The sequence below is a fragment of the Streptomyces deccanensis genome (assembly GCF_022385335.1).
Classification (GTDB): Bacteria; Actinomycetota; Actinomycetes; order Streptomycetales; family Streptomycetaceae; genus Streptomyces; species Streptomyces deccanensis.
The window spans coordinates 1,026,861-1,140,830 of the sequence record NZ_CP092431.1 but is presented as its reverse complement, the minus strand read 5'-3'; the positions used below and the strand labels follow the sequence as shown (position 1 = coordinate 1,140,830).

The 113,970-nt window shown below is 72.5% G+C and carries 103 protein-coding genes and 1 pseudogene (2 of these 104 running past the window's edge); 49 read left to right on the top strand and 55 right to left on the bottom strand.

Features of this window, described 5'->3' with window-relative positions:
- On the bottom strand, positions 1–631 hold the start of the coding sequence (locus L3078_RS05250) for an SCP2 sterol-binding domain-containing protein (RefSeq protein ID WP_239751238.1). Its footprint begins 713 nt before the window's first position; the window shows 631 of its 1,344 coding nt (coding positions 1–631); its start codon is at positions 629–631; its stop codon lies off the left edge, out of view.
- Positions 632–873: 242 nt separating this feature from the next.
- Complete coding sequence (locus L3078_RS05245; protein ID WP_239751235.1) at positions 874–1,338, bottom strand: winged helix-turn-helix transcriptional regulator; 465 nt, start codon at positions 1,336–1,338, stop codon at positions 874–876.
- A 117-nt stretch (positions 1,339–1,455) separates the two neighbouring features.
- Between L3078_RS05245 and L3078_RS05240 the strand changes: the two genes are divergently transcribed.
- The 3 genes from L3078_RS05240 to L3078_RS05230 all read left to right on the top strand — a co-directional run bounded on the left by L3078_RS05240 (position 1,456) and on the right by L3078_RS05230 (position 3,985).
- On the top strand, positions 1,456–2,025 hold the full coding sequence (locus L3078_RS05240) for a TetR/AcrR family transcriptional regulator (RefSeq protein WP_239751232.1): 570 nt from the start codon (positions 1,456–1,458) through the stop codon (positions 2,023–2,025).
- Positions 2,026–2,120: 95 nt separating this feature from the next.
- Positions 2,121–2,936: an oxidoreductase gene (locus L3078_RS05235; RefSeq protein ID WP_239751230.1), complete on the top strand. Its 816-nt coding sequence runs from the start codon at positions 2,121–2,123 to the stop codon at positions 2,934–2,936.
- 74 nt (positions 2,937–3,010) lie between these two features.
- Entirely contained in the window at positions 3,011–3,985 is a 975-nt protein-coding gene (locus L3078_RS05230; RefSeq protein ID WP_239751228.1) for an NmrA family NAD(P)-binding protein, read from the top strand.
- Between the two features lie 161 nt (positions 3,986–4,146).
- Here L3078_RS05230 and L3078_RS05225 read toward each other — a convergent pair whose 3' ends face one another.
- Positions 4,147–5,232 (bottom strand): WD40/YVTN/BNR-like repeat-containing protein, encoded by a 1,086-nt coding sequence (locus tag L3078_RS05225; RefSeq protein WP_239751226.1) that lies wholly within the window; start codon positions 5,230–5,232, stop codon positions 4,147–4,149.
- A 235-nt stretch (positions 5,233–5,467) separates the two neighbouring features.
- Here L3078_RS05225 and L3078_RS05220 point away from each other — a divergent pair, with 235 nt between their 5' ends.
- Complete coding sequence (locus tag L3078_RS05220; protein WP_239751224.1) at positions 5,468–6,049, top strand: Rv1733c family protein; 582 nt, start codon at positions 5,468–5,470, stop codon at positions 6,047–6,049.
- A gap of 149 nt (positions 6,050–6,198) precedes the next feature.
- Here the strand turns inward: L3078_RS05220 and L3078_RS05215 are convergent, their stop codons facing one another.
- Positions 6,199–6,981 carry a pectate lyase gene (locus L3078_RS05215; RefSeq protein WP_239751222.1) on the bottom strand — a complete coding sequence of 261 codons (783 nt, stop codon included), beginning with the start codon at positions 6,979–6,981 and terminating at the stop codon, positions 6,199–6,201.
- A gap of 62 nt (positions 6,982–7,043) precedes the next feature.
- On the bottom strand, positions 7,044–8,021 hold the full coding sequence (locus L3078_RS05210; RefSeq protein ID WP_239751220.1) for a pectate lyase family protein: 978 nt from the start codon (positions 8,019–8,021) through the stop codon (positions 7,044–7,046).
- 363 nt (positions 8,022–8,384) lie between these two features.
- Here L3078_RS05210 and L3078_RS05205 point away from each other — a divergent pair, with 363 nt between their 5' ends.
- Positions 8,385–9,710, top strand: coding sequence for an extracellular catalytic domain type 1 short-chain-length polyhydroxyalkanoate depolymerase (locus L3078_RS05205; protein WP_239751218.1), 1,326 nt, complete (start codon positions 8,385–8,387; stop codon positions 9,708–9,710).
- Between the two features lie 241 nt (positions 9,711–9,951).
- Complete coding sequence (locus L3078_RS05200) at positions 9,952–11,256, top strand: SGNH/GDSL hydrolase family protein (protein WP_239760213.1); 1,305 nt, start codon at positions 9,952–9,954, stop codon at positions 11,254–11,256.
- A 229-nt stretch (positions 11,257–11,485) separates the two neighbouring features.
- Here L3078_RS05200 and L3078_RS05195 read toward each other — a convergent pair whose 3' ends face one another.
- Both L3078_RS05195 and L3078_RS05190 read right to left on the bottom strand, forming a co-directional pair.
- Complete coding sequence (locus L3078_RS05195) at positions 11,486–11,656, bottom strand: hypothetical protein (RefSeq protein ID WP_239751215.1); 171 nt, start codon at positions 11,654–11,656, stop codon at positions 11,486–11,488.
- A 224-nt stretch (positions 11,657–11,880) separates the two neighbouring features.
- A complete protein-coding gene (locus L3078_RS05190) occupies positions 11,881–13,269 on the bottom strand; it encodes a nucleobase:cation symporter-2 family protein (RefSeq protein ID WP_239751214.1) in 1,389 nt (462 codons plus the stop codon).
- Between the two features lie 226 nt (positions 13,270–13,495).
- Between L3078_RS05190 and L3078_RS05185 the strand changes: the two genes are divergently transcribed.
- The gene (locus L3078_RS05185; protein WP_239760212.1) at positions 13,496–13,972 is read left to right on the top strand and encodes a DUF6214 family protein; all 477 of its coding nucleotides are present in this window, start codon (positions 13,496–13,498) and stop codon (positions 13,970–13,972) included.
- Positions 13,973–14,040: 68 nt separating this feature from the next.
- Here the strand turns inward: L3078_RS05185 and L3078_RS05180 are convergent, their stop codons facing one another.
- Positions 14,041–14,706: a DUF305 domain-containing protein gene (locus tag L3078_RS05180; RefSeq protein WP_239751212.1), complete on the bottom strand. Its 666-nt coding sequence runs from the start codon at positions 14,704–14,706 to the stop codon at positions 14,041–14,043.
- A 194-nt stretch (positions 14,707–14,900) separates the two neighbouring features.
- Between L3078_RS05180 and L3078_RS05175 the strand changes: the two genes are divergently transcribed.
- Positions 14,901–16,412: an LVIVD repeat-containing protein gene (locus L3078_RS05175; protein WP_239751210.1), complete on the top strand. Its 1,512-nt coding sequence runs from the start codon at positions 14,901–14,903 to the stop codon at positions 16,410–16,412.
- Positions 16,413–16,720: 308 nt separating this feature from the next.
- Here the strand turns inward: L3078_RS05175 and L3078_RS05170 are convergent, their stop codons facing one another.
- From L3078_RS05170 to L3078_RS05155, 4 genes are all read right to left on the bottom strand, one after another.
- Positions 16,721–17,419 carry an HAD family hydrolase gene (locus L3078_RS05170; protein WP_239751208.1) on the bottom strand — a complete coding sequence of 233 codons (699 nt, stop codon included), beginning with the start codon at positions 17,417–17,419 and terminating at the stop codon, positions 16,721–16,723.
- A gap of 32 nt (positions 17,420–17,451) precedes the next feature.
- Entirely contained in the window at positions 17,452–18,135 is a 684-nt protein-coding gene (locus L3078_RS05165; RefSeq protein WP_239751206.1) for a phosphatase PAP2 family protein, read from the bottom strand.
- A 134-nt stretch (positions 18,136–18,269) separates the two neighbouring features.
- The gene (locus L3078_RS05160; protein WP_239751203.1) at positions 18,270–19,211 is read right to left on the bottom strand and encodes a M56 family metallopeptidase; all 942 of its coding nucleotides are present in this window, start codon (positions 19,209–19,211) and stop codon (positions 18,270–18,272) included.
- A 91-nt stretch (positions 19,212–19,302) separates the two neighbouring features.
- Positions 19,303–19,857: a DUF5134 domain-containing protein gene (locus L3078_RS05155; RefSeq protein ID WP_239751202.1), complete on the bottom strand. Its 555-nt coding sequence runs from the start codon at positions 19,855–19,857 to the stop codon at positions 19,303–19,305.
- 216 nt (positions 19,858–20,073) lie between these two features.
- Between L3078_RS05155 and L3078_RS05150 the strand changes: the two genes are divergently transcribed.
- Positions 20,074–21,705 (top strand): FUSC family protein, encoded by a 1,632-nt coding sequence (locus L3078_RS05150; protein WP_239751201.1) that lies wholly within the window; start codon positions 20,074–20,076, stop codon positions 21,703–21,705.
- The gene (locus L3078_RS05145) at positions 21,702–22,250 is read left to right on the top strand and encodes a MarR family winged helix-turn-helix transcriptional regulator (protein ID WP_239751199.1); all 549 of its coding nucleotides are present in this window, start codon (positions 21,702–21,704) and stop codon (positions 22,248–22,250) included. The genes L3078_RS05150 and L3078_RS05145 overlap by 4 nt, the downstream gene beginning before the upstream one ends.
- A gap of 56 nt (positions 22,251–22,306) precedes the next feature.
- On the opposite strand, the gene L3078_RS05140 is transcribed toward L3078_RS05145, so the two are convergent.
- Positions 22,307–22,699 (bottom strand): VOC family protein, encoded by a 393-nt coding sequence (locus L3078_RS05140; protein ID WP_239751197.1) that lies wholly within the window; start codon positions 22,697–22,699, stop codon positions 22,307–22,309.
- A gap of 89 nt (positions 22,700–22,788) precedes the next feature.
- Between L3078_RS05140 and L3078_RS05135 the strand changes: the two genes are divergently transcribed.
- Positions 22,789–23,328, top strand: coding sequence for a GNAT family N-acetyltransferase (locus L3078_RS05135; protein ID WP_239751194.1), 540 nt, complete (start codon positions 22,789–22,791; stop codon positions 23,326–23,328).
- Between the two features lie 16 nt (positions 23,329–23,344).
- Here L3078_RS05135 and L3078_RS05130 read toward each other — a convergent pair whose 3' ends face one another.
- The gene (locus tag L3078_RS05130) at positions 23,345–24,028 is read right to left on the bottom strand and encodes a glycerophosphodiester phosphodiesterase (RefSeq protein ID WP_239751192.1); all 684 of its coding nucleotides are present in this window, start codon (positions 24,026–24,028) and stop codon (positions 23,345–23,347) included.
- Positions 24,029–24,443: 415 nt separating this feature from the next.
- On the opposite strand from L3078_RS05130, the gene L3078_RS05125 reads away from it, so the two are divergent.
- The 4 genes from L3078_RS05125 to L3078_RS05110 all read left to right on the top strand — a co-directional run bounded on the left by L3078_RS05125 (position 24,444) and on the right by L3078_RS05110 (position 28,377).
- Complete coding sequence (locus L3078_RS05125) at positions 24,444–25,841, top strand: DUF6421 family protein (protein ID WP_239751189.1); 1,398 nt, start codon at positions 24,444–24,446, stop codon at positions 25,839–25,841.
- Between the two features lie 47 nt (positions 25,842–25,888).
- Entirely contained in the window at positions 25,889–26,641 is a 753-nt protein-coding gene (locus L3078_RS05120) for an SDR family NAD(P)-dependent oxidoreductase (protein ID WP_239751187.1), read from the top strand.
- Entirely contained in the window at positions 26,638–27,708 is a 1,071-nt protein-coding gene (locus L3078_RS05115) for a threonine aldolase family protein (protein ID WP_239751184.1), read from the top strand. The genes L3078_RS05120 and L3078_RS05115 overlap by 4 nt, the downstream gene beginning before the upstream one ends.
- A gap of 75 nt (positions 27,709–27,783) precedes the next feature.
- The gene (locus tag L3078_RS05110; RefSeq protein ID WP_239751180.1) at positions 27,784–28,377 is read left to right on the top strand and encodes a transglutaminase domain-containing protein; all 594 of its coding nucleotides are present in this window, start codon (positions 27,784–27,786) and stop codon (positions 28,375–28,377) included.
- A gap of 7 nt (positions 28,378–28,384) precedes the next feature.
- Here the strand turns inward: L3078_RS05110 and L3078_RS05105 are convergent, their stop codons facing one another.
- Positions 28,385–29,113 (bottom strand): lysophospholipid acyltransferase family protein, encoded by a 729-nt coding sequence (locus L3078_RS05105; RefSeq protein WP_239751179.1) that lies wholly within the window; start codon positions 29,111–29,113, stop codon positions 28,385–28,387.
- Positions 29,114–29,300: 187 nt separating this feature from the next.
- On the bottom strand, positions 29,301–29,717 hold the full coding sequence (locus L3078_RS05100; RefSeq protein ID WP_239751177.1) for a DUF4395 domain-containing protein: 417 nt from the start codon (positions 29,715–29,717) through the stop codon (positions 29,301–29,303).
- A 75-nt stretch (positions 29,718–29,792) separates the two neighbouring features.
- Here L3078_RS05100 and L3078_RS05095 point away from each other — a divergent pair, with 75 nt between their 5' ends.
- From L3078_RS05095 to L3078_RS05080, 4 genes are all read left to right on the top strand, one after another.
- Positions 29,793–30,206, top strand: coding sequence for a thioredoxin family protein (locus L3078_RS05095; protein WP_239751175.1), 414 nt, complete (start codon positions 29,793–29,795; stop codon positions 30,204–30,206).
- 190 nt (positions 30,207–30,396) lie between these two features.
- Entirely contained in the window at positions 30,397–30,906 is a 510-nt protein-coding gene (locus L3078_RS05090; protein WP_239751173.1) for a flavin reductase family protein, read from the top strand.
- A gap of 204 nt (positions 30,907–31,110) precedes the next feature.
- Positions 31,111–31,896, top strand: coding sequence for an electron transfer flavoprotein subunit beta/FixA family protein (locus L3078_RS05085; protein ID WP_239751170.1), 786 nt, complete (start codon positions 31,111–31,113; stop codon positions 31,894–31,896).
- A gap of 55 nt (positions 31,897–31,951) precedes the next feature.
- Entirely contained in the window at positions 31,952–32,914 is a 963-nt protein-coding gene (locus tag L3078_RS05080) for an electron transfer flavoprotein subunit alpha/FixB family protein (protein WP_239751168.1), read from the top strand.
- Between the two features lie 70 nt (positions 32,915–32,984).
- Here L3078_RS05080 and L3078_RS05075 read toward each other — a convergent pair whose 3' ends face one another.
- Positions 32,985–33,890: an endonuclease/exonuclease/phosphatase family protein gene (locus L3078_RS05075; RefSeq protein WP_239751166.1), complete on the bottom strand. Its 906-nt coding sequence runs from the start codon at positions 33,888–33,890 to the stop codon at positions 32,985–32,987.
- A gap of 190 nt (positions 33,891–34,080) precedes the next feature.
- Between L3078_RS05075 and L3078_RS05070 the strand changes: the two genes are divergently transcribed.
- Both L3078_RS05070 and L3078_RS05065 read left to right on the top strand, forming a co-directional pair.
- Positions 34,081–35,385: a DUF6986 family protein gene (locus L3078_RS05070; protein WP_239751165.1), complete on the top strand. Its 1,305-nt coding sequence runs from the start codon at positions 34,081–34,083 to the stop codon at positions 35,383–35,385.
- Positions 35,386–35,530: 145 nt separating this feature from the next.
- Entirely contained in the window at positions 35,531–37,378 is a 1,848-nt protein-coding gene (locus L3078_RS05065; RefSeq protein ID WP_239751163.1) for a serine/threonine-protein kinase, read from the top strand.
- A gap of 15 nt (positions 37,379–37,393) precedes the next feature.
- Here the strand turns inward: L3078_RS05065 and L3078_RS05060 are convergent, their stop codons facing one another.
- Together L3078_RS05060 and L3078_RS05055 are read right to left on the bottom strand one after the other, a co-directional pair.
- Positions 37,394–38,173 (bottom strand): hypothetical protein, encoded by a 780-nt coding sequence (locus tag L3078_RS05060; RefSeq protein WP_239751160.1) that lies wholly within the window; start codon positions 38,171–38,173, stop codon positions 37,394–37,396.
- Between the two features lie 3 nt (positions 38,174–38,176).
- The gene (locus L3078_RS05055; protein ID WP_239751158.1) at positions 38,177–39,226 is read right to left on the bottom strand and encodes a LacI family DNA-binding transcriptional regulator; all 1,050 of its coding nucleotides are present in this window, start codon (positions 39,224–39,226) and stop codon (positions 38,177–38,179) included.
- Positions 39,227–39,503: 277 nt separating this feature from the next.
- On the opposite strand from L3078_RS05055, the gene L3078_RS05050 reads away from it, so the two are divergent.
- From L3078_RS05050 to L3078_RS05040, 3 genes are all read left to right on the top strand, one after another.
- Entirely contained in the window at positions 39,504–40,436 is a 933-nt protein-coding gene (locus tag L3078_RS05050; RefSeq protein WP_239751156.1) for an ROK family protein, read from the top strand.
- 76 nt (positions 40,437–40,512) lie between these two features.
- Positions 40,513–40,758, top strand: coding sequence for a hypothetical protein (locus tag L3078_RS05045; protein ID WP_239751155.1), 246 nt, complete (start codon positions 40,513–40,515; stop codon positions 40,756–40,758).
- Between the two features lie 171 nt (positions 40,759–40,929).
- Positions 40,930–41,967: an NUDIX hydrolase gene (locus L3078_RS05040; RefSeq protein ID WP_239751152.1), complete on the top strand. Its 1,038-nt coding sequence runs from the start codon at positions 40,930–40,932 to the stop codon at positions 41,965–41,967.
- Positions 41,968–42,017: 50 nt separating this feature from the next.
- Here L3078_RS05040 and L3078_RS05035 read toward each other — a convergent pair whose 3' ends face one another.
- The gene (locus L3078_RS05035; RefSeq protein ID WP_239751150.1) at positions 42,018–43,373 is read right to left on the bottom strand and encodes a dipeptidase; all 1,356 of its coding nucleotides are present in this window, start codon (positions 43,371–43,373) and stop codon (positions 42,018–42,020) included.
- Positions 43,374–43,555: 182 nt separating this feature from the next.
- Between L3078_RS05035 and L3078_RS05030 the strand changes: the two genes are divergently transcribed.
- Positions 43,556–44,761, top strand: a complete 1,206-nt coding sequence (locus L3078_RS05030) for a geranylgeranyl reductase family protein (protein ID WP_239751148.1) — start codon at positions 43,556–43,558, stop codon at positions 44,759–44,761.
- Positions 44,762–44,830: 69 nt separating this feature from the next.
- Here the strand turns inward: L3078_RS05030 and L3078_RS05025 are convergent, their stop codons facing one another.
- Entirely contained in the window at positions 44,831–45,283 is a 453-nt protein-coding gene (locus tag L3078_RS05025; RefSeq protein WP_239751146.1) for a nitroreductase family deazaflavin-dependent oxidoreductase, read from the bottom strand.
- A 126-nt stretch (positions 45,284–45,409) separates the two neighbouring features.
- On the opposite strand from L3078_RS05025, the gene L3078_RS05020 reads away from it, so the two are divergent.
- From L3078_RS05020 to L3078_RS44525, 3 genes and pseudogenes are all read left to right on the top strand, one after another.
- A complete protein-coding gene (locus L3078_RS05020) occupies positions 45,410–46,114 on the top strand; it encodes a TetR/AcrR family transcriptional regulator (RefSeq protein WP_239751144.1) in 705 nt (234 codons plus the stop codon).
- Between the two features lie 59 nt (positions 46,115–46,173).
- Positions 46,174–46,872, top strand: a pseudogene (locus L3078_RS05015) (sensor histidine kinase); the annotation flags it as partial.
- Complete coding sequence (locus tag L3078_RS44525) at positions 46,858–47,040, top strand: response regulator transcription factor (protein ID WP_275593218.1); 183 nt, start codon at positions 46,858–46,860, stop codon at positions 47,038–47,040. The pseudogene L3078_RS05015 and the gene L3078_RS44525, both read left to right, overlap by 15 nt.
- Here the strand turns inward: L3078_RS44525 and L3078_RS05010 are convergent.
- The 5 genes from L3078_RS05010 to L3078_RS04990 form a co-directional block, all read right to left on the bottom strand.
- Complete coding sequence (locus tag L3078_RS05010; RefSeq protein WP_239751142.1) at positions 47,001–47,324, bottom strand: DUF6332 family protein; 324 nt, start codon at positions 47,322–47,324, stop codon at positions 47,001–47,003. The genes L3078_RS44525 and L3078_RS05010 overlap by 40 nt on opposite strands.
- A 63-nt stretch (positions 47,325–47,387) precedes the next feature.
- Complete coding sequence (locus L3078_RS05005) at positions 47,388–48,155, bottom strand: maleylpyruvate isomerase family mycothiol-dependent enzyme (protein WP_239751140.1); 768 nt, start codon at positions 48,153–48,155, stop codon at positions 47,388–47,390.
- 100 nt (positions 48,156–48,255) lie between these two features.
- The gene (gene tgmB / locus L3078_RS05000; protein WP_239751137.1) at positions 48,256–49,239 is read right to left on the bottom strand and encodes an ATP-grasp ribosomal peptide maturase; all 984 of its coding nucleotides are present in this window, start codon (positions 49,237–49,239) and stop codon (positions 48,256–48,258) included.
- Between the two features lie 17 nt (positions 49,240–49,256).
- Entirely contained in the window at positions 49,257–49,448 is a 192-nt protein-coding gene (gene tgmA / locus L3078_RS04995; protein ID WP_033525738.1) for a putative ATP-grasp-modified RiPP, read from the bottom strand.
- A 179-nt stretch (positions 49,449–49,627) separates the two neighbouring features.
- Complete coding sequence (locus L3078_RS04990) at positions 49,628–50,839, bottom strand: MFS transporter (protein WP_239751136.1); 1,212 nt, start codon at positions 50,837–50,839, stop codon at positions 49,628–49,630.
- Between the two features lie 562 nt (positions 50,840–51,401).
- Here L3078_RS04990 and L3078_RS04985 point away from each other — a divergent pair.
- Positions 51,402–52,379, top strand: a complete 978-nt coding sequence (locus tag L3078_RS04985) for an SMP-30/gluconolactonase/LRE family protein (protein ID WP_239751133.1) — start codon at positions 51,402–51,404, stop codon at positions 52,377–52,379.
- A 312-nt stretch (positions 52,380–52,691) separates the two neighbouring features.
- Here the strand turns inward: L3078_RS04985 and L3078_RS04980 are convergent, their stop codons facing one another.
- Positions 52,692–54,986 carry a heavy metal translocating P-type ATPase gene (locus L3078_RS04980; protein ID WP_239751131.1) on the bottom strand — a complete coding sequence of 765 codons (2,295 nt, stop codon included), beginning with the start codon at positions 54,984–54,986 and terminating at the stop codon, positions 52,692–52,694.
- Positions 54,987–55,166: 180 nt separating this feature from the next.
- Between L3078_RS04980 and L3078_RS04975 the strand changes: the two genes are divergently transcribed.
- Positions 55,167–56,135 carry a hypothetical protein gene (locus L3078_RS04975; RefSeq protein WP_239751130.1) on the top strand — a complete coding sequence of 323 codons (969 nt, stop codon included), beginning with the start codon at positions 55,167–55,169 and terminating at the stop codon, positions 56,133–56,135.
- 16 nt (positions 56,136–56,151) lie between these two features.
- On the opposite strand, the gene L3078_RS04970 is transcribed toward L3078_RS04975, so the two are convergent.
- Entirely contained in the window at positions 56,152–57,651 is a 1,500-nt protein-coding gene (locus L3078_RS04970) for an amidase (RefSeq protein ID WP_239751128.1), read from the bottom strand.
- A complete protein-coding gene (locus L3078_RS04965; protein WP_239760211.1) occupies positions 57,648–58,979 on the bottom strand; it encodes an Nramp family divalent metal transporter in 1,332 nt (443 codons plus the stop codon). The genes L3078_RS04970 and L3078_RS04965 overlap by 4 nt, the downstream gene beginning before the upstream one ends.
- Before the next feature lie 193 nt (positions 58,980–59,172).
- Here L3078_RS04965 and L3078_RS04960 point away from each other — a divergent pair, with 193 nt between their 5' ends.
- Complete coding sequence (locus L3078_RS04960) at positions 59,173–60,177, top strand: Lrp/AsnC family transcriptional regulator (protein WP_239751126.1); 1,005 nt, start codon at positions 59,173–59,175, stop codon at positions 60,175–60,177.
- Positions 60,178–60,210: 33 nt separating this feature from the next.
- Here L3078_RS04960 and L3078_RS04955 read toward each other — a convergent pair whose 3' ends face one another.
- Positions 60,211–60,990, bottom strand: a complete 780-nt coding sequence (locus L3078_RS04955) for a DeoR/GlpR family DNA-binding transcription regulator (RefSeq protein WP_239751124.1) — start codon at positions 60,988–60,990, stop codon at positions 60,211–60,213.
- 89 nt (positions 60,991–61,079) lie between these two features.
- On the opposite strand from L3078_RS04955, the gene L3078_RS04950 reads away from it, so the two are divergent.
- The 3 genes from L3078_RS04950 to L3078_RS04940 all read left to right on the top strand — a co-directional run bounded on the left by L3078_RS04950 (position 61,080) and on the right by L3078_RS04940 (position 63,804).
- A complete protein-coding gene (locus L3078_RS04950; protein ID WP_239751123.1) occupies positions 61,080–61,970 on the top strand; it encodes an SIS domain-containing protein in 891 nt (296 codons plus the stop codon).
- Between the two features lie 40 nt (positions 61,971–62,010).
- Complete coding sequence (locus tag L3078_RS04945; protein WP_239751120.1) at positions 62,011–62,883, top strand: class II fructose-bisphosphate aldolase; 873 nt, start codon at positions 62,011–62,013, stop codon at positions 62,881–62,883.
- 123 nt (positions 62,884–63,006) lie between these two features.
- On the top strand, positions 63,007–63,804 hold the full coding sequence (locus tag L3078_RS04940) for an AraC family transcriptional regulator (protein ID WP_239751119.1): 798 nt from the start codon (positions 63,007–63,009) through the stop codon (positions 63,802–63,804).
- On the opposite strand, the gene L3078_RS04935 is transcribed toward L3078_RS04940, so the two are convergent.
- Positions 63,791–64,972 (bottom strand): methyltransferase, encoded by a 1,182-nt coding sequence (locus L3078_RS04935; protein WP_239751118.1) that lies wholly within the window; start codon positions 64,970–64,972, stop codon positions 63,791–63,793. The two genes, L3078_RS04940 and L3078_RS04935, sit on opposite strands and share 14 nt — an antisense overlap.
- A gap of 104 nt (positions 64,973–65,076) precedes the next feature.
- Here L3078_RS04935 and L3078_RS04930 point away from each other — a divergent pair, with 104 nt between their 5' ends.
- Both L3078_RS04930 and L3078_RS04925 read left to right on the top strand, forming a co-directional pair.
- Positions 65,077–65,733 (top strand): alpha-ketoglutarate-dependent dioxygenase AlkB family protein, encoded by a 657-nt coding sequence (locus tag L3078_RS04930; protein WP_239751116.1) that lies wholly within the window; start codon positions 65,077–65,079, stop codon positions 65,731–65,733.
- Positions 65,734–65,784: 51 nt separating this feature from the next.
- The gene (locus L3078_RS04925; RefSeq protein ID WP_239751114.1) at positions 65,785–67,026 is read left to right on the top strand and encodes an ROK family protein; all 1,242 of its coding nucleotides are present in this window, start codon (positions 65,785–65,787) and stop codon (positions 67,024–67,026) included.
- 6 nt (positions 67,027–67,032) lie between these two features.
- On the opposite strand, the gene L3078_RS04920 is transcribed toward L3078_RS04925, so the two are convergent.
- From L3078_RS04920 to ilvY, 4 genes are all read right to left on the bottom strand, one after another.
- A complete protein-coding gene (locus tag L3078_RS04920; protein ID WP_239751112.1) occupies positions 67,033–67,392 on the bottom strand; it encodes a GtrA family protein in 360 nt (119 codons plus the stop codon).
- 74 nt (positions 67,393–67,466) lie between these two features.
- Positions 67,467–68,444, bottom strand: a complete 978-nt coding sequence (locus L3078_RS04915) for a glycosyltransferase family 2 protein (protein ID WP_239751110.1) — start codon at positions 68,442–68,444, stop codon at positions 67,467–67,469.
- 22 nt (positions 68,445–68,466) lie between these two features.
- Complete coding sequence (locus tag L3078_RS04910; RefSeq protein ID WP_239751108.1) at positions 68,467–71,160, bottom strand: YfhO family protein; 2,694 nt, start codon at positions 71,158–71,160, stop codon at positions 68,467–68,469.
- A gap of 198 nt (positions 71,161–71,358) precedes the next feature.
- A complete protein-coding gene (ilvY, locus tag L3078_RS04905) occupies positions 71,359–72,231 on the bottom strand; it encodes an HTH-type transcriptional activator IlvY (RefSeq protein WP_239751105.1) in 873 nt (290 codons plus the stop codon).
- Positions 72,232–72,320: 89 nt separating this feature from the next.
- Here ilvY and L3078_RS04900 point away from each other — a divergent pair, with 89 nt between their 5' ends.
- Positions 72,321–73,778: a ketol-acid reductoisomerase gene (locus tag L3078_RS04900; RefSeq protein WP_239751103.1), complete on the top strand. Its 1,458-nt coding sequence runs from the start codon at positions 72,321–72,323 to the stop codon at positions 73,776–73,778.
- 60 nt (positions 73,779–73,838) lie between these two features.
- On the opposite strand, the gene L3078_RS04895 is transcribed toward L3078_RS04900, so the two are convergent.
- Positions 73,839–74,372 (bottom strand): ATP-binding protein, encoded by a 534-nt coding sequence (locus L3078_RS04895; RefSeq protein WP_239751101.1) that lies wholly within the window; start codon positions 74,370–74,372, stop codon positions 73,839–73,841.
- Between the two features lie 273 nt (positions 74,373–74,645).
- A complete protein-coding gene (locus L3078_RS04890; RefSeq protein ID WP_184898104.1) occupies positions 74,646–74,969 on the bottom strand; it encodes a hypothetical protein in 324 nt (107 codons plus the stop codon).
- Between the two features lie 355 nt (positions 74,970–75,324).
- Here L3078_RS04890 and cds1 point away from each other — a divergent pair, with 355 nt between their 5' ends.
- Positions 75,325–76,449 (top strand): L-cysteine desulfhydrase Cds1, encoded by a 1,125-nt coding sequence (cds1, locus tag L3078_RS04885; RefSeq protein WP_275593122.1) that lies wholly within the window; start codon positions 75,325–75,327, stop codon positions 76,447–76,449.
- A 134-nt stretch (positions 76,450–76,583) separates the two neighbouring features.
- On the opposite strand, the gene L3078_RS04880 is transcribed toward cds1, so the two are convergent.
- Positions 76,584–77,417, bottom strand: a complete 834-nt coding sequence (locus tag L3078_RS04880; protein ID WP_239751100.1) for a DeoR/GlpR family DNA-binding transcription regulator — start codon at positions 77,415–77,417, stop codon at positions 76,584–76,586.
- Positions 77,418–77,709: 292 nt separating this feature from the next.
- On the opposite strand from L3078_RS04880, the gene L3078_RS04875 reads away from it, so the two are divergent.
- Complete coding sequence (locus L3078_RS04875) at positions 77,710–80,262, top strand: hypothetical protein (RefSeq protein ID WP_420864040.1); 2,553 nt, start codon at positions 77,710–77,712, stop codon at positions 80,260–80,262.
- On the opposite strand, the gene L3078_RS04870 is transcribed toward L3078_RS04875, so the two are convergent.
- From L3078_RS04870 to L3078_RS04850, 5 genes are all read right to left on the bottom strand, one after another.
- Positions 80,259–81,773, bottom strand: coding sequence for an alpha/beta hydrolase (locus L3078_RS04870; RefSeq protein WP_239751097.1), 1,515 nt, complete (start codon positions 81,771–81,773; stop codon positions 80,259–80,261). The genes L3078_RS04875 and L3078_RS04870 overlap by 4 nt on opposite strands.
- A gap of 132 nt (positions 81,774–81,905) precedes the next feature.
- Positions 81,906–84,344: a right-handed parallel beta-helix repeat-containing protein gene (locus tag L3078_RS04865; RefSeq protein ID WP_239751094.1), complete on the bottom strand. Its 2,439-nt coding sequence runs from the start codon at positions 84,342–84,344 to the stop codon at positions 81,906–81,908.
- Positions 84,345–84,455: 111 nt separating this feature from the next.
- On the bottom strand, positions 84,456–85,079 hold the full coding sequence (locus L3078_RS04860) for an Rv1733c family protein (protein ID WP_239751092.1): 624 nt from the start codon (positions 85,077–85,079) through the stop codon (positions 84,456–84,458).
- 252 nt (positions 85,080–85,331) lie between these two features.
- The gene (locus tag L3078_RS04855) at positions 85,332–86,156 is read right to left on the bottom strand and encodes an MOSC domain-containing protein (protein ID WP_239751089.1); all 825 of its coding nucleotides are present in this window, start codon (positions 86,154–86,156) and stop codon (positions 85,332–85,334) included.
- Between the two features lie 54 nt (positions 86,157–86,210).
- Complete coding sequence (locus tag L3078_RS04850; RefSeq protein WP_239751087.1) at positions 86,211–86,648, bottom strand: DUF6643 family protein; 438 nt, start codon at positions 86,646–86,648, stop codon at positions 86,211–86,213.
- Positions 86,649–86,962: 314 nt separating this feature from the next.
- Between L3078_RS04850 and L3078_RS04845 the strand changes: the two genes are divergently transcribed.
- Positions 86,963–88,273 (top strand): TerD family protein, encoded by a 1,311-nt coding sequence (locus L3078_RS04845; RefSeq protein ID WP_239751086.1) that lies wholly within the window; start codon positions 86,963–86,965, stop codon positions 88,271–88,273.
- 16 nt (positions 88,274–88,289) lie between these two features.
- Here L3078_RS04845 and L3078_RS04840 read toward each other — a convergent pair whose 3' ends face one another.
- On the bottom strand, positions 88,290–89,465 hold the full coding sequence (locus L3078_RS04840) for a glycosyltransferase (RefSeq protein ID WP_239751081.1): 1,176 nt from the start codon (positions 89,463–89,465) through the stop codon (positions 88,290–88,292).
- Between the two features lie 57 nt (positions 89,466–89,522).
- Between L3078_RS04840 and L3078_RS04835 the strand changes: the two genes are divergently transcribed.
- A complete protein-coding gene (locus L3078_RS04835; protein WP_239751079.1) occupies positions 89,523–90,329 on the top strand; it encodes a glutamate racemase in 807 nt (268 codons plus the stop codon).
- 50 nt (positions 90,330–90,379) lie between these two features.
- Positions 90,380–90,937 carry a hypothetical protein gene (locus L3078_RS04830; protein WP_239751076.1) on the top strand — a complete coding sequence of 186 codons (558 nt, stop codon included), beginning with the start codon at positions 90,380–90,382 and terminating at the stop codon, positions 90,935–90,937.
- Between the two features lie 15 nt (positions 90,938–90,952).
- On the opposite strand, the gene L3078_RS04825 is transcribed toward L3078_RS04830, so the two are convergent.
- Complete coding sequence (locus tag L3078_RS04825) at positions 90,953–91,942, bottom strand: O-antigen ligase family protein (protein WP_239751074.1); 990 nt, start codon at positions 91,940–91,942, stop codon at positions 90,953–90,955.
- A gap of 277 nt (positions 91,943–92,219) precedes the next feature.
- On the opposite strand from L3078_RS04825, the gene lnt reads away from it, so the two are divergent.
- The gene (lnt, locus tag L3078_RS04820) at positions 92,220–93,836 is read left to right on the top strand and encodes an apolipoprotein N-acyltransferase (RefSeq protein ID WP_239751072.1); all 1,617 of its coding nucleotides are present in this window, start codon (positions 92,220–92,222) and stop codon (positions 93,834–93,836) included.
- A gap of 67 nt (positions 93,837–93,903) precedes the next feature.
- Positions 93,904–94,380 (top strand): NUDIX hydrolase, encoded by a 477-nt coding sequence (locus L3078_RS04815; RefSeq protein ID WP_239751070.1) that lies wholly within the window; start codon positions 93,904–93,906, stop codon positions 94,378–94,380.
- 103 nt (positions 94,381–94,483) lie between these two features.
- On the opposite strand, the gene L3078_RS04810 is transcribed toward L3078_RS04815, so the two are convergent.
- Both L3078_RS04810 and L3078_RS04805 read right to left on the bottom strand, forming a co-directional pair.
- Entirely contained in the window at positions 94,484–95,494 is a 1,011-nt protein-coding gene (locus L3078_RS04810) for a zinc-dependent alcohol dehydrogenase (protein ID WP_239751068.1), read from the bottom strand.
- Positions 95,487–95,918: a tautomerase family protein gene (locus L3078_RS04805; RefSeq protein ID WP_239751064.1), complete on the bottom strand. Its 432-nt coding sequence runs from the start codon at positions 95,916–95,918 to the stop codon at positions 95,487–95,489. Before L3078_RS04805 ends, L3078_RS04810 begins: the two co-directional genes overlap by 8 nt.
- Before the next feature lie 162 nt (positions 95,919–96,080).
- Between L3078_RS04805 and L3078_RS04800 the strand changes: the two genes are divergently transcribed.
- On the top strand, positions 96,081–96,671 hold the full coding sequence (locus tag L3078_RS04800) for a TetR/AcrR family transcriptional regulator (RefSeq protein ID WP_239751062.1): 591 nt from the start codon (positions 96,081–96,083) through the stop codon (positions 96,669–96,671).
- Between the two features lie 139 nt (positions 96,672–96,810).
- Here L3078_RS04800 and L3078_RS04795 read toward each other — a convergent pair whose 3' ends face one another.
- Complete coding sequence (locus L3078_RS04795) at positions 96,811–97,569, bottom strand: PaaX family transcriptional regulator C-terminal domain-containing protein (RefSeq protein ID WP_239751060.1); 759 nt, start codon at positions 97,567–97,569, stop codon at positions 96,811–96,813.
- A 75-nt stretch (positions 97,570–97,644) separates the two neighbouring features.
- Between L3078_RS04795 and L3078_RS04790 the strand changes: the two genes are divergently transcribed.
- A complete protein-coding gene (locus L3078_RS04790) occupies positions 97,645–99,309 on the top strand; it encodes an acyl-CoA dehydrogenase family protein (protein WP_239751057.1) in 1,665 nt (554 codons plus the stop codon).
- A gap of 152 nt (positions 99,310–99,461) precedes the next feature.
- Here the strand turns inward: L3078_RS04790 and L3078_RS04785 are convergent, their stop codons facing one another.
- Positions 99,462–99,947 (bottom strand): tautomerase family protein, encoded by a 486-nt coding sequence (locus tag L3078_RS04785; RefSeq protein ID WP_239751055.1) that lies wholly within the window; start codon positions 99,945–99,947, stop codon positions 99,462–99,464.
- A 160-nt stretch (positions 99,948–100,107) separates the two neighbouring features.
- Between L3078_RS04785 and L3078_RS04780 the strand changes: the two genes are divergently transcribed.
- Positions 100,108–100,689, top strand: coding sequence for a TetR/AcrR family transcriptional regulator (locus L3078_RS04780; RefSeq protein WP_239751052.1), 582 nt, complete (start codon positions 100,108–100,110; stop codon positions 100,687–100,689).
- Positions 100,690–100,742: 53 nt separating this feature from the next.
- Here the strand turns inward: L3078_RS04780 and acnA are convergent, their stop codons facing one another.
- From acnA to L3078_RS04760, 4 genes are all read right to left on the bottom strand, one after another.
- Entirely contained in the window at positions 100,743–103,397 is a 2,655-nt protein-coding gene (gene acnA / locus L3078_RS04775; RefSeq protein WP_239751050.1) for an aconitate hydratase AcnA, read from the bottom strand.
- A gap of 78 nt (positions 103,398–103,475) precedes the next feature.
- Positions 103,476–104,363: a GntR family transcriptional regulator gene (locus L3078_RS04770; RefSeq protein ID WP_239751048.1), complete on the bottom strand. Its 888-nt coding sequence runs from the start codon at positions 104,361–104,363 to the stop codon at positions 103,476–103,478.
- A gap of 122 nt (positions 104,364–104,485) precedes the next feature.
- A complete protein-coding gene (locus tag L3078_RS04765) occupies positions 104,486–106,798 on the bottom strand; it encodes an FtsX-like permease family protein (RefSeq protein WP_239751046.1) in 2,313 nt (770 codons plus the stop codon).
- Positions 106,795–107,511, bottom strand: a complete 717-nt coding sequence (locus L3078_RS04760; protein WP_239751044.1) for an ABC transporter ATP-binding protein — start codon at positions 107,509–107,511, stop codon at positions 106,795–106,797. The genes L3078_RS04765 and L3078_RS04760 overlap by 4 nt, the downstream gene beginning before the upstream one ends.
- 140 nt (positions 107,512–107,651) lie before the next feature.
- Here L3078_RS04760 and L3078_RS04755 point away from each other — a divergent pair, with 140 nt between their 5' ends.
- Together L3078_RS04755 and L3078_RS04750 are read left to right on the top strand one after the other, a co-directional pair.
- Entirely contained in the window at positions 107,652–108,647 is a 996-nt protein-coding gene (locus L3078_RS04755) for a sensor histidine kinase (RefSeq protein ID WP_239751041.1), read from the top strand.
- Positions 108,644–109,357: a response regulator gene (locus L3078_RS04750; RefSeq protein WP_239751039.1), complete on the top strand. Its 714-nt coding sequence runs from the start codon at positions 108,644–108,646 to the stop codon at positions 109,355–109,357. The genes L3078_RS04755 and L3078_RS04750 overlap by 4 nt, the downstream gene beginning before the upstream one ends.
- 10 nt (positions 109,358–109,367) lie before the next feature.
- Here the strand turns inward: L3078_RS04750 and L3078_RS04745 are convergent, their stop codons facing one another.
- Both L3078_RS04745 and L3078_RS04740 read right to left on the bottom strand, forming a co-directional pair.
- A complete protein-coding gene (locus tag L3078_RS04745) occupies positions 109,368–111,470 on the bottom strand; it encodes a hypothetical protein (RefSeq protein ID WP_239751037.1) in 2,103 nt (700 codons plus the stop codon).
- Positions 111,467–113,970: the 3' portion of a vWA domain-containing protein gene (locus L3078_RS04740; RefSeq protein WP_239751034.1), read on the bottom strand. 1,402 nt of this gene lie beyond the right edge of the window; 2,504 of the gene's 3,906 nt are visible here — the last part of the coding sequence; its start codon lies beyond the right edge, outside the window; the stop codon is at positions 111,467–111,469. The genes L3078_RS04745 and L3078_RS04740 overlap by 4 nt, the downstream gene beginning before the upstream one ends.

The window sequence follows — 113,970 nt, the reverse complement described above, 5'->3', positions numbered from 1 at the left end:
CGATCGCCCCGGTCGGGCAGGCTGTCACACACAGTTTGCATTCCAGGCAGGGGTTGTACTCGATGGGCCTGGTGTATTCGCTGACCTCGGCGTCGATGAGGATGGTGCCCAGCAGGATGAAGTTGCCGAATTTGGGGTGGATGACGTTGCGGTGAATACCCATCTTGCCGAGCCCCGCCGCCACGGCGACCGGCTTGTGCGAGACGACCCACGCCTTCCTGGGGAACTTGTCCATCTCCATGGGAAAGCCCATCGCGGGATTGATGGCGCGCACGCCCGCCGCCTCCAGCTCGCCCACCACGTGCCGACCGACCTCGTTGGTGTGGTCGCCCGTGTGATGGAACTCCAGGTTGGCCACCGAGCGCGCGGGAGTGCGGATGTTCTCCCGGTTCATCCGGGTCACGATGCTGATCAGCGTGCGGACACCCGGCAGCGCGGCGCTCAGATCCTCTCGCTGGTCGGCGATGTCGGCCCGGTCGATCTCGACGAAGCCGACGTCGTCCGCGCCCGCGTCCAGACACAACTGACGCAGCCACGATGCGTCCAGCGGCTCGGCGGGCCGGGCGGCGGTGCGGTCGCGCCGGCGGGCTTGAACGACGGTGGGATGGTCTTCCAGCTTGTTCTTGGCCATCGAGTCACCTCAGGGGGCTGGGCCGGTAAGTTTCATGAAGCAACTCGCACACTAGCCTTGCGAGTTTCATGGAGCAACTCATGGAGAAGTTATGGTCATTCGGTGGGTTCTCCGAGAGATCCGACCGCAACTGACCTGCATGAAGCGGGAGTTGGCAGCGCGCACACGCCGAGCCGCGGAAAGGGCGGCAGCACCCGAGTGGTGGCGGCTACGGCGGCGGCAACAAGGCGTGCTCTGCTACGTCACGCCGTCCGCTCGGTGAGTGCCGGGCCGGGAAGCAGCTGTACGGCGTCCGGGCCCACCACTTGTTCGCACTGGGTGCACACGAGCTGTTCCCGAACGTTGCCTCCGCATCCCACGTGGTGCGTGATCCGCGGAGGGCCGGCCGGATGCGGGGCGTGCTCATCGCCCCAGTGCATCAGGCTGAGCACCGCGGTGAGCAAGGCCTGGGCCTTGTCCGTCGGCCGGTACTCGTAGCGGGCGGGCCGCTCCTGGTAGCAGACCCGCTCCAGCAGGCCGTCGTCGACCAGCTTGGAGAGACGGCTGGTGAGTACGTTGCGGGCGATGCCGAGACTGTCCTGGAACTCCTCGAAGCGGCGCAGGCCGAGCTGGGCGTCGCGAATGATCAGCAAGGTCCAGCGCTCGCCCACGACTTCCAGGGTCCGGGCGATGGAGCACAGCTGACTGTCGTACATTCGGCCCAACATGCTCCGAATCTAACACGTTGCGTCAAGCAACTGACGGCTCCGGGGGTGGGTCACCGGCTGCCGACCTCAGGAAACCGATCGGTTTTCTTTTGCTTCTCCTTGGGTTAATCTCGTGGTATGACCACCGAAGTGAAGCAAACCCCCAGGGAGCGACTGCTGGAGGCGGCGGCCACACTCACCTACCGTGACGGCGTCGGCATCGGCATCGAGGCGCTCTGCAAGGCCGCGGGAGTGTCGAAGCGCTCCATGTACCAGCTGTTCGAGAGCAAGGACGCACTGCTCGCGGCAAGTCTGGAGCGGCGTACCTCCGCCTATGCGGCGGCGCTCCTGCCTGCGGCGGACGACGGTCGTTCGTCCAGGGAGCGGATCCTGCACGTCTTCGAGCAGCTGGAATCGCAGTCCGGTGCACCCGAGTTCTACGGCTGCCCCTATCTGGCCGCGCAGATCGAGCTGAAGGATCAGGATCACCCCGCGAGCCGCGTCGCGCATGGGGTCAAGGAGAAACTGACCGCCTTCTTCCGTGCCGAGGCCGAGCGGGGCGGGGCGAGCGATCCCGGCCTGGTGGCCCGCCAGCTCAGCCTGGTGTTCGACGGTGCCAGTGCCCGCGCGGGAATCGGGGCGGACAAGCTGTCGGGTCTCGTCGCGCCCACGGTGGTCACCCTGCTCGACGCCGCTGCCGTGAACTGACGCGCCGCCCCTCTCGTCATCCGCCCTTGCGTACGGAAACCGATCGGTTTACGATGCTGGAAACCGATCGGTTTCTATGTTGTGCGGGAGTCATGATGCTGACAAATCGACCGATGGCACTCGTGACGGGTGCGTCGTCCGGTATCGGGAGGGAGACAGCTCGCGCCCTGGTCGCAGAGGATTTCGACGTGGTCGGCACGAGCCGGGACAGCACGCGCGTCACCCCGCTCGCCGGCGTGACGTTCCTCAGTCTCGACGTCGCCGACGACGCCTCGGTCGCCGGAGTGGTCCAGGAGGTGAGCGAGCGGTTCGGGCGGATCGACGTCCTGGTCAACAACGCCGGCGTCGGCTCTACGGGAGCCGCGGAGGAGACCTCCGTCGAGCAGGCCAGGGCCGTCTTCGACACCAATGTCTTCGGGGTCATGCGCATGGCGACGGCGGTCCTGCCCTACATGCGTGCCCAGAAGCGCGGCCGCATCATCAATGTCTCGTCCGTACTCGGATTCATGCCCCAGCCCTACATGGCCGTCTACGCCGCCTCCAAGCACGCGATCGAGGGTTACTCCGAGTCCCTGGATCACGAGATCCGTGAGCACGGCGTCCGGTCGCTCCTCGTCGAACCTGCGTACACGCGGACCGACTTCGAGGCCAACAGCGCGAAGCCCGACACGCCCCTGCACGCCTACGCGAAGCAGCGGCAGACCGTCGACCGTGTGATGGCGGAGGCGATCAGGGGAGGTGACGCACCGGACGTCGTGGCCAGGGCGATCGTCGCTGCGGCGACCGACGCCAAGCCGAAGCTGCGCTACACCGCGGGCCCCATGGCAGGACGCGTGAGCGCCCTGCGCCGCCTCGCTCCCGCCCGCGCCTTCGACCGGCAGATCCGCAAGATCAACCGTCTGGCGGGCTGACCCGCGGGCCACCGCCCCGGCCCCCGACCTTCCGAACAACAACATCCCCACCCAACCAGACAGAGGACATCTCGATGTCAGAGCGCGAGCCCATCCTGATCACCGGAGCCGCCGGCGAAATCGGTGGGGTGAGCCGGACGATGGTCGACATGCTGCTCGAACAAGGGCACCCCGTGCGCGCGTTCGTCCGGCAGGACGACGAACGCGCCGACTCGCTCCGCGGGGCCGGGGCGGAGGTCTTCGTCGGTGACCTGCTCACCGTCGCCGACGTGACCGCCGCGCTGAAGGACGTCCGGCGCATCTACTTCAGCATGAGCCTGTCGCCGTACTACACCGACGCCGTCAGCCTGATGGCCGCGGCGGCGCGGGCGCGGGGCGACATGGAGGTGTTCGTCAACATCTCCGAGTACGAGCAGTCGTTCATGACCTTCGACAGGATGACCGCGCCGGAGGAGGAGCGACGCGCGTGGCTCGGCGGGCTCGTCGCCGACTGGTCGCCGCAGCAGCGGGCCCACTGGGTCGCCGAGCAGGTGCTCGAGTGGTCCGGCCTCCCGACCGTCAACGTGCGGGGGGCCATGTTCGTCGAGAACCCCCTGATGACCTGGCTGGCGCTGGAGCCGCTGAGCAGGGGTGAACTGCGCCTGCCGTTCGCTGAGCACCGGCTCGCGCCCATCGCCGGGTACGACGTGGCGGAACTCTGCGTGAAGATCCTGACCGACCCGGCACCGCACATCTCGAAGTCCTACGACCTCACCGGTCCCGAGCTGAAGGACATGCACGGGTTCGCGGAGGACTACGCGGCCGTGCTGGGACGCCCGGTCGTCTACGTTCCCGAGGACGTCGAGACCTGGAACGAGACCTATGTCGACCCCGCCCTGGGCGCGTTCCCGCACATCGCTGAGCACCTGAAGACCTTGACCCGGCTGATGGGCGGCGGAGGCTACCGCGGCACCACCGACCAGCTGGAGACCCTGCTCGGACGCCCGCCCAAGACGGTGCGGTGGGCTCTGGAGAACCACCCGCGCATCCAGAAGCTGGCGGCCGCATGAGGAACTGATCGACGACGAACGTCCTGGTGCCGAACGGGACCGGACTCAGGGCGACTCGACGGACGGGAGGGCGCACTCGCGGACGGCGCCGGCGACCCTCCCCGTCCGCTCATCCGCTCATCCGCTCATCCTCACCCGCTCATCCACATCGGCTCACCCGCTCACCCGACGACGGCCGCGCGTACGCACAGCACATCCGGCAGATGCGACAGCAACTGCCGCCAGCTGTCGCCGTCGTCGGCCGAGGCGTACACCTCGCCGTTGCGGTTGCCGAAGTAGACGCCCGCCGGGTCCGCGTCGTCCGTGCACATCGCGTCGCGCAGCACCGTGCCGTAGTGGTCCTCGGTCGGCAGGCCCGCCGCCAGCGGCTCCCAGCTCTTGCCCGCGTCCGCCGTGCGGAAGACCCGGCAGCGGTGGTCGGCCGGGACGCGGTCCGCGTCGGCGTTGATAGGGAAGACGTAGGCGGTGTCCCCGCGGTGCGGATGGGCGACCGCCGCGAAACCGAACGTGGAGGGCAGGCCCGCGCCGATGTCCTCCCAGTGCGCCCCCGCGTCGTCGCTGCGGTACACGCCCCAGTGGTTCTGCAGGTACAGCCGGTCGGGCGTCGTCGCGTCCCGGGTCACCTTGTGCACGCACTGGCCGAACTCCGGGTCGGGGTCCGGCAGGAACACCGCCGAGACACCGGAGTTGGACGGCGACCAGCTCGCCCCGCCGTCCTCGGTGCGGAACACCCCGGCGGCGGAGACCGCCACGGTCAGCGCGCGCGGATCGCGCCGGTCGGTGAGGATCGTGTGCAGCCCCTCGCCGCCGCCTCCCGGGGCCCACCGGCCGCGCGTCGGGTGCTCCCACAGCGGCCGTACCAGCTCGAAGGTCTCGCCCCGGTCCTCGGAGCGGTACAACGCGGCCGGTTCCGTGCCCGCGTACACCACGTCCGGTTCGGCCGCCGACGGATGCAGCTGCCACACCCGCTCCAGCGAGGCCCCGGTGTCCTTGGGGAACTTGACCGCGGGCCGGGCCGGTTCGGTCCACGTGCGGCCGAGGTCGTCGGAGTGGAAGACGGAGGGGCCCCAGTGGGCGCTGTCACCGCCCACCAGCAGCCGGGGGGTGTCCGAGCGGGTGTCGATGGCGACCGCGTAGATCGCCTGCGCGTTGAAGTACGGCGTCTCGTCGAACTCCCAGGCGCCTCCCCGCCGCCGCCCGATGAACAACCCCTTGCGTGTGCCCACGGTGAGCAGTACCTCAGCCATCCCGGCCACCTCCCGGACATCGTCGTCCCAGTCACCGGCCAGTCTGCACCCCACCACTGACAGTCACCCCTCGGAACGGCTCCGCCGCAGGTCAGCCGGTGTGTGAGCGGATTCGGACCGGGCCGGCGCCGAGCGGGCCGGGCGGGGTGACCCACATCGCATGAGCAGGGCGGGGGCCGCCGCCGTATGGAAGAGCGGTCCGGCAGTCCTGCGTGTGCGAGGGAGGGTGCCCCCGATGGTGGCATTCCGTGGTCCGAAGGTGTGGCTGTGGCGATGGCGGCGCAACCCGCTCAGAAGGCGTGCCGACCGGCTGGAGTCCTGGGTCGTGCTGATCACCTGGGCGATGACCCTGTTCGGCGGGGTGGCCGTGGGTCTCATGGCCGAACACTCCGTGGAGTCCGGTCTCGCCCGGCAGCGCGCGGAGTGGCGCCAGGTCGGCGCGGTTCTCACGGAGGACGCGCCGGAGCCCTCCGGCAAGAGCGGTACGGCCGCGGAGAAGGTGTGGGCGAAGGTCCGCTGGACCGCGCCGGACGGCTCCGGGCGCGAGGGTCAGGCCCGGGTCGATCCTGCCACCCTGATGGGAGCGCGGGTCACCGTGTGGACGGACGCCGAGGGCCTGCTGGTCACCGAGCCCGCCAGTGAGTCCCAGGCCCGGTTGCGTGCCGGGCTCGTGGGCGGGCTCGCGGGTCTGTTCGCGGCGGCCGTGCCCTTCGTGGGCGGCCGGCTCGTGCGCGGCCGTATGGAGCGGCGGCGGATGGACCAGTGGGACGAGGAGTGGGCGCGGATCGGCCCCCTCTGGGAGCGCAAGATCTGGTGAGGCCGGGCGGGGCGTGCACGTGACGGTGACCGCCCCGCCCGATGGCCGACGCCCGACGCCCGACGCCCGACGGCCGACGGCCGGACGAGGCCCGTGGGGGGAGGCTCCGTCCGGCCGCCGGGGGACTCACCGGTGGGTGACGAGCGGGGTCACCGGTAGGTGATGTCCGAGGTGGCGTACTTGCAGTTGGTGCTGTCGGGGCCCGTACCGGCGGGGTCGTTGTTGTTGTACTTCTGGCACGGGATGACCTTGCGGCCGCTGTCGTTGAGGATCGTGATGCCCCGCAGGGTCGCCACGTCGCCGCGGTTGACGTTGATGCCGACCAGGCGCGCGGTGGAACCCGTCCCCGTCACCTCGATGTTGCTGAGGTTCACCTTGCGGGTGTACTGCGTGGAGCAGTCGCCGCAGGAGCGGTACAGCGTCTTGAACTCGCTGACCGCGAAGTTGGAGATGTTCAGGGTGCCGGGCCCGTTGTGCTGGAAGACCTTGTCGGCCGCCTTCTTGGCGCCGCCGCCGGTGACCGTGTACGTCGAGCCGCCGCGGAAGGTCGCCGCGTCCTCGCCGACGTCCTCCCACCAGACGTTCTGCAGGGTGCAGTTGCCCTCGCAGTGGATGCCGTCGGCGCCGGGCGCGCCGATGATGACGTTCTTCAGCGTGGCGCCGGGCGCGAGCTTGAAGATCGGGTCCTGGCCCTCCTCCTGGCCGCTGCCGGCCAGCTCGCCGCTGCCGTAGTAGCGCACCATGCCGCCGTCCCGGGTGCCGGACACCGAGATGGTCGAGGACACCGGCTGGCTGCCCTTGGCGGACGGCCAGGTGGCGGCGTTCGCCGGCGTGGCCCCACTAGTCATGATCATGCCAAACGAGAGGCTGAACGCGGCGAACGTGCCGGTCAGCGCGCGCGTGCGGGCGCGCGGACGTGCTGCAGAAGTCATGTCCCGATTCCTTCTGTAGTCCGGGCGGATGGGGGGTTGGGGATGGAGCGGTCGAACGGTTCTCAGAGCTTTCCGGCGCCCGCTCCCGACGTCACCGACGCGACGACGGAGGAGGCGGACTCGGGGGTGTAGCCGTAGGGCGGGGTGGTGAAGCTCCCCACCCGGGAGATCTCGGTGGCGGCCCCACCGAGGTCGTTGCCGCGCAGATTCGCGTAACCGTCCACGTCACTGCTGCGGTTCGTGGTGACCGCGACTCCCGTGTTGCGGAAGACGTTGTTCTCCACGAGCATCTGGGCGCCCATGCGCGAGTGGCAGGCGGTCTCGGCGCCGTCCACGTAGTTGTTGTAGAAGTGCCCGGTGCCGAAGCGCAGGCTGGGGATGCGCGAGTAGACGTTGGCGAAGTGGTTGTGGTGGTACGTCACCTTCAGCCGGCCGGTGTCCTCGGAGGCGTTGTTGTCGCTGTGACCGACCAGCGAGCCCTTGAAGTGCTCCTTGAAGGTGTTCCAGGAGACCGTCACGCCGTCCGAGCCGTGGTTGATGTCCAGCAGGCCGTCGTAGTGGTCCTTGTCGTGGGTGCGGTCCGCCGAGAAGGAGTTGTGGTCGATCCACACCTTCGTGGACTCCTGGACGGTGATCCCGTCGGCGGGCGCGACCGGCTTGCTGATGTTCAGGTTGCGGACGACGACGTTGGTCTCCTCCTTGATCCGCAGGCCACCGCCGGTGAATCCGGACGACGAACCCACGCCCAGCACCGTCGTGTTGGACCCGATGTCGACCTGACCGCTCAGCGAGATCAGGCCGTTCACGCGGACGACCTTGGCCGCGTTCCCGGTGACGGCGCTCCGGAAGGCGGCGAGCGTGGAGACCGTGACGGCGGAGGCGCCGCCGCCTCCGGTGGTCCCGGCGCCGAAACCGATCGGCGAGGACTCCGCCGCGCCCGCCGAGTGCGGTACGGCGAGGGTGGCGGCCGTCATCAGGGCGGCCGCGGCCGCCACCAGGGCTGATCTTTGCGCCTGTGTACGTGGGGGGACGGTACGCATGCGGGTGCTTCCCTTCAGGGGAGCGTGCGGGCCATGTACGTGAATGAAGTTCATGGTGTTGATCGCTGTGCGCGAGTGCGGTGGCTGCAGTCCACCGGGGGTTCACATCGCTGAACGGAACGTAGGGGGCAAGCGCTTTCTAGTCAACGCTTTGCGCAAAAGACGTTCGTCGCCCCAGGTAGGGGCGGTCGGCCGTGCGTGGCGCGTGGGCACGGTGACCCGGGAGGCTCGATGGGAGCGAATTCTTTCGACGGGTGGGAGCGCTTCCATGCCTTCCATGTCCATGTCACGATGCCCTTCTCGCCGTCCTGACCCGGATCCCTCCCCGTCGCACCCGCCCCCGCCACAGGAAGGCACAACGACGTGACCCACACCCCCCACGACCGGCCGCGCGGACAGCGCCGGTCGGTGCTCGTCGCACTGCTGGGAGCGCTCGTGGCGTTGTTCGCGGCCATGCTCCCGACCACACCCGCGGCCGCCGCGGCGAACGCCGACGCCGAGGCCGCTCCCCGGGCGGCGCTCACCGAGATCACCGGCTTCGGCACCAACCCCAGCAACCTGCAGATGTACCTGTACGTCCCGGAGAGCGTCACCGCGAACCCGGCGATCGTGGTCGCCGTGCACTACTGCACCGGCTCGGGGCCGGCGATGTACAACGGCACCGAGTACGCCCAACTCGCCGACAAGTACGGGTTCATCGTCGTGTACCCGTCCGTCACCCGGAGCAGCAAGTGCTTCGACGTCGCCTCCCCGCAGGCCCTGACCCGTGGCGGCGGCAGCGATCCCGTGGGCATCAAGTCCATGGTCGACTGGACCGTCCGCACCTACGACGCCGACACCGACCGGATCTTCGCCACCGGCATCTCCTCCGGCGCGATGATGACCAACGTCCTCCTCGGCGACTACCCCGACGTGTTCGCCGCCGGCGCCGCCTTCGCGGGCGTGCCCTTCGCCTGCTTCGCCACCACCAACGGCTCCGAGTGGAACAGCGACTGCGCGAACGGCACGATCATCCGGACCCCGCAGGCCTGGGGCGACCTGGTCCGCGGTGCCTACCCGGGCTACACCGGGCCCCGGCCCCGGATGCAGCTGTGGCACGGCACCACGGACGACGTGCTGCGCTACCCCAACTTCGGCGAGGAGATCAAGCAGTGGACCCAGGTCCACGGTGTCGGCCAGACGCCGGCCGCCACCGACTCGCCCCAGTCCAACTGGACCCGCACCCGCTACGGCGGCACCGGTGACCGTGCCCCCGTCGAGGCCATCAGCCTCCAGGGCACCGGGCACAACCTCTACGCCTGGGGCATGGGCGAGCGCGTCCTCACCTTCTTCGGCCTCAACGGCTCCGGTCCCGCGCCCCAGCCGCCGACCGGGCCCTGCAAGGTGACCGTCACCACCAACGCCTGGAGCACGGGGCTGACCGCGTCGGTGACCGTCACCAACACCGGTACGACGGCGGTGAACGGCTGGAAGCTGGGCTTCACCCTGCCCGCCGGACAGACCGTCACCAACGGCTGGGGCGCTGCGTACAGTCCGGCGAGCGGGGCCGTGACCGCGACCAACGCCACGTACAACGCCGCGATCGCGCCCGGCGCGAGCGTCAGCATCGGCTACCAGGCCAACCACACCGGCAACAGCGCGGCCCCGTCGTCGTACACGCTCAACGGAACGGCGTGCACGACGGGTTGACACGCACCGTTCCGCCGGGGCGGCCGTGTCGGCCCGGCGGCCGGCTGAGCGACCGCCCCACCCGAGTGGGCCGCTGAGCGACCGCCCCACCCGGGTGGGGCGGTCGGCACGGCGCCTTGACCCCGGCCCCAACGGTCTCCGCCCACCCGCACCCCTCCCGAACCGAAGAGAGGCACCGTCCTTGCGCCCGATCGACAGCCCCCAGCCCGTCCGGCCGTCCGGGAGGGCGCCGTTCGCGACCGTGCTCGCCGTCTGTGTGCTCGCCCTGGCCCTCGTGGTGGCTTCGTCCGCCCTGGTCGCCTTGGCCAGGGATGCGCACCGGGCGGACGGGACCGGCGCCGGCGACACGGCGACGGCCGCCCGGCGCTGGGTGAACACCTGGTCCGCGATGCCGCAGCTCACCGAGCCGGGCAACATGCCGCCGGCACCGTTCACCGGGGACCGCGCCGTACTGGTGGACACCACCCTGCGGCAGACCGTGCGCGTCACCACCGGCGGCGACCGCGTCCGGCTGCGCTTCTCCAACGCCTTCGGCGGCGGCGCGCTGCCCCTGACCGCCGTGACGGTGGCGCTTCCGCTGGGCGGCCGGGCGGGAGTCGGCGCGATCGAACCCGGCTCGTCGCGTCCGGTGACCTTCGGCGGCGGCGGATCCACGACCGTCCCGGTGGGAGCCCAGGTCGTGTCCGACCCGCTGGACTTCACGCTGCGGCCGGGCACCAACCTGACCGTGACGGCGTACCTGGCGGAGGGTCAGGCCTCGCTCGCCCTCACCTCGCACCCCGGTTCCCGCACCACCTCGTACCTGCTGCACGGCGACCACACCGAGGACGCGGATCTGCCCGGCGCGACCCCGACCAACCACTGGTATCTGCTCAGCGATGTCGAGGTGCTGTCCCGGCCCGCCGCCACCGCCATCGCCGTCCTCGGCGACTCCCTCACCGACGGCCGGGGCTCCACCACCAACGGCAACGACCGTTGGCCCGACCAGCTCTTCGACCGGCTCCAGCAGCGGCCCGACACCCGGCACATCGCCGTGGTCAACCAGGCGGCCGGCGGCAACCGGGTCCTCAACGACGGCCTCGGGCCCAACGCCCTCGCCCGGCTGGACCGCGACGTCCTGGCCCACAGCGCCGTCGAGCAGCTGATCGTCTTCGAGGGCGTCAACGACCTGGGCACCGCCGCGGCCACCCCCGCAGCCCAGCAGCGCGTCGCCGCCGATCTCGTCGCCGCCTACGAGCAGATCATCGTCCGCGCCCACGCCCGTGGCATCCGCGTGTACGGCGCGACCCTGCTGCCCTTCGGCGGCAACACCCCCTACGACGACGCCGCCGGGCACCGCGAGGCCGCGCGGCAGGCCGTCAACACCTGGATCCGCACCAGCGGCCGCTTCGACGCCGTCATCGACTTCGACCGCGCGGTCCGCGACCCCGCCGACCCGAGCCGTCTCCTGCCCGGCCTCCACGACGGCGACTGGCTGCACCTCAACCCGGAGGGATACCGGATCCTGGCCGAAGCGGTCCCGGCCCGTCTGCTCCGGCACGGCTGACCCGTACGGGCGCGCACACCCGTACCGGTGGCCCGACTCCGTCTGGACCGAGCGGTGGTACTGCTCAGGACACGGTCGCCGCCAACTCGCTGAATACGGGGTGCCGTTCGTCGAAGGCGAGCGCGCTGGACGCGACCGGCTGCCGGCCGGGAGCGTTCGCGCCGCGCGGTGGGAGACCCTGCGGACCGACCGGATACGTGAGGTTCGCAGGGCCGATGCCCTGGATCTGCTAGCGCCTCGGGGGCTTCTTCGGCTTCTTCCTCTCGGCTTCGTCCACCTGGGTCTGTTGGGTATCGGTGATGACCGATACCACTTCGATGGCTGCGGGTGCGGCGAGGGCGCCGCAGAGCGCGAAGCCGCACACGGCTATGGCGGTGCGCTTGCGAAGGGCGACTTGCATGGTGCATCACCTGATTTGTGTCGAATTGCACCTTCTTTTCCACACTTCTCCTCGTCCCAGGTGACGTCAAGAGGCGGTTTCGCTTGGGCAAGGTCGTATGCGTGGACGGGGTTCCAAGTTGAAGGCTGAACCACCAGTTGAAGGCTGAACCACCGGGCGTACGCGTCGCTGAAGTGACACTGAAGGACGACGGGAAGCATCTGGCGGGCGGTCCACGGGGGCGCCTAGCGGGCCTCTCCCCGGGGCTCCTCGACACCCTCGTCGACGCCGCCGCCCGGGAGGCCGCCAGACTCGGCGTCGACTGAACCGGCCCTCGCCCGGCGGTGGTTGAAGAGCAGGTTCAGTGTGATCGCCGTCAGGCACCCCGCGCTGATACCGCTGTTCATCACCGTCCGGAACCACTCGGGGAACTCCGCGTACACCGTCGGCACCCCGACCGGCAGCAGTCCCACGGCCACCGAGACGGCCACGACCGTCAGGTTGTCGTTGCCCCGGAACTCCACCCGGGCGAGCGTGCGCAGACCGCTCGCGGCGACGGTGCCGAACATCACCAGGCCCGCGCCGCCGAGCACCGGAGCCGGGATCGCGGCCACCACGGCGCCGAGCTTCGGCAGCAGACCGAGCAGGACGAGCATCCCGCCCGCCGCCGCGACGACCCAGCGACTGCGTACCCGGGTCATCCCGACCAGGCCGACGTTCTGCGCGTACGCCGTGTAGGGGAAGGTGTTGAAGACACCGCCGAGGACGGTGGAGAAGCCGTCCGCGCGCAGCCCGTCCGTCAGGGACCGGGGCCGCACCTCACGGCCCGTCAGCTCGCCCACCGCGATCAGGTCACCGGTGGTCTCGGTCATCGTCACCAGGGCCACCACCAGCATGGACAGGATCGCGGAGAGGTGGAACGCGGGCGCCCCGAAGTGGAACGGCGTGCTGATGCCCAGCCAGTCGGCGTCCCCGACCGCGCCGAAGTCCGTGAACCCCAGCGGAACGGCGACCGCGAGCCCCACGACGATGCCGACCAGCACCGCGATCCGGCTGAGGAACACCGGGGCGAACCGCTGCACGCCGACCACGACGAGCAGCACGAACGCCGCCAGCGCGAGGTTCTTCGGCGCGCCGAAGTCCGACGCGCCCACCCCGCCGGCCGCCCAGTTGCCGGCCACCGGCAGCAGCGAGAGGCCGATGATCAGGATGACGGTGCCGGTGACGAGCGGCGGGAAGAAGCGGAGGAGTCTGCCGAACACCGGGGCCAACAGCATGATCGCCAGGCCGGCCACGATCACCGAGCCGTAGATCGCGGGGAGGCCGCCGCCCTCGGTGCCGATCAGCACCATGGGGGAGACGGCGGCGAACGTACAGCCCTGCATGATCGGGAGCCGGACACCGAAACGCCAGACGCCGACGCACTGGATCAGGGTCGCGATGCCGCACACGAGGAGATCGGCGGTGATCAGATAAGCCAGGTCGGCGGGCGGCAGCCGCAGGGCGCCGCCGACGATCAGGGGGACGGCGACCGCGCCCGCGTACATCGCGAGGACGTGCTGCAGGCCGAAGGCGAGGAGATGGCGGGTGGGGGGTACGTCGTCCACGGGGTGGGTGGGGGTGGTGGTTGCCATGGGCGAGACCCTAGGCGACTTGAACAGTTTGTTGATTTCAGCTGTGTTGCCACTCCTTGCCAGGGGCGGAGCGCTGCGGCGAGGGTGGGGATGCTGCGCCGTCGGGGTGCCGCGTGCCCCAGGTACGCGTGGCTGTGCGCAGAGAATCTGATCATGCGTTTACGTTGCGTGGGTGCTGGAAGCATCTTTTCTCAATCTCTCCGACCGCCACTGGCAGGACGGCGCGGTGTCCGTGCGGCCCGCGTGGGAAGTGCAGGAGCACGACGGCGCCACCGCCTGGTACAACGCCCGGCTCTCCTTCCCCGACGGTGCCGGGGTCGAGGTCCTCGCCGTGGTCTGCGAGGGCCGGCTGTCGCTGGAGGACGTACGCGCGCAGCCGCCGCTGTCCCTGGACGACCTGGCGGAGCTCGCCGACTGGATCGAGGGGCCGCTGTTCGCGGCGTGCGGCACCGCGCCGGACCTCGTCGAGGAGGAGCCGCCGCAGACCTCGCACGGGCCGGGGCGGCGGGCCCGGCCCGCGTGGCCGCGCGGTGTGGAGGGGCGGCGCATGGTGGCCGAGGAGTACCTCGCGGCGCAGCGGTGCGGCTACGACCCGGTCCTCGCGGTGATGTGCGCGACCGGTCACAGCCGCCGCAAGGCGCTCCGGCTGATCGCAGGCGCGCGCGACGAGGGCCTCCTCGGCCCCCGTCACGCCCGCCGCTGAGCTGGGACCCCGGACCCCGGACCCCGGACCCCGGACCCCGGACCCCGGGGCCCGGCGGGGCCGGTCGGTTACCGCGTCAGGTCGCGCATCCTGCTGATCTCCGTGGTCTGCTGAGCGATCACGTCGTCGGCCATCTCCTCGATCAGGATGTTGTTGCCCTGTGCCTTGACGTCCGTGGCCATGGTGATCGCCCCCTCGTGATGGGTGATCATCAGCTTCAGGAACAGCTGGTCGAACTTCTCCCCGTCGAGCGTGCCGAGTTCCTTCAGTTGTGCCCCGGTCGCCATGCCGGGCATCTCCTCGTGGTCGTGCGACGTGTCGCGCTCGTCACCGTCGTGGGCCTTCAGCCAGCCCTCCATGGCCTCGATCTCGGGCTTCTGGGCGGCCGAGATGCGCTCGGCGATCCGCTTCACCTGGGTCGACTTCGCGTGGTCGGGGGCGAGTTCGGTCATCTCCAGGGCCTGGGTGTGGTGCAGGATCATCATGCGCGCGTAGTCGTAGTCCGCGGAATTCGGAGAGTCGTCCTCCGCTCGCTGCTTCTCGACTTCTTCCGGCGAAAGTGTTTGAGCGGTCTCACCGGGTTTTCCGGGCGCGATCACCGCCGGCCCGCTCGACCTGTCCGAACCGCCGTCGGGAGCCGCCTCGGACCCCGACTCGCAGCCCACGAGCGCCAGTAGAGCGGCCGTCAGCGAGGCCGTGACCAGCGGCGCGCGGGATGTGCGGCGAACGAGCACAGTGACCTCCTGGGACACAGCAACGGGCGTACACCTCGTGAGTGTTGACGAACGTTCCTAACACGCTTTCGCATGCTGGTGATCAAATTTGTTCGTTACAAGTACATTGCCGTCTGTTGATCTGTGCATGATGAAGACGATACTGCGGAGGTGCTCGAACCGTTCAACCGCGAACGGCCACAAGGGAGGACACAGTGACCCTGTTGAACAACCTTCGGACGCGGCGCAGACGTCTGGGGGTCGCCGCGACTGCGGCCGGCCTCCTGGCCGCGTTGCTCACCGCCGGACCGGCGGCCGCGACCCCCGACCCGGGGGACTCGCCCGCCGTGCGGGAGAAGGTCTCCAAGAGTGACGCCGCCGAGGCGCGCGAAGCGATAGCCGCCGGCGAGATCCCCGGCCAGGACGAGATCGTCCATTCCGCCAACATCCAGCATCTGGCCAACATCCCCAAGGACGCGCTGCCGGGCACCAACTCGGACCTCGCCTTCCAGGGCAGGTACGCCTTCGCCGGCAACTACGACGGTTTCCGTGTCTTCGACATCAGCAACCCGAAGGCGCCGAAGACGGTCGCCCAGGTCCTCTGCCCGGGCTCGCAGAACGACATCTCCGTCTCCGGGAACCTGCTCTTCCTGTCCACCGACTCCTCGCGCAGCGACAACTCCTGCAACAGCACGACGCAGCCCGCGACCGAGAAGTCGTCGTGGGAGGGCGTGAAGATCTTCGACATCAGCGACAAGGCGAACCCGAAGTACGTCGCCGCCGTGGAGACGGCCTGCGGTTCGCACACCCACACGCTGGTGCCCGAGCGCAGGAACGTCTACGTCTACGTCTCCTCGTACTCGCCGAACGCCTCGTTCCCCGACTGCCAGCCGCCGCACGACGGCATCACGATCATCAAGGTGCCCCGCAAGTCCCCGGAGAAGGCGGCCGTGGTGGGCTTCCCGGTCCTGTTCCCCGGTGAGGGCCCGGACGGTGGCGGCAACCCGGGTTCACCCACGAACCCCGGCGTCTCCAAGACCACCGGCTGCCACGACATCACGGTGCTGCCGTCGAAGGACCTCGCGGCCGGCGCGTGCATGGGCGACGGCATCCTGTTCTCCATCAAGGACCCGGAGAACCCGAAGGTCATCGACCAGGTCCAGGACAACGTGAACTTCGCGTTCTGGCACTCGGCCACCTTCAACCAGAAAGCGAACAAGGTCGTCTTCACCGACGAGTTGGGCGGCGGTGGCGCGGCCACCTGCAACGAGGCGATCGGCCCGAACCGCGGCGCCGACGGCATCTACGACATCGTCGGCAAGGGGGACAAGCGCCAGCTCGTCTTCAAGAGCTACTACAAGATCCCGCGTCACCAGGCCGACACCGAGAACTGCGTCGCCCACAACGGCTCGCTGATCCCGGTCAAGGGCAAGGACATCATGGTCCAGGCGTGGTACCAGGGCGGTGTCTCCGTCTGGGACTTCACCGACTCCACCAAGCCCAAGGAGATCGCGTACTTCGAGCGCGGCCCGATCTCCACCACCACCCTGGTGGGCGGCGGTACCTGGTCGGCGTACTACTACAACGGCCACATCTACTCGAACGACATGGTGAAGGGCTTCGACGTCCTGAAGATCAACGACCGCCGGACGGACCCGGCCAAGTGGGTCCACCAGAGTGAGCTCAACGTGCAGACGCAGCCGGACTACTTCGACTTCGACTGGTAGAAGTACCGCGACGCGGTCACGTCACGCGTCCCGCCGGGCCCTTCGCGGCCCGGCGGGACACCGCGCTCCCGGCGACCGCGCCGAACGGGGAGCCGCGCGAGGACATCCGGTAACTCCCGCGTCGATCGACGAACGGCGAACTATACTCAGCGCTTCCGGGCGGCGACCCTGTGTGGGCCCGCCCGGCCGCTGTTCGTCCCGGGCCGCACGGGGGACGGTCCGGGACGGACGTCCGGTGGCGACGAACAGCCGCCCTGCGCACGGGACTCGGACGCACGGCCCCTCGCGGGGCGGCGGCCGGCACCGGCTCAGTCCAGCAGTTCCAGCACCCGCCGCAGCCCGTCCGGCCGCTCCGCGACGGGCAGATGGTCCACGAAGTGCACCCCGCACCCCAGCGTCGCCGCACCGGCGTCGGCCCGCCGGTCGTCGCCGACCATCAGGGTGTCCCGCGCGTCGACACCGAGCGCCGCGCAGGCGATCGCGAACAGCCGCGGGTCCGGCTTCTGCACGCCGTGCTCGTACGACAGCACGTACACGTCGACGTACGGGTCGAGGCCGTGCGCGCGGAACACGGGCCGCAGGTCCCAGCCGATGTTGCTCACCACACCGACGGCCACCCCGCGTGCCCGCAGGCCGACGAGGACGTCGACCGCGTCCGGGTACGGACTCCAGGCCGCCGGTGTCATATGGCGGTCGTACAGCGCGTCGTGGAGCGTCGGGTCGGGGAGCGTGACACGACGGGACAGCCCGGTGAAGGCGGCCCGGTGCTCCTCGGCGCTCCGGTCCCGCAGCGCCCACAGAGCGGCCAGGTCCCCGGTCGGCGTCTCCGCCGGGACGGCGCCGCCCGGCAGGGCGCCCGCCCGCTCCAGTGCCTCGGCCGCCCGGACCAACTCCGCCTCGGGCAGGGTGAGCGAGGAGGCGGTGAGGACCGCGCGGAGCCAGGACTCGGTGGACTCCACGCGGAAGAGCGTCCCGGAGAAGTCGAACAGCACTCCCTTGACCGTCATGCCGTCGATCTTTCGTGGCGGCGCGGACCCGGTCAAGTACGCCTCGGCGCGCCCCACTTCTCGTACGCGAGCACCGCCAGCGCGATCGTCAGACCGCCCAGCAGCCAGCCGCCCAGCACGTCCGACGCCCAGTGCACGCCCAGCCAGATCCGGGTCAGCCCGACGCCCACGACCGAGACGGCGGTCACCGCCACGGCCGTGCGCACGACGGTACGACTGGCCCCGTACAGGTGCAGCAGCCACACCATCAGCCCGAGGACGACCGTGGCCGTCATGGCGTGGCCCGACGGATACGCGGCGTAGTGGGCGGAGTCGACGGGGTCGGGCCACGCGGGCCTTTCCCGGCCGACGGCGGCCTTCAACGCCTGCTGCAACGCCGTGCCCGCCGCGCAGGTGACCGCCAGCCAGACGGCGAGCCACCATTCCCGGTGGCGCCACACCAGCCAGATCGCGGCGGCCGCCGCCAGCAGACGCATCGTCACCGGGTCCCAGACCCAGTCCGTCAGGATGCGGAACGCGTGGGTGACGCCCGGTTCGTCGACGGCCCATCCGTGGGTGGTGTTCGCGATGCTCTCGTCCAGCGACATGAGTGGCGCCCACGAGATCGCGACCAGGACGAGCAGCAGGAAGGACGGCGCCGCGAAGGCCGCGGCGGCGCGGGCGGTGCGGTGGGTCGACGGCCGGTGGGGCGGCGAGTCGACGGTGGGGGTGTGCATACAGCGATCCTGGCCGACTCCCGGGGCCTCGGGCCAATGCCGAGGCGTGAGATCACTGTCACGCCCCGCGACCGGAGCAAAGCCGTCACGCCGCACGTTGTCCTTGGGCTCGTCTTGGCCCTTTCTTTGCCATGTCACGACCTACCGAGTGCCCGCAACGCGGGAACGAAAGCCACCAGCACCGGTACGGCCGGCACCAGGGCGGCGTACGCGGTCAGCCGCAGCCGGTGCGCCGGCGTGAGGCGTTCCGGGGGCGCGAGCAGCCGGTCGACGCGCTGCGGCACATGGTCCTCGGGGGTCGGACAGGGGCCGAACACCCCCCGGTCCTCGTTGAGGCCGACCAGGGCGAGGGCGATGGTGAGACGGCCGTGGCGACGGGAGGCCGTGTCGTCGGCGGCGAGTTCGACCAGCCGGTGCATCTCGTCGCGGAACGCCGCGAACACCGGAACCCGGGGGAATCCGTCCGCGAGCGCGGCCGAACAGTGCAGCAGCCAGTGGTGCCGTGCCCGCGCGTGCCCCTGCTCATGGGCGACCACCGCGTCCACCTCCCGGCCCTTCAGCCGACGCAACGCGGCCGTGGTGATGACCAGTCGGGGCGTCGGGCCGGGCAGCCACCAGGCGTCCGGCCGCTCGCCCTCGACCACGACAAGCCGGTCGCCGTCCGGCTCCTCGCCGGGCAACAGCGGGGCGCGCAGCCGGAGTTCGGCATGGCGGCGACGGCGCTCCCGCCGGGCCCCGAGGACCTCGCGGACCAGCATCGTCCCGGTCCACAGCCCGCCGCCCGCGAGGGCGACGGCGGTGCCCACGGCCCAGGAGCCGCCGCTGTCCAGCGCGTACGCGTCCACGACCCCCTGCGGCGCGGGCGCGAACACCCGCCCGCGCACCACCGTCCAGGCCGCCGCCGCGCTCAGCGCCATCGACAGCGCACAACACAGCAGCACCGCCGCCACCACGCACTGCCACACCCACAGGGCGACCACCGGTTCACGGTCCGGCCAGTCGGCGCGGGCCAGCAGTCGCGGGGCGACGACGGCGGTCAGGGCGCCGAGCAGCAACAACGCCGCGGGGACCATCATGAGGCGCAGCCTATGAGCGCGCCGGCGCACGGCGACACGGGCCGAGCCACCGAAGTGACGCAGACCACGACCGGTCGTCGTCCGCGGCGGTTCAGACCGTCAGCAGCATGGCGAACATCCCGATGCCCATGGACAGTCGACAGGCCCGCGCCAGCTCCGGCCGGTCTCCCCAGCCCGTCGCGCCCCCGGCCCGCACCCCCGTCCGCGCGGCGGCCGGTACGGGCACGAGCCGGAGCCCCGCCCACACCACGTACCCGGCGAAGTACACCAGCAGCGCCCCCGTCACCGGAGGCAGCCCCGTACCGCCGTGGCCGCCACCCGGCGCGAGGGCCATGACGGCGGCCATGTAGACCATCGCCAGCGCACCCACCAGATGGTGCAGATGGTGTGCGCCCGCGCGGGCCGCCCACAGCGCGCGCACCGCGGCCGCGCCGAACACGAGGGTGTAGAGGAGCCAGGCCCAGCGCGGCGGAGCCACGGCCGCGGCGGGCACGGCCATCGCCGCCATGCCGAACCCCATCAGCGCCTCACCGCCGGCGGCGCGCCGCTGCTCCTCCACGGCGCTGCGCATCCGCAGCAGGCAGTACGCCCCGGTCACCGCGCACAGCGCGACCAGCAGCCAGCCGGCCGACACCGGTCCGTGCACCGCGCACCTCCCCGTTCGACTTCCCGTTCGACGACATGGGTCGTGCTGAGAGTGAGGTCGGACAGTCGGTCAGGGCATGCCCGGGCCCGATGGCGCGCATACGAGCGCAAGGGTGTACGCGGGGGAGCGCGCGGGAGTGCGCGCCACGAGACGAGTGCCACAGTCCGTCAGTCCGTCAATATGTTTCACGAGTAAAACACCAGCTAAGGTTGTCGCATGCGCAGCGTCCGACCACCCCGCATCCGCCGGCTCCCGCTCTCCGGTGTCCTCCGGGTGAACCGCCCCTCGGAGATCTGGTTCAAGCCCGCGCTCAGCGTGGTCGTCGCGACGGCACCGCCGAACCTCACCCTCCTGGCCCTCGACCGCCTCGACCTGGCGATGTACGCGATGGCCGGCTCCCTGTGCGCGCTCTACGCCCACCACCGCCCCTACGCGGCCCGCGCCCTGACCCTCGCCCGGGTCGTGCTCGGCATGGTCGCCGGACTCGCGGTCGCCCTGGTCACCGCCTCGCTCACCATGAACGCGGTGGTGCTGGTGACCGTGGGCGCGCTGCTCGCCGCCGCGCAGAAGGTCCTGTGCGACGCGAGCCGGATCGGACCGCCCGCCAACGTCATCTTCACGTTCGTCACCTCGGCGGCCCTTTTCGTGCCCCAGAGCCCCGCCCAGGTCCCCGGCCATCTCGCCGTGGCCGCCGTCGCGGGCGCCTGGGCCTGGCTCGTCTGCATGGCCCCGGGACTGCCGCGCCCGTACGGTCCGGAGCGCCGCGCCACCGCCCAGGCGCTGAACGCGGTGGCCTCCCACGTCGAGGCACCCGAGCGGCCCGGGTCCCACACGGCCGCCGCGACCGCCGTGCACACCGCCTGGCAGACCCTGCTGACCGCCGGCCCCCGCACCGAGCCCCGGCGAGCCCTCGCGGCGCTCCTGGTCCGCGCCGACGTCGCACTCGCCGCGCCCACCGAGGCGGACCCCGACCGACTGCGCGCTCTCGCCCGGAGTCCGCTCGCCGCCGCACGCCGCCGGCGAGCCGCCCCCGCGCCGGCGGCCGACGCACGGCTCGACGCGGAGTACGGACGCCCTGCCCGGCGGCCCCCTCTGGGGAGTGCGCTCGGTCCGCTCGCCCCCCTCGCGGTACGCACCGCCCTCGGGTGCGCCCTCGCCGGGTACGCCTCCCTCGCGATCGGGGTCGGCCGCCCCTACTGGGCCCTCGTCACCGCCGCCTCGCTCTACCAGGCGAACCTCACGCTCACCTGGAGCCGGGGCGTCCAGCGCGTCGTCGGCAACCTCGCCGGGGTGCCGGCCTTCGCCGCCCTGGTCCCGCTCGCCCACCTCGGCCCGGCGGCGCTCGTACTGTGCTGCCTGGCGCTCGCCTTCGGCGCCGAGGCCCTCATCAGCCGCAACTACTGGCTCGGCTCCGTCTGCGTCACCCCGATGGCCCTCCTCGTCACCGAGTTCGTCCGCTTCACCGACCCCGCGGAGCTGATCACCGACCGGCTCTCGGACACGCTCGTCGGCGCTCTGGTCGGCTTCCTCACGGCGGTCGTCGTCACCAACAGGCGCGCCGGCGACCGGGTCGCCCACTCCGTCGCCGTCGTGGAGCGCGCCCACGCGCACACGCTCCGCACCGCCGCCGACCCGGCCGCCACCCCCGGCGCCCTGCGCGCCGCCCGGCGCGACCTGGCCGCGGCCCTCGTCGAACTGCGTGCCGCCTCCGACACCGCGAGCGGCGAATGGTGGCAACGCGCCCTGCCGTCGGAGCGGGTGACACACGTCGAGCAGGCCGGACACCGTACGCTCGCGGCGACGGTACGACAGCACGGGTTCCAGGCAGCGGAGGGCGCACGGGCATGACGGCAGGCAACGGGCGGGCGGGGACGGGCAGCGGCGCGGCTCTCGGAGACACGGTCGCCAAGGTGGTGCGCCAGTGGCAGACGGTGCACCCCGGTCTCGACACCGCGCCGATGGAGATCATCGGCCGCGTCAACCGCTGTGCCGCCCTCCTCCAGCAGGCCGAGGACGCGCCCCTGCGTCACGCCGGGCTCACCCGCCCCGAGTTCGACGTCCTCGGCACCCTGCGCCGCACGGGCCACGAGCTGACGCCCAGTGAGATCGCCCGGGAGACGTTCGCCTCCGGCGCCGCCGTCACCAAGCGCCTCAAGCTGCTCACCGAGCGGGGTCTCGTCGAGCGCCGGGGCGACTCACGCGACCGGCGCGTCGCCCATGTCCGTCTCACCGACACCGGCCGCGACCTCGTGGACAGCGTCATGCCGGAGCAACTGGCGTACGAGGAGACCGTGCTCTCCGGCGTGGGCACCGGCGACCGGCGCGAACTCGCCGTCCTGCTGGGCGAGTTGCTCATCCAGCTGGAAGGCCGCCTGGGCCTGCCGCGCGCCTGAGACGAACCGGCGCCCGAGTGACGCGGCGCCGACCCCGGCCGCCGGCGTGCGCCCCGTCAGATCCCCGGCCGATAGCGCAGCGGGTGGTCCGCCGGGATCTCCACGAGCACGATCTCCGTGCCGTCCGGGTCGGCGATCCACATCTCGATCAGACCCCAGGGCTCCCGCACCGGTGGCCGGCGCACCTCCACCCCGGCCGCCAGCAGTTCCGCGTGCGCCGCCGTCACGTCCGCGACCTGGAGCCACAGCTTCAGCGCGGGCGACGGCGGCGTCTCGGAGCGGCCCGCGACCTCCAGGAAACCGCCACCGAGGAAGTACACGACACCCCGGTGCTCGCCCGTACCGAACTCGCGGTACACGGGGAGCCCGAGCTGCTCGCCGTAGAAGACGCGGGAACGCTCCGGGTCGGTGGGGCGCAGGAGGGTGCGGCTGCTCAGTACGTGGATCATGCGATCGAGGGTAGGTGGTGCTCCGCCGGGGACGGGCTGTCGCTACCCTCTTCGGTGTTCGAGCCCCGCGGATCTACCAGGAGCAGCCCGTGGACACCGCCGCCACCGATCTGACGTTCCGGGACGCCACCGACGCCGACGTGGACGTCCTCGTCGCGCTGATCGAGTCGGCGTACCGAGGGGACTCCAGCCGGGCCGGATGGACCACGGAGGCGGACATCCTCGAAGGGCAGCGGACCGACCCCGAGGGTGTCCTCGCGGTCATCAAGGCCCCCGACAGCCGACTGCTCACCGTCGAGCGGGACGGCACGGTCGTCGCCTGCTGCCAGCTCGAACACCGCGGCGCGCACGCCTACTTCGGGATGTTCGCGGTCAGCCCGGCCCTCCAGGGCGCCGGCCTCGGCAAGGTGATCATCGCCGAGGCGGAACGGATCGTGCGCGAGACCTGGGGTGCCACGGAGATGCACATGACCGTGATCTCCGTACGGGACGACCTCATCGCCTGGTACGAGCGGCGCGGTTACCGCCGTACGGGACGGATGACCCCGTTCCCGTACGGCGACGAGCGCTTCGGCATCCCGCGGCGGGACGACCTGCGGTTCGAGCTGCTGGTCAAGGAGCTGGCGTAGCGGCGGGGCGCGGGGGTCAGGCGGTGAAGCGGCCCGTGCGTTTGATGTCCGGGTAGTCGGTCGTCGCGCCGTCCAGCTGGAGGGCGCGGACCAGGCGCAGATGGTCCTGGGTGTTCACCACCCAGCCGATGATCCGCAGGTTCGCCTTGCGGGCCTTCTCGACGACCTCCAGCGTCAGCCGCCGGATGTTCAGCACCAGGGTGGCGGCGCCCACCGCCACCGCCCGGTCCACGACGTCGGTGCCGAAGCGGCTGGCGACCAGCGCGGTACGGACGCCCGGCACGAGACGGGCGATCTCGGCGACCGCCTCGTCGTGGAAGGACAGCACCTCGACCCGTCCGACCAGGTCGCGCCGGTGCATGACCTCGGCGAGGGCGCGGGCCGCCGCCGTGTCCTTGATCTCGGCCTGGAGCGGCGCCCGTACCGCGTCCAGGACCTCCTCGAAGGTGGGCACGCGCTCGCCGCGGCCCGCGTCCAGGGCGCGCAGCTCGGCGAGGGTCTTGTCGGCGATCGGGCCCGTGCCGTCCGTCGTCCGGTCCACATCCGCGTCGTGCATGACGACGAGCGCGCCGTCCTTGCTCAGATGCAGATCGAGTTCGATGACGTCGAGGCCCGCGCGATCGGCGGCCACGAAGGAACGGAGGGTGTTCTCGGGTTCGACACCCATGACTCCGCGGTGACCGATGGTGAGGAAGTTCAAGGTGGACTCGCTTCCGTCGACGGCGGCTCGGACCGCGCGACCGGGGGAGGGGCGGCACGCGGCTGGGGCGCAGCGTAGTCCTCCCGCCGTGCGATGCATCCGCATGTGCACGGGCCCTTTCGGGTCGTGTCACCCCGTGTCACGTCGGGGAACAGGACCGTTTCCGCACCTGGCCCGCACCGATCAGGTCATCCCTGAGTGGGCGAGTCCGGTGCGCGTTGACCCTGGGTGCCCTCCGCGCGGAGACCCCGACGCACGAAGTGTGACCTACGACGCGTGTGACAGGAGATTCAGCGGTTAGGTGCCGGGAGTGGCGGGAAGATTTCCGGCTGGGCCGCTCATGATCGGTCTTGCGGTGAGGAAGCCTCGCTACGTACGGTGTCCTTACGAAAGGTTCTCCCGTGGAGGATGGGTCATGACGGAAATTCTTGTGCAGATGGGCGTGGAGGGCGTTGTTCCTTCGGTCGGTAGGGTGGTGGAGCATCCGGCCTGGCCCGTGCTCAAGGATGCCGTGGAGCGGATCCGGCCATGGCAGTCGAAGGACGGCTCCATCGACTTCGACGCGGAGCGGGCCCCCGCTCAGGCCGCCGCCGAGCAGGCCGTACGGGAGATCGTCGAGGCCGTCGAGGCGCTGTCCCCGTTGCTGCCGCACGACGCCGCCTACCACGAGGCGCTCGTCCAGGACCTGAGGCGCTGGGCCGACGGGGGCTTCGAGGTGCCCGACTTCCTCGACTCGCTGCTCGCCTTCCAGCCGGCCGCCAACCGCGCGGACGGCCTCCAGCACCTGGTCGTGTTCCCGATGTACACGCAGAACGGCAACCCCGACCGCAACCTCGAAGCGGTCGTGCTGCGCATGGTCTGGCCCGAGTGGCTGGCCGAGCTGGAGCGCACCCGGTACGACAACCCGCTGTTCTGCGGCATCAAGTTCGAGGACTTCACGGCGGGCTACGACACCAACTCCGCCGTGCTCTTCCCGGAGACCATCGCCGTGCGCGAGGCGCCGGAACGATTCTCCTGGGGTGGCATCTTCTGCGACCGCGAGGCCGCCCGCTTCCGCCGGGTCACCGACGCCGCCGTCGACATCCTCGGCCTGGAGCTGCCCGAGGACGTCGCCGCGATGGTCCACGACCAGACCCGCTGCGAGGAGGCCTTCGTCCTGTGGGACATGGTTCACGACCGCACCCACAGCCACGGTGACCTGCCCTTCGACCCGTTCATGATCAAGCAGCGCCAGCCGTTCTGGATGTACGGCCTGGAGGAGCTGCGTTGCGACCTGACCGCCTTCAAGGAGGCCGTGAAGCTGGAGGCCGAAGGCGTCGCGCAAGCCCGTGACGTGCAGTTCGCGGTCCTCTTCGACCGGATGTTCCGCTTCCCGGTCACCGGTGAGCGGGTCCGCAACTACGACGGTCTCGGCGGCCAGCTCCTCTTCGCCTACCTGCACAAGCACGACGTCGTCCGCTGGACCGACAACAAGCTGCACATCGACTGGCGGCGCGCCCCGCAGGTCACCAACCAGCTCTGCGCCGACATCGAGCAGCTCTACCGCGACGGCATCGACCGCCCGAAGCTCGTCCACTGGTTCGCCGGGTACGAGCTGGTCTCCACCTACCTCGCCCCGCACCCCGGCTCCCGCTGGGCCAAGGGCCCGGACGCCCTGGATCTGACGCAGCCGCCGCGGAAACTCGTCGACGACGTGCTTCCGGACGAGTTTCCGCTCAGCATGTTCTATGAGGCGCTCGCCAAGAAGCTCAAGACCGTGATCGCCTCCACCAAGGGCATCACCGCGGCGGACACCGAGCGGGTCGCCGCGTGACCGCCCGGCTCGCAGACGTCACAGTCGCTGCCCAGGAGGCGAAGACCATGCAGAACGGCAACGGTGCACTGAGCGGCGCGGTGATCGCGGTGGCCGGCGCGGGCGGACCCGCCGGCCGGGCGGCCCTGCTGCGGCTGGCCGACGCGGGGGCGATCGTCGTCGGCTCCGACAACGACCCCGAGCGGCTCTCCGAGGCCGTGGACGCGGCCCGCTACGCGCACGGTGGCGCCACCGTCGTCGGCGACACGGTCGACCTGCTCGACCTGCAGTCCACCCGTGACTGGGCCACCCGCATCGAGAAGGACTTCGGCCGGGTCGACGGCCTCGTCCACCTCGTCGGCGGCTGGCGCGGCAGCGAGACCTTCACCAGGACCAGCCTCGACGACTGGGACTTCCTGGAGATGCTGCTGATCCGCACCGTGCAGCACACCTCCCTCGCCTTCCACGAGGCCCTGCAGCGCAGCGAGCGCGGCCGGTACGTGCTGATCAGCGCGGCCGGCGCCAGCAAGCCCACCGCCGGCAACGCCGCCTACGCCGCCGCCAAGGCCGCCGCCGAGGCGTGGACGCTCGCCACGGCCGACTACTTCCGCAAGGCGGGCGGCCCGGAGGGACCGACCTCCGCGGCTGCCATCCTGGTGGTGAAGGCATTGGTGCACGACGCGATGCGCGCCGACCGCCCCAACGCGAAGTTCGCGGGCTTCACCGACGTCAAGGAGCTGGCCGAGGCCATCGCCGGGGTCTGGGACAAGCCCGCCGCCGAAGTGAACGGACACCGTCTGTGGCTGACCGACAAGCCGTGAACCCTCCGAAGACCGACGCCCGACGCCATCACGACCCGGAGGTCCGCGGCTTCGCCAGCGACAACTACGCGGGGGTCCACCCCGAGGTGCTCGCCGCCCTGGCCCTGGCCAACGGCGGGCACCAGGTCTCCTACGGCGAGGACGACTACACCGAGAACCTCCAGCGGATCGTCCGCAGCCACTTCGGCGCCACCGCCGAGGCGTTCCCCGTCTTCAACGGCACCGGCGCGAACGTCGTCGCGCTCCAGGCGGTCACCGACCGCTGGGGCGCGGTGATCTGCGCCGAGAGCGCGCACATCCACGTCGACGAGTGCGGGGCGCCCGAGCGGGTCGGCGGACTGAAGCTGCTCACCGTGCCCACGCCCGACGGCAAGCTCACCCCCGAGCTCATCGACCGGCAGGCGTACGGCTGGGACGACGAGCACCGCGCCATGCCGCAGGTCGTCTCGATCACCCAGAGCACCGAACTCGGCACCCTCTACACGCCCGAGGAGATCCGCGCGATCTGCGACCACGCCCACGCGCACGGCATGAAGGTGCACCTGGACGGCTCGCGGATAGCGAACGCCGCCGCCTCCCTGGACGTGCCGATGCGGACGTTCACCAACGCGGTCGGCGTGGACCTGCTCTCCCTGGGCGGCACCAAGAACGGTGCGATGTTCGGCGAGGCGGTCGTCGTGATCAACCAGGACGCCGTCCGCAGGATGAAGCACCTGCGCAAGCTCTCCATGCAGCTCGCGTCCAAGATGCGCTTCGTGTCGGTGCAGTTGGAGGCCCTGCTGGCGAAGGATCTGTGGCTGCGCAACGCCCGCCACTCCAACGAGATGGCCCAGCGGCTCGCCGAGGGCGTCCGCGCGGTCCACGGCGTCGAGATCCTGTACCCGGTGCAGGCCAACGCCGTCTTCGCCCGCCTCCCGCACGACGTGAGCGAGCGGCTGCAGAAGCGCTTCCGCTTCTACTTCTGGGACGAGGCGGCCGGTGACGTCCGCTGGATGTGCTCGTACGACACGACGGAGGAGGACGTGGACGGGTTCGTCGCGGCCCTCAAGGAGGAGATGGCCCGCTGACGGAGCGTGCATAGATATACGGTCACCCGAAAAGTCATTGACTCTCGGGTGATCGTTTTCCTATGCTCTGTGGGCATGGAGCTGATCCAACAAACCCCCGACCTGTCCGCCTATCTGGTGGCCGACGAGGTCATCGACCATCACCATCCGCGGGTACGGCAGACGGCCGCGCACCTCGCCGAGACGGTGGCGGACTCGTATGGCTATGCACAGGCGGCCTTCGAGTACGTGCGCGACGGCATCCCGCACTCCCAGGACGCCGATGATCCGCGCGTCACCTGGCGCGCCTCCGACGTCCTCGAACAGCGCACCGGGATCTGCTACGCCAAGGCCCACGCCCTGGCCGCCCTGCTGCGGGCCGAGGACATCCCGACCGCGCTCTGCTACCAGCGGCTGGCGCACGACGACGGTGACGGACACGCCGTCCACGGACTGGTCGCCGTGCGCTTCAACGGCGCCTGGCACCGCCAGGACCCCCGGGGGAACAAGCCGGGTGTGGACGCCCGCTTCTCACTGACCGGGGAGCGGCTGGCCTGGGTGCCCGACCCGGCCCTGGGCGAGGTGGACTATCCGACCCTCCACGCCGCACCGCACCCGGCCGTGCTCGGCGCCCTCCGCGCGGCCCCGGACCGGCGGCAGCTGTGGAGGACGCTCCCCGAGGCGCTCTAGCGCCGGGTCAGCGGGCCTCGGCCTCGCGGACCTGCTCCGGGGTCGGGGCCGTGCCGCCGAGGTGGGCGGGCATCCACCAGGTGTCGTCCGGGCCCTTGGGGCGGACCGGGTAGGCGCGCTGGGCCGCCTCCAGCAACTCCTGCACCCGCTCGCGGAGTTGGCGGGTGATGGCGCCCGCGTACTTGTCCTTCGAGGCCTCTATCGCCTCACCGACCCGGATGGTGATCGGGGTGTGGCTGCGCTTGAAGTTGCGCGGGTGACCCTTGGTCCACAGCCGCTGTGTGCCCCACACGGCCATCGGGATCAGCGGGACGCCCGCCTCCTGGGCCAGCCGGGCGGCGCCCGACTTGAAGCTCTTCAGCGTGAACGACTGCGAGATGGTGGCCTCGGGGAAGACGCCGATGATCTCACCGGAACGCAGCGAGTCCAGCGCGTGCGCGTAGGCCGTCTCGCCCTGCTTGCGGTCCACCGGAATGTGCCGCATGTTGCGCATCAGCGGACCGGAGATCCTGTGCCGGAACACCGACTCCTTGGCCATGAAGCGCACCAGGCGCTTCTGCGGAAGCGCCGCCAGGCCGTCGAAGATGAAGTCCAGGTAGCTGATGTGATTGCTCACCAGCACGGCGCCGCCCTGGCGCGGGATGTTCTCCGAACCCTTGAGGTCGATCTTCAGGTCCCAGACCTTGAACAGGGTCTGGGCGAGACCGATCGCGGGACGGTAGACAAGCTCGGCCATGGGCGGAGTGGACCCTTCTCTCTGCCTGGGAATGGGTCTCCCGGCGGGAGGTTACGCAGCCGTAGGTTTACGGCATCTCGCAGATCGTGCCCCAAGAACGTACGAGTAGCCAGTCTTGGTGCCGGCCAGGGGCGAGATTCTCGTCACGTCGGACACACGATCGACCCGCCGGGCGTTCACCCGACCGTCACCGCGCGCGTACGCTCGCCCGCCGGACGAGCAGATACATCTCGCACCCCAGGCAGTACCCGAACACGGCGTTGAGGAAGGCCGCGGCGAGGGCCGCGCCGGTCGCCGCGAGGCCCAGCCACGCGGGCCCGGCCGTGAACCCGACCAGGCCCACCAGCGCGAAGACCAGCCCGACCGCCTGCGCGAACCGCGGCGGCTCCGGCGCCTCGAACTCCGTCGGCGGACCGAGGCGCGGTCGGACGAGCGTGCGGAAGACCCAGCCGTAGGGCGAACGCCCCACCCCGCCCGCCGCACCCAGCGCGAACGCGAACGTCTGCCAGGCCAGGAGCCAGGCGCTGCCGGTGATCAGCGCGACCGCCAGCACCACGGTCGTCACGGCGGCCCCGAAGCGCGGGCCCCTCACATCGATGTCCATGCGTCAAGCATTCCGCAAGCCAATCTCCGTGGGGAGGGGGGAATCTTTGCGGTCTCGTGAACGCTGAAGCACGCTGTGACCGGACTTGTGGTGTGTGGGCTGGTGCTCGCGGCGGCGAGCGTCTACGGAGTGCTGCATCGGCGGCGGAGCGGGAGAGTCAGGGTGCGCGGGCGGGACGGCGACAAGCGGGTCGGCGCGGCGGAGTTGGGGGAGGGGCTCGGCGAACGGGCCACGCTGGTGCAGTTCTCCAGCGCGTTCTGCGCCCCCTGCCGGGCGACCCGCAGGGTCCTCGCCGACGTGGCCGGAATGGTTCCGGGCGTCGCCCATGTGGAGATCGACGCCGAGGAACACCTGGACCTCGTGCGCCGGCTCGACATCCTCAAGACACCGACCGTGCTCGTGCTCGACGCCGACGGCCGGATCGTGCGCAGGGCAACCGGTCAGCCGCGCAAGGCGGATGTGATCGCCGCGCTGGGGGAGGCCGTGTGAAGCCGCATTCCGGAACGCACTTGACTGTACGCGTCACCCATCGTCAGCCTGACCGTATGTCCCGAGCAACCCTTCGCTTCGAGCGCGACGTCATGTCCCGGGCGTTCCTGGTCCGCACGGCGAGCTCGCGCTGTCCGGGAACCTGAGCTCTCACGGACCCGTACGTCGACTCCAGCAGAAGGACAGCTCCATGACGGCCACCTCCGGCCTCGGTTCGCCCCAGCTCGCCTCCCCCGACCTCCTGCGCTCCGTCTTCCGTCGCCACGCCGCCGGTGTGGCGGTGATCACGGCCCGGGGAGCCGGCGGCCCGGTCGGCTTCACCGCCACCTCGCTCAGCTCGGTCTCCGCCGACCCCCCGCTGCTCTCGTTCGGCATCGGCACCGGCGCGTCCAGCTGGCCGGTGATCTCCGAGGCCGAGCACATCGGCGTGCACATACTCGGGGAGCACCAGCGGGAGCTGGCGGCCACCTTCGCCCGCAGCGGGGCGGACCGGTTCGGGGCGCCCACCGGATGGCGTAGCGGTCCGGAGGGAGTTCCCGTGCTCGACGACGTGCTCGCCTGGCTGGTCTGCCGGGTGGTGGCGCGCGTCCCGGCCGGGGAGCACCGCATCGTCCTCGCCGAGGTCGTCGTGGGCGACCCCTCGGGCGACGGCCGGCCGCTGCTGTACCACCAGGGCCGCTTCAACGGTCTGCGAGACTGATTCCCGCCCGACTACGCAGGGTTGCCTAACTCACAGTTCAAAGCGCTTGCTTAGCGGGCACGACATGCGGGAACGTAGGTGTCGTACTGGCGAGTAATATTTCGACCGGAGCGCGGGTCGCCCCGGTCGGGATCGGCCGCTTCAGGCGCCTATGCTGCCTGGAAGAAGGCAGCCCAGAAATGACGATGCAGTAGGAGAGCCGGCGTGAGCTTGAGGATCGTTGTCACTGTGAAGTACGTGCCCGACGCCACTGGCGACCGGCACTTCGCCGATGACCTGACCGTCGACCGTGACGACGTGGACGGTCTGCTCTCCGAGCTGGACGAGTACGCCGTCGAGCAGGCGCTGCAGATCGCCGACGAGGCCGACGACGCCGAGATCACCGTGCTGACCGTGGGTCCGGAGGACGCCAAGGACGCGCTGCGCAAGGCGCTGTCGATGGGCGCGGACAAGGCGATCCACGTCGAGGACGACGATGTGCACGGCACCGACGCGATCGGTACCTCGCTGGTGCTGGCGAAGGCGATCGAGAAGGCCGGCTACGACCTGGTGATCTCCGGTATGGCCTCCACCGACGGCACGATGGGCGTCGTCCCCGCGCTGCTCGCGGAGCGTCTGGGTGTGCCGCAGGTGACGCTGCTGTCCGAGGTCTCCGTCGAGGACGGTGTCGTCAAGGGCCGTCGTGACGGCGACGCCGCGAGCGAGCAGCTGGAGGCTTCCCTTCCGGCGGTCGTGTCGGTCACCGACCAGTCGGGCGAGGCGCGTTACCCCTCCTTCAAGGGCATCATGGCGGCGAAGAAGAAGCCGGTGGAGTCCTGGGACCTGTCCGACCTGGACATCGAGGCCGAGGAAGTCGGTCTGGAGGGTGCCTGGACGGCTGTGGACTCCGCGACCGAGCGCCCGGCGCGTACCGCAGGCACGATCGTCAAGGACGAGGGCGAGGGCGGCAAGCAGCTCGCTGAGTTCCTCGCGGGCCAGAAGTTCATCTAAAGGCCCCCTCTCTTACCGCCCCGTACGCCTTCGCAATCCGCAGGAGAGCAATCCCATGGCTGAAGTTCTCGTCTACGTCGACCACGTGGACGGTGCCGTCCGCAAGCCCACCCTGGAGCTGCTGACCCTGGCCCGCCGTATCGGCGAGCCCGTCGCCGTCGCGCTGGGCAACGGTGCCGGTGACACCGCCGCCGCGCTCGCCGAGCACGGCGCCGTCAAGGTGCTGACCCACGAGGCCGCCGAGTACGCCGACTACCTGGTCGTACCGAAGGTCGACGCGCTGCAGGCCGCCGTCGCCGCCGTCTCCCCGGCCGCCGTGCTGGTCCCCTCCTCCGCCGAGGGCAAGGAGATCGCCGCCCGTCTGGCGCTGCGCATCGGCTCCGGCATCATCACCGACGCCGTCGACCTCGAGGCCGGCGACGAGGGCCCGGTCGCGACCCAGTCGGTGTTCGCCGCCTCCTTCACCACCAAGTCCCGTGTCTCCAAGGGCACCCCGGTCATCACGGTCAAGCCCAACTCGGCCGCCGTGGAGGCCGCCCCGGCCGCCGGTGCGGTCGAGGCCCTGCAGGTCACCTTCGGCGCGCTGGCCACCGGCACCAAGGTCACCGGCCGCACCCCGCGTGAGTCGACCGGGCGTCCGGAGCTGACCGAGGCCGCGATCGTGGTCTCCGGCGGCCGCGGCGTCAACGGCACCGAGAACTTCGCGATCATCGAGGCGCTCGCCGACTCCCTCGGCGCGGCCGTCGGCGCCTCGCGTGCCGCGGTGGACGCCGGCTGGTACCCGCACACCAACCAGGTCGGCCAGACCGGCAAGAGCGTCTCCCCGCAGCTCTACATCGCCAACGGCATCTCCGGCGCCATCCAGCACCGGGCCGGCATGCAGACCTCGAAGACCATCGTGGCCGTCAACAAGGACGCCGAGGCCCCGATCTTCGACCTCGTCGACTACGGCGTCGTCGGTGACCTCTTCGACGTCGTCCCCCAGCTCACCGAGGAGATCAAGGCCCGCAAGGGCTGAGCCTCCCCGAGCCGTCCGAGGCCCCCACGACCGCGCGACCGGTCGCGGGGGCCTCGGCGCGTCCGGGTCCTCATCCCAGGGTCAACGAGGCCTGCACCGGCAGATGGTCGCTCGGGTACGTCCCGTCCACCGAGAAGGTGTTCATCGCCGCCCAGTGCGTGGTCACCCCGGGGGAGGTGAGGATCCAGTCGATGCGTCTGCCGTCGGGCTTGAGCGCCCGGTAGCCGTGGTACGTCCCGTACGCCTCGGTGCGCGAGGCCGCCGCGTCCCAGGCGTCCACGAGGCCGTTGCCCAGCATCAGGTCGTACACCCGGTTGTCGTGGGCGGCCGCGTTGAAGTCGCCGGTGACGACGACCGGTGCCGAGCGGTCCCAGCCGGCGATCGTCTCGCCGATCAGTTTCGCCGAGCGCTCCCGGGCGTACTGGCTGACGCTGTCCAGATGGGTGTTCAGGACGTAGAACTCCCGTCCGCCGTCGGCGAGATCGGCGAACTTCACCCAGGTCACCATGCGCAGCCAGTCCGCGCCCCAGGTGTTGGAGGCGATCGTGTACGGGGTGTCGGACAGCCAGTAGTGATCGAACTCGATCGGGTCGAGTCTGCGGGTGTCGTAGAAGATCGCCATGAACTCGTCCTTGCTGCCACCCCCTCGGCCGGTGCCGATCCAGTCGTAGTGCGCGCCGAGATCCTTCTCGATCATGCGCAACTGCTGGTAGAGCCCCTCCTGGGTGCCGATGACGTGCGGTCGCTCGCGGCGCAGCAACTCCCGCATCACCGGTCGGCGAACGGCCCAGCGCGGTGTGCTGTCGACGACGGTCGCGAAGCGCACGTTGAACGTCATCACGTTCAGCGCGCCCGCGTACTCACCGGCGGACGCCGGTTGTGACGAGCCCGCCGTCGTCAGCAGTGGCACGGCGATGGCGGCGGCCGCCGCGGACCTGAGTCCTTGGCGACGCGTCACTCCGACCTCGTTCGGCACGCGATTCCCTCCCCTTGCGAGTCACCATGAAGCTTGCCTATGGATACGGAAGAAGACGCCGAATCCGCGATGACCAGGCGAAGAGCATGGGGAATCCCACGTCCGGAGGGTGTTGACCGAGGTCAAGACCGACCGTTAGCTTCGTCATGCGGATTGTTGATTCCGTACTGCGGAAAATGGAGGGTGTGGAATGGGGCAGGGTCGACAGGAGAACGTGGCCATGAGTCTCGCGGGCGCCGTCAGCGAGGAGATCAGCGACTCCCTCGCCCCCGTCGACGCGGAGCTGGAGCGCCGCTACCCGGGCGACCCCGGCACCCGCCAGCCCGTGCACACCGTCTACGTCCCCGGTGACGTCTTCGCCGCCGACACCCCACGCGCCTGGGGCGACCGGGCCCTCGCCGCCCTCGACGAGCACGCCCCCGACGCGGCCTCCTTCGCCGCCGTGCTCGGGCTCGGCGACGACCTCGCCGAGGCCGTGTACGACCGCGTCCGCGCCAAACTGGAGCGCGAGCCGATCGAGGACCTCCGTGTCGACTTCGAGGACGGCTACGGGGCCCGCGCCGACGCCGAGGAGGACGAGGCCGCCGCCCGGGCCGCCCGCCTGATCGCCGCGGCGTACGCCGACGGCACGGCCGCCCCGTACATGGGCATCCGGATGAAGTGCATGGAGGCGCCGGTGCGCGACCGGGGCATCCGCACCCTCGACATCTTCCTCACGGGTCTGCTGGAGGCCGGAGGCCTGCCCGACGGGCTGGTCCTGACCCTGCCCAAGGTGACCTACGCCGAGCAGGTCACCGCCATGGTCCGGCTCCTGGAGGCCTTCGAGAAGGCGCGCGGCCTGGAGCCCGGCCGGATCGGCTTCGAGATCCAGATCGAGACCAGCCAGTCCATCCTCGCCGCCGACGGCACCGCCACCGTCGCCCGGATGATCCAGGCCGCCGAGGGCCGCGCCACCGGACTGCACTACGGCACCTTCGACTACAGCGCCTGCCTGGGCGTCTCCGCCGCCCACCAGGCCAGCGACCACCCGGCCGCCGACCACGCCAAGGCGATCATGCAGGTCGCCGCGGCCGGCACCGGCGTACGCCTCTCGGACGGCTCGACCAACGTCCTGCCCGTCGGCCCGACCGCCCAGGTCCACGACGCCTGGCGCCTGCACTACGGCCTCACCCGGCGCGCCCTCGCCCGCGCCTACTACCAGGGCTGGGACATGCACCCCGGCCACATCCCGACCCGCTACGCGGCCGTCTTCGCGTTCTACCGCGAGGGGTACGCACAGGCCGCCGCCCGCCTCTCCAGGTACGCCAACCGCGCCGGCGGCGACGTGATGGACGAGCCCGCGACCGCCAAGGCCCTCGCCGGCTATCTGCTGCGCGGCCTGGACTGCGGCGCGCTCGACATCGACGAGGTGTCCCGGGCGACCGGCCTGACCCGCGCCGACCTGGAGGGCTACGCGGCGCCGAGGCGGGCGGACCTGACGGTCTCCGGCCAGTAGCGACCGGTACGGACCGATACGGACGGGTGGGCCGGCGGCGGGGTGCGTAGCGGTCCTGTGACAGCCTCCGCCGACGGTCCGGAGCGCCCCCGACGACCGCTTAGGCTTACGCCATTCATCGGTGTGTCACAGGAACGGGGCGCGGGTGTCTTCGGGGGCGAACGGACAGACGGACGGCACCGGGCGGATCCTCGCCGGTCGGTACCGGATCGTGGAGCAGCTCGGACGCGGCGGCATGGGCGTCGTCTGGCGGGCCGTCGACGAGGTGCTCCACCGCGAGGTCGCCCTCAAGGAACTGCGCACCTACACGGACGCGGGCGCGCCCGAACTGGCCGACCTGGGACTGCGGATGCAGCGCGAGGCACGGGCCGCCGCCCGCGTCCGGCACCCCGGGGTCGTCGCCGTGCACGACGTGGCCGAGGTCGACGGGCGCCCGCTGATCGTCATGGAGCTGGTCGACGGGCCGTCCCTGGACGACGTCCTGAGCGACCGGGGTCTGCTCGACCCGCGCGAGGCCGCCGCGATCGGTGCCAAGGTGATGGACGCCCTCGCCGCCGCCCACCGCGTCGGCGTGCTGCACCGGGACGTCAAGCCCGGCAACATCCTCCTGGACCGCTCGGGCCGCGTCGTCCTCACCGACTTCGGCATCGCCACCATGGAGAACCCGGGCGACGGCTCCGCCACCCACCTCACCCGCAGCGGCGAACTCGTCGGCTCCCTCGACTACCTGGCCCCCGAACGCGCCCAGGGCAACGACCCCGGCCCCGCCTCCGACGTGTGGGCCCTCGGCGCCACCCTGTACGCGGCCGTGGAGGGCTCGTCCCCGTTCCGGCGTACGTCCACCTGGTCGACGCTCACCGCGATCGTGAGCGACGAGCTGCCCGAACCCCGGCGGGCGGGGCCCCTCGGACCGGTCCTGCGGCAACTGATGGACAAGCGCCCGGAATCGCGTCCGGACGCGGACCGGGCCCGCGAACTGCTGGAGGCGGTGGCCTCCGGTGACCCGCTCGGCTCCCCGACGGCGGGCGGCCCGGCGCCGCAGCCGAGGGCGGAGACCGAGCGCAGTCTTCCCTCGGTGCCGCCCGGCTTCGGACCGGCGACGGCGGGCGGAGGCTTCGACGGCACGGGCGCGGGTGCCGCGTTCGGCGGGACGGGCGCGACCCCCGGTTTCGGGCCGCCGCAGCCGCTCCCGGGGCCGGGTACGGGGGCCTCCGCGGCGGTCGGCGGGCTCGGTGCGGCCGCACTGCAGCCGCCGGTACCCGCCTCCGGCGCCGCCACCACCGTGTCCTCGACCGGCGGCGGCCGTCCGCGCAAGGGCCGCGCCCTGCTCGCCGCCGTGGCCGTCACCGTCGTGCTCGCCGCCACGGGCGTCACGGTCGCCCTGCTGAACGGGGACGACGGCAAGGAGACGGGAGCCCGGTCCTCCGTCGACGACGGGTCGAGCGGTGGCACGCCCTCTCCGGGCCGCAGCCGGGGCACGGTCGACCTCACCGACGACTCGGCGGCGAAGGAGAAGGACGACAAGAAGTCCGCGAGCCCCAGCGAGTCGACCGAGAAGGACCGGAAGGACGACGAGAAGGAGCCCGAGGCGTCCGCGTCGCCGTCGAAGAACGCGAGCGGCGGCACCACCGGCGGCGGCACGGGAGGCTCCGACACCTCGGGCGGCACCACCACCGGCGGGGGCACGACCGGGGGCGGGACCACCGAGGAACCGGTCTGCCACCCCATCGGCGGCGGCAAGTACAACTGCACCGTCTGGACCACCGCCAAGTCCTACGACGCCGCCGGAACCGAGGTCGGCATCCTCAAGCAGGGCACCAACTACTTCTACTGCCAGGCGAACCTGGGCCGCCGCGAGACCTCCGGCCAGTGGACCAACGTCTGGTGGGCCAGGACCGACGACGACAGCGGCAACACCGACGTCTACGTCAGCGACGTCTACATCCAGGGCGGCGACAACGACGCCCCGGTGCCCGGGCTGCCCGTCTGCTGAGACCGGGGGCCGGTGTCAGCGCCGGGCCCCGGCCCCCGGATGCGGCCGCACGTACCCTTCCAGGCCCGACACCGTCGTCCACCTCCGCTCGGCGAACAACTCCCTGCCCCGGGCGCACAGTTCACGGTTGCCGCGCGCCCGGGCGGCGAACTCGTCGGGTGTGGTGCCGAACAGCGCGCGCAACTCGGCCGACGAGGAGAGGAGTTCGGTCAGCAGCGGGCGCTGGCTGCCCGGATGCGGGCGGGGGTCCGGGCCGCCGTCGCGCAGTACGCCCCACCGGTTGACGTAGATCCAGGCGTGGTCGAGGACCTGACCGGACTCCAGCTCGACACGGAAGTCGGCGGCGGGCAGGGCCGCCCGCTGGAAGTTGCCGGTCGGCGAATCGATGCCCTCGCTGGCGTCGACCACGGCGAGCTGGGCCTCGTCGAGCCAGGTGAGGAACAGGTCGGCGGTGGCACCGGGGGAGTGGTACGGCGACGCCGAGAGGTACCCGAGCAGGCTCACATGGGCGGAGACGCCGATCCCGATGCCGGTGACCCTGGCTTTGACCATGGGGATATGGCACTTCACCCCGCGCTCCGCCATCTTGTGGACGAGCTGCGCCGGGCAGGCGTTGGAGCCGACGGAGAGCACGGGCACCCGGTCCTCGAAGACGAGGGTGTCCAGCGGCAGCATCCGGTTGCCGTCCAGGAGCGCGGACTCGGACGGCCACGCGCCGGGATAGCTCAGCGGGTCCTCGCGCGGTGCCACGCCGAGGCCGAGCGCTTCGAGGGTACGGGGGTCGGGGGCGTCCAAGGGTCAGTCCGCGGGCGGGAGTTCGCCCGAGCCGCGGGCGATCAGCCGGGTCGGCAGCTCGATGCGCTCGGGGGTGACGAGGGAGCCGTCCAACTGCTGGAAGAGGCGTTCGGCGGCGGTGCGGCCGAGCCGGGCGGGATCCTGGGCGACGACGGTGATGCCCGGCCGGAGCAGATCGGCCAGCTCGAAGTCGTCGAAGCCGACGAGGGCGACCGCACGGGGGTGCTCGGCGAGGACCCGTACGACCGTGACCGTCACCCGGTTGTTGCCCGCGAAGACCGCCGTGACGGGGTCCGGGCCGGACAGCATGTCCTCGGCCGCCCTGCGGACCCGCTCGGGATCGGTGACGCCCAGCGACATCCACGCGTCCTCGACCCGTATGCCCGCGTCCTCCATGGCCGCCCGGTAGCCGCGCAGCCGCTCGGCGGCGGTGTGGATGCGGGGCATGTCGCCGATGAAGCCGATCCTGCGGTGGCCGTGGGCGATGAGGTGGGCGACCCCGTCCCGGGCTCCGCCGAAGCTGTCCGCGAGCACCACGTCGGCGTCGATCCGCCCGGCCGGACGGTCCACGAACACGGTGGCCACCCCCGCCCTGATCTCGGGCTCCAGATACCGGTGGTCGTCACCGGCCGGAATGATCACGAGCCCGTCGACACGGCGGGCGCACAGCGCCAGCGCCAGCTCCTGTTCGCGGTCCGGGTCCTCCGCGCTGGACCCGTTGATCAGCAGCGAGCCGTGCGCGCGGGACACCTCCTCCACCGCCCGGCTGAGCGGGCCGTAGAACGGGTCGGCGAGGTCCTCCAGGACGAGGCCGATGCTGGCCGTACGGCCCTTGCGCAGCACCCGCGCGCTGTCGTTGCGCCGGAAGCCGAGCGCCTCGATCGCCTCCTGGACCCGGCGCTCGGTGTCCGGGGTGACGCCCGGCTCGCCGTTCACCACGCGCGAGACCGTCTTCAGACCCACTCCGGCCCGGGCCGCGACGTCCTTCATCGTGGGACGGTTGCCGTAGCGGTTCTCGGGGCGGCGGGCGATGCCGGCTGCGGTGTCGGGCACGGTGCGCTGTCCTGTCCTGTCGTCCAGTGGGTGCGGTCGCGGGGAGGGGCGAGGTGGGTGCGGGGCTTCCGTGGGGAAAAGGTGCGGCTGTTGAGGATGTGTCGTCGAGCATAGAGCCTGGACAACGTTGTCACGGCCGGGGGAGACTGTCTATCGCATTCTCTGGCCGGCGCCCCCCACCAGGCGAGCGTCGTGCTGCCAGTTTTCCGGCCGGAGATCCGGGTGTCGCTGGATCCGGGCGCCCGGTAGGAGACTCGCAGCGGGAGAACTGACACTGATGCAGACCGACCTCGTGGCCGCGCTCGACATAGGCGGCACCAAGATCGCCGGGGCGCTGGTGGACGGCCACGGCCGGATCCTGGTGCGCGCGCAGCGCCCGACGCCGGCACGGGAGGACGGCGACACCGTCATGCGGGCCGTCGAGGAGGTGCTCGGCGAACTGGGCGCGGACCCGCTGTGGAGCGGGGCCACGGCCGTCGGGATCGGCAGCGCGGGGCCGGTGGACGCCTCCGCCGGCACGGTCAGCCCCGTGAACATCCACGGCTGGCGCGGCTTCCCCCTCGTCGAGCGGGTCCGGGCCGTGACCGGCGGGCTGCCCGTCGAACTGATCGGGGACGGCGCGGCCATCACGGCGGCCGAGCACTGGCAGGGCGCCGCGCGCGGCCATGACAACGCGCTGTGCATGGTCGTGTCGACGGGCGTCGGCGGTGGGCTCGTCCTCGGCGGGAAGCTCTACACGGGCCCCACCGGCAACGCCGGGCACATCGGCCACATCAGCGTCGACCTCGACGGCGACGCGTGCCCGTGCGGTGCCCGCGGCTGTGTCGAGCGCATCGCCAGCGGGCCCAATATCGCCCGCCGCGCCCTGGAGAACGGGTGGCGGCCCGGGCCCGACGGCGACACCTCCGCTGCCGCGGTCGCCGCCGCCGCGCGGTCCGGCGACCCGATCGCCGTGACCTCCTTCGAGCGCGCCGCGCAGGCCCTCGCGGCCGGGATCGCGGCGACCGCCACGCTCGTCGAGATCGACCTCGCGGTCATCGGCGGGGGTGTCGCGAACGCCGGTGACGTCCTCTTCGCGCCCCTGCGCACCGCCCTCAAGGACTACGCCACCCTCTCCTTCGTCCAGGACCTGGCCATCGCCCCCGCCACGATGGGCACCGACGCGGGCCTGGTGGGCGCGGCCGCGGCGGCGCTGACGGGGCGGCGCTGACGGGACGGGGCTGACGGGCCGGGGTTGAGGGAAGACCGGGCGTTACCCCTCGGGGGCTTTGCCAGTTGAGCGGGGCATGAAGAAGCGCAGCATGCTCGCCATCGCCTCCCTCGCCACCGGTTTCGTCGTCGCGGCCATCACGCCGTCGCACGGTCTCGAAGCCGCCGACACGCTCGGGAAGACCGACGCACTCAGCAAACTGGACGTCGAGGGCACGCTCGGCGGCGTCGGCAAGACGGTCGCCAACGACAGCCTGGCGGTCGACGACGACGCTCTGGGCGGCCTGGCGGACCAGGAGGGCAAGGGCGGCAAAGAAGGCTGACCGGCCGGTAGTGGGCGGCGGGTGATCCCTCCGTCCCCCCACACGTCGTCCGCGGCGGGTCCCCCATTCGGTGGGGGCCCGCCGTCGTCGTATTTCGGCTCCTCATCAGCGGCTGGTTTCCGTGGCGGAGTGGAGGGCAAGCCTCAGGGGGCCAACAGAAGAGGGGGAACCGTGATCGTCTGGATCAACGGTGCGTTCGGTGCGGGGAAGACCACCACCGCACGGGAACTGATCGAACTGATCCCGAACAGCACGCTCTTCGACCCCGAGGTCATCGGCGGCGCACTGACACACATGCTGCCGGCCAAACGCCTCGCCGAGGTCGGCGACTTCCAGGACCTGCCGAGCTGGCGACGGCTGGTGGTCGACACCGCCGCCGCGCTGCTCGCCGAGCTGGGCGGCACCCTCGTGGTCCCCATGACCCTGCTCCGCCAGGAGTACCGGGACGAGATCTTCGGCGGGCTCGCCTCCCGCCGCATCCCCGTGCGGCATCTGCTCCTGGCCCCGGCCGAAACGATACTGCGGGAGCGAATAGCCGGGCGGGAGATTCCGCCCGACCTCCCCGACGGCGAGATGCGGCTGCGTCAATGGGCGTACGACCACATCGCGCCGTACCGCGCCGCGCTGGGCGGCTGGCTCACCGCGGATGCCCATCTCGTCGACACCGGCGCCCTCACCCCGTACGAGACCGCACGGCTCATCGCCGACGCCGTGGCCACCGACGGCGTACCCGTGTGCGACATCGTGCAGACCCCCGAGCCGACCGCCGAGACGGTCGCCGCGGGGGTTCTGTTGTTCGACGAGGAGGACCGGGTCCTGCTCGTCGATCCGACCTACAAGCCCGGGTGGGAGTTCCCCGGCGGGGTCGTCGAGGCCGGGGAGGCGCCTGCGCGGGCGGGTGTGCGGGAGGTGCTGGAGGAGATCGGGATACGGCTCGGCGAGGTGCCGCGGCTGCTGGTCGTCGACTGGGAGGCGCCGGCGTCGCCGAGGTACGGAGGGTTGCGGCTGCTGTTCGACGGGGGCCGACTGGATGTCACCGGCGCGCAGCGGCCCGTGCTGCCCGGGCCCGAGCTGCGTGCCTGGAGGTTCGTCACGGAGGAGGAGGCGGCGGATCTGTTGCCGCCGGTGCGGTACGAGCGGCTGCGGTGGGCGTTGCGGGCCCGGGAGCGGGGCGCCGCGCTGTACTTGGAGGCCGGGGTTCCTGTGTAGGGGGTGACTCCTCGCGCCGCCGCCGCGCCCCTTTCGGGGCGCGGGTTCGCTCAGCTGTTTGCGTAGTTCCCCAGGAACAACGCCTCCGTCACCGACATGCGCTCCAACTCCTCCGGGGACACGCTCTCGTTGACCGCGTGGATCCGGGCCTCGGGTTCGCTGAGGCCGATGAGGAGGATCTCGGCGTCGGGGTAGAGGGCCGCGAGGGCGTTGCAGAGGGGGATGGAGCCGCCGTGGCCCGCGTACTGCATCTCCTGGCCCGGGTAGGCGACGGCCATCGCCGCCGCCATCGCCTCGTACGCCGGGCTGGAGGTGTCGGCGCGGAACGCCTGGCCGTGGCCGATGAGTTCGCAGTTCACCCGCGCGCCCCACGGGGTGTGCGCCACGACGTGGGCTTCGAGCAGCTTGATCGCCTGCTGGACGTCCACGCCCGGCGGGACGCGCAGACCGATCAGGGCGCGGGCGCTCGCCTGGATCGACGGGGTCGCGCCGATCACGGGCGGGGCGTCGATGCCCAGCACGGTGGCGGCGGGCCGGGCCCAGATCCGGTCGGCGACCGTGTCGGCGCCGACCAGTTCCACCCCGTCGAGCACCTTGGCGTCCTCGCGGAACTGCGCGTCGGCGTACTGCAGGCCGTCCCACGTCCCGTCGCTCGCGAGTCCGTCGACGGTCGTCGTGCCGTCCTCGGCGCGCAGGGAGTCCAGGACGCGGATCAGCGCGGCCAGCGCGTCGGGGGCCGCGCCGCCGAACTGCCCCGAGTGCAGGTTGCCTTCGAGGGCGTCGACGCGCACCCGCATGAGGATCATGCCGCGCAGGGAGGAGGTGACCGTCGGCAGGCCCACGCGGAAGTTGCCCGCGTCGCCGATCACGACGGTGTCGGCGGCGAGCAGCTCGGGGTGCGCCTCGGCGTACTGCTGGAGGCCCCCGGTGCCCATCTCCTCGGAGCCCTCGACGATCACCTTGACGGTGACCGGCACCCCGCCGTTCGCCTTGAGGGCCCGCAGCGCCAACAGGTGCATGATCACACCGCCCTTGCAGTCGGCGGCGCCCCGCCCGTACCAACGGCCGTCGCGCTCGGTCAGCTCGAACGGCGGTGACACCCACGCGGCCTCGTCGAGCGGCGGCTGCACGTCGTAGTGGGCGTAGAGGAGGACCGTCTTCGCGCCCTCCGGACCCGGCAGGCAGCCGTACACGGACTGGGTGCCGTCGGGGGTGTCCAGCAGCGCCACGTCCTGGAAGCCCTCGGCGCGCAGCGCGTCGGCGATCCAGCGCGCGGCGCCCTCGCTCTCGCTCCTCGGGAACTGGTCGAAGTCCGCCACCGACTTGAAGGCCACCAGTTCGGTGAGCTCCTCCTTCGCCCGGGGAAGCAGCGAGGCGACGGTCTCGGCGACCGGGTTCGACGGCATGGGCACGCTCCTGGTGGGTGCGACGTTGTCCTTCTGGGTACGGGGCCGCACGCGCTCCTGCCCGGTGTGTCGGTGTAGGGCGCATGCGCTGCCGATCCTCCCACAGCGGTGCTCGGCGTCACCCGCCGTAGGATGCGTGGGACAGGTGCGGCAGGCGGCTGGATCGGGAGCAGTAGACCATCGTGAGCAGCGAGAACTCTTCGGCGGACGACGTGCAGCGGGTGTGGGACGTCGTCGTGGTGGGCGCGGGCCCCGCAGGGGCATCGGCCGCCTACGCGGCGGCGGTCGCGGGACGCAGCGTCCTGTTGCTGGAGAAGGCGGAGCTGCCGCGCTACAAGACGTGCGGCGGCGGCATCATCGGCCCCTCGCGCGACGCGCTGCCGCCCGGCTTCGAACTGCCTCTCAAGGACCGGGTGCACGCGGTCACCTTCTCGCTCGACGGCCGCTACGCCCGGACACGCAAATCGAAACAGATGCTGTTCGGGCTGATCAACCGGCCCGAGTTCGACCAGCAACTCGTCGAGCACGCCCAGAAGGCGGGCGCCGAACTGCGGACGGGGGTCACGGTCACCCGTGTCGAACAGCACGGCTCGGCGGTGCCGGACCGGCGTACGGTCGCCGTCGTCCTGCACGGCGGTGAGACGCTCCTCGCGCGGGCCGTCGTCGGCGCGGACGGAAGCGCCAGCCGCATAGGGGCACACGTCGGGGTGAAGCTCGACCAGGTCGACCTGGGCCTGGAGGCGGAGATCCCCGTCCCGGAGACGGTCGCCGAGGACTGGAAGGGACGCGTCCTCATCGACTGGGGCCCCATGCCCGGCAGTTACGGGTGGGTGTTCCCCAAGGGTGACACCCTGACCGTCGGTGTGATCTCAGCGCGCGGTGAAGGCGCCGCCACCAAGCGGTACCTGGAGGACTTCATCGGGCGGCTCGGCCTCGCCGGCTTCGAACCGAGCGTCTCCTCGGGCCACTTGACGCGCTGCCGTGCCGACGACTCGCCGCTCTCGCGGGGCCGGGTGCTGGTCTGCGGGGACGCGGCGGGGCTGTTGGAGCCGTGGACCCGGGAGGGCATCTCCTTCGCGCTGCGCTCGGGGCGGCTCGCGGGGGAGTGGGCGGTGCGGATCGCCGAGGCGCACGACGCGGTGGACACCCGCCGCCAGGCGCTGAACTACGCGTTCGCCGTGAAGGCGGGGCTCGGTGTCGAGATGAGCGTCGGCAAGCGGCTGCTGATCGCCTTCGAGCGGCGGCCGGGGCTCTTCCACGCGGCGCTCACCGGATTCCGGCCCGCCTGGCGGGCCTTCGTGGACATCACGCGCGGTTCGACCTCCCTGGGGGAGATCGTCCGCAACCATCCGATCGCCCAGCGCGCGCTGACCGCGTTCGACAAGTAGGTCCGCGCCGCCGGTAAGCAGGCCCGTTCCCTTACCTGGAGGCCCGCGCCGCACCCGGCACCCCGCCGGTCACCGCTGGACGGTGATCCGGAAGACGGGGTGCTTCGGTGCGGCGGCGAGCAGTTCCGCGTCGGTGGAGTCGGCGGTGACGTCACCGAAGAACCGGCCCACCTCCCAGCCCCACTTCTTCAGATAGGTGCGCAGCACGGCGGGCTTCTCCTCGTCGGGCAGCTCGACCGCCGTGAACTCCTGCACCCGGCGGCCCACCTGGAGCCGTCCACCGCCGGCCGCCCGCATGTTGCGCACCCACTCGGAGTGGCCGCGCGCCGAGACGAGGTAGGGGCCGCCCTCGTACGGCAACGGGTTGACCGGCAGCCGACGCCACTCGCCGCTCTTTCGGCCGCGCACGGAGAGTTCGGCGGTGCCGACGAGGCTGACGCCGTGGCGGGCGAGCCAGCCGATGAAGCCGTTGAGCGCGCGGTCGAAGGGGTTGGCCTTGATGTAGTGGGGCGACGACGACATGGGGTTCCTCCCAATTCAGAGAGCACTGCTCTCGCTCGAGGCAAGTGTGTACGACGACGGCGGCCATGGCAAGAGCACTGCTCTCGTTTGTGTGCAGTGCTCTGACCTTGTGGCACACTGCCGCACATGAGCACCGCACGAGGGGCCCGTGCCCGCGCCAGGATCGAGGTCACCGCCGCCATCAAGGACGAGGCGCGCAGACAGCTGGCCGCCGAGGGCGCCGCCAAGCTGTCGCTGCGGGCCGTCGCGCGCGAGCTCGGCATGGTCTCCTCCGCGCTGTACCGCTACTTCCCGAGCCGGGACGAACTGCTCACCGCACTGATCATCGACGCGTTCGACTCGCTGGGCGAGGCGGCCGAGGCCGCGCACGCGAAGGCCGCCGGGGAGAGTCCGGCCGGGCAGTGGGTCGCTGTGTGCGAGGGGGTACGGGAGTGGGCGCTGGCGCGGCCGCACGAGTACGCGTTGATCTACGGTTCGCCCGTGCCGGGATACACCGCGCCCGACACGACGGTGCCGGCCGCCTCCCGGGCGGGGCAGGTGCTCATCCGTATCGCACGGGATGCCCATCAGGCCGACGGGGTGGCGAGGAGGCAGCTGCCGGCCGAGCTGCGGCCCGAGGCGCTGCGCATGGCCGAGGACTTCGCGCCCGACCTGCCGCCGGAGGTGGTCGCGGTCCTGGTCGCGGCGTGGGCCCAGTTGTTCGGGCTGGTCAACTTCGAGGTGTTCGGGCAGTTCAACAGGGTGGTCGAGAACCGCGAGGCGTTCTTCCGCGACGCGGCGCACGGGCTCGCCCGTCACGTGGGACTGACGGACGTACGTCGCGCGGAGTAGACGTGATCGCTCCGCTCGGATGACGTCGTGCCCCGCGGGCGGCGTCTAGCGTGGCAGGTATGGCGGAGCGGGGCGCGGAGGCGGCAGGCCTCCCGGCAGCGGACGCCCACCCCGTGCGGAGTGGGCCGTCGGGCCGGGGCGGACCGGCGTGGCGGCGATGGCACGGGAGCGGGCCCCCGTGGTGGCACCGGGCGGACGGCGACGAGGCGCGCCCCCGCCGGCCCTGGCGCTCCACACTGGCGCTCACCGTCGTCGTCCTGGTCGGCTCGAACGCGGCCGCAGAGCTCCAGCAGGGCGAACGCGCCGCGCTCGACCCCTTCGCGCGCGTGCTCCTGCTGCTGGGCACCGCGATGCTGCTGTGGCGGTGGCGGCATCCGGTGCTCGTCGCCTTCGGGACGTCCGCGACCGCCATGGTGTACCTCGGGGCCGGATATCCGTACGGGCCGGTGTTCGTCACCGTGGCCGTCGGCTGCTTCAGCGCGATCGTCGCGGGGCACCGCCGGGCCGCCTGGACGGCGATGGGGGCGCTCTGGGTGGGGCACGTGCTGGTGGCGCACTGGCTGTACCGGTGGCTGCCGCCGGACGGGGACGACGCCGCGAGCTGGGGACAGGAGATCGTCGTCGTGACCTGGGGCGTGGCGATCGTCGCGCTCTCCGAGCTGGCCCGGACCCGGCGCGAGCAGTGGGCCCGGGAGCGGACCGAACGGGCCCGTGCCGCACGCCTGCGGGCCGACGAGGAGCGGCTGCGGATCGCCCGCGGCATCGGTCTGAGCAACGAGGAGATCGCCCGTCGGCTCGTCGTCAGCCCGCTCACGGCCAAGACGCACGTCAGCCGCACGATGGTGAAGCTGGGCGCGCGTGACCGCGCCCAACTCGTCGTCCTGGCCTACGAGTCCGGCTTGGTGCGGCCGGGCTGGCTGGGCTGAGCCGCGCCGTCCGGTCCGCCGGGCGCGGAAGCCTCACGGCCCGCTCGTAAGGCGTGCCTGAAGCGGGTCAGCACGATCGTGACGACCGCGACGAACACCACCACGGTGGTGGAGGCCGCGAGGTGGCGGAGCAGGTCCGACCGGCCGCGCAGGGAGCCGAAGACGTTCGGCAGGAACTCGGTCACGCCGAAATAGGCCGCGCCCGCCATCATCGCCCCCGCGAAGAGCGCGAACCCGATCTCCGTCGTCATCGCGTCCCGTTCGGCCTGCGTCCGTCTCCCCATGGACCGAGTGTGAGGGCGCGGGGCCCGGCGGACAAGAAGGTCGGCGCGCCCGCAGGGCCCGGTTCAGCCGATGCCCGAGGTCTCCCGCCACAGCTCTGCGAGCGTGGGGTCGCCGTCGACGGCGGGGAAGGGGAGCCGGTTCCACAGGGCCAGGTACAACTGGGGCGCCGGGCCCGCGATCTCGCAGTCGGCGGCCGGGGCCCGTGACCCGTCCGCGCGCTCCGCCACCGGGGGTTCGGCCGACAGCCGTACGGTCCAGGCGGCGTCCGTGTCCGTCGCGCGCACCCGGAGGACACGTGGCGTCGCGGTGCGCACCCGACTCTTGGGGCGGGCGTGGAAGCCGAGCAGTAGTTCGTCGACGCCGTCGACGGCGAAGTCCACGCCGAGGCTCGTGCCGAAGTCCGGTACGGGGAGGCCGGGGGCGTCGCCGAGTGCGGACTCCGCGTCGACGCGGTGCACGGCCGTCTCGTGGGCCTGGCGGCGTGCCCAGAAGGCGAGTGGGGACGGGGCGGGCAGAAAGCTCCAGCAGTCGAGGTCGGCCGGGGCAGCGCGCAGGGTGTCGACGAGGCGCCGGTGACCGTCCTCGAACCAGGTCAGCAGGGCGTCACCGTCCAGGTCTTCCGGAGCGTCCGCGGGAGGCCGGGGCGAGGGGTGTCCCTCGGCGACGAAGGCCGTGGCCCAGCGGTGCACCGCCCCCGTGTGGCGGAGCAGGTCCCGTACCCGCCACGACGGACAGGTCGGCACCTCGGCGTCCGTACCGGCCTTCCGGGCGGCCGTGGCGAGCAGCCGGCCTTCCTCGTCCAGGGCTGTGATGTGCTCAGCGGTTTCCATGGGAGGAGTCTGCCGGACGAGGACGCACGGTACGCCCGCCGAAGCCGACGCGCCCACCTGGCCGGGGCGGGCGCGCGGGGCCCGTCCGAGTGGCGGCGGGTCAGGGGGTCGCGCGGATACGGTCGTGGTGGCGTGTTCTCGCCCCCGGCCCCTCCTCGGCCAGCCACTCGGCGACGCTGTGGGCGATCGGCTGGCCGGTGTCCATCTCCACGAACCCGAACTGTCCTGACTGGTTGCACTCCAGGAACCACCAGGTCCCGTCCGCGTCCTCCGCGAAGTCGAAGGCGCCGTAGGAGAGTTCGGCGTCCCGCAGATAGGCGCGCACGGCGGCGGCGGTGCGTGCCGGGACCTCCACCGGCTGCCAGGGCGCGGTGGAGGGGGCGAAGCGGACGTCGACCTCGTCGGGGTGCGCGTCCGGGGCGACCGCCTTGCGGGCGGCCAGCAGGCGGTCACCGACGGCGGTGAGTCTGATGTCCGCCGCCTTGGCGATCCGGCGCTGCAACAGCGTCGGGCCGAACGCCACGGCGGTGAAGTCGGTGCCGGGCGCGACCCGGCTGGTGGGGACCGTGCGGGCCGGCTCCTGCGGGTGGGTGCCGGAGACCGGCTTCACCACCAGGTCCGGGAAGCGCTCGGCGAACTCGCGGGCGGCCTGCGGGAACGTGGTGATGAGCGTGGCCGGTACGGGGAGGCCACAGCGTTGGGCGTGCCGGAGCTGCCACGGCTTGTGGCGGGCCCGCCGGGCCGCGTCGGGGTCGTTCATCCAACGGGCCCCCGTGCCGCGCAGCATGCCGTACAGGGCCTGCGAGGACTCCTCGGTCAGCCAGGCGGACGGCTCGCCCACCCGGCTGGCCGGGACCCCCGGTCGGCGCAGCCAGATGGAGCGCAGTCCGCTCATGCTCACCAGGCGCCCGCCGGCGGACAGATGCCCGCGGAAGGCGCCGTGCACGTACTCGCCGGAGAGAGCCACCCCGCCGGGGAGGTCGGCGGGGTCGAGGCGCACCACCGGGACACCGGTCCCGTTCAGTCGTGCCACCACCAGGTCCGCCGTCACATCCTGTTCGCTGGTGAGGATCAGCACCGTCATCGTCGCCGGGTCCGCGTTCAGTCGTCGAAATGGGTCTTCGAACCCGCGGTGGACGTCGTCGCCCCCAATTCCCGCATAAGGCCCTGGTCGTGAGCGGCTATCCGCCCATCGGCGAGCACGTTCAACTGCAGCCCGGAGTCGTAGGTGTACGGAGCGCTGAACTCCAACTGCTCAGCGGAGCGAGCGTAGTTGAGCACGAACAGTCGCATCGTTTCTCCTTGTTCGGGACCATCCGGAAAAGCGGATGGTGACGCTCCGGCCGTCCTCTGTTCGGCCGGGTCGCAGTGTCTCCAGGGAGTTATACGAAGCGAACGACTGAATGGTTGCCTCATGTTCTCGGAGGGCTGACTTCATGCACCGCGAGGGGTCAAGAGGCAACGGTGAGTGGTCATTTCGCGGCCGAGTGGCGCGTGGCGAAGGCGATGACGGAGGCGAACGCGGCGAGTACCGCGACGCTGGTGAGTGCGGTGGGCAGGGAGAACCACTCGGCCATGAAACCGATCGCGGGTGGGCCGAGGAGCATCCCGAGGTAGCCGAGCGTGGAGGCGGTCGCGACACCGCTCGGGCCGGCCAGCGCGCCGGCCCGTTCGATGGCCACCGGGAAGATGTTGGCGAGGCCGAGTCCGGTGACCGCGAAGCCGAGCAGGGTCGCCCAGACCGAAGGGGCGAGGGAGCCGAGGAGCATGCCGGCCGTCGCGGTGGTCCCGCCGGCCACGAGCACCGTGGTCCTGCCCAGGCGTTCGAGCAGGGTCGTTCCGGTCAGTCGGCCGATCGTCATGGCGAGCGCGAAACACGAGTAACCGATCGCCGCGACACCGGGTGAGGCGTCCAGGTCCGCCTCCAGGTGCAGGGCGCCCCAGTCCGCCAGCGCGCCCTCGCCGTACGCCGTGCAGCCGGCGATCAGCCCCAGGACGACGACCAGGGCGCGCGTACGGCTGTCCAGGCGGCCGGAGCCCCGTGGGTCGGCCTCCCGGGCGGGGCGCGCGGGGGAGCGGTCCGCGGGAGTGCGGTCGAGGGGCAGCGGGGGATCGTGGCGCAGCAGGGTGGGCGCGGCGACGGCCGTCACCAGGAGGCCGATCAGGGTGATGCCGAGCAGATGGCGGGTCGGGGAGAGCGAGCCGGCGACGAGGCTGCCGAGCCCGGCCCCGACCATGCCGCCGAGACTGAACGCGGCGTGGAACCCGGGCATGATGGGCCGCCCCAGCGCGGCCACCAGGTCCACGGCAGCGCTGTTGAAGGCCACGTTGATCCCGCCGAATGCCGCGCCGAACACCAGGAGCACCGCGCCCAGGGCGAGTGCCGAGTGGGTCAGTGGGGGCAGGGCCACGCTGAGGCAGAGCAGCACGGCGCAGGCGACGGTGACCGGGTGGCTGCCGAAGCGGCGGCAGAGGCGGCCGGTGAGCATCATCGTGACCACCGCTCCGGCGGACACACCCAGCAGGGCGAGCCCCAGGGCCCCGGGCGAGGCGCCGGTCTGCTCCTTGATCGCGGGGATCCTGACCACCCAGCCGGCGAAGACGAAGCCGTCGAGGGCGAAGAAAGCGGTGATGGCGATACGGAGGGTGCGGAGGTGCGAGGGGTCGGTGGGGTGGCCCGGCACGGCGCTGTGCGATCGGGTTTTGTTTATTCGCGGCACAAAACCAGGCTAGGCGGGGGTCGTGGCTGGGGCAAGGTGCGGTGGGGGGCGGGCGGAGGCCCGGAAGTGGTGGCCGGGGCGGGTCTGTGGCCGGGGGCGGGTCGCGGGTTTGTGGCCCGGGGGTGGTGGCCGGGGGCGCGGCTGTGGCCGAGGGGTGAGGCGGGCCAGCAACGGGCCGGGGGGTGAGGCGGGGCAGGAACGGGCCAGAGGGCGCCGGTGCCGATGCGCGGCTGATCACTCGGCGGTACGGGGGCTGCGCCGCACCACCCTCGTGTCGCCCGGCGGCACAGGGGCTGCTGCCGCGCGACCCCCGCCGTCTGCCCTTCCGTACGCGTCTGCCACCCGAGACCCCTCGCCATGGGTGTGACCCGACCCGGTCGGGCTCCAGCGAGGGCCCGACCGGCCCCATGCCGTGCGCCGTGTGGGCGAACGCCCGGCCGTGACTCCCGCTTCCGTCGACGGACGCGCCGTCATGGTCGTGAGGCGCCGCCACCGAGGCGTCCAGGCCCCGCCCGAGGAGAGACCGATGCCCCGTCTTCGCCCGTTGCCCGTCGTCGCGGCGGTCACCGCCGCCGTCGCCCTGCTCGCCGCGGCACCCCCGCCGGACGGGGAGCCGATCGTCTCCCGTCCGCGTGTCGTCGCCCACTTCGACATCACCCGGGGCCAGACACCCGAGAACATCGCCCTCGAACCCGACGGCTCCGCCGACCTGACCTTCTCGGCCGCCCGTCAGGTCGCCCACGTCACCAAGCAGGGGCACACCCGTGTCCTCGCCACGCTGCCCGCCGAGCCGAACCCGCGGACGCCCCTGGTCGGCGACGACGTCGTCCTCGGCATCGCCCGCGCCCACGACGGCACGCTCTACGTCACCTACGCCACCGGCACCCGCAAGACGGGCGTCTGGCGTGTCACCCCCGGTGGGACGCCCCGGCAGATCGCCCAGCTGCCGCCGAACGGGCTGCCCAACGCCCTCGGCCTCGACGAGCGCCGAGGCGTGCTCTACGTCGCCGACTCGGTGCTGGGCACCGTCTGGCGCGTCCCGCAGCGGGGCGGCACGCCCACGGCCTGGGCCACGGGCGCCGCCCTCCGGCCCCTGCCCGCCTCGGAGGGCGGCTTCGGTGTCGGCGCGAACGGACTCAAGGTCCACGACGGCGCCGTATGGGTCTCCAACACCGACCGGCGGACCCTGCTGCGCGTCCCCGTCCGCCGGGACGGCTCGGCGGGCAGGCCCGAGACCAGGGCGACGGGGCTCGCCGGGGTCGACGACTTCGCCTTCACCGGGCACGGCGACACCGTTCTCGCCGCCCTGATCCTGAGTAACGAGGTCGCCCTCGTCCGCCCGGACGGCACCCACACCGTCGTCCTCAGCCAGGACGACGGACTCTCCAACCCCACCTCCGTGGCCGTGCGCCACCGGACGGTCTACGTCCCGAGCGGCGCCTTCTTCACCCTGCGGGACCCGAACCTGCTGCTCGCCCGCCTCGACGATCGTCACGCTCGGTGATCGCTCGCGTCGAATTCGATCAACGTTCCTGACGGCTTTCCGCCGACCGTAGTCCGGAATTCGCCAAGAGCGCCGGGTATTCAAAGGTGATCTCCCGAGCGCGGTCTCTGTGATTTACGGCACAGTTCCGGGATTTCCGCCCCGGATGAAGCGGAACCAGCAATTCGTCGGTGATTTCGCCGAACGGATCGCGGGCGTCGGGCGAATCGCTCCGCGACCCCGCCGGGCACGGCCTCGGTGAATTGACGAAGGTCGCGAATTCACCGAGGCCGGGAGGCCGGCCGGAACGGCCCCCGGCCCCGGTCGGCTGATTCAGCCGGCCGACCGGAACGTCCGCAGACGCAAGGAGTTGCCGACGACGAAGACCGACGAGAAGGCCATGGCCGCCCCCGCGATCATCGGGTTGAGGAGACCGGCCGCCGCGAGCGGCAGGGCGGCCACGTTGTAGGCGAAGGCCCAGAACAGGTTGGACCGGATGGTGCCGAGGGTCCGGCGGGCGAGGCGGATGGCGTCGGCCGCCGCGCGCAGGTCGCCCCGGACGAGGGTCAGATCGCTCGCCTCGATCGCGGCGTCCGTGCCCGTGCCCATCGCCAGCCCCAGGTCGGCCTGCGCGAGGGCGGCCGCGTCGTTGACGCCGTCCCCGACCATCGCGACCGAACGGCCCTCGCCCTGAAGGCGCTCGACGACCGCGACCTTGTCCTGCGGCAGCACCTCCGCGATCACGTCCCCCGGCGCGATCCCGACCTCGCGGGCGACGGACTCCGCCACGGCCCGGTTGTCCCCGGTCAGCAGGATCGGGGTGAGGCCGAGCGCGCGCAGCCGCGCGATCGCCTCGGCGCTGGTCTCCTTCACCGCGTCGGCGACTTCGAGGACCGCGCGGACCTCGCCGTCCCAGGCGACCACGACGGCCGTGCGGCCGGAGGTCTCGGCCCGTTCCATCGCCCGCCGCAGGTCCGTCGGCGGTTCCATGGCCCAGTCGGCGAGGAGCCGTGCGCGGCCGACGAGGACCGCGTGACCGTCGACGACACCCTGGACCCCGAGGCCGGGCACGTTCGCGAAGTCCTCCGGCGTGGGCAGCGAGCCGAGCCGGGCCAGGGCGCCCTCGGCGACGGCACGGGCGACCGGGTGCTCGGAGGCGTGCTCCACCGCGCCCGCCAGGCGCAGCACGTCGGCCTCGACGGTGCCGTCGGCGGGGTGCACGGCCAGCAGGGTCATCCGGCCGGTGGTGACGGTGCCGGTCTTGTCGAGGACGACGGTGTCGACCCCGCGCGTGGACTCCAGCACCTCCGGGCCCTTGATCAGGATGCCCAGCTGGGCGCCGCGCCCGGTGCCGACCAGCAGCGCGGTCGGCGTGGCGAGCCCCAGGGCGCAGGGGCAGGCGATGATCAGTACGGCGACGGCGGCGGTGAACGCGGCCGTGAGCCCGGCGCCGTTGCCGAGCCAGAAGCCGAGGGTGCCCAGGGCGAGGGCGATCACGATCGGCACGAACACGGCGGAGATACGGTCCGCGAGCCGCTGGGCCGAGGCCTTCCCGTTCTGCGCGTCCTCCACCAGTCGCGCCATCCGGGCCAGTTGCGTGTCGGCGCCGATCCTGGTGGCCTCGACCACCAGACGCCCGCCCGCGTTCACGGTGGCACCGGTGACCGTGTCGCCGACCGCGACCTCCACGGGCACGGACTCGCCGGTCAGCATGGACGCGTCCACGGCGGAGGAGCCCTCCACGACGGTCCCGTCGGTGGCGATCTTCTCGCCCGGGCGCACCAGGAAGCGGTCGCCGACCCGCAACTCGCCGACGGGAACCGTGCGTTCGCCGCCCTCACGGCTGAGCACGGTGACGTCCTTCGCGCCCAGCTCCAGCAGCGCCCGCAGGGCCGCGCCCGCCTTCCGCTTGGAGCGGGCCTCGAAGTAGCGCCCGGCGAGGATGAAGGCGGTCACCCCGGCCGCCGCCTCCAGATAGATCGAGCCGGCGCCGTCGCCCCGGACGATGGTCAGCTCGAAGGGGTGCGTCATGCCCGGTGTGCCCGCCGTGCCGAGGAACAGCGCCCACAGCGACCAGCCGAAGGCGGCCAGGGTGCCGATGGAGATGAGCGTGTCCATGGTGGCGGCCCCGTGCCGGGCGTTCGTCCAGGCGGCGCGGTGGAAGGGCCACCCCGCGTACGTCACCACGGGCGCCGCCAGCGTCAGGGACAGCCACTGCCAGTACTCGAACTGCAGTGCCGGGATCATGGCCATCGCGATGACGGGCACAGCCAGGACCACGGCGGTGGTCAGGCGCTGCCGGAGCGGCCGCAGCTCGTCGTCCGCCGAGTCGCCTCCGCCGTCCTTGCCGTCCTTGCCGTCCGTGCCGTCGAACTCGGTCCGGGCGGGTGGTGCGGGCTCGCGTGCCGTGTAGCCGGTCGCCTCCACGGTGGCGATCAGGTCCCGTACCGAGACCTCGTCGGTGTAGCTGACCTTGGCCTTCTCGGTGGCGTAGTTGACCGTCGCGGTGACGCCCTCCATGCGGTTCAGCTTCTTCTCGACGCGGGCGGCGCAGGAGGCGCAGGTCATACCGCCGATGGCGAGCTCCACCTCCGCGGCGGTTCCGGTCCCGGTCCTGGTGACGGTCATGGCTGCTCCCTCGTACGGCGTGGGCGGCGATCTTCATGGATACGGGGCGGGGGTATCCTTGCGGTTCGCCTCCTGTATACCCCTCAGGGGTATCCTAGGCAAGTCGTCCCAGCGCTTGACTCCATACCCCCTGGGGGTATGGTGAGCTGTGTGGAGACCCGGACCTCGAAGGAGACGGCCATGAACACCGGACTGAGGATCACCGCCTACGCCGCCGCGCTGGCCGCGACGTTCGGCGCCGCCTACGGCGTGGGCAAGGGCGTCGAACCCGTCGTGACGGACACCGCGAAGAGCGAGCCCGCGCGCCACGACGGCCACACCGAGGAGTCACCGGACCAGTCACCGGACCCCGGAGAGGGCGCGGGCGCACACGCGTCCGCCCCGGCCGGCGGACTGCAGATCTCCGAGGGCGGCTACACCCTCGACCTGCGCACCCCGAGCGTCACCGCCGGGGACCGCGCCGAGCTGCGCTTCGTCATCCGGGACGCCGAGGGACGCGCCGTCACCGCGTACCAGCGCGAGCACGACAAGGAACTCCACCTCATCGTCGCCTCACGCGACCTGGTCACCTACCGCCATCTGCACCCCACCCGAGCCGCCGACGGCACCTGGAGCACCCCCGTCGACCTGCCCGAGGCCGGCGGCTACCGCGTCTTCGCCGACTTCACCCCGGCCGGCGAGGACGCCGAGAACCTCACCCTCGGCGCCGACCTCGGGGCCTCGGGGACGTACAAGCCGAACAAGCTGCCGGCACCGCGTGACACCGCCGAGGTCAACGGCTACGACGTCGAACTGGACGGCGGTCTGCGTCCGGGCGCCGCGAGCGAACTGAAGCTGAAGGTCTCCCGCGACGGCCGGCCCGTCACCGACCTCCAGCCCTACCTCGGCGCGTACGGCCACCTGGTCGCCCTGCGCTCCGGCGACCTCGCCTACCTGCACGTCCACCCGAACGGCGAGCCCGGCGACGGCACCACCGAGCCCGGCCCGGACATCTCCTTCACGGCCACCGCCCCCAGCGCCGGCTCCTACCGGCTCTTCCTGGACTTCAAGCACGAGGGCAAGGTCCACACGGCGGCGTTCACGGTCGACGCAGGGGAAACGGCCGCATCGAACCCGGTGGAGGAACCCCCGGCCGACCACACGCACTGACGGGGCGGCCCGGCACTCAGCCGGCGGCCGACACCACCGGAGGCCGCCGCTCCCCGACCCGCGTCGCCCGCTCGAAGGCGTACCCGGCCTTCAGGACCGACCAGTCCCGCCGGTGCGGGCCCACGATCTGCAGCCCGACCGGCAGACCCCCCGGAGTGAACCCGGCCGGCACGGACAGGGCCGGGCAGCCCGTGACGGAGATCAGATACGCCGAGCGCATCCAGTCGAGATAGGTCTCCATCGGGGTGCCGTCCACGACCGTCGGGTACGCCAGCCCGATGTCGAAGGGCGCGACCTGACTGACCGGCAGCAACAGCAGGTCGTACCGCTCGAAGAACTCGCGCACCCGGTGGTAGAGCGCGCCGTGCAGCGCCTGGGCCCGCCCGAGGTCGGGGCCGCCGAGCCTGCGGCCCTCCTCGATGTTCCAGACCACGTCCGGGGCGAGCCGGTCGCGGTGCTCGTCCAGCAGCGCCCCGTAGGAGAGCTCCACCTGCCAGGCCCGCTGGGCGAGGAACACCTCGTCCGCGCCGCGCAGGTCCGGGCAGGCCTCCTCGACCTCGCAGCCCAGCGCGGCGAACACCTCCGGCGCCGGCCGCAGCGCCTCCCGCACCTCCGGGTCGACGGGCACGGCCCCACCGAGATCGGGCGAGAAGGCGACCCGCAACCCCCGCACATCACCGTCGAGTTGCCAGGCGAAGGTGGCACCGGGCGTCTGGAGGGAGCGGGGATCGCGGGGATCCGGGCCCGCCAGCACCGACAGGGTCAGCGCGACGTCCGCCACGGTCCGCGCCATCGGCCCCTTCACCGACAGCTGTCCCCAGGGCGCCCGCTCGGGCCAGGACGGCACCCGGCCCGGCGACGGGCGCAGCCCGACGACGTTGTTGAAGGAGGCCGGGTTGCGCAGCGAGCCGCCGGTGTCGCTGCCGTCCGCGATGGGCTGCATCCCGCACGCCAGGGCCGCCCCCGCCCCGCCACTGCTGCCGCCCGCGCTGCGGGAGAGGTCGTACGGGTTGCGGGTGGCCCCGAAGACGGGGTTGACGGTGTGCGAACCCAGGCCCAGTTCGGGGACGTTGGTCTTCCCGAGCGTGATCGCGCCCGCCTTCCGCAGCCGCTCGACGACCAGATGATCCTGGTCGGGCACCCGCTCGGCGAAGATCGGTGAACCGGACGTCGTCCGGATGCCCGCCGTGTCGTGCAGGTCCTTGTGCGCGACGGGCAGCCCGTGCAGTGGACCGACCGGCTCACCGGCCGCCATCCGGTCGTCCGCCTCGGACGCCTGCTCCAGCGCCCGGTCGGCCACCAGCGTCACGATCGCGTTCACCGCGGGATCGACCCGCTCGATCCGCTCCAGATGGGCCGTCACCACCTCCCGCGCCGAGATCTCGCGCCGGGCCAGCGCCACGGCGAGCTCGTACGCGGTCCGGAAGCACAGGTCCTCCGACGGCTCCGCGTCGCCCGTCGGGTTCACGGGGTACTTGTCGGAATGGTCGACGAGATGACGCACGAGGTGGTTCACGCCCCTCCCAGGGACTCCTTGAGCTGGACGACCGCGAGCACTCCGAAGAGCACGAACGAGCCGCCCAGCAGCGTGTTCGACATGGTCCGGTTGCGCAGCGCCGGCTCCACGCCCCGGCGGTTGAGCAGCACCAGCAGCGCGCCGGAGAGCAACGGCAGGATCAGCGAGCCGACGGCGGCGTAGGTGAGCACCAGGGACACCGGCCGGCCCAGGAAGATGACGGCGACCGAGGTGACGGCGCAGTAGAGGAGGAACAGCCGGAACGGGCGCCCGTGCTGCGCGATGTGCGGCTCCGCCTCGGCGTCCGGGACGCCTCGCAGCGTCCGCAGCGAGTCGGCCAGCAGGTAGCACAGACCGTTGAAGCCACCGACCAGCGCGCTCAGCGTCACCAGGAAGAACGTGCCCAGGAACAGCACGCGGGCCACGGACCCCAGATCGGCGCCGAGCGGATCGGCGAGCGCGGCCAGCCCCTCGCCGCCCGTGATGCTGCCGCCCGTGCCGTACAGCAGGCCCGTGCCCACCACCGTCGTACAGAGCACGAACAGCAGCGTGACGCCGTAGCTCACCGCCGAGTCCGTCCGCATCAGCCGCAGCCGGCTCCCGTCCGCCCAGCCCTTCTCCCGCATCCAGTAGCTGTACGAGGCGATCCCGGCCGTCCCGCCCACGCCGCCGATGAGCGCCAGCACCGTCACCACGTCACCCGCCGGCAGCCTCGGGCGCAGGGTGCCGAGCAGAGCGGGCACATCGTCGGCGGTGGCGAGCGTGGCCACCGCCAGGACGGCCATGCCGAGGAACTTGGCGAGCAGGAAGACGCTCATCACCCGCTCGAACACCGCGTACCGCCCGAGGTACACGATCGCCGCCGCCGTGAGCGCGACGGCGACGGCCACGGGCCTGACGGGCAGTACGGGGAACAGCGTGGACAGCGCCAGGGACGCCACCGAGCCGAGCGCCGCCCCGTACAGCAGCCCGATGACCAGTACGAAGAGCAGGAACGCCGCCGGGAGCCAGCGGGCGGCCGACCGCAGGCCGGCGATCACCGTCTGCCCGGTGGCCAGGTACAGCCGGCCCACCGCCTCGGTCAGCGCGTACTTCAGGACGACACCGATGACGATGGCCCACATCAGCGCCATGCCGTACCCGGCCGCGCCCGCGAGCGACGTCACCATGTCCCCGGCACCCACACTGGCGGCCGCCAGCACCAGCCCGGGACCCAGCAGAGCCGGGCGGACCCGCCGGGCGCGCGGCGGGCGGAGCGGCACCGGCGGGGTGGCCTCGGCCGCCGGGGAGCGCGGGGGACTGCCGGGAGTCGCGGTCACGTCGACCATCTCCGTAGATCGGGGAGTCACGGGAGTCATGGGCGCGCGCTGCGCGTGCGGGCCTCGGGGGACGGGGCGCGGTCCGCACGGCGGGGAGACCGTGCGGAACCGGGCGATTCACTTCACGGCAGGCTGGGTCACGGCGACGGAAGGGAACAAGAAGCCCTGCGGAGTTGACGGAATCCGCCATACTCTGGGGCCGATGGACGCACCGCGGACCGGCCCCGTGACGGATTCACTGGACCGGCGCATCATCAGCGCGCTGCAGATCGACGGCCGGGCCGCCTGGCACCGCATCGCGGCGGCCCTCGGCGAGCCCGAACGCACCGTCGTCCGCCGCGGCACCCGCCTCCTGGAGTCGGGCCTCGTGCGGATCGGGGCGATGGCGATGCGCGGCCGCAGTGTGGTCGTCGGCGTCCGCTGCTCCCCCGGCCGGGCCCGCATCACCGCCACCGCGCTGGCCCGCAGGCCCGACTGCGTCTTCGCCCACGTCCTCACCGGAACCCCGGACTGCCTCGCGGAACTGCGGTGGCCCCGCGAACGGCTCGCGGGACTGGTGCTCGACGAACTCGCCGGTCTGCCGGGCGTGGAGGAGACCCGCACCCTGCCCGTGCTGCGCCACGTCCGCACCATCCGCGAGTGGCACGCGGGCCTCCTCACCGAGGCCGAGATCACCGCCCTGAAGGGCTCCGACCACGCCGACGCCGCGTCGACCCCGGTCACCGATCCGCTGCCGGCCGGCGAGACACCCACCGAACTCTCCCGCGCCGACCGCCTGTTGCTGCACGCCCTCGCCGACGACGGGCGCCGCACCTACGACGAACTCGCGCGCGTCTCGGGCGTGTCGGAGGCCACCGCGAGACGACGCCTCGGCGCATTACGGCGCGAGGGCAAGGTCCGCATCCGCGCCGTCATCGAACCCGCCGTGCTCGGACTGCCCGTCGAGGCCGTCCTCTGGGTCCGCACACCCCCGGCCCGCGTCGACACCGTGACGGCGGCCCTCGCCGACTCCGCCCACGTCCGCTACGCCAGCTTCGTCACCGGCGCACGCCAACTCCTCGCCCTCACCGCGTTCCCCGACGAGACCGCCCTCCACGCCTTCGTCACCCGCTCCCCGTGGCTGACCGACGTGGCGGCGATCGACGTCTCCCTCGTCCTCACCACCCTCAAGCGCGGCGGCATGCCGGCCCCCTGGCTCCAGGACTGACCCCGGTGCCGGGCCGCCCGGGCGCGGCGGTCCTCACACGACGAGGACCCGCACCCCGGCCTCCTCGAACCGCCGTACCGTCGCGGGCTCGGCGGCCGCGTCCGTGACCAGCGTGTCCACCGCCTCCGTCGCGCAGATCCAGGCGAAGGCCCGCCGCCCCAGCTTGCTGGAGTCGGCCGCGACGACGACCCGCTCGGCACGCTCGCACAGCAGCCGGTTGACGGCGGCCTCCGCCTCGTCGTGCGCGGCGGCGCCATGGGCCACATCGAGCGCGACGACACCGAGCACGGCCACGTCCAGGGTGATCCGGTCCAGCACCCCGTCGGCGAGCGGACCGACCAACTCGTACGACTGGGCACGGGCCACCCCACCCGTCACCACGATCTTGAACTGGGGGCGCACCGCCAGCTCGCTCGCGATGTTCAGCGCGTTCGTGACGACCGTCAGCGCGGGCGTGCCGGAGGCCAGATCCTCCCGCACGGCCAGCGCCCGGGCCACCTCCGTGGTCGTGGTGCCACCGGTCAGACCCACCGCCTCGCCGGGCGCGACGAGATCCGCCACCGCCTTCGCGACACGCTGCTTCTCGGTCGCGTGCCGGGCCGTCTTGTAGCGCAGCGGCAACTCGTACGAGACGCCGTGCACGACCGCCCCGCCCCGGGTGCGGACGAGCATCTGCTGTTCCGCGAGCCCGTCGAGGTCGCGCCGGATCGTCGCGGCGGACACCCCCAGCTCGGCGGCCGCCTCCTCGACGTCCAGGCGCCCCCGTTCGACGAGCAGGGCGAGCAGTGTCTGCCAGCGTTCGTCGCGGGACATCCGTCTCCTCGTGCTTGAAGATGCGCGAAAGATGACTCTATCGTGCAGAAATAAGCATGAGCCCTGCGTCTCCCGGGGAGGGTTCCCGCATGACCCATGTCGAGGACGAGCTGAACAGCCAGCCCGAGTGCTGGGCCCGTGTCGCCGCCGCCCTGCCGGAACACGCCGGGGTCCTGCCGACGCCGGGGGAGCGGGTGGCGCTCGTCGGCTGCGGAACGTCGTACTTCATGGCGCAGGCCGCCGCCGGCCTGCGCGAGCGGGCCGGGCAGGGGGAGACCGACGCCTTCGCGGCCTCGGAGTTCCCCCACGGGCGGGCCTACGACCGCGTCGTCGCCCTCACCCGCTCCGGCACTACCACCGAGGTGCTCGAACTGCTGGGCGCACTGCGCGGCCGTACCCGGACGACGGCGATCACCGCCGACCCCGCCACCCCCGTCATGACGGCCGCGGACGACCTCGTCGTGCTGGACTTCGCCGACGAGAAGTCCGTCGTCCAGACCCGCTTCGCCACCACGGCCCTCACCCTCCTCCGCGCCCACCTCGGACTGCACACCGAGGCCGCCGTCACCGACGCGCGAGCCGCACTGGAGGCGCCGCTGCCGGAAGGGCTCGTCGGGAGCTCCCAGTTCACCTTCCTCGGCCGGGGCTGGACCGTGGGCCTCGCCCACGAGGCCGCCCTGAAGATGCGCGAGGCCGCCCTGGCCTGGAGCGAGGCCTATCCGGCGATGGAGTACCGGCACGGCCCGATCAGCGTCACCACCCGGGATACGGCGACCTGGATGCTCGGCGAGGCACCGGAAGGCCTGGCCGAGCAGGTGCGGGCGACCGGCGCGACCTGGGTGGACGGCGGGCTCGATCCGCTCGCCGAACTGGTCCGCGCCCAGCGGCTCGCCGTCGCCGTGGCCGCCGCCCGGGGCCTCGACCCCGACAGCCCGCGCCATCTGACGCGCTCGGTGATCCTCGACGCCGACGCCCGCTGAACCAGCCCGAGCCCCGACGACCGCTGAACCAGGAGGAGTCGTGCCCCTCACGACGACCGGTGCGCTGATCACCGAGGCCGCCGCCGCGCACTCCGCCGTGGCCGCGTTCAACGTCATCACCCTGGAACACGTCGAGGCGATCGTCGCGGGCGCCGAGTCCGTCGCCGCGCCCGTGGTCCTCCAGGTCAGCGAGAACGCCGTCGGGTTCCACGACGGGGACCTGCTGCCGCTGGCCCGCGCCGCCTCCGCCGCCGCCGAGCGGGCGGCCGTGCCCGTCGCGCTCCACCTCGACCACATCCGCGACGACGACCTGTTGCGCCGCGCGGCCGACGCCGGCTTCAGCTCCGTGATGTACGACGCCTCCCGTCTGCCCTACCTGGACAACCTCGCCGCGACCCACGCCGCCGTGCGGTGGGCGCACGGCCAAGGGCTCTGGATCGAGGCCGAGTTGGGGCAGGTCGGCGGCAAGAACGGCGCCGCGCCGCTCGACGCGCACGCTCCCGGTGCCCGTACCGACCCCGAGGAGGCGCGGGCGTTCGTCGCGGACTCGGGCGTGGACGCGCTCGCCGTCGCCATCGGCAGTTCGCACGCGATGACCACCCGCACGGCCGCCCTCGACCACGTCCTGCTGAAACGGCTCTCCGCCGCCCTGGACGTCCCGCTCGTCCTGCACGGCTCCTCCGGAGTCCCGGACGACGAACTGCGCGCGGCCGTGGTGGGCGGCATCGCCAAGGTCAACATCGGCACCGCGCTCAACATCGCCCTGACCGGCGCGGTCCGGGAGTACCTCGCCGCCCACCCCGAGGCGGTGGACCCGCGCACATATCTGGCGGCGGGCCGGACGGCGATGGCGCAGACGGTGGCCCAGCTGATCGGCGTCCTGCGGACGAAAGAGCCCCTTCCGCCCGCCTAGCCGGCCCGCACGCGTCCGCCTGTCCGGCCCGTACGCGTCCGTCCGGCGTGGGAATGTGACCGTCTTGCGAAGCACACCTCCCGGGAGCGGAGTGTGACGCCCGTCACTGATACGTTTCCGGTCATGCGGGAGACGGAGATCCACCTCGGTGAGCCGCCGGACGTCGCCCTCATCGGTGTCGGCGTGCACGGCGTCGCGAGCCGCACGGACGTGTTCCGGCTGCCGGAGCTGTGGCAGCTGCACCTCTACCAGTACGAGGCCGAACTGACCGTCGACGGCACCCCCCACACCCTCCGCCCCGGCCGGGTCAGCCTCGTCCCGCCCGGCACCACCGTCCGCTACCGCTACCGGGGCCGCTCCGAACACCTCTTCGCCCACTTGCGCATCACCCCCTCCGGAGCGCCCCGCACGGTTCCGGTCGTCCAGGACACCGGCCCCGAACTCCCCACGCTCACCGGCCTGTTGCTCAAGGCGGTGGCCGCCGCCCCCAGCGAGCCGGACCGCACCCGGGCCGAACTGTGGACCGCCCTGTGGCGCGTGGCCCGGCTGACCCCACCCGTCGCGGCCGCCCCCGGACCGCACCCGGCGGTCACCACCGCCATCGCCCACATCGAGGCCCATCTCGCCGCCCCCCTCACCATCCCCGAGGTGGCGCGCGTGGCCGGGGTCTCCCACAACCATCTGACCCGGCTGTTCCACGCCGAGACCGGCGGCACGGTCGTCGCCTACATCCGGCGCCGCAGGCTCGAACGCGCCCACCACCTGCTCCGCGCCACGACCCTCTCCATCCCCGCCGTGGCCGCGTCCGTCGGCATCCCCGACCTCCAGGCCTTCAACAAGGCCTGCCGCCGGGAACTGGGCGCCTCCCCGCGCGCCCTGCGCGGGGCCGGCTTCCCGGCGGGTGTCGCTAACTCCGCCTGACCGCCCTCAGCACCACGAACTTGGCGTCGCTCGCGACGAGTTCGCTGTTGCCGAAGATCCGCCGCAGCGTCACGTGATAGCCCAGATGACGGTTCCCGACCACCCAGAGCTCACCACCGGGCCGCAACGCCCGCCGCGCGCCGGTGAACATCCGGCGGGCCGTGGCGTCGGTCGTCGCCTGGTGGGAGTGGAACGGCGGGTTGTTCAGGACGAGATCGACACTCCCCGGCGCGAACCCCTCCAACCCGTCACCGACCCGGAACTCGGCCGTCCCGCGAACGGCTCCGCCGTCCTTCCCGCCGCCCGGCAGGTTCGCCCGGTACGTGGCCTCCGCCGAGGCCACCGCCTGGTACGACTCGTCGACGAACACCACCTCGGCGTCGGGATCGGCCAGCGCGACCGCCGTACCGACCACGCCGTTGCCGCACCCCAGGTCCACGACCCGCCCGCCGCGCGGGGCCTTCGGCAGCTGCCGGAGGAAGAACCGGGTGCCGATGTCGAGCCGGTCGGCACAGAACACGCCCGCGTGGTTGACGACGGTGCGTCCGGCCGACACACCGATGTCGTCCGGCAGCCGGTAGGTGTACGGCCAAGGGTCGTCCCCCCGCGCTTTGACGGTCGCCGCGTCCGGGGTGCAGAAGATCAGCCGTGCCTTCTGCCGGGCGAGCGAGGTGCGGGTCGGGCCGAGGATCCGCTCGAAGAGCCGCAGTGTCGAGGTGTGGATCTCCTTGACCATCCCGGTGCCGATCACGACCGTGCCCTCGTGCACGGCGGGCGCGAGCCGGTGCAGCTGGTCCTCCAGGAGCGCGAGGCTCTTGGGAACCCGTACCAGGAGCACGTCGACGCGGTCCGGGGGCGTGTCCCGGGTGGTGAGCAGCCGAACGGTGTCCGCCTCGACGCCGTTGCGTGCCAGGTTGGCCCGCGTCGCCTCCCGGCTCAGGTACGAGTCGGTGATCTGCGTCGGCCGGTGCGCGGCGAGCGCGGTGGTCAGCGCGCCCCAGCGGTCCCCGACGACCACGACCGTCCCGTCGAGCCGCGTCCCGCTCTCCGCGAGGTGGCGCAGCAGATACGCGTCGGACGCGTCCCAGGCGCGCAGCAGGTCACGGGGGTCCTCGGGAAAGCGGGCCAGGGCGTACTCGCCCTCGGGCGCGGTCATACGGTCGCTCATCGTGCGCCCAGGCTAACCGAGCCCGAAGCCGCTCCCGGCCGCCGAGCGGTCGTGCGGGACGAGGGCCCCGTGGATCGCGCGCGGTCGTGCGGGACGATGGGGTCATGGACGCCGAGCTGTTCCCCCGGGACCGGACGGAGATCGTGCCGGGCGCGGTCCATGTGCCGGACTGGCTGGACGCGGACCAGCAGCGACACCTCCTGGCCGCCTGTCGCGAGTGGGCCCGGCCGCCCGCCGGACTCCGCACGGTCCGCACCCCGGGCGGCGGCACGATGACGGCCCGGCAGGTCTGCCTCGGCCGCCACTGGTACCCGTACGCCTACGCCCGCACCGCCGTCGACGGCGACGGCGCGCCCGTGAAACCGTTCCCGGACTGGCTGGGGGAGCTGGGCCGGCGCGCGGTCGCGGACACTCTCGGCGCGGAGGCGGCGACCGCCGCGTACGACATCGCCCTCGTCAACTTCTACGACGGCGACGCGCGCATGGGGATGCACCGCGACGCCGACGAGAAGTCGGACGCGCCGGTGGTGTCGCTGAGCCTCGGCGACAGCTGTGTCTTCCGCTTCGGCAACACGCGGACCCGGACGCGCCCGTACACGGACGTGGAGCTGCGCAGCGGTGATCTCTTCGTCTTCGGCGGGCCCGCCCGCTCCGCCCACCACGGAGTGCCCCGGGTGCACCCGGGAACCGCGCCGCCCTGGCTGGGGCTGACCGGGCGGCTGAACATCACCCTGCGGGTCGGCGGCTTCGACGACGGCTGAGGCTGCTCACGCGGGGTCCGGCGTCGAGCGGATCATGGGAGACTCGCCCTCATGGACGGGAAGGCGGCCCCCAAGGCGGCGGGCGAAGGGACGACGGTACGGGCTCGGCTGGACCGGGGGAGGGGCGCGCTCGGTCCGGCACTGGAACTGGTGCACACCGGCCGCGCCCCGACGAGGGCCGTGCTCACCGCCGAACTGGGCGTCACCCGCGCCACGGCCGGTGCCGTGGCCGCCGAGCTGGAGGCGCTGGGGCTGATCCGGGTCGACGCGCACCCGGGCGCCGCCGCCGGTTCCCAGGGCCGGCCCTCCCACCGCCTCGAAGTCGCCGAGGAGGGGCCCGTCGCCCTCGCCGCCCAGGTGCACTCCGACGGCTGGCGTGCCGCGCTGGTCGGGCTCGGCGGGCGGATCGTCGCCACCACGCCCGCCTGCGAGATCGTGGACGCCGACCCGGCGAAGGTGCTCGGCTCGGTCGTCGACGCGGGCGCCGAGCTGCTGGCGGAGACCGGGCGGCGGTGTGTGGGGTCGGGCCTGGCCGTGCCGTCGGCCGTCGCCGAACCGGCGGGGCTGGCGTTGAACCCCCTGCACCTGGCCTGGCCGGCCGGGGCGCCGGTCCGGGAGATCTTCGCCGAGCGGGTCCGCGCGGCCGGGATCGAGGGGCCCGCGTTCGCGGCGAACGACGTCAACCTGGCCGCCCTCGCCGAACACCGGCACGGTGCCGGACGCGGCTCCCGCGACCTGCTGTGCGTGGCGACCGGCCACCGCGGCGTCGGCGGCGCGCTGGTCCTCGACGGCCGCCTGCACATGGGCAGTTCGGGTCTGGCCCTGGAGGTCGGCCACCTCACCGTCAACCCCGAGGGCCGGCCCTGCCACTGCGGCAGCCGCGGCTGCCTCGACGTCGAGGCCGACCCGCGGGCCTTCCTCACCGCCGTGGGCCGCGACCCGGGCCCCGAGGGTTCGCTGCTGCAACAGGCGAACGAACTGATCCGCACCCAGTACGACGACCCGGGCGTCCGCACGGCCGCCGAGGCCATCATCGACCGCCTCGGCCTGGGGCTCGCCGGCCTCGTGAACATCCTCAACCCCGACCGCATCATCCTCGGCGGCATGCACCGCGCCCTGTTCGACGCCGACCCCGACCGGCTGCGGGCCGTCGTCGCCGAGCGCAGTCTGTGGGGCAGGCAGAGCGGGGTCGCCCCGATCCTGGCCTGCACCCTGGACCACAACAGCCTGGTGGGAGCGGCTGAGCTGGCCTGGCAGCCGGTGCTCGACGACCCGCTGGGCGCGCTGGCCTGACGAGGGTCACCGAGGCCCGGAACCCCGCAGCATGATCGTGCGGGACACCAGGAACGTCACCGGGATCGCCGCCGCGGAGGCGAGAAGGGGCGCGAACCGGTTGCCCGCGTGCAGCACGTCCACGATGACGTACACACCCGCCGTCGTGATCAGGAAATTGGTGGCGTTGGTCAGCGGGAACAACAGGAATTTCCGCCAGGTCGGACGGGTGCGATAAGTGAATCGCGCGTTCAGGAAGAACGAGCCCGTCATACTCAGGGCGAACGCGAGAATATGTGCGGCAAGATAAGGAAGCGCATTGAGGAACAACAGGTAGAGGCCGTAATAGGTCCCGGTGTTCACCACCCCGACCAGGGCGAAGGTCATGATCTGTCCCGATATGTGCCGCTCCGGCGCCGGGTTAGCCTCGGGGCACGGTTCCGTACGTGTCGCCGTCCCCATCAGCGAATGAGGTCCTTCGTCGTGCCGCACGCGGCGTGCCCCTCCGTCTGTTCCGCATTGGTCGCCTGCACCAGGAAGTGCGGGCGGCCCTTCACCTCGTAGTAGATCCGGCCGGTGTACTCCCCGATCACCCCGAGCATGATCATCTGCACTCCGGCGAGGGCGGTGACGGCCATGACGATGGTGACATAGCCCGGAGTGTCCACGCCGTTGACGAGAGCGTCGCCCACGATCCAGGCCGTGTAGAGCCCCACAAACACCAGCAGGGACAGGCCGAGGTGCAGGGCGGCCCGCAGCGGACGGTTGTTGAAGGAGAGGAGCCCGTCCAGTCCGTAGTTGAGCAGCGACCGGAAGCTCCAGGAGCTGCGGCCGTGCTCGCGCACGGCGTTCTCGTACTCGAAGGTCGTACCGGGAAAACCGACCCAGGCGAAGAGCCCCTTCGAGAAGCGGTTGTACTCCGTCAGGTCCAGGACCGCGTCGACCACCCGGCGCGACAGCAGTCGAAAGTCCCCCACGCCGTCGACGAGTTCCACGTCGACGAGCCGGTTGACCAGCCGGTAGTACAGACGGGCGGTGGCGGTGCGCATCCACCCGTCGCCGGTGCGGTTGCGACGGGCTATCACCTGGTCGTAGCCCTGTTCACGCAGGTCGACCATGCGGCGGATCAGTTCCGGCGGATGCTGCAGGTCGGCGTCCATGACGATCACGGAGTCGCCCGAGGCATGCCGCAGTCCGGCCAGCAGCGCGGCCTCCTTGCCGAAGTTGCGACTGAACGACACGTACCGGACGCGCGCGTCGAACTCCGCCAGCTGCTTCAGCACGGCGAGCGTGCCGTCCCGGCTGCCGTCGTCGACGTACACGAACTCCATGTCGTGGCCGAGCGGAAGCAGTTCGTCCGCGACTTTCCGGATCTCGTCGTGGAAATGGGCGAGGACGGCTTCCTCGTTGTAGCAGGGTGCGACGATCGAGATGAGCATGGAACTCCCCCAGGGGTGCGGTTCACCGAGCGGTGGTCACGCGCTCGCGTACGGTCGGGTCGTCGGGCGTGGAGCGGTCGGTGGCGGGCGCCACGGGGACGGGCCCGTCCCGTAGCCGGCGGCGGCGGAGCAGGTCGGCCGCCGCCATCACGAGGACGGCGGTGAGCGAGAGCGCCCCGACGGCCGTGCCCAGGCGCAGTCCGGGCGGATGGAACGTGCAGGTCACGCTGCTCGCCGAACCGTACAGCGGCACCGCGATCAGGCCGTAGTGGCTCTTGGCGGGCAGGGCGGGCGCGTTGCCGGCGGCACAGCGCCAGCCGGAGATCCGGGGTGCCGCGACGACCGCGATCCCCGTGCTGTGGGCGGGCAGTTGGGCCCGGACGGTGCCGTCCTCGACGCTCACGCTCGTGGCGCCGGTGGCCTTCAGTTCCGCCACGGCGGCGCGCAGCCGCCCGGTGTCCAGGCAGCCGATCGCCCCGTCGGGGACCAGGCTCGTCCGGTTCGGCGACAGCTTGACCCGGAACCGGCCGGACTCCCCGACCGTGCCCAGCCGCTGCATCGGGGCGATCTTGGTGACGGGCTGGTCCGACCGGAACCGCCCGGTCGGCTCTCCACCGGGCCCGGCCCCGGAGGCGGCGCCGTCGGCGAGCCGCGCGGTGCCCGACAGATGCGGCGCCCACAGATACAGCTCGGACCCGGCCGGACACCTGCCCGTGATCGTCGGCTTCTTCGGCGCGCTCGCGTAGGGCAGCGCGCCCACCCGCACCCCCGGCCGCCCGTCGTCGCTCGGCGACGGCGGCTTCCCGGCGGCGGTGCGCACGGTGAATCCGGGCACGGTGTACACCCGCGCGCCCAGCAGCAGTTCCTGGTTGCGGTACGGCGAAGGACCGAGACCCGAGAGATCCGTGGGTCCGTCGGCGCGGTCGGTGTGCGGCCGCACCGTGACCAGCGGCGGTACGTCCTGCCGGGTCACGCCCACTCCGCTGCCGTTCTGCGGGAACCAGTTCTGGTGCGGGTCCGGCGGTGAGTGCACCCGGGCGCCGACGGAGAAGATCGCGTCCGTGACGGCGTTGTCCAGGCTCTGCACATTGCGGCCGCGCGAGGTCCAGCCGCCCCCGAGGGCGGTGAGGGTCCTGCTGAGCACGTCCGAGGTGAGGCTGCTGTAGTACTGGGCGCCCTGCCCGCCCACCAGCAGCGGGTCGTTGCCGACGGTCTGCTCCCGGCCCGGGTCCGTCCGGTACCGGGGCCAGCCGTCGGCCCCCGCGATCGCCGCCGCCTGGTCCCGCTGCCGGGCACCCCAGGGTGCGTAGTCGTCCATGTGCCCGAGCCGCAGCCGGGTGTCGGCGGCGGCGGTGACGACGGCCTCGCCGAACTGCGTGCACACGAGCAGCGCCACGGCGAGGGCGGCGAGCGGCCTGCCGTTCCTCCGCTTCAGCCCGAGCAGGACCAGCCCGCCGAGCGCGCCGACGGCGGCGAGCAGGGCGAGCGGGAGGGTGAAGGCGCGGGTGGTCCGCTCACTGCCGCCCGCGACCACGATCACCAGCGCGAGCAGCGCACCCGCCGTGCCCAGCGCGCGGGGGCCGGGAACGCCGTACGACAGGGTGTGCCAGGCGGCGATCACCAGCAGCGCGCAGAGCACGAAGGCCTGACGGTACGAGCTGCCCTGCGGGGTGGCGAAGGCGTGCCAGAGCAGATGCGTCGGCCCCCACTGCATCGACAGGGCCACCGCCACGACCAGCAGCGTCCACCCGGCGCGCGGGCGCCACGGGACCGCCCTGTGGAACGGCAGGGCGAGCGCAAGCAGCAGCGCGGCGGTGCCCACGAAAACGGCGGGAGTCCCGTAGCTGTACGTCCCCGGCAGCAGCCGCGCCAGCAGGTCCTCGGCGGGGACGGGCACGAACTGCCGTACCCGGCCCGGATAGGCGTGCCGGGTGCCGAAGTAGACGACGGTCACCAGGGGCGCGGCCAGACCCATGCCGAGGACCGTGATCAGGGCCGCCCGCCCGGCGGCCCAGAGGCGCTGCCGGCGTGTGAGGTCGCCGAGCCACAGCCGGAGCAGCAGCACCAGGCCGGCGGCGAGCGTGGCCATGTACGCGGTGTAGAAGTTGGCGGTCCAGGCGAGGGCCACGATCAGCACACCGAGGAACGGCCGCCGTCCCCGACGCGCCCACTCGCCTACCAGGCAGAGCAGCGGCAGGAAGACCAGACCGTCGAGCCACATGGGGTTGTAGACCGCGTCCGCCAGGGTCCAGCCGCACAGGGCGTACGACGAGCCGAGCAGCCCCGCCGCCCACCAGCGGCCCGGACGCAGGGCGAGCAGCAGCCAGGCCATCGCGGCGGCGGCCGACGCCACCTTGACCAGGGTGACCACGTACACCGCGAGGTCGATCTCGTCGCGCGGGAACACCGCCACGAGCGGGGCGAAGGGACTGCTCAGGTACGTGCCGAGGTCGGGCAGGAAGCTGGAGCCGAAGCCCGACTGCCAGTTGACGTACAGCCCGCCGTCCGCCCTGCCGTGCAGCAGGTCCCACAGGTGCGCGTGGAACGGCACGTACTGGTTGCCGAGGTCGTTGACGCTCCGCGTGCGCGGGCCGAAGGGAAAGCTGCGGGCCACGACGTCGCCGGCGCAGAGCACGGCGACGGTGAACGCGGCGGCGAGCAGCGCGGCTTTTCCCTGGGGCCGGATCCGCGCCACGGAACGGGTTGTCGGATTCACGCCCTGTTCCTGTCCGCTCGGCACACCGAGTTCCGTTGGACTACCCACTTCATTTTTCTTCGGACCCCCGTTTCGGTTCGCCGAATTAGAGGCTCGCGGGTCGTTGAAGGTTGTGCCGCCGGTGAAAAGTGAAAGTGATAATTCCGAATGCCGTCGGAGAACGGAAAGAGGGAATTGCTTTTACGGGTACGGGAGTCGTCATCCAGGTGATCGGCGGGTGAACTCGGCGGTGAGGCTCCACAGCGCGGCCACCTGTGGCCGGCGCAGATCGGACCGCCGTACGCACAGCCCGATCGGGAACGGCCGGGGAGGCGGATCCGTGGGGATCTCGGTGAGCCGGTCGCGCACGGCACTGTGCTCGAGCACCAGCCGGGGGACCACGCCGGTACCGCAGCCCAGCGCGACCAGGGTCAACAGCGCCTCGTGGCCCTCCGGTTCGGCCGCCAGGTCGGGCGCGGCGCCACGGGCGCGGAACCACCGGTCCGCAGCGTCGCGGACCGGACCTCGGTGGGGGAGTACGAACGGGCCGCCGAGACCGGGGTCGGGGCGGTCGTGCGCGGTGACGAACACCAGGTCCGTGGTCGCGACGGTCCGGCTCACCAGCGGCTCCGGCAGCCGCGCGGGGATGCCCGCGACCGCCACGTCCACCTCGCCCTCGTCCAGCCGGGCCAGCGCGGCCGCCGCGTCGCCGGTGCGCAGGTCCATCCGGACCTGGGGATGCGCCGCACGGAACGGCACCAGCAGGTCCGGCAGCAGCGCCTGACAGGCGGTCACCGTCGCGAACACGGCCAGCCGTCCGGTGAGTTCGGCCGGGTCCGGATGTTCCTCCCGGTAGGCCCGCCACAACTCCAGTGCCTGGGCGGCGTATTCGCGAAAGCGATGCCCTTCGGCCGTCAACGAGACTCCCCTCGGCCCCTGGTCGAAGAGCCGGTGCCCGAGGTCGGACTCCAGCCGCTGCACGGTCCGGGTCAGCGTCGCCGGGCTGACGTGGCAGTCGAGGCTGGTCCGGCCGAAGTTCAGCGTCCCGGCCAGATGGAGGAAGAGCCGAAGCTCGCGATGATCGTCCCGCACCCAGCCCACCTGTGCCTTTCGTTTTCCGCAACACTCCGCTGCACAGGTTGCGCTTGTCGCAACGCTCGCCGGGACCCTACAACTCCACCATGACCACCTCCACTGTCTTCGCCCTCGAAACCATGGACGTGCCCGGCGGCACCGAGACGATCCTGCGCGGCGGCCGCCATCTGTTCCCGCTGCTGCCCGAGGCCTTCGCCGGTGTCCGGCGCATCGGGGTCGTGGGCTGGGGACCGCAGGGCCGGGCCCAGGCCCGCAACCTGCGCGACTCCCTCGCCGGCACCGACATCACCGTCGCCGTCGGACTGCGCCCCGGCTCCGCCTCGGCCGCCGACGCCCGCGCCCACGGTTTCACCGAGGCGGACGGCACCCTCGGCGACTGGCTCGCCGTCACCGCCGAGAGCGACCTCGTCATCCTCCTGATCGCCGACGCCGCTCTCGCCGCCCATCACCGGGAGATCTTCGCCGCCCTGAAGCCCGGCGCCACCATCGGCCTCTCCCACGGATTCCTCCTCGGCCACCTCCGGGCCACCGGCGGCGACTTCCCACCCGGCCACGGCGTCATCGCCGTCTACCCGAAGGGGATGGGCGACTCGGTCCGTCGCCTCTACGAGCAGGGCGCGGAGATCAACGGCGCCGGGATCAACAGCAGTTACGCCGTCCACGCCGACCCCGACGGCCGCGCGACCGACCGCGCCCTCGCCTGGTCGGTCGCCCTCGGCTCCCCGTACACCTTCCGCACCACCCTGGAGAGCGAGTACCTCTCCGACATCGTCGGCGAGCGCGCGATCCTGCTCGGCGCCGTCCACGGCATCGTCGAGAGCCTCTACACCCGTCACCGGCTCGCCGGTGCCGACGAGGTGACCGCGTACGAGCGTTCGTGCGAGACCATCACGGGCCCGATCGCCCGCACCGTCTCCCGCGCCGGACTCCGCGCGGTCCGCGACGGCCTCGACGCGACCGGCCGCGACGTCTTCGACCGCGCCTACACGGCCACCTACGGGCCCGCCCGTGAGATCGTCACGGAGATCTACGACGAGGTCGCCGACGGCACCGAACTGCGCGGCGTCGTCCTGGCCGAACGCCGGCTCGGCGCCCGCCCGATGAGCGAGATCGGTGGATCGCCGATGTGGTCGGTGAGCGCCCGGGCGCACGCCCGCCGGGGCGAACGCGACATCCCCGTCGACCCGTTCGCCGCAGGTGTCTTCGTCGCCACCATGACCGCGCAGATCGACGAGTTCGTCGAGCGCGGCCACCCCTGGTCGGAGATCGTCAACGAGTCCGTCATCGAGGCCGTGGACTCCCTGCTGCCCTACATGCACGCGCGGGACGTCGCGTACATGGTCGACAACTGCTCCCGCACGGCCCGCCTCGGCGCCCGCCGCTGGGGCCCCCGCTTCCAGGCCGCCTACGAGCAGATCGCCTACCCCGCCGCCGAACACCCCGCCGACCGGGCCCTGTTGGCGTCCTTCACCGCCCACCCCGTGCACGAGGCGCTGGCAGCGGCGGCGAAGCTCCGGCCGTCGGTGGACATCTCGGTGGTCTGACCCCGGAGGCGGTCGCCGGACACGGGCCCGGCGACCGCCCACAAGAGGGTCACCGCCCGGTCAGCCTGCGACGGCCGACCGGGCGGGAGCGTGTTCGGACCTGCGCCCGCGCGCGGCGGGCCTGCGTCCGGTGTCGTACGGCTGTGCGGCATCGAGCGTCAGGCCGGTGTCGTACGGCGAGATCTTCGGCACCGCGGCCGTGGAGGCGGGCAGGGTGAACCAGACGACCTTCCCCGTCTCGCCGTGCGGACGCACACCCCAGCTCTCGCTCACGGCGGCGACCATCGCGAGCCCTCGGCCGCAGGTGGCGAACGGATCCGCGTCCTGGACGACCGGGAGACGGGGGTCGTGGTCGTGCACCGAGACCGTGAGCCGGCCGAGGAGCAACTCCATCTCCACGGTGCACATCTTGTCCGGTTCGGCGTGCCGGTGGACGTTGGACAGCAGCTCGGTCACCCCGAGCGCGGCCCGCTCTATCAACGGATCCAGATGCCAGTAGCGCAATTGCGCAGATACGATTCTGCGGACCTGGCCGATCCGCGACGGCAGGGCTTGGAGCTCCACCGTGCAGTGCCTGCTTTGCTGGCTGATCACGGCTGCGACTCCCCGAAGTTGAGTCCGGAAGAAGATCGGAGTACGGATCCAGCGAGGTGGCTGGGCGAAAAACGCCGCCTGCTGTGGTGCGGCCGCCTACGACTGCCGCCTGTGGGCGGAGGCCGGAGCCGCCGCCTGCTCGTGGGGTGGCTGTCGGCGACCGCCGCCCGCTGACGTGGCCGGCGGGCTGGTTCGCAGCGTGATCGCCGGTAAACCCAGAGTGACGTGAGACCAGAGTGACCCAGGGGGCCCGGTCCCGCAACTCGCGGTTCGTCAGCCGCTGCGACCGGCCGCCCTGCGCACCGCCTCTATGAACCGGCGCGCGGACGGCGGACCGGGCTTGCCCGGAGCGGGGTCGTGCTCGTTCAACGTGAGCGTGTAGCGGGTGCCGTTGACATCGGCCAACGCCCGGTCCTCGTTGGCGAACCAGGGCTTCGAGGCCCGCACCGCCTGGACCGGCGCGCTGTCGATCTCGCTGCCGTAACTGGTGAGCAACTGCAGTCGGCCGTCCTCGATCCGGACCTGCCCCGCCCGGGTGAGCTGCCGCAACCTCTTCCCGATCCGCACGCCCGTGGCCGTGAACTCCGGCTCGGCCATGTACCCCGCCCCCTAGTGCGCTTCGGCTGTGCCCTGTCGTCTGATCCGTCGCGGACCGTGATCCAGTGTGCCCGAGGTCGCCTCCCCTGGACGGCCCCGGCGGCGTCGAATCGGCCCGTGCGGTGAAGTCTGCACGTCCCCCGCGTCGAGCACCAGTGCGCACGGAGGACCGGGGGCGGGGTTCCGGCGCATGCGCGGCATGCGCCCCCCATGCGCCCCGCGCATCCTTGCCACAGGAGTCCCTTTGAGGGGCTCAAAGGCATGTTTATGCAGGTGAGAAGCGTGCGGAAGGTGTCTATCATCGGGGCGTCCGACGCCGCGATCCGCCGTCGGCGCAATGCGTGAGGAGCACGCCGTGAGCACCGCCCACCCCACCCGTCCAGGCGCCACCCTCGACGTCGATCACAGCGACACCGAGTACCGCGGCTGGCTCAAAGAAGCCGTGCGCAAGGTCCAGGCGGACGCCAACCGCTCCGCCGACACCCACCTGCTGCGCTTCCCGCTGCCCGAGCGATGGGGGATCGACCTGTATCTCAAGGACGAGTCGACCCATCCCACCGGCAGCCTGAAGCACCGACTCGCCCGCTCCCTCTTCCTCTACGGCCTGTGCAACGGCTGGATCCGGCCGGACCGCCCCGTCATCGAGGCCTCCAGCGGCTCCACCGCCGTCTCCGAGGCGTACTTCGCCAAACTGATCGGCGTCCCCTTCATCGCCGTCATGCCCCGCACGACCAGCGCCGAGAAGATCCGGCTGATCGAGTTCCACGGCGGCCGCTGCCACTTCGTCGACGACTCACGGAAGATGTACGAGGAGTCGGCCCGTCTCGCGGTGGAGACCGGCGGCCACTACATGGACCAGTTCACCTACGCCGAGCGGGCCACGGACTGGCGCGGCAACAACAACATCGCCGAGTCGGTCTTCCGCCAACTCCGCCTGGAGCGTTTCCCCGAGCCCGCCTGGATTGTCGCCACCGCCGGCACCGGCGGCACCTCCGCGACCATCGCCCGCTACGTCCACTACATGCAGTACGACACCCGCATCTGTGTCGCCGACCCGGAGAACTCCTGCTTCTTCGAGGGCTGGACCACCGGCGACCCCGACGTCACCTGCGACTGCGGCTCCCGTATCGAGGGCATCGGCCGCCCCCGCATGGAGCCCAGCTTCGTCCCCGGCGCCGTCGACCGCATGATGAAGGTCCCCGACGCGGCCAGCGTCGCCGCCGTCCGAGCGCTGGAGAACGCGATCGGCCGCAAGGCGGGCGGCTCCACCGGCACGGGCCTGTGGAGCGCCCTCAAGATCGTCGCCGAGATGGTCGCCGAGGGCCGCGAGGGCAGCGTGGTCACCCTCCTGTGCGACCCGGGCGACCGCTACCTCGACAAGTACTACTCGGACGAGTGGCTGAGCGAACAGGGCCTGGACATCGCCCCGTACGCGACGGCGATCGACAGGCTGCTGACGACGGGCGAGTGGACGGACTGAGGGCGCCCTTTCACCGCCGGCCACAGCCGCGCCCTGCAAGGGGCGCGGGACTGTGTCGATATGCGGCTCCGCCGCGTGGGCGCGACCAGCCACCGTCGACCCGCAGCCGAAAGGCGACCCGCACAGAACGACGCTCAGTCGTCCGAGTCGTCGTCGAAGTCTTCCCCCGCCACCACCAACCGCCGCAGATGCTCGGAGATCTCGGCTCGCGCCTGCGCGGGCAACCCCGCGTCGGTCACCAACGTGTCCACCTGCTCCAGCGCGGCGAACGAACTCAGCCCCACCGTCCCCCACTTGGTGTGGTCGGCCACCACCACGACCCGTCGCGCCGACTGCACGAGACGCCGGTTCGTCTCGGCCTCCGCCAGATTCGGAGTCGACAGACCCGCCTCGACCGATATCCCGTGCACACCCAGGAACAGCACATCGAAGTGGAGCGCCGCGATCGCCTGATCGGCCACCGGCCCCACCAGCGAGTCGGACGGCGTCCGCACCCCACCGGTGAGCACGACGGTCGCCGCACCCTGCCGGGGGCCCGTCGTGCGCTGAGCGGCATGGAAGACGTCGGCGACCCGCACCGAGTTGGTGACCACGGTCAGATCCGGCACGTCCACGAGACGGTGCGCCAGCGCGTACGTCGTCGTACCGCCCGACAGCGCGATCGCCGAGCCCGGCGCCACCAGCTCGGCCGCCGCGCGTGCGATGTCCTCCTTGGCGGTCAGCTCCAGCCCGGACTTCGCCTCGAAACCGGGCTCGTGCGTGCTCGCCTCGGCCACCGGCACCGCGCCGCCGTGCACCTTCTCCACCGCGCCCTGACGGGCCAGCGCGTCCAGATCGCGACGCACGGTCATGTCCGACACACCGAGTTTGCGCGTCAGCTCGTTGACCCGGACCCCGCCCCGTCGTCGCACCTCGTCGAGGATCAGGGCTCGGCGCTGCTCCGCGAGGAGGTTCTGGTTCTCACTCACGCTCGCTCCGGTCCTCTCGCCCCATCACGCCCGACACGCCTTCCCTACCCCCTCCGACAAGGACATTTCCCCGCCCCCGGTCCCGAGGACGTCCCATATTCGCACGCTCCGCCACCGGTGACGCCACTCCCCGCACGGCCGCGCGCACGTCACGCTCCGTTTCTCGCGCCCGCCACTATCACACGGATCGAGGAGATTCGGTGATCACAGGTGTATGACGCCCGATCCGGGGCGATCATCAGTGCCTGCACCTCACACCCGACTTGCGGCGCATCACGGGGGAAGCGGAACAGTGGATCGTGCGAGGGAACATACGACACATACGGAACCCGGGGAACAACCAGCACCGCAGGACGGCGGCCCACCCACGCATTCCGGCCGTTCCGCGACGGACGCGACCGCCCTCGAACTCCTCGTCCACGGCGTCGGCGGCACCACCCCCGAACGCATGCTCGACGATCCGCGTACGGTCCGCGTCACCGGCGACGACACGGCCGCGGTCTTCCGGCGCATCGACGACGCCGACGCGGAGAGACGCCCCGCCGACCACCGCGGCAAGCCCGTCCCCGAGGCCTACGTCTGGTGCAACCTCACCTCCGGGAACAGCTCGCGTGCCCTGTGGCTGTTGCTGCTGCCGTTCATGGTCGTCAACCTCGCGCACTGGATGCGCCCCACCGCCCGCGGCCGCCGAAGCACGGTCCGCCTCTACGGGCTCCTGGTCCGCCTGGCCGGTCTGACCCTGACCGTGCTGCTCGTCGCGGCCGCCTGCGAGGTCGCGCTCGACCTGACCGCCTGGCAGTGCGCGGGCGCACGCGCGTGCGCCCAGGCGCACACGTGGCTCGGTTTCCTCTCACCGGACGTCTCCGACGGGGGCTGGTGGAGTCAGCCCGGCCGCCGTCTCGCCGTGGCAGCGGTGGCTCCCACCGCTCTGACCGGTCTCCTGTGGTACCTCTCGCACCGCACCTGGAGCGAGTACGAGTCCCAGCGCCCCATGGACCGCGACGACGACGGCCGCCCCGAGGACGAGAAGGCGGCACCCGACGCGCCCGGGGCCGGCGCCACGGCACACGTCGCACCCGACGTCGAGGACACGGCCCGCGTCGCCCTCGGCCGACCCGGCTTCTGGTACGGCCGCCGACTCGTCGCCAGGCTCCGCGCCGCCCACGCGGCGGCCGGGTTCCTCACCGTCGCGGCGGCCGTCGGCACCTCGGCGGCCCGCCACGACCGCCGGGCGGGCGGACCGGCCGTCCTGGAGCTGCTGGGCTGGCTGCTGAACTCCGCCCTCGTGCTGCTGGCGGCGATCGTGGTCTGGGTGGTCTGCCGCAGAGGCCGCAGCGAGCGACGCCTCGACAAACACCTCGACGAGAACGTGGTCCGCCTCCTGCCCGCCTCCGCGATCGCCGTGCTCGTCCTGGCCGTGGTGTACGCCGGGTGGTCGCGCCCCGGCTGGAGGTCGACGGGCCGGCTGCCGGGCGACCTGACCTTCGGCGGGATCACTTTGGTGCAGGGCCTGCTCGTCATCGCGCTCGGCGTCGTCGCCCACACGCTCCACCGGTCGCGTCCCGACCCACGCACCGCCATGTACGGTCTGGCCGGCCCCGCCGTCGCGATGCTCGCCTGCGCGCTCGGCGGCGTGATGTCCGCGGGTGTCGCCCAGCGCGTCGCCGACTGGCTTGGCGGCACCGACGACGCCCTGTCCGGCCCACCCGTCGTCCTGACCTGGCAGGCCTCCGTCATCCCGCCCCTCCTCCTGGTCCTCCTCGCCCTCCTCGCCTGGCTGGCCCACCGCACCTGGGTGCTGCGCCGGGCGGAGACGGAGGCCGTGGAGCGGGAGTACGGCCTGGTGGGAGAACGGCCGCAGCGGCAGATCGAGGGGCTGCCGGACCCGGAAGAAGGGCGGAACCGGGACAGCCTGCCGCCGGAAGAGGGGCGGGACCGGGACAGCGCGCCGCCGGTCGAGGAGCGTGAGGCGCAGGACGCCGGGCGTACCCGCCGGATCGCGCGGACCCGCGCCATGGCGGCCCTCACCGACCGGGCGCCCCGGATCGTCGCCGTCATCTCCACCGTGACGCTGCTGCTCGGCGCCGCCGCCCTCACCGGTGCCCTGGTGACGGGCGAGACACCGGCGAGGGCGGCGCGGGGCTCGCACGACTTCGTCGAGGGAGCCGCCCAGACCGCGCAGGCGCTGGGGTCCTGGCTGATCGGCGTCGGCTTCCTGCTGTTCGTCACCTGGGGGCGCCGGGCCTACAAGGACGCCTCCGCGCGGCGCACGATCGGCATCCTCTGGGACGTGGGCACCTTCTGGCCCCGTGCCGCACACCCGTTCGCACCGCCCTGCTACGCCGAGCGGGCCGTACCCGACCTGACCTGGCGCATGGCCACCTGGACCCGCACCACTGGCGGCCGGCTCGTCCTCTCCGGCCACTCCCAGGGCAGCGTCCTCGCCGCGGCCGCCGCCTGGCAGCTGACCCCGTCGGTCCGCAGCCGCGTCGCGCTGCTCACCTACGGCTCACCGCTGGAGCGGCTGTACGGCCGCTGGTTCCCCGCCCATTTCGGCCCCGAGCCGCTCGCCGCCCTGCACCGCGAGGTCGACTGCTGGCGCAATCTGTACCGCCGCACCGACCCCATCGGCGGCCCCGTGCGGCTGACGAGCCGGCACGGCCCGCAGGTCGACGCGGAGCCCTTCATGGATCCGCTCGCCTACGGCCGTACCGGCGCCCACCCGCTGCCCGCCCCGATCCTCGGCCACTCCGACTACCAGGCCGACCCGGCCTTCGTATCCGAACGGAAGCATCTGCTGGACCGACTCGGCACCGGACTGCCGGGTCCGCGAACCTCGCCCTAGTCCGGGCAGACGACATCCCGCGCGGGGCGCTCGCCCGTGGTCAGGAACGCGGTCACGGCACGGTTGCCGCAGGCGTTGCCCGTCCCCAGATAGACGCCGTGACCGCCCCGCTCGACCGTGACGAGCCGCGCCCGGTCACCGAAGGCGTGACGCATCCGCAACGCGCCGACGTACGGGGTGGCCGGGTCCCGTCGGTTCTGGATCATCAGGATGTTGGACGGCCCCCGGTCGGTGAGCCGCGTGGGCTTGTCGGCGGGGGTGTCCTTCCAGAAGGCGCAGGGGAAGACGTTCGCCGGCAGGCCGGCCGTGAGCGGATAGCGCGCCCGGTTCGCGGCCACCGCCCGCTCGTACCCGGCCACCGACCGCGGCCAGCGCACGTCGTTGCAGACCACGGCCATCGTGACGGCGGCGTCCTCGTCCGCGAGCGGTCCGGCGACCTCCGGCGGCAGCACCGGAGTGACGCCCGGCGTCATGGCCGCCCGCATCAGCCCCGCCAGCCGGGGGAAGGCGGCGTCGTTGTAGAGGGCGTCGTACATGACCTGCCTCAACACGTTGCCGGTGAGCGGCACGCCCGGCGTCGTCGACTCCCTCGGCGCGCGGTCCAGCTTTGCCGCCAGGGAGAGGAACAGCGGTCGGATCCCCTCGGTCCGCCGGGCTAGCCGCAGACCTTCCGCCTCACGGGCGGGGTCGGCCGCCCAGGCCGCGAAGTCCGGGAACCGGTCCTCCGCGCCGACCGCCATGTTCGCCACCCAGGCCCGCTCCACCCGCCGGGGATCGGGGTCGTCGTTGCTGTCCAGCACCCAACGGTCGGTGTGCTGCGGGTACTTCTGCGCGTACACGGCACCGACGTAGGACCCGTACGAGATGCCGTACGCCGACAGCTTCTCCTCGCCCAGGGCCTGGCGCAGCCGGTCGATGTCGCGCACCTCATTGGCGGTGCTGAGGCTGCGCAGCACCGCACCGCCGTTGCGGGCGCACGACTCGGCGGTGCGGCGGGAGCGGGCGACGTTCTCCGCGATGCCGCCGTCCGGCGCGGGCCAGGGCCGCAGGGTCACCAAGTGCCGGTCGGCGGCGGGGAGTTCGCAGGAGGCCCGGGTGCTGGCGCCCACGCCGCGCGGGTCGAGGCTGACGATGTCGTACGTGGCGCCGAGTTCCCGGCGCAGTGCCTCGCCCTGCCGGGTGAGTCTGGCGATGCCGGAACCGCCGGGGCCACCGGGGATCACGAGCAGGGTCCCGCGCCGCGCTTCCGGGCGCTCACTGGGCAGCCGGGACACCGCGATGCTCAACCGGGGGCCGTCGGGGGCCCGGTAGTCGACCGGCACCGTCAGCTCGGCGCACTCCTGGCCGGCCGGACCGCCCGGTCGCACACAGGGGCGCCAGGAGAGGGCGGTCGAAGAAGAGGACGAGGAAGAGGAAGAGGAGGCGAGGGCCGGGGCCGTGGCCGTCAGCGCGGTGCCGACGACCGAGGCGGTCAGGGCGAGGACCAGGACGTTTCGCGTGCGGATTGTCATGACCCCATGCTGTCCAAGCGGCCACTGCCGCCCCATCCGGCAGCCCGGCCACCCGGGAGTGGGGTTTGCCCCCCGGCCCCAGGCCTGCCGACCCCCGGCCGGCGGACCAGTGGACCGCGTCGACGGCAGGGGCTACGGCAGCTCCGGCAGGTCCTCCGCGTACAGCAACGTCAGGTCGTCCGTGCTCGGTTCGTCGACCTGGGCGACCCGGCTCGCGTGCCGCTCGACCATCGCCTCGAAGGTCTGCCGTGCGGTACGGCCGTTGCCGAAGGCCGGGCCCTTGGGGAGGGCGGTGAAGTACTTCAGCAGGGCGTCGCCCGCGCCCGGCGCCAGCCGGTACTCGTGCTCCTCGGCCTGCTGCTCCACGATCCGCAACAGCTCGTCGGGGACGTAGTCGTCGAAGGTGATGGTCCGTGAGAAACGGGACGCCACACCGGGGTTGACGGTGAGGAACCGCTCCATCTCGGCCGTGTAGCCCGCGACGATCACCACGACCGCGTCGCGGTGGTCCTCCATCAGCTTCACCAGCGTGTCGATGGCCTCCTTGCCGAAGTCCCGTCCCGAGTCCTCCGGCGACAGCGCGTACGCCTCGTCGATGAACAGCACACCGCCATGGGCCCGTTGGAAGGCCTCCTGGGTGCGGATCGCGGTGGAGCCGATGTGCTCGCCGACGAGGTCCACCCGGGACACCTCGACGAGATGGCCCTTCTCCAGGACGCCGAGCGAGGCCAGGATCTCGCCGTAGAGGCGGGCGACCGTGGTCTTGCCCGTGCCGGGGGAGCCCGTGAACACCAAGTGCCGCTTCACCGAAGCCGCCTTGAGGCCGGCCTGCTGGCGGCGGCGGCCCACCTCGATCATGTCGGTGAGCGCGCGGACCTCGCGCTTGACGCTGTCCAGGCCGACCAGCGCGTCGAGTTCGCCGAGGACGGCCTTCGAGGTCCGCGTCGACGGCTCGGGCTCCACCGGGGGTACCGCGGTCGGCGGCTGTTCGGTGGTGCGCTGCCCCGGGATCGAGCCGAGCAGGCCGGGCGACGGGGCCGTGGTCTGCGTGGCCGTCTCGCGGGAGACCGGGGGCCGTACGCCCGCGCTCTCGTCGCTCGCGCAGTCCTCGACGACCGGCCCGCCGCCGACGGTGCCGGGGCCGCCGTCCGCGAACTCGTAACCACCGCGCGCACAGCGTTCCGTACGGCATTTGCGCAGGGTCGCCCGGCAGCCGTCGATGATGTGGAAGCCGTAGCCGCCGCTGCCCGTGACCCGGCAGTCGAGGAAGCTGCCGCGGCCCTCGGCGGAGACGTAGAAACCCGCCTCGGCGGGCGAGGTCACCGTGCAGCGCTCGATGGTCGGGTCGGCGCCCTTGGTGACGATCACGCCGGTCTGGGTGCCGTCCACCGTGCAGCCGTTGAGGGTGCCGCCGCTGCCGTGGTCGCGGAACCAGGCGCCGGTGGCGGCGTCCCGGATCCGGCAGTCGTCGAGCTGTGCGGTGGCGCCGTCGCTCACGGACACCGCCGTGTTGCGCACCTGCGACAGGTCGCTGTCGACGACGTCCGCGCGCGAGCCCCGGTCCAGCACGAACAGCGCGTCCGGCACGTCGTGCACCCGGCAGGACTCCAGCACGGCCGTCGCGCCGTCGCTGACCCAGACCGCCGGGTAGTCGCCGGTGCTGTCGAAGATCTCGCACTGGTTGGCGTCGACCCGGGTGCCCGGGTCCCACACCGACAGTCCGTTGCGCCCGAACTGCCGGACCGAGGTGCGGGTCAGGGTGAGGACGGAGCGCGAGCGGAGGTCCACCGCGTTCTCCGGGATGTCGTGGATGCGGCAGTCCGCGAGGGTCAGCACGGCGTCCGTGTCGAGGGTGACCCCGTCGGCGGTCGTCCGGTGCACGTCGCAGTCGGTGAGATGGGCCGTGGCCCGCCCGGTGATCTGCACGCCGCTGCCGCGGACCTCGTAGACCTCGCAACCGACGGCCTCCAGCGAGGAGTTCTCCCCGGTCGCCGTCAGGCCCGAGCCGGAGGTGTGGTGCACCCGGCACCGCTCCAGCCGTGGATGGCCGCCGCCGCGCACCGCGACACCGGCCTGGCCGGCCGCGACGACCTCGCACTCCTCGAACACACCGCCGCCGCCGTCGACCACGGCGATGCCGATGCCGGCCGGGTTGTCGACCGTGCAGCGACGGACCGTGGGGCGGGCGCCGCCGCGTACCTCGATACCGGCGGCGGAGCGGGTGACGATCCGCAGGTCCAACAGCTCCGGTGTGCCGTCCTCGACGAGCAGCGCGGGCGCCGCCGCGTCCTGTCCCTCCACGTGCAGGTCCTGCACGACGGCCGAGGCGGCGACGGTCAGCGGGACGCCGTCGGCGGGCGCGATGCGCACCGAGCCGGGCGAACCCTCGGGGCCGCGCAGCGTGACCCCGCGCCGCACCACGAGGTTCTCGCGGTACGTGCCCGGGGCGACGATGAGCACGTCGCCGTCGCTCGCGGCCTCCAGGGCCGCGGCGAGCGACGAGTACTCACCCGTGCGGCGCCGCCACCGCGATGTACCGGTGTGCGTCACCTGGACCGTGCCCTGTGCCATGGCGTTGCTGTGCCCCCACCTCGTGGAACGCGGGTCGATGCCGAACAGTTCGGCTGGTCGGTCCACCGTAGCGTGCGCGGGCAGGGGGAGTTGACCGGAGTGCGAAGGCGGTCAGCTGCCCGCGCCCGTCCTGCCCCAGTCCGGCCCGGCCTTGTCCCATGCCTGGTCCCAACGGGTGTAGCGGTGGCGGATCATGCGCCAGACGATCAGCCGTCTGACGCCCTCGACGAGTCCCGCGGCGAGCACGGTGGCGCCGAATCCGGCCAGTACCGCGTGGGTCGTCGCGGTGGCGGTGTCCAGGGGACGCCCCACCGTGCGGCCCTGGTCGTCCGTCCACAGCGTGAAGTGGTCGCCGGGCTGCGGGGTCTTGAGGTTCGCCATGACCGTGCCGTGGCGCTGGGTGCCGTCCGGGCCGGTCCAGTCGGCGACGACCCGGCTCTGCCGGTCGCGGGTGGTCGCGGTCTCCGGGTCCGGGTCCAGCGGGGAGCCGTCGACCTTCTTGACGACCGTGGCCGTGACGCGGTGGCGGCTCTGCTGCTGGTCGCGCACGGACTGCTGCAGGGCGCTCTGGGCGGTGGTGCCGACGGCGGCGCCGATCAGCGGCGCGGCGACGAGGATCAGGACCAGGGCCGCGAACGCCAGCCAGGCCTCGACCAGATCGGTCGTCCGCCGCAGCGGGTTGTGACGCCAGCGCCACAGTCCGCCGAACGCCCGTAGTCCACCGATCGCCCGCACTCGCCCCACACCCCCTTACGCGTCCGTGATAGCCCCCGGCGGAGCCGTCCACGCGCGGTCCCGGTCGAGAGAGAGCGAAATCACCCTCCCGCCGGCCTTCTCATGAACTTCTCACAAAGACCCAACGGTCGGACCGGCGGCGTGTGTTCCCTGTACACGAACCGAATCGTAGGCCGAATCGTAGGAGATTGAATTTTCAAGAGGGGCGGGGGGTGTCTCAGGACCGCCCAGAACTCATCGCGATCGAACTCGCTATTCGAGCACCCGGACCGGATCGCCGACCCGTACCGTGCCCGGGGATTCCGGGACGAGGTTCTGCCCGAAGACCAGCTTGTCGCCGAAACGGCGGTGGCGCGCGAGGGTGCGCAGCGGCTCACGACCGCGCTCGGCGGTGTCCTGGTCGGTGGTGGTCACCACGCACCGCCCGCACATCTTGGCCACCCGGAAGGTCACCTCGCCGATCGCGACGCGCCGCCAGCCGTCCTCGGCCCAGGCCGGTGCGCCGTCGACGACCACGTTCGGCCGGAAGCGGCTCATGGGCAGCGGGCCCTCCTCGGCGTGGTCGCCCCGGGCGACCAGGTCGTTGAGCGCGGCCAGCGAGGCGAGCGTGGTGAGCAGCAGCGGATAGCCGTCGGCGAAGCTGACGGTCTCGCCGGGACGGGCGTACTCGGGATCGATCGGGCGCCGCGTCGCCGGGTCGTCGAGGTGCACGAGGCGCACGGGGACGCCCAGGTAGTCGCTGAACCAGGTGTGCGCCGCGGCGTCGGCCGGGACGCCCTCCACCTTGTCCCGCCAGATCTCCACGGTGGTCGTGTCGGTGGGCGCGGGCACCGGGACGGTGAGCGGCTCGCGGCCGGGCGCGGACAGCAAGAGACCGCCGCCGGGCAGCAGCCCGGCGGCGGCCAACGCCATACGCGGATGCGGACGTTGAGTGATGACCTTGCCCGAGTCGTCGACCAGCACCCAACGGCGGTCGCCCGCCAGCCCCCAGGGCTCCACGACGGCCTCGTCCGGGGCGAAGCCCCGGGCCGCCTTCAGAGGGTGGACATGGATCGAGTGCAGTGACGGATTCCCCATGGGGTCATCCTGCCAGCAGGCTGTGACAACCCCACGCGAGACGTTCCAAATGCCTCAGTACCCGCGGTACTGCTGGCCGTTGTACGGGTCCTGCTGGTACGGGGCCGCCGGGGCCGGGCGCGGTGCCGCCGGGCGCATGGCCTCGTAGCCCGCCATCGGACGTTGTTGTTGCTGGGGTGGCTGGGCGCCCGGGTAGCCGCGCGGGCCTGCGGCCTGCTGCGGGATGTACGCGTTCGGCGCCTGCTGGAGCGGCGAAGGCTGCTGGGCCTGCGGATAACCGTAGGCGGGCTGCGAGGGACCGGCCGGCAGCGCTGGCAGCGCCGACGGGAGCGCGGGCAGGTTGCTGCCCGGGGTGTCGTACGCGGCGGGTACCCGGATCGGGGCGATCTGAGGGGTTCCCCGCTCGGCGACGAGAGAGTCGTAGATCGGGGTGTCCGCGAAGGACGAGGCGGAGTAGTAACCGCCGCCGTAGGTGGAGCGGGGGGAGGTCATGGCACATAAGTTAAGCCCACGATGTGCTGGTTGGGGAGACCGATAAGAGGGTTGTTTTCCGTGTCGGCCGTGACGCCGGATCCCCAATGCGAGCGAACTCGGCGAAAAAGGGCAGCAAAGCGCGTTCTGATCGTGTAAAGGGCGAGTTCCCAGTGGGTTACCGGCGGTTGACCAAGGATCTTTCGGTACGGGTTCTGGGGGTTCCGGGGCCCGGGGGAATAGGTTGGGCCGACAACGGATCCGGCCGGATCCGACGGACTGCGGGGACGCGGCCCGGTGGCGATCTTCTGGATGACCTTCTGATGGGGGCGGACATGTCAATGCCGAAAGGATCGAACACCGCGGTACCGACGGCCGGGCTGCGCGTGGAACTGGGCTGGCGCTCCGGCCCGGGTGTGCCCGACGCCGACGCCTCGGCGCTGCTGCTCGTCGGCGGAAAGGTGCGCTCGGACGCCGACTTCGTCTTCTACAACCAGCCCGCGCACTCCTCCGGCGCCGTCCGGCACGAGGGCAAGCGTGACGCCGGCGGGCAGGTGACCGACTCGCTCCTCGTCGACCTCACGCGCGTGGAGCCCGCCATCGAGACCGTCGTGGTGGTCGCCTCGGCGGACGGCGGCACCTTCGGGCAGGTGCCCGGACTGTACATCCGGGTGCTCGACGAACGGGCGGGCACCGAGGTGGCCCGCTTCGACAGCGCGGACGCCGGCGCCGAAACCGCTTTCGTCCTGGGGGAGTTCTACCGTCGCCAGGGCGCCTGGAAGTTCCGCGCCGTCGGCCAGGGCTACAGCACCGGGCTCGAAGGCCTCGCCCGCGACTACGGCATCACGGTGGACGAGCCCCAGCACGCGGCGGCACCGACGCCCACACCGGCCCCCGTCGCCCCGCCCGCGCCCGCCGCCCCCGTCGCCCAGCCCGTCACCGTGCCACCGCCGGTGAGGACCGCCCCGCCCCCGCCTCCGGCCCCGCCCGCGGCGGCCCCGGCCCCCGTCCGCCTCACCAAGGTGACGCTCACCAAGGAGGCCCCGTCGGTCTCCCTGACCAAACAGGGCGGCACCTCCGGCGCCATGCGCGTCAACCTCAACTGGGAGGTGCGCAAGCAGTTCAAGGGATGGGGCAGCAAACTGGGCCGGGCCGTCGCCATGCACGCGGACCTCGACCTCGACCTGTGCGCCCTGTTCGAACTCTCCGACGGCAGCAAGGGAGTCGTCCAGGCACTCGGCAACGCCTTCGGCTCCCTGCACCAGCCGCCCTTCATCCACCTCGACGGCGACGACCGCACCGGAGCCGTCAGCAGCGGCGAGAACCTCACCATCAACCTCGACCACAAGCAGTACTTCCGGCGCGTCCTCATCTTCGTCACCATCTACGAGGGCGCCCGCTCCTTCGCCGACCTGCACGCCACCGTCACCCTCCAGCCGCAGCACGGCGCACCCATCGACTTCTCGCTCGACGAGTGCACCGTCCCCTCCACCGTCTGCGCCCTCGCCCTCATCACCAACCAGGGCGGCGACCTCATCGTCCAGCGCGAGGCCCGCTACCTCGTCCCCGAGCGCGGGGTGAGCCCGCAGCGCACGGTCGACTACGCCTACGGGTGGGGCATGAACTGGACCCCCGGCCGGAAATAACCAGGCCCCACGGACCCTAGCTCTCGTCCGGGAGCGGATCCGGGCGGGCGTAGGTGCGGCCCTTCCAGGCCGCACCGCGCCCCCGGTGGTGCCGCACCGCCGAGTCGACCGTCATCAGCAGATAGAGGAACGCGGTGAACGGCAGCAGGGGAGCGAGGCCCAGCGGCTGACCGTAGTGACGGAGCATCGGCAGGTACGTCGCCGTCATCAGCAGCCAGGCCAGTCCCCCGAGCAGCGCTGTCGCCGGGTCCGCCGTGACCAGGCCCGTCACCAGCGCGAGCGGCGGGACGAGATAGACCAGGGCCAGGCCGAGGACCGTCCCGGCGAGCAGCAGCGGACTGTGCAGCAGTTGGGCGTAGGCGCTGCGGGCGACCATGTCCCACAGGTCGCGCAGCCGGGGGTAGGGCCGCACGCTGTCCACGCGCTCCGCGAGCCCCAGCCAGATGTGACCGCCGCTCCTCTTGACCGCGGCGGCCAGCGCCACGTCGTCGATGACGGACTGCCGGATCGCGTCCGGGATCCGTGCCCGCTCGGCGGCCTCGACGCTCAGCAGCACACAGCCGCCCGCCGCCGCCGCGGTGCGCGAACCCCGTACGCCGATCCGTCGGAACGGATAGAGCTGGGCGAAGAAGTACACGAAGGCGGGCACGACCAGCCTCTCCCACACGCTCTCGGCCCGCAGCCGGGCCATCTGGGAGACCAGGTCGAAGCCGCCGGTGCGCGCGGCCGCCACCAGCGCGCGCAGACTGTCGGGGCGATGCGCGATGTCCGCGTCCGTCAGCAGCAGGAACTCGGGGCCACGCGCGCGTGCCAGCGTCATGCCGTGCCGGACGGCCCAGAGCTTGCCCGTCCAGCCCGCGGGCGGCTCCCCGGGCGAGGACACGGTCAGGGGCAGGCCGCCGAACCTGCGGGACAGCTCACGGGCCAGGTCACCGGTCCCGTCCGAGCTGCCGTCGTCCACCAAAAAGACCTCGGCCCGGCCCGGATAGTCCTGGGCCAGCAGCGACGGCAGGCTCTCCGGCAGCACGGCGGCCTCGTCACGGGCGGGGACGACGACACAGACGTCCGGCCAGTCGTCGGGATCCCGGCGGGGTGGCAGGCGCACATCCGTGCGCCAGAAGAAGCCCTGGCCGAGCAGCAGCCACACCCAGGCGGCGAGTGATCCGGCGGCGGTCCACGCGATGGCGCTCACGCCCGCAGTCTGCCCCACCGGAGCGGCCCCGCCGAGGCCATCGTCTATCGTGGCCGGGTGAAGATCGCGCTCATGGACTCCGGTATCGGTCTGCTCCCCGCCGCCGCCGCGGTACGGCGGCTGCGGCCCGACGCGGATCTCGTGATCTCCTCGGACCCCGACGGCATGCCCTGGGGCCCGCGCACCCCCCAGGACCTGACCGAGCGTGCTCTCGCCGTCGCCGAGGCGGCGGCCGCCCACTCGCCCGACGCGCTGATCGTCGGCTGCAACACCGCCTCCGTGCACGCCCTGCCCGCCCTGCGCGCCCTCCTCGAACCGTCTCTGCCGGTGATCGGCACGGTCCCGGCGATCAAGCCGGCCGCGTCCGGCGGCGGCCCCTTCACCATCTGGGCGACACCCGCCACCACCGGCAGCCCCTACCAGCGCGGCCTCATCGAGGAGTTCGCCGACGGCGTCCCGGTCACCGAGGTGCCCTGCTGGGGACTGGCTGAGGCGGTGGAGCACGCCGACGACGCGGCGATCGACGCCGCCATCGCCGCGGCCGCCGCGCTGACGCCCGACGACGTGACGACCGTCGTCCTGGGCTGCACCCACTACGAACTCGTCGCCGAACGCATCCGCGCGGCCGTCCAGCAGCCGGGCCTCCCGCCCCTCGTGCTGCACGGCTCCGCGGGCGCCGTGGCCGCGCAGGCGCTGCGCCGCATCGGTGAACTGCCGAAGCCCGAGGCCGACTGGACCGGATCGACGCTGACCGTCCTCCTCAGCGGCCGCGAGGGCGCGCTGCCCGCCCCGGCACTGGCCTACGAGGAGGGCCGGCTGCTCGCGACGGTCGGCGCCGCGCCGGCCGTCAGGGCGGACCGGTAACGCTCCGCGACCAGGTGCCCGCGCAGCGGAACCTGAGTACTCTCAAAGCCATGAGGGACCACCCCCACGGCGAGCCGGGCACCCCCGAGGGCCCGCACCCCGAGGTCTGGACCGGCCGCGCGACCAATCGCGGCCAATGGCTGCTGGCACTCGGCGGCGCCGCCTGCATGGCACTCGGCATCGAACTCGCGGTCGACTCCGCGTGGGCGTCCGGTGTCGCCCCGCTCGTCATGTCCGTCGTCGGCTGCATCGCGGCCGGGCTGCTCGTCCTCTTCGGCACGCTCGCGTTCGTGCACGTCTCCGTGAAGGTCGACAAAGACTGCCTCGAGGTCCGCTGCGGCCACATCGGCGTGCCGCGCCGCCGCATCCCCCTGTCCCAGGTCGCCGACGCCGCCTTCGCCCCGTGCGTCACGCCCCACCAGTGGGGCGGCTGGGGCTACCGCTGGCGGCCCGAGAAGGGCACCGCCGTCGTCGTACGACGGGGCGAGGCCGTGGTGCTGAGCCTCTGGGACGGTCACACGTTCACGATCACCGTGGACAACGCCGAGACGGCCGTGAACGTCATCCGCGCCCGGCTCACCCCGAAGGCGTCCGACGCCGCGCACTGACCCGGCCGTCCCGCCCTAGCGGCCGTCGAGGTCCGGTGCCCTGCCGGGCTCCCCTTCCGGGAGGGGCCATGCCGTCGCCATCCCCGCGAGCAGGCCCGCGCCCGCCGTCACCGTCGTGAAGCTCAGCGCGTTGCCCACGGCGGCGATCACGGCCACCGCGGTCAGGGCCGCGCCGGCGGTGAGGACCACCGGTGTGGAGCGCGGGGTCCGCCACAGGACGTAGAGGACCCAGCCGAACACGGCGGCGAGCAGCGCGACCCCGACGAGCCCCTGTTCGGCCGCCAGTTGCAGGGGCGCCGAATGAGGCCGGGCGTCGGCCGACAGCGACTGGGCGACCGTCGGGCTGAGCTCCCCGAAGCGGCCCGGTCCCGCGCCGAGCAGCGGATCGTCGTGGACCAGGCCGAGCGCGTCGTGCCACAGCAGGATCCGATGCGGGGTGAGCTGCCCCTCCAGCGAGTCGGTCAGCCCGGCCGGCAGGGCGTTCTCGGCGACGGCCCAGACCGTCGCCGTCACCAGGGCCGTGGCGACGGCCAACCCCACGAGGCCGAGGCCCCGGCGCATCCGGGCCGCCGCGAGCGAACACAGCAGCACCCCGGCGCACGCGGCGAAGCCGGTGGTCGAGCCGAGCACCGCCGCGGTCACCGCGATCCCGCAGGCCAGCAGCCGCAGGGCCAGCCTCAGGCCCGGCGAGCGGGCCGCCCAGGCGGCACAGCAGGCGGCACCTGCGGCCAGGACCAGCAGCGCGGCCGTCGCACCGGTGTGCCCGAGCGGTGAGACCAGCGGCGAGCCCGTCATGGTGTGCGGGTCGGTGACCGCCAGACCGATTCCGGCCAACGCGCCGGCCGACGGCGCCACCACCGGCAGCAGGGCCCCGCAGATCCGGCCCGCCGCGTAACCGGCCGCCACCGCGAGCACCGCGAGCAGCACCCCCTCCGGGCGGCCACCCCGCGCCGCCGCCGTGATCAGCGACCAGGCCGCGCACGCCCCGAGCATGAGCACACCCATGACATCGGAGACGTTCCGTCTCTCGTACGAGGCCGACGCTCCGGCCGCGGATTCCGTCCCCGTGGACCCCAACGTGTCGCCCCCCGACTGTGCCGGGCCTCGACCGCCCGGACCACATCCGGCCGCACGTCAGAGGCTCGCGCACACCGTAACGGGTGATGCGCCGGTTTGTGGACGAGTTATGCAGGAACGATGCGGCCGGTGGGAGACAAAAGCCTCAGCCGGGACGCACGGGCCGCGCTGTCGGCGCCGGGGTGACGCGCCGTACACTCCCCGAGTGACCGTCACCGCCACTCCCGTAGACGAGCCGGAACAGCTCGAACCCCAGGCCACGCCCGTGTCCCGGGTGTCCCGATGGGTCAGCCGGCTCCTCCCGGCCGCCGCCGCGGCCCTCTCCGGGGTGCTGCTCTATGTCAGCTTCCCGCCCCGCACCCTGTGGTGGCTGGCCCTGCCGGCCTTCGCGGTCTTCGGCTGGGTGCTGCGCGGACGGAGCTGGAAGGCGGGCCTCGGTCTCGGCTACCTGTTCGGCCTCGGATTCCTGCTGCCGCTGCTGGTGTGGACCGGCGTGGAGGTCGGTCCCGGTCCCTGGCTCGCGCTGGTCGTGATCGAGGCGGTGTTCGTGGCGCTCGTCGGCGCGGGCGTCGCCGTCGTGTCCAAGCTGCCCGGCTGGCCCGTGTGGGCCGCCGCCCTGTGGATCGCCGGCGAGGCGGCACGCGCGCGTGCCCCCTTCAACGGGTTCCCCTGGGGCAAGATCGCCTTCGGACAGGCGGACGGTGCATTCCTGCCCCTGGCCGCTCTCGGCGGCACACCCGTGCTCGGCTTCGCGGTCGTGCTGTGCGGCTTCGGGCTGTACGAGGCGGTCCGGCTGCTCGTGGCGAACCGGCGCACCGGCGAGGCCGTGCGCCGGGGCACCGCGGCCGTGGCCGCGCTCTGCGTGGCCGCGCCCCTGGTGGGCGCCCTCGCCTCCCGCGCGCTGGTGAGCGACAAGGCCGAGGCCGGCACGGCCACCGTGGCGGTCATCCAGGGCAACGTCCCGCGCCTGGGGCTCGACTTCAACGCCCAGCGACGGGCCGTGCTGGACTACCACGCCCGGGAGACCGAGCGGCTGGCCGCCGAGGTGAAGGCCGGCAAGGTCGCCCGGCCCGACTTCGTGCTCTGGCCGGAGAACTCCTCCGACATCGACCCGTTCGCCAACCCCGACGCCCGCACGGTGATCGAGGACGCGGCCACCGCCATCGGCGCCCCCATCTCCGTGGGCGGCGTGGTCGAGCGGGACGGCAAGCTCTACAACGAGCAGATCCTGTGGGACCCCGAGAAGGGCCCCGTCGACACCTACGACAAGCGGCAGATCCAGCCGTTCGGTGAGTACCTGCCGCTGCGGTCGCTGATCGGCGCCATCAACAGCGAGTGGACGTCCATGGTCCGCCAGGACTTCAGCCGGGGCAGCGAGCCCGGTGTGTTCACCATGGACGGGGCGAAGGTCGGACTGGTCACCTGCTACGAGGCCGCCTTCGACTGGGCCGTGCGCTCCGAGGTCGCCGACGGCGCGCAGTTGATCTCGGTGCCGAGCAACAACGCCACCTTCGACCGCAGCGAGATGACCTACCAGCAGCTCGCCATGTCCCGGGTCCGCGCCGTCGAACACAGCCGCACCGTCACCGTCCCGGTGACCAGCGGCGTCAGTGCGATCATCATGCCGGACGGCAGGATCACCCAGAAGACCGGAATGTTCGTCCCGGACTCCCTGGTGCAGAAGGTGCCGCTGCGCACCTCCGAGACGCCCGCCACCCGGGTGGGTATCGCGCCCGAGATGCTGTTGGTGCTGGTCGCGGCGGGTGGCCTCGGCTGGGCGATCGCGGCGGGTGTGCGCGGGCGGCGCGCCGGTGGCGTGTAGCAGTACGCCTCGCGTGCGCGCCCTGGATGCGGCGGGGTGAGGGGACCGGCCCGTTAGGGTCGGCTCCATGGCTACCCCTGATTTCATCCGCACACTCCGTGCTTCCGCCGGCAACCAGCTCCTCTGGCTCCCCGGAGTCACCGCCCTCGTCTTCGACGACGAGGGCAGAGTGCTGCTGGGCCGCCGGTCCGACAACGGCAAGTGGTCGCTGATCGGCGGCATCCCGGACCCGGGGGAGCAGCCGGCGGCCTGTGCCGTGCGGGAGGTCGAGGAGGAGACGGCGGTGCGGTGCGTGGCCGAACGGGTCGTCCTCGTACAGGCGTTGGAACCGGTGCGGTACGACAACGGGGACGTGTGCCAGTACATGGACATCACGTTCTACTGCCGTGCCGTGGGCGGCGAGGCACGCGTCAACGACGACGAGTCCCTGGACGTCGGCTGGTTCTCGCTGGACGCCCTGCCGCCGGATCTGAGCGAGTTCGCGCTGTTCCGCATCAAGCAGGCCATGTCCGACACGGCCACCTGGTTCGACCCCACGGTCTGAGCCCGCGGGACGGGGCGGCGGAGGCCGGGTCCGGACACGCCGAGCAGGCGCCCGACGGGCGGGCGCGGCGCGCGTACCGGCCCCGCCGCCTGCGTCGACGTGGTCACCCGGCGGCGCGGACGAACACCGGCTTGAGGTGCTTCTCGGGGAGCGCGTCGGGGAGTTGTTCCCAGTCGAGGACGTGGGAGACGACGCGCGCAGGGTCGACCTTCCCCGAGCGGGCGAGGTCGAGGGCGTCGGGGATGTGGGCGCGGACGTTGTCACGGGCGACGCGCAGGGTGACGCCGGTGAGGTACATCTCGAGCAGGGGCAGTTCGCCGGGGCGGAAATGGTTGCCCGCGGACTCGCAGACGCCTTCCGGGGCGAGGCACTTGACGGCGAGGGCGAGTTGGTCGACGCGGCCGGTGGCCTCGACGGCGAGGTCGAAGCCGTGCGGGACGGGCTCGACCGTCTCGGCGGTACGGGCGCCGAAGCCCTCGGCGAGCTGCCGGTGCGCGGGGTCGGGGTCGACGTAGAGCACGTCGGAGGCGCCGAGCGCCCGGGCGATGTCGCACACGTACAGGCCGATGCTGCCCCGCGCGACGACCAGGACACGGGCGCCGGGACGGTTCGCGAGGTGGGGTGCGACCAGGCGCCAGGACAGCGACCAGTTGTCGCTCGCGGAGGCCATGGCGACCGGGTCGAGGCCGGCCGGCAGGGGAACCAGCATGGCCTGCGCGTACGGCACGCGGACCAGGTCGGAGAAGAGGCCGCCCCAGGTGCCGCCGATCGGCGCCCCGTACATCGCCATGTGCGGTACGGCCGTGCAGTGCGCGGTGAGCCCGGCCCGGCAGTGGTCGCAGGCTCCGCAGTTGATGGACCAGGGGACGACGACCAGGTCACCGGGGGCCACGGTGGTGACGGCGTCGCCGGTCTCCACGACCCGCGCCACGCACTCGTGTCCCAGGGCGAAGGGCGGCTCGATGAAGCCGTGACCGGCGAGGATCGCGGAGTCCACGTCGCACGGGGTGGCGGCCACCGGCGCGACGATCGCCTCGGCGTCGGAGCGCAGTTCCGGGTCGGGGGCCTCGCGCCACTCCACGGTGCGGCGGGCCACGTAGGTCAGTTCACGCATCGGTCGGCTGCCCCTTCGCCAGGGCCACGAGGTCGGCGAGGCGGACGACGGAGCCGCCCGCGCCCCAGGTGCCGTCGGGCTGCTCGTGCACCAGCACCCACACCCGCGGGGCCTCGGTCGCGGGCAGCCCGGCGGCTTCGAGGACGGTCCCGGTGGCCTCCTCGACCAGCCCGGCCCGGCGTCGCTCGGACAGCGCCCCCTGCGGAACGGTCACCTCCACGAGGAAGCGGGGCGCGTCGTCCTCGGCCGTGGTCTGCGCCCCTACGGGCAGCTCGATCAGATAACTCCACGCCTGGGCACGGAAGAACGCGGTGTCGGGCGCGCCCTCCCAACGCAGCAGCACAGCGGCGAGTTCGCGCTGGACCTTCTCGCGGCCCGCCTCGGTCAGTGAACCGGTCGGGGCGGTGAGCCGGATCATCGGCATGGCGAAGTCCCTTCGGGGGGTGGGTCGTCGGGATGGATCGAAGACCCTCACGCGGTCCGAGACGAGGTCTGTGACGGGGCCGCGCCAGGGTCTATGACGATCGTTATAAGCGGGGGTCACGCTAGACTATGACGAGCGATATAGCCAGAGGGGAGCACGGTCTTGGCGCAGGAGGGCACACCGTCGCGGGAACGCATCGTGGCCGGGGCGGCCGATCTGATCAGCAGGCGCGGCCTGAACGCCGCGAGCATCCGGAACCTGGCCAAACACGCCAAGGCGCCCCTCGGCTCGACCTACCACTACTTCCCCGAGGGCAAGGGGCAACTGGCCACCGAGGCCGTGCGCTACGCGGACACGGCCATCGTCCGCATCCTGGGCAAGGCGTTGGAAAAGGGTCCCGTCGCCGGGCTGCGCGCGTTCCTGACCCTGTGGCGCGGCATCGTCGTCGACAGCGAGTTCCGCGCCGGCTGCCCCGTCCTCGCGGTGTCCGTGGAGGAGCCCCCGGCCGACGAGGTCCCGCCGGCCCTCACCGCCGCCGCCGAGGCCTTCGACGGCTGGGAGCGCCTGCTCGCCGACGCGCTGCGCGACCACGGTGTCGACCCGGAGCGTGCCTCCGGTCTCGCCGCGCTCGTCGTGGCCTCGGCCGAGGGTGCCATCGCCATGTGCCGTGCCAAGCGCAGCATTGAGCCCCTCGACCGGGTGGCGGGGCAGCTGGAGACGCTGATCGCCGGGGCGGTCGAACGGCGGACCTGACGGCGCGTGCGGCTCGGTCCGTGCCCGGTCCCTGCTCGGTTCGTGCCTGGTCCCGGCTCGGTCCGTGCCCGGTACCTGCTCGGTTCGTGCCCGGTTCCGGCTCGGTCCGTGCCCGGCCCCGGGTCCGTCCGCGCTCGGTTCAGGGTCGGTCCGTGCGCCCCAGCACCGTCTCGACCAGCTCCTGTCGGTACGTCGTGTACGCGGCCCGCAACGCGGGGCCCGGCCAGTCGGCCGGGAGGAGGTCGTCCGGCAGGACCGGGTCGGCGAGCAGATGGCGTACGGCCGCCGCGAGGGCGGTGAAGCGGTCCGCGGGCTCCCGGGTCCGCTCGATGTGGCCGAGCAGTGCCTCGGCGGTGGCCGCCCAGGCGTCCAGCGGCCACAGGCTCGCGGCCAGTTCCCCCGCGGGCTGATCGGGACGGCCGGCGAAGTGCCGGACCGTCGGGCCCAGGTCCGGTGGCTGGGGGCGCCGCAGGTTGGCCGGGCGGAGCCAGACCCCCTCCCGTAGTTCGGCGAGCCGCAGTGCTGTCAGGCGTGCCCGCAGGTCGGCGCGTTCGGCGGGGCGGCGGCCGGTCGCGGTGACGATGACCATCTCCCAGTCGCCGTCCCACGGTCGGGTCTCGGGGTGCACCGACTCGTCCTGGCGCCGCCGGCGGTCGAGGAGACGGTCGCTGAGCCGGTAGACGGCGTCCGCGCGCCGCAGATCCCCGGCCGACACCATGCGGCTGAGTGCCGCCCGCAGCGTGGACCCGGCGACCCCGAACGCCTCCACGTGGCGCACCAGATCCCGCACCGGCAGTTCGGGCGGATGCATGCCCATCAGCAGGCTCAGGACGACCGACCGCGCCGACAGCGGCCGCAGTTCGAGCTCGGCGGGCCGCCCCGGCACGTTCGTCTGCATGACCCCGTACTGTACGGGCGATCGATCACTGTTACGTCATAGCTGCGATCGTAGGAATAGTGTAATACTCGCGGCATGGTCTCGATACTCGCGCACACGCAGCCGGGGTACGCCACCGCCACCCACGACGTCACCAACCAGCCCCCGCCCCTCACCCCGTACGACGCCTCCGAGGACGTGGCCCTGCTGGAGGGGCTGCGCAGGGAGGGCGCGGAGTGGGCAGAGAAGGACGTCCGGCGGCTCGGGCAGCTCGCCGGCGGTATCGAGGCGCAGGAGTGGGCCGACCAGGCCAACCGGTACGAGCCGGAACTGCGCACCCACGACCGCTACGGCAACCGGATCGACGAGGTCGACTTCCATCCCGCCTGGCACCACCTCATGCGGACCGCCGTGCGCGAGGGTCTGGCGGGCGCGGCCTGGGGCGACGGCCGCCCCGGCGCCCATGTCGCGCGCATCGCGGGCGCCCTCGTGTGGGGCCACACGGAGGCCGGACACACCTGCCCGACCTCGATGACGTACGCCGTCGTGCCCGCGCTGCGCCGGCAGCCGGAGCTGGCGGCCGTGTACGAGCCCCTGCTGACCGGACGGGAGTACGACCCGGCCCTGCGGGTGCCCACCGAGAAGCCCGGACTGCTCGCCGGGATGGGCATGACCGAGAAACAGGGCGGCAGCGACGTACGGGCCAACACCACGACGGCCACGCCGAGTTCCGAGCCCGGTGTCTACACCTTGCGGGGCCACAAGTGGTTCACGTCGGCGCCGATGTGCGATCTGTTCCTGGTGCTGGCCCAGGCGCCGGGCGGGCTGAGCTGTTTCCTGGTGCCGCGGGTCCTGCCCGACGGCAGGCGCAACACCTTCCGGATCCAGCGGCTCAAGGACAAGCTGGGCAACCGCTCCAACGCCTCCTCGGAGCCGGAGTTCGACGGCACCGTGGCCTGGCGGGTCGGGCCCGAGGGGCAGGGTGTGAAGACCATCATCGAGATGGTCAACTGCACACGGCTCGACTGTGTGATGGGCTCGGCCGCCCTGATGCGCAGGACACTCGTCGAGGCGGGCCACCACGCACGGCACCGCGGCGCCTTCGGGGCGCGACTGCTCGACCAGCCGCTGATGCGCAACGTCCTGGCCGACCTCGCGCTGGAGTCCGAGGCGGCCACGACGCTCACCCTGCGGCTGGCCGGCGCCGCCGACCGCGCGGTGCGCGGGGACGAGGGCGAGCGCGGGCTCCGCCGGATCGCCACCGCCGTCGGCAAGTACTGGGTGACCAAGCGCGGACCGGCCTTCGCCGCCGAGGCGTTGGAGTGCCTGGGCGGCAACGGCTACGTCGAGGACTCAGGCATGCCCCGGCACTACCGGGAGGCGCCGCTGCTGTCCATCTGGGAGGGCTCCGGCAACGTCAACGCCCTCGACGTGCTGCGGGCGTTGACCCGCGACCCCGACACCGCGGAGGCGCTGTTCGCCGAACTCGCCCTGGCCCGGGGCGCGGACGCCCGGCTCGACACGGCCGCCGCCCGGCTGAAGGACGCGGTGCGCGAGGCCGACCAGGCCGGTGCCCGGAGGTTGGTCGAACGCATGGCCGTCACCCTCCAGGCCTCCCTGCTGGTCCGGCACGCGCCGGCCGCGATCGCCGACGCGTTCTGCGCCACCCGGCTCGACGGCGACTGGGGGCACGCCTACGGCACGCTCCCGGGCTCCGCCGATATCGACGGGATCCTGCGCCGGGCCCTTCCGGCTGGTTGACGCCGGGCCCAGGTGGTCGGCTGGCGCCGGGCCTTGCCGGTTGGTTGACGTCCGACCGAGGGCTCACGGGCGCCGGGGGCCTTGGCCACGGCGCCGGTGCCTGAGGCTTCGGGCGCCTCGGGAGGCCCGGGGCGCCCGAAGCCTCAGGCGCCTCAGGCGCCCCGGGCCCCGAGCGCCGTGCGGATCGCTTCGGCCTTCTTCTCCGTGAACACGCCGCTGTCGAGCAGCGAGAGGACCGACAGCACCCCGCCGCCGGCGCCCCAGCTGCCCTCGTCGACGACCCGGAAGGTGACCCACCATGCCGGTGAGGGCTGGGGGACCCCGCACGCCTCGGCCAGCGCGGCCAGGATCCGTTCGATGACCTCGGCGCGGACCTCCCGGCGCCAGTCGCCGTCCATCACGGTCACATCGATCACCATGACGTCGGCCGCCTGCTCGGCATCCACCAGCAGGCGCCCGCCCATCGCCATCATGGCGGCGGCCCGCTCCACGAAGTGCACCTGGAACCCGGCCCGCGCGGCCGGGGCGAACTGGCCCACCTCGGGCACCAGGACCGCGTCCGTCAGTGTCTCGGCCAGCGTCCGGCGCTGTCCGAGGTCCAGACGGCCCTGGGCTGTGTTCACGGTGATGACGGTCACGGCTGCCTCCTATGGCGATCGTTATAGGAGGCACCGTACACGGTGTTATGACGACTGTTCTAGTCCGTGGCGTCGGCGGAAGGGCGCGTTCCGGCCGGTTGCGCGGCGCGATAAGGTGCGCCTAAGTGGACGGTTGTCCGCGAGGGTGAGGGGACGGTGAGTGGTGTCGAGGGGTGAGGGGCCGCAGCGGTCGGACGCGCAGCGCAACCGTGAGCGCATTCTGGAGGTGGCGCTGGCCGAGCTGTCGCGCTCCGCCGACGTCCCGCTCAGTGTCATCGCCAAGAAGGCGGGTGTCGGACAGGGCACCCTCTACCGCAACTTCCCCGACCGCGAGGCGCTCGTCCTGGAGATCCACCGCCGCGAGCTCGGTCAACTCGCCGACAGCGCCGCCGAGTTGCTGCGGACCCGGGAACCCGACCGGGCCCTGCGGGAATGGATGGACGGCCTCGCCCGCTACGCCATGGCCAAGGCCGGCCTGGCGGAAGCGCTCCGCACGGCCGCCGCCACTACGGGCGGTTCGGCGAAACCGGGCTATCCGCGCTTCCTCGCCGCGATCGATCTCCTGCTGGACGCCAACCACGAAGCCGGCACCATCCGCCCCGGTGTGACCGCGGACGACTTCCTCCTCGCCATCGCCGGCGTCTGGCAGCTCGATCCGCGGAGCGACTGGCGCCCCCGGGCCGACCGCCTCTTCGACCTCGTCATGCGCGGCCTGCGCTCGGGAGCGCCGGGGCGGGCGTGAGGCCGCGGGGCCTTGGGGCGTCCGTGCCGCTTCAGGACCGCGTCCGGGCCGGGTCAGGGGCGGTTCAGGGTGCGGCGGACGACGTACGGCAGGATGCCGCCGTGGCGGAGGTAGGACAGTTCCTGCCGCGAGTGGATCCGTAGCGTCAGGTCCACTGTCACGGGGGCGCGGTCGGCTCGCGCGATGCGCAGGACGACCGGATGGGCGCCCACGGTCAGGTCGTCGAGCCCCTCGAAGGTCAGCTCCTCCTCGCCGGTGAACTCGTACGACGAGGCACGGTCGCCCTCGGTGAACTCCAGCGGCAGCACCCCCATGCCGATCAGATTGCTGCGGTGGATGCGCTCGTACGACTCGGCCACGACCGCCCGGACACCCAGCAGGGCCTGGGCTTTGGCCGCCCAGTCGCGACTGGAACCGGCGCCGTAGTGGCGGCCGGCGACGACGACCAGGTCGTACCCGGACTCGCGGTAGGTCGGCGCGGCCAGGTGCACCGGCAGGACTCCGGTGCGGTCGGCCGTGAAGGCGTGCCCGCCCTGTCGCCGCCCCCGCAGCATCAGGTTGGCGACGTCCGGGTTGGTGAAGGCGCCGCGCAGCATGACCTCGTGGTTGCTGCGGCGGGTCGCGTACTGGTTCAGGTCGCGGCGGGCGACTCCGCGTTCGGTGAGCCAGTGGCCCGCAGCGCTGTCGACGGGGATGCGGCCGGCGGGGGAGATGTGGTCCGTGGTCACCTCGTCGCCGAGGTGCAGCAGGACCTTGGCGACACGCGGCCCGAGGCGGTCCGGAGCGGCCGTCGACAGGCCGGTCAGGTGCGGGGGACGACGGATGTACGTGGACTCTGGGTCCCAGGGGAAGCGGATGCCGGCGGGCGCGTCCAGCCGGCGCCATGCGTCGGTTCCCTCGCGCAGCCGCTCGGCGTTGGCGCGGAACAGCTCCGGCCGGACGTGCTCGGCGACCCGGTCCCGCACCTCCTCCTCGGAGGGCCAGAGATCCCGCAGGTGCACGGGGCGGCCGTCGGGTCCGGTGCCCAGCGGCTCGGTCTCGAAGTCGTGCAGGACCGAGCCGGCCAGCGCGTAGGCGACGACCAGGGGCGGGGAGGCCAGATACGACAGCGGGGTACGGGGGTTGACCCGTCCCGCGAAGTTGCGGTTGCCGGAGAGCACGGCGACCGGGGCGATCGTGTCCTCCTCGGCAAGGCGCTCCAGCACCGGGTGCAGCGGCCCGGAGTTGCCGATGCAGGTCATGCAGCCGAAGCCGACGATGTGGAAGCCCGTCTTCTCCAGCGCGGGCAGCAGACCCGACGCCCGCAGATACTCCTCGACCACGCGTGAGCCGGGGGAGAGGGACGTCTTCACCCAGGGTTTGGCGGTCAGCCCGGCCGCCACCGCCCGCTCGGCCAGCAGGCCCGCCTGGATCAGCAGCGCCGGGTTGGCCGTGTGGGTGCAACTGGTGATCGCGGCCAGGGCGACCGGGCCCTCGGGCAACGGCTCACCGAAGGCGGTCTCGTCGACGGCGCCCTCCCGGTCGGGGGCCGGGGCGGCGGCGCGGTACGACGCGGGCACACGGGACAGCGACAGCCGCTGGTGGGGCAGGTTCGGGCCCGCCATGCTCGGCTCGACCGTGCCGAGGGCGAGGTCGACGACGGTGTCGTAGCGGGGTTCGGGTCGGTCGTCGGTGCGCTTGAGGCCCTGCGCGGTGAGATAGGTGTCGACCAGGCGGACGTGCTCCTCGTCCCGGCCGGTGAGTCGCAGATACGCGGCCGTCTCGTCGTCGTACGGGAAGAACACACAGGTCGCCCCGTACTCGGGAGCCATGTTGGAGACGGCCGCGCGCTCCGCCCAGCCGAGGGCGGTGACACCGGGGCCGCAGAACTCGACGAACCGGTCCACCACGCCGTGCGCGCGCAGGAGTTCGGTGAGGGTGAGGGCGAGATCGGTGGCGCCCACGCCGGGGCGCAGCCGACCGGTCAGCTGGACGCCGACCACCTCGGGGTAGGGGATGGTGACGGGCTCGCCCAGCATGGCGGCCTGGCCCTCCAGCCCGCCGACGCCCCAGCCGACGACACCGAGGGCATTGATCATCGGGGTGTGGCTGTCGGTGGCGACCAGCACGTCCGGGTGGAGGACGGGCGGCGCGCCGTCCGGCGACTCCTCCGTCCACACCACACGGGCCAGCGTCTCCATGTTGACCTGGTGGATGATGCCGGTGCCCGGCGGTACGACGCGGAAGTTGTCGACGTTGCGCTCGGCCCACCTCACCATCTCGTAGCGCTCGGTGTTGCGGCGGAAGTCGATCAGCAGATTGCGTTCGACGGCGTCCGGCCGGCCGTACTCCTCGACGATGAGGGAGTGGTCGACGGTCAGGTCGACGGGGATCGACGGCTGCAGCCGCCCGGGGTCGCCGCCCAGCTCGGCGACGCTGTCGCGCAGGGCCGCGAAGTCGGCGAGGGCGGGGAGGCAGGTGGTGTCGTGCAGCATGATCCGGTTCGGATGCACTGGCACCTCGCACGCACCGCTTCCGGTGCGCGCCCGGTGCAGCATGTCCGCCAGTGCCTCGGGTGCCCGGCGGGCGACGTTCTCCAGCAGCACGCGGATCGCGTAGGGGAGGGCGTCGAGTTCCGCGCGCGGCAGCAGTCCGGCCAGGGGCAGATAGCGGTGGGCGCGACCGTGCGTGGTGAGGACGGTGGGCGCGGTGGTGCGGTCGGCGTTCATGGTCCCCCTCCGGGCGCTTCAGAGGCTCATATTGTCTTAGTCCGCGCATTAGTACAACGGGTCGGCGGAGGCGGTGGGCTACCCGGTCTTGATCGCCCGCACCCTGTCCAGATGCTCGTGGAGGAATGCCGAAGCCGCCGCGAGGTCGCCCTCCTCCACGAGGTCGAGCAGCCGCAGATGCTCGCGTGCCTGCCCCGCCAGGCGGGACCGGTCGACCTGGTGGCGGTACTCGATGAGCCGGCGGAGCCGGTTCTGGCGACGTACGGCGTCGAGCAGGAACGGATTGCCCGAGCAGCCGACCAGCATCTCGTGGAACGAGGCGTTCACCTGGAACAGTTCGGCGCGCGGCAGCAGCAGGATGTCCCCCTGCAGCAGGGCCTCCTGCTGCTGCCGATGCCGTGCGAAGGCGGCCACGTCCACGGCGAAGCCCGGCTCCAGCAGCGCGGCGGGCTCGACGATCATCCGGAACCGGTAACTCTGGGCGTGCGCCTCCACGGTGGCCATGACCTGCTGGAACTCCCAGCCCCGGCCGCCGGTTCTGCGCCGCACCAGGTCTTCGCCCTCCATACGGGCCAGGACCCGGTCCGCCTGGCGGGGGGTCAGTCGGTACCGTCGGCTGACGTCGGCCGAGGTGAAGGGGCCGGTGAAACGCCCGCCGAGATGGTCGTCGGCGATCTCGAAGTACGCCGTCCGCTCCGCGTCGTCGCCGGTGTGGTCGCCCTCGCCGAGGGGCGGGCGGGTGAGGGTGCCCGCGTCACGGGTGAGGAAGAAACCGCGCTGGGGGACCCGTTCGAGGATGCCCATCTCGGTCAGGAAGAGCATGGCCTTGCGGACCGGTGTGCGCGAGACGTCGAGGGTGTCCGCGGCCCACTGCTCGGTCACGTGCGCGCCCTCCCGCAGTCCGCTGTGGCGCATCAGGTCCACCAGGCGGGTGGCGAGGGAGGTGGTCAGGTTCGGCAGTGACATGGGTCCTCGCGCTCGTTCCGGTGGATGGGAGGGGCGAGGCCAGCGTAATTGTATTCATGTGCGCAGCGATACAACCTGGGGCGCGGTCGAGGGACGGCCGCGCCCCGCAGGCAGGGGACGCCTCACTCGTTGTGCAGCACCTGGGCGATCGTCAGCCGGGCCGCGCGGCGTGCCGGGACGTACGCGCCCACGACGGCGATCACGATGCCCGCGAGGGCCAGGCCCGCCAGCGCCGGGGCGTTCCAGACGTCCGTCATGTACGACGGCAGGGTGAGGTCCACCGCGTCCGCCATGCGCGGGACGACCAGCTCGTGGCCCGCCATGCCGAGCGGGATGCCCAGGAGCGAGCCGAGGGCGCCGAGCAGTGCCATGGAGGCCACCGTCATCGCCGTGACCTGGCGTGGTGTCATGCCGATCGACTTCAGCATGCCGAGGTCGCGGCGGCGGTCCCGGGTGTTGAGGACGACGGTGTTGAAGACGCCGAGGGACGTCACGGCGGCGAGCAGGAGGGTGAGCGCGGTGGCGGAGCCGATGATGGTCCGGGTGACGGAGTTGGCGCCGGTCACGGACGGGCTGACCCCCGGGTCGGCCGCTTCGGCGGCGCGGGCGTAGGCTCCCGCGTCGGCCCCGTCGCGGAGCTTGACGTGGTAGGCGATGGGCTTCTCCTCCGGCGCCACCGCCCGCATGGTCGCCCAGTCCGTGACGACGAGACGGGCGTTCGTCTCCATGTACTCTCCGACGACGACCACGTCCGCGCCACGGTCTCCCTTCTCGACCCGGAAGCGGTCTCCGACGTCCAGGCCGTGGCTGCGCAGGAAGGCCGATCCCGCCACCACCTCACCGGTGCCCCGGAGCCACCGACCCTCGGTGAGCACGTTGCCCATCAGAGGGTGGTCGCCGCGACGGCCTTCGAGCCACAGCTTCTCCGTGGAACCCGCGAGCCGGGCCTCGGTGTCCGCCCTGGCGGTGACCTCGCGCGCGTCGGGCAGCGAGCGCAGCAGGGCGTGCAGGGCCCGGTCGTCGTGGACCGGTCTGGTCTCCTTGCCGTCGCGGTGCTTCCCCACGTAGACCGTCACCTGGTAGGCGTCGCGGCCCGCGCTGCCCAACCGGTCCATCGTCGTGGCCAGGCCCGTCGCGAACGTCACGGTGGTCACGCCGAGGACCACCGCCGCGAGCGTGAGAGCGCTGCGCCCCGGCCGGGCGAACGGCAGGCCCAGCCCGAGGCTCACCGAGCGGGGCAGCCCGCTGCCCGCCAGTCGGCGTTGGACACCGAGAGCCCGGCCGGCGCGCGGTGCGCTGCCCGCACTGATCGCCCGCGCGGCGGACAGCCGGTGGGCGCGCACCGAGGGCGCGAGCGCGGCGAGGAGGCACACGACCGGCATGCCGGTCAGGGCGAGGACGGTGACCCAGGGAGCGAGCGAGACGCTGTCGTGGAACACCCCCGCGTCCGGGCCCGTGAACGCGAACCGCAGCAGGGGCCGTGCCGCCAGATTGCCGACGGCCGTCCCGAGCACACAGCCCAGCACTGCCGGGACGGAGATCATCACGAGGTAGACGGCCACCACCTGCGCCGGGGTGAACCCCAGCGCCTTGAGGATGCCGATGTGCCGGAAACCGGAGATCACCGCGCCGCTGACCACGTTGGCGACGATGAGCACGGCCACCACGACGCCGAGGACCCCGAAGGCCAGCAGATAGGGAGCGTACGCCCGCGCCGTACTGCCGATCTGGTCCTTGAGGGCGAGGTACGACCGTGAGCCGACCAGCGCACCCGTCGGCAACTCCTCCGTCACCGCCGCGAGTTGGGTGCGCAGCTCAGTGTCCGACGCGGCGGCCTCGAAGCGGAACAGCAGTTGCGTGGCCGTGGGGCGCAGGGCGTCGATCTGCCCGGGGGCGACCCAGGCGTCGGCGGTGCGGCTCAGATCGAAGGCGAAGCCGACGACGGTCAGGGTGGGGCCGGACGGCAGGCGCAGCTTCTTGCCGAGGTCGTCCGCCGTCCAGTCCGACTGCCGGTTGAGGACGACCTCGCCCGGCCCGGTGGCCCAGCGGCCCGCCCACACGTCCAACCGGCCCACCGGGCCCCCGGGGTCGGACCGGCCCACGACCGTGAGTTCGCTGCCGAGGCCGTAGTTCATGACCTCTCTCGGCAGTTCGACGGTGGCCTGGGGGAAGGGGCCCGCGGTCGCCGCTGCTCCGGACTGCCGGGCCGCCCTGGTCAGTTGGCCGTCCGTGACCTTCGCGCGGTCGAAGGCGGCGACCACATGCGGTCCGCGCTGCTGGGCGAAGGCCTTGTCGAACGGCGACGAGGCCGCGTCCACCAGCCCGAGTGCCACCACGATCGCCGTCGTCGAGGTCAGCGTGACCAGCCCGATCACCAGCGTCTGGAGCCTGCGCCGCCGTACCGCCGCGCGCGCGGCCCGCCACACGGCCCTCATGCGGACGGCTCCAGGGTGTGCTCGCCGCGCACGCGGCCGTCGGCGAACTCGACGAGACGGCTGGCGCACCGCCGGGCGAGACGCTCGTCGTGCGTCACCATGATCAGCGTCTGGCCGATCTGGTTGAGATCGAGCAGCAGGTCCATCACCTGCTCTCCCGCGCGGCTGTCCAGCGCGCCGGTCGGCTCGTCCGCCAGCAGCAGGGCCGGGCGGTTCATCAACGCCCGTGCCACGGCGACCCGTTGCCGTTCCCCGCCGCTGAGCACCGCCGGGTAGGCGTTGCGCCGGTCCGCGATGCCGAGCTCGTCGAACAGCTCCAGCGCGCGACGACGGGCCTGGCGGGCCGGGGTGCCCGTCAACTGGGCGGCCAGCGCCACGTTGTCGAGCGCCGACAAGTCGTCGATGAGGTTGAAGAACTGGAAGATCATGCCGATGCGGCGCCGCCGATACAGGGCGAGCCCCTTCTCCGTCAGTTCCCCCACGTTCTCGCCGTGCACCGTCACCGTGCCGCCCGTCGGGCGGTCCAGACCGGCGATCATGTTCAGCAACGTCGACTTGCCGCATCCCGACGGGCCCATCACCGCGACCGCCTCACCGGCCCGTATCTCCAGCGACACCCCGTCCAGAGCCGTCGTCTCCCCGTACTCCTTGCGCACACCGTCGAGTCGTACGACGGTCTCCGCGCTGTTGTTCGTGTTCTCCTCGGTGACCATGCATTGGACGCTAGGCGAGCGGCGCCGCCGGGACATCCCTCCCGGGACGGCACCATGACCCGGGCCTCATCCCGCAGATGCAGGGGACCCCATCCCGGGGCGGATGCGCGGCGGCGGGCCGGTCTGCGAGGGTGAACTCCATGTGGGAGTGGGGGACGGACGGGCCGGCGGCGGCGCTGGGGGTGGTGGCGGCGGTCGCGGTGGGTCTCGCGGTGGCCCTGGTGCGCACCCGGCGCCGGTGGCAGAAGGCGGTGGGGGAGCGCGGCTGGATGCTCGAACGGGAGCGGGAGAGCGCCGCGCGGGCCGCGATCGCGGCCGAACGCGACCGTATCGCCCGGGAGTTGCACGACATCGTCAGCCACAACGTCAGCCTCATGGTGGTCCAGGCGGGAGCGGCGCGTGAGGTACTGGGCACCATGCCGGACGAGGCGGCGGCGGCTCTGCTCGCCGTCGAGGACGCGGGCCGTGGCGCGATGACCGACCTACGGCATCTGCTGGGTCTGCTGGCGCCGTCGCAGAACGGCGAGGACGAGGCGGACGTGCAGGAGGGCCTGGACGCGACGGCGGCCTCGGACGCGCGGAAGGGCGCGGGCCGCGATGTGGATGGGGATGGGGATGTGGTTGGTGCCGGTGTGGAGCGCGTGGAGTGGCCGGAGTTGGCGGAGCTGACGCCCCAACCCGGGCTCGACCGGCTGGGGACGCTCGTCGACCGGATCTCGTTCGCCGGTCTGCCCGTCGAGGTACGGATCTCCGGCGAGCCCCGCCCGCTGCCGCAGGGCATCGACGTGACGGCTTACCGGATCGTGCAGGAGGCGCTCACCAACGCCCTCAGACACGGCGACGGCGGCAAGGCCGAGGTCACCGTGCGGTACGCCGACCGGGCGCTGCGCGTGGAGGTGCTGAACACCGGCCCCAGCGTCCTGACCGGCGGCGTCCCCTCCCCGTCCCACCCTTCCCCGTCGCACCCTTCCCCGTCCCACCCCGCGCGGCCCACTCCGCGCCATCCGTACGGCACCGGGCGCGGGCTGCTGGGCCTGCGCGAGCGCGTCGCCGTGTACGGCGGCGACCTGGACGCCCGACGCCGCCTCGGCGGCGGCTACCGGGTCCGCGCCCGCATCCCCCTGGACCGGCCGTGACGCCGGCCGGGCCCGAAGCGGCGCCGCGCGTGCTCGTGGTCGACGACCAGACCCTGATCCGGACCGGGTTCCGGCTGATCCTCACCGCCCGGGGCATCGAGGTGGTGGGCGAGGCCGCCGACGGCGCGGAGGCGGTGGCGATGGCCCGCGAACTGCGCCCGGACGTCGTGCTGATGGACATCCGGATGCCCACCATGGACGGCCTGGAGGCCACCCGGCGCATCCTGGCCGCGCACCCGGAGTGCCGGGTGCTCATGCTCACCACCTTCGACCTCGACCGGTACGTCTACGCCGCCCTGTCGATCGGTGCCAGCGGCTTCCTCCTGAAGGACGTCACGCCGCGGCACCTCGCGGCGGCCGTCCGCCTGGTCGACACCGGTGACGCCCTGCTGGCACCCTCCATCACCCGACGACTGGTGGAACGCTTCGCCACGGAAGCCGCCGGGCCGCCCGCGGTCTCCGCCGACCTCCAGGTGCTGACCCCGCGCGAACTCGAGGTCCTGACCCTCCTCGGGCGCGGTCTGTCCAACGCCGAACTCGCGGCCGAACTCACCCTGACCGAGGCCACGGTGAAGTCGCACGTGGCCCGTATCTTCGCCAAGCTCCACCTGCGCGACCGTGCCCAGGCCGTCGTGATCGCGTACGAGAAGGGACTGGTCAGGGCCAGGGAGCCCAGAGAGGTCGGCGGCGCCGCGCCGAGGGAGGGGTGACCGTCGCGGGTCAGGTGGTGTGGGACGGGGGACGCCAGGTGGACTGGATCAGGGCCCGTTCGGTGCCGGTCAGGTAGATCGCGGTGGCGAGCCAGGCGCGGGCGTAGCGGTCGGGGTCGGGGTCGGTGACGCGTCCGAAGACGTCGCGGGAGCGGCGGTCCGCCTCCGTGGCGAGCGCGGTCGCCAGGTCGGCCCCCGCCCGGAACCCACTGCGCCGCAGGGCCGCGCCCCCTCCGCCGCGATCGCCGTCACGAGCCGGTTCGGCGACCGCGCGGCGGCCTCCGGAGACGGCGACCTCGACCAGCCGGCGCAGCCGCCACAGCGGAGCCTCGGCGAGCGGGTCCGCCGGAACCCCGGCGGGGCCGTCGACCGCGGGCAGGGCGTCCGCCGGCGGGAAGTGCGCGCCCTGGAGACGGTCGTAGCCCAGGTCGGCGTGGCCCTCCCACTCGTCCGGCAGCCGCACGGTCGCCTCGGTGTCCGGGGCCGGGCCGATCGCCAGCGGGCGGAGCGTGGCGGCACGGTCGGGTTCCAGGCGGCCCAGCACCCGTATCCGCAGACCTGGACGGGTGGCCAGCTGACGGAAGTTGGCGATGTGGGCGAGGTCGGGGTGGCCGTTGGCCGGAGTCAGCCGGACGAGCAGGCCGCCGTCGGCCCACTCCCCGGAGCCGGACACCTCGCGGGCGAACAGCTGGTCGCCCGCCGCGCCGACGAGGACCAGGTCACAGCCGATCAGTCTGCGCGCTTCCTGCTCCGCCTGCTCGGGGTCGGCGCCGGGGCCGCCCGTGAGCCGCTCGGCGACCGCCTCCGCCAGGGGGCGTGCGAACAGGGCGGCGAGCGGGCCCGACGTCCAGGACAGACCGGCGAGCGGAGTGGCCCGCACACCCTTGCCGGAGCCGAGGCGGCCGTCCGGGGAGACCGTGGCGCCGGAGATCAGCAGCCCGCCACGGGAGAGCCGGGCGTGGTCGAGGGCGCCGGAACCGAGGGCGACCGTGGCCTTCGCGGCACCCCGGGCGCGGGCCGGGCCGCCCGGTTTGACGTCGGCGATCGAGAACCAGCTCCCGTCGTCGGAGACCAGATGGGTCACGACACCGCCGTACCCGGTCGCCGAGATCACCGGCTCCCGGCACACGCCGTGCACCCGCAGACTGCCGCCCGGCCGATAGGCGCGCCGCGCCGTGCCGACGAGGGCGGGGTCGGGATCGGCCGCCGCCAACAGGCCGGTGGTGAGCAGCAGTTCGCGTACGTTGGCGACCAGGTCGGCGAGCCGGTGCCCGTCGTGCCGGGCGCGGGCCCCGCGCAGTCCGCGTACCACCCGGAGGGCCGCCGCCTCGGCGCGGTGCAGTCCGGCGAGCCGGGCGGTGTGCGCGGCCCGCAGCAACTCCGCCTGCGGCACCGCTCCCGCCGCCGGGACTCCGGCGGCGAGCACGGCCGCGGTGGCCGCCCAGAGAGCGGACGCGGCGGAGATCTGGGCGGGGGTGGGGGCCTTGCCGCCGTCGCCGAGGCCTCCGGCCGCGCCGGTGAGGGCGGCGCCGGGGCTGGTCCCAGTGGTGCCGACCTCGCCGGTGCTGCCGGTGGCGCCGGTGGTGCCTGTGCCCCCGGTGGTGCCGACCTCGCCGGTGCTGCCGGTTTCGGTCGGTCCCGTCGGGTCGGTAGCGGTGGTGGCTTCGGACCGCTTCGTTCCGTCGGCGGGTGCGGCGGCTGAGGAGGATCCTCCGGCTGCCTGCGGGGTCGCGGGCGACGGGGCCTCACCCTCGCTCACGAGGGCGTCCGCCGCCGTGCCGGACGGCGCGGGCTCCGGCTCGGCCGCGGCCATGGCCTCGGCGTCGGCCACCGGGCAGGCGCTCAGGACGGCGGCGCGGTGCAGACAGCGGGGTGCGAGCAGGCAACCGCACACCGCCCGCCCGGCGTCGGTCACCGCGCCCGAAGGACCGGGCGTCAGCGTGACCTCGGCGTCCTCGCCGCACCGGATGCGCAGGTCGCCGCCGTCGACGGTGACGGGCAGCGCCGCGTACGTCTCGACCGCGGCGTCCAGTTTCTTGCGCAGCCGGGAGGTCAGGCTCTCGACGGCGGCGGCCACCACGTCGGGTGCCGCCGGGGGCAGTTCGGCGTTCATCGGCTCTCTCCGCGGAGGCGGTCCCCCACCCAGCGGGCGAGGGCGAGGGGGCTGAGGGCGGCGACCGGCATGCCGGCCGCGACGAGCTGCTGGGCGACGGGCACCGAGTAGCGGGGCGTGCCCGTGTCGTCGAGGGCGGCACAGCCCATCAGGTGCACCCCGGAACTCGCGAGCGCCCGGACCTCGCCCAGGAGCCCGCCCAGCGGGTAGCCCTCCTCGAAGTCGCTCACGACGACCACGAGGGTGCGGCTGGGCACGGTCACCAGGGAACGGGCGTGCGCCAGACCCGCCGCGATGTGCGTGCCGCCGCCGACCCGCACCTCGAGCAGCAGCGACAGCGGGTCGTCCACCCGGTCGGTCAGATCGATCACGTCGGTCGAGAACGCCAGGAAGTGCGTCGACAGCGTGGGGACGCCGCCCAGCACGGCCGCGGTCAGCGCCGACCAGATGACGGAGGCCTCCATCGACCCGGACACGTCGACGACCAGGATCAGCCGCCAGTCCGCCTCCTTGCGGGACCGGGTGCTGAACACCGGCCGCTCCGGTACGACCACGGTCCGGCCGTCCGCCGTACGGTGGGTGCTCGCCAGGTTAACCCGCAGGGTGCGCGGCAGGTCGAGCCGGCCACCGGGGCGACGGGTCGGACGCGGGGTGGCCAGGCCGGTGAGCGCGGGGCGCATCCGGGTGGCGAGTTCCTTGGCCAGTTCGTCGACCAGCCGTCGTACCAGCGGGCGCAGTCGGGCCAGTTGCTGTTCGGGCATTCCTCCGGCGAGGTTCAGCACGGAGGTCAGCAGATCGACCGACGGGCGGACGGCCTGGGGGTCCAGCTCGGCCAGGACGTCCGTACGGCCCCGGTCGGCGGCCCGTGCCAGCACCTCCTCACGGACCTCGGCGCCGAACAGCGCGTCCAACTCCTCGCCCCACTCCCGGGCCGTGGGGAACGACGCGTCCTGACCACCGCCCTGACCCGGGGCTCCCCGGCCGAGGTCCGAGGAGCCCTCGCCCCGGCCGGTGCCGTACAACTCGTCCAGCGCGTGCGCGTAACGCCGGGCACCCTGCGGCAGCTTCTCGCTCTCCCGGCCGAGAAGCAGCCGCCAGCGGTCGGTGGGGGAGAGGTGGAGGGCGGAGACCGACGTCCGACCGTCGGGGTGGGGCGCGTCGGCGGCCGCGGGAAGGCGGGTGGCGTCGGTCTCGGCCCCGGTGGGCCGTTCGGCGGTCGGGCTCTCGGGGGAGCCCGCCGGGGTCGAACCGGTCGGCAGGCGGAGGGAGTTGACCGCTGTCAGGCCCGCCGTGTCCGCCGCCGTCCACAGGGCGAGGAGTTCCGGTGAGGCGGTGAGGGAGAGGTCCAGGCGGTCGCCGAGGCGTTCGGTGACCGTGTCGAGCAGACGGTCGCGCCCGGCCGGGGTGAGCGTGTCGAAGCCTCCGCGCAGGGCGGGCAGCCGGTCCAGGAAGCCCTGGTCCGTCAGCGTGTCGATGCGGTCGAGCAGCGGGTCCAGCGCGGTCGGCGCGGACTGGAGCAGCGGGGCCACGCCGCTGAGCAGACCGGTGAGACGGCGGGCGAGCCCGAGACGGCCGTCGGGGCCGGTGGCCGTGTCGATCCAGCCGGCCGCACGAGCCCCGACGGTGTCGGCGCCGTCGAGGTCGAGCAGGACCCGGGCGGCGAGGGCGGCCCCTTGGATCAGCGCGGAACCGGAGCGCGCGAGCGTGCCCAGGGCGTCGTCCATGCGCAGACCGAGGCGGTGTTCACCGGCCCGGGAGGCGAGCGCGACGAGCGCGGCCGCGTCCTCCGGCTCGTCGCTGCCCGCGAGACCGGGCAGCGCGCGGACCGCCGCCTCCAGGAGGTCGACGGCCAGATCGGCGGCCGCCGACCTGCCCTCGGGTGTGGTGCCGGGCAGATGGCCCCGGCGCAGCGCCTCCAACAGGTCGAGCGCTTCGAGCAGTTCGGGCAGGGTGGCCGAGGCCGGGAGCACGGCGGCGGCGTCCGCCAGCCGGTCGGCGACCAGCGCGGGCAGATCGCAGCGGGCCGCCGCTCGGAGCCCGGCGAGAACCAGGGCACAGGTGGGCCCGCCCTCCGCCGACTCCCGGCGGAAGGTCTCCCGCAGGGTGCCCTCGGCGGCCAGCGCCGCGGTCACACCCCGTATCCCGGCCAGGTCGAGCCGGACGGGAACCGCCGGGCTCCACGACACCCGCCACCGGGTGGTGAGCGCCTTGCCGTCGCCCGTGCCGGCCACCTCCACGGGCTCGCCGTAGCCGGCACCGCACACCGCGAGGCGCTGCAGCAGGATCTCGCGGCGGCCGTCGAGGGTGGAGCGGAGCGGGTCGAGCCGGAGTTCGCGCGAGGCGGGGTCCTCCGGGCCGGGCAGTCGCAGCGCGGCCAACTCCGCCTCCACGGACGGGCCGAGACCCGAACGCGGGGTGCCCGGCGCGATCCGGCCCCGGTCGGTGCCGACCAGCACCACTTCAAGCGCCCGGGCGAGAGCCCGGCCACGGCCGAGCGGCT

Excerpts from the sequence above, each read along its gene's own strand:
- acnA (WP_239751050.1), bottom strand. The coding sequence starts at position 103,397 with ATGAACGCCGACCGCACCACCGCGCCCACCGTCCTCACCACGCACGGT.
- L3078_RS04975 (WP_239751130.1), top strand. The coding sequence starts at position 55,167 with ATGAACACCGGACTGAGGATCACCGCCTACGCCGCCGCGCTGGCCGCG.
- L3078_RS05010 (WP_239751142.1), bottom strand. The coding sequence starts at position 47,324 with ATGGGGAGACGGACGCAGGCCGAACGGGACGCGATGACGACGGAGATC.
- L3078_RS05225 (WP_239751226.1), bottom strand. The coding sequence starts at position 5,232 with ATGGCTGAGGTACTGCTCACCGTGGGCACACGCAAGGGGTTGTTCATC.
- L3078_RS04855 (WP_239751089.1), bottom strand. The coding sequence starts at position 86,156 with ATGGGGAATCCGTCACTGCACTCGATCCATGTCCACCCTCTGAAGGCG.
- L3078_RS04900 (WP_239751103.1), top strand. The coding sequence starts at position 72,321 with ATGACCACCTCCACTGTCTTCGCCCTCGAAACCATGGACGTGCCCGGC.
- L3078_RS04870 (WP_239751097.1), bottom strand. The coding sequence starts at position 81,773 with ATGACAATCCGCACGCGAAACGTCCTGGTCCTCGCCCTGACCGCCTCG.
- L3078_RS05090 (WP_239751173.1), top strand. The coding sequence starts at position 30,397 with ATGACGGCCACCTCCGGCCTCGGTTCGCCCCAGCTCGCCTCCCCCGAC.
- L3078_RS04980 (WP_239751131.1), bottom strand. The coding sequence starts at position 54,986 with ATGACCGTCACCAGGACCGGGACCGGAACCGCCGCGGAGGTGGAGCTC.
- L3078_RS04865 (WP_239751094.1), bottom strand. The coding sequence starts at position 84,344 with ATGGCACAGGGCACGGTCCAGGTGACGCACACCGGTACATCGCGGTGG.
- L3078_RS04955 (WP_239751124.1), bottom strand. The coding sequence starts at position 60,990 with ATGTCCCGCGACGAACGCTGGCAGACACTGCTCGCCCTGCTCGTCGAA.
- L3078_RS04830 (WP_239751076.1), top strand. The coding sequence starts at position 90,380 with ATGAGGGACCACCCCCACGGCGAGCCGGGCACCCCCGAGGGCCCGCAC.
- L3078_RS04745 (WP_239751037.1), bottom strand. The coding sequence starts at position 111,470 with ATGAACGCCGAACTGCCCCCGGCGGCACCCGACGTGGTGGCCGCCGCC.
- L3078_RS04845 (WP_239751086.1), top strand. The coding sequence starts at position 86,963 with ATGTCAATGCCGAAAGGATCGAACACCGCGGTACCGACGGCCGGGCTG.
- L3078_RS05245 (WP_239751235.1), bottom strand. The coding sequence starts at position 1,338 with ATGTTGGGCCGAATGTACGACAGTCAGCTGTGCTCCATCGCCCGGACC.
- tgmA (WP_033525738.1), bottom strand. The coding sequence starts at position 49,448 with ATGCGACTGTTCGTGCTCAACTACGCTCGCTCCGCTGAGCAGTTGGAG.
- L3078_RS05165 (WP_239751206.1), bottom strand. The coding sequence starts at position 18,135 with ATGCACACCCCCACCGTCGACTCGCCGCCCCACCGGCCGTCGACCCAC.
- L3078_RS05210 (WP_239751220.1), bottom strand. The coding sequence starts at position 8,021 with ATGCGTACCGTCCCCCCACGTACACAGGCGCAAAGATCAGCCCTGGTG.
- L3078_RS04985 (WP_239751133.1), top strand. The coding sequence starts at position 51,402 with ATGCCCCGTCTTCGCCCGTTGCCCGTCGTCGCGGCGGTCACCGCCGCC.
- L3078_RS04920 (WP_239751112.1), bottom strand. The coding sequence starts at position 67,392 with ATGACCTTCGCCCTGGTCGGGGTGGTGAACACCGGGACCTATTACGGC.
- L3078_RS04810 (WP_239751068.1), bottom strand. The coding sequence starts at position 95,494 with ATGCGTGAACTGACCTACGTGGCCCGCCGCACCGTGGAGTGGCGCGAG.
- L3078_RS05105 (WP_239751179.1), bottom strand. The coding sequence starts at position 29,113 with ATGGCCGAGCTTGTCTACCGTCCCGCGATCGGTCTCGCCCAGACCCTG.
- L3078_RS05230 (WP_239751228.1), top strand. The coding sequence starts at position 3,011 with ATGTCAGAGCGCGAGCCCATCCTGATCACCGGAGCCGCCGGCGAAATC.
- L3078_RS05070 (WP_239751165.1), top strand. The coding sequence starts at position 34,081 with ATGGGGCAGGGTCGACAGGAGAACGTGGCCATGAGTCTCGCGGGCGCC.
- L3078_RS04765 (WP_239751046.1), bottom strand. The coding sequence starts at position 106,798 with ATGAGGGCCGTGTGGCGGGCCGCGCGCGCGGCGGTACGGCGGCGCAGG.
- L3078_RS05100 (WP_239751177.1), bottom strand. The coding sequence starts at position 29,717 with ATGGACATCGATGTGAGGGGCCCGCGCTTCGGGGCCGCCGTGACGACC.
- L3078_RS04850 (WP_239751087.1), bottom strand. The coding sequence starts at position 86,648 with ATGACCTCCCCCCGCTCCACCTACGGCGGCGGTTACTACTCCGCCTCG.
- L3078_RS05025 (WP_239751146.1), bottom strand. The coding sequence starts at position 45,283 with ATGTCGTCGTCGCCCCACTACATCAAGGCCAACCCCTTCGACCGCGCG.
- L3078_RS04795 (WP_239751060.1), bottom strand. The coding sequence starts at position 97,569 with ATGCAGACGAACGTGCCGGGGCGGCCCGCCGAGCTCGAACTGCGGCCG.
- L3078_RS04935 (WP_239751118.1), bottom strand. The coding sequence starts at position 64,972 with ATGAGCGACCGTATGACCGCGCCCGAGGGCGAGTACGCCCTGGCCCGC.
- L3078_RS04925 (WP_239751114.1), top strand. The coding sequence starts at position 65,785 with ATGGACGGGAAGGCGGCCCCCAAGGCGGCGGGCGAAGGGACGACGGTA.
- L3078_RS05005 (WP_239751140.1), bottom strand. The coding sequence starts at position 48,155 with ATGGAAACCGCTGAGCACATCACAGCCCTGGACGAGGAAGGCCGGCTG.
- L3078_RS04950 (WP_239751123.1), top strand. The coding sequence starts at position 61,080 with ATGACCCATGTCGAGGACGAGCTGAACAGCCAGCCCGAGTGCTGGGCC.
- L3078_RS04965 (WP_239760211.1), bottom strand. The coding sequence starts at position 58,979 with ATGGTCGACGTGACCGCGACTCCCGGCAGTCCCCCGCGCTCCCCGGCG.
- L3078_RS05160 (WP_239751203.1), bottom strand. The coding sequence starts at position 19,211 with ATGATGGTCCCCGCGGCGTTGTTGCTGCTCGGCGCCCTGACCGCCGTC.
- L3078_RS05120 (WP_239751187.1), top strand. The coding sequence starts at position 25,889 with ATGCAGAACGGCAACGGTGCACTGAGCGGCGCGGTGATCGCGGTGGCC.
- L3078_RS05150 (WP_239751201.1), top strand. The coding sequence starts at position 20,074 with ATGCGCAGCGTCCGACCACCCCGCATCCGCCGGCTCCCGCTCTCCGGT.
- L3078_RS05240 (WP_239751232.1), top strand. The coding sequence starts at position 1,456 with ATGACCACCGAAGTGAAGCAAACCCCCAGGGAGCGACTGCTGGAGGCG.
- L3078_RS04760 (WP_239751044.1), bottom strand. The coding sequence starts at position 107,511 with ATGGTCACCGAGGAGAACACGAACAACAGCGCGGAGACCGTCGTACGA.
- L3078_RS05145 (WP_239751199.1), top strand. The coding sequence starts at position 21,702 with ATGACGGCAGGCAACGGGCGGGCGGGGACGGGCAGCGGCGCGGCTCTC.
- L3078_RS05215 (WP_239751222.1), bottom strand. The coding sequence starts at position 6,981 with ATGACTTCTGCAGCACGTCCGCGCGCCCGCACGCGCGCGCTGACCGGC.
- L3078_RS05045 (WP_239751155.1), top strand. The coding sequence starts at position 40,513 with ATGAAGAAGCGCAGCATGCTCGCCATCGCCTCCCTCGCCACCGGTTTC.
- L3078_RS04930 (WP_239751116.1), top strand. The coding sequence starts at position 65,077 with ATGGACGCCGAGCTGTTCCCCCGGGACCGGACGGAGATCGTGCCGGGC.
- L3078_RS04940 (WP_239751119.1), top strand. The coding sequence starts at position 63,007 with ATGCGGGAGACGGAGATCCACCTCGGTGAGCCGCCGGACGTCGCCCTC.
- L3078_RS04825 (WP_239751074.1), bottom strand. The coding sequence starts at position 91,942 with ATGGGTGTGCTCATGCTCGGGGCGTGCGCGGCCTGGTCGCTGATCACG.
- L3078_RS05195 (WP_239751215.1), bottom strand. The coding sequence starts at position 11,656 with ATGCAAGTCGCCCTTCGCAAGCGCACCGCCATAGCCGTGTGCGGCTTC.
- L3078_RS04815 (WP_239751070.1), top strand. The coding sequence starts at position 93,904 with ATGGCTACCCCTGATTTCATCCGCACACTCCGTGCTTCCGCCGGCAAC.
- L3078_RS04770 (WP_239751048.1), bottom strand. The coding sequence starts at position 104,363 with ATGTCACTGCCGAACCTGACCACCTCCCTCGCCACCCGCCTGGTGGAC.
- L3078_RS05080 (WP_239751168.1), top strand. The coding sequence starts at position 31,952 with ATGGCTGAAGTTCTCGTCTACGTCGACCACGTGGACGGTGCCGTCCGC.
- L3078_RS04790 (WP_239751057.1), top strand. The coding sequence starts at position 97,645 with ATGGTCTCGATACTCGCGCACACGCAGCCGGGGTACGCCACCGCCACC.
- L3078_RS05170 (WP_239751208.1), bottom strand. The coding sequence starts at position 17,419 with ATGACGGTCAAGGGAGTGCTGTTCGACTTCTCCGGGACGCTCTTCCGC.
- L3078_RS05235 (WP_239751230.1), top strand. The coding sequence starts at position 2,121 with ATGCTGACAAATCGACCGATGGCACTCGTGACGGGTGCGTCGTCCGGT.
- L3078_RS04755 (WP_239751041.1), top strand. The coding sequence starts at position 107,652 with ATGTGGGAGTGGGGGACGGACGGGCCGGCGGCGGCGCTGGGGGTGGTG.
- L3078_RS04805 (WP_239751064.1), bottom strand. The coding sequence starts at position 95,918 with ATGCCGATGATCCGGCTCACCGCCCCGACCGGTTCACTGACCGAGGCG.
- L3078_RS05220 (WP_239751224.1), top strand. The coding sequence starts at position 5,468 with ATGGTGGCATTCCGTGGTCCGAAGGTGTGGCTGTGGCGATGGCGGCGC.
- L3078_RS05110 (WP_239751180.1), top strand. The coding sequence starts at position 27,784 with ATGGAGCTGATCCAACAAACCCCCGACCTGTCCGCCTATCTGGTGGCC.
- L3078_RS05020 (WP_239751144.1), top strand. The coding sequence starts at position 45,410 with ATGAGCACCGCACGAGGGGCCCGTGCCCGCGCCAGGATCGAGGTCACC.
- tgmB (WP_239751137.1), bottom strand. The coding sequence starts at position 49,239 with ATGACGGTGCTGATCCTCACCAGCGAACAGGATGTGACGGCGGACCTG.
- L3078_RS04915 (WP_239751110.1), bottom strand. The coding sequence starts at position 68,444 with ATGCTCATCTCGATCGTCGCACCCTGCTACAACGAGGAAGCCGTCCTC.
- L3078_RS04960 (WP_239751126.1), top strand. The coding sequence starts at position 59,173 with ATGGACGCACCGCGGACCGGCCCCGTGACGGATTCACTGGACCGGCGC.
- L3078_RS05035 (WP_239751150.1), bottom strand. The coding sequence starts at position 43,373 with ATGCCGTCGAACCCGGTCGCCGAGACCGTCGCCTCGCTGCTTCCCCGG.
- L3078_RS05125 (WP_239751189.1), top strand. The coding sequence starts at position 24,444 with ATGACGGAAATTCTTGTGCAGATGGGCGTGGAGGGCGTTGTTCCTTCG.
- L3078_RS05050 (WP_239751156.1), top strand. The coding sequence starts at position 39,504 with ATGCAGACCGACCTCGTGGCCGCGCTCGACATAGGCGGCACCAAGATC.
- L3078_RS04890 (WP_184898104.1), bottom strand. The coding sequence starts at position 74,969 with ATGGCCGAGCCGGAGTTCACGGCCACGGGCGTGCGGATCGGGAAGAGG.
- L3078_RS05140 (WP_239751197.1), bottom strand. The coding sequence starts at position 22,699 with ATGATCCACGTACTGAGCAGCCGCACCCTCCTGCGCCCCACCGACCCG.
- L3078_RS05190 (WP_239751214.1), bottom strand. The coding sequence starts at position 13,269 with ATGGCAACCACCACCCCCACCCACCCCGTGGACGACGTACCCCCCACC.